Source organism: Pseudomonas sp. B3G-3 (assembly GCF_028640915.1).
Classification (GTDB): Bacteria; Pseudomonadota; Gammaproteobacteria; order Pseudomonadales; family Pseudomonadaceae; genus Aquipseudomonas; species Aquipseudomonas chlororaphis_I.
On sequence record NZ_JAQZAB010000096.1, the window covers coordinates 1 to 111,159 of the forward strand.

Genomic DNA, 111,159 nt, shown 5'->3' on the forward strand with positions numbered 1-111,159 from the left:
GTGGTGTGGGCGATCCAGATGGTGACGATGCCACGCTCCTGCGGCCAGCCGATCATCTGCGCCATGGCCACGAACAGCAGCAACAGCGACAGACCGGTAATCACTTCCGGCATCACCAGCGGCGCGGTGACCAGGCCGCCGAACAGTGTGCGGCCCTTGAAGTGGGTGATACGGGTCAGCACGAAGGCCGCCAGGGTGCCCAGGGCCACCGCGGCGATCGCGGTGTAGCAGGCGATCTCCAGGGAGCGCACCACCGAGCCCATCAGTTGCGAGTTGTCCAGCAGGCCGACGTACCACTTCACCGACCAGCCGCCCCAGACCGTCACCAGCTTGGAGGCGTTGAACGAGTAGATCACCAGGATCAGCATCGGCAGGTAGATGAATACCAGCCCCACCACCAGCATCAGGTTCGAGAAACTGAAGCGCTTCATTCCTTGCCCTCCATTTCTTTGGCCTGACTGCGGTTGAAGAGGATGATCGGCACAATCAGGATCGCCAGCATCACCACTGCCAGGGCCGAGGCCACCGGCCAGTCACGGTTGTTGAAGAACTCTTGCCAGAGCACTTTACCGATCATCAGGGTTTCCGGACCGCCGAGCAGTTCCGGGATCACGAACTCGCCCACCACCGGGATGAACACCAGCATGCAGCCGGCGATGATGCCGTTCTTCGACAGCGGCACGGTGATTTTCCAGAAGCTGTTGAAGGTGCTCGAACCCAGGTCCGAGGCGGCTTCCAGCAGGCTGGTATCGTGCTTCACCAGGTTGGCGTAGAGCGGCAGGATCATGAACGGCAGGTACGAATAGACCACGCCGATGTACACCGCCAGGTTGGTGTTGAGGATCTGCAGCGGCTCGTCGATCAAGCCCATGCTCATCAGGAAGCCGTTGAGCAGGCCGTTGTTGCTGAGGATGCCCATCCAGGCGTAGACGCGGATCAGGATCGCGGTCCAGGTCGGCATCATGATCAGCAGCACCAGCACGGTCTGCAGCTCTTTGCGGGCGCTGGCGATGGCATAGGCCATCGGGTAGCCGATCAACAGGCACAGCAGGGTGCTGAAGAAGGCCATCTTCAGCGAGCCGAGGTAGGCGGCGATGTACAGTTCGTCGTCGCCGAGCATCGCGTAGTTGCCCAGGTTGAGCAGCACCTGCAGCTTCTGGTCGATGAAGCTGTAGATCTCGGTGTACGGCGGAATGGCCACGTCCGCTTCGGCGAAGCTGATCTTCAGGACGATGAAGAACGGCAGCATGAAGAACAGGAACAGCCAGAGGAACGGGACCCCGATGACCATCTGGCGGCCACCGGGAATTATTCGATTGAGGCGGCGCTTGAGCTTTCGCATGTTCATGAGCGCAGTACCACGCCGCTGTCGTCTTCCCACCAGACGTACACCTGGTCGCCCCAGGTCGGCCGCGCGCCGCGGCGTTCGGCGTTGGCCACGAACGACTGCACCAGCTTGCCGCTCGGCAGCTCGACGTAGAACACCGAGTGCCCGCCCAGGTAAGCGATGTCGTGCACCTTGCCGCTCGACCAGTTGTATTCGCAGGTCGGCATGTCCGGGGTCACCAGGAGTTTTTCCGGGCGGATGGCGTAGGTCACCGACTTGTCCTGCACCGAGGTGCTGATGCCGTGGCCCACGTAGATGTTGCGATCCAGGTCCTTGCAGGTGATGGTCGCGTGGCCTTCGGCGTCGTCGATCACTTCACCTTCGAAGATGTTGACGTTGCCGATGAATTCGCAGACCAGGCGGCTGGTCGGGGTTTCGTAGATGTCGATCGGGCTGCCGATCTGGGCGATCCAGCCCAGGTGCATGATCGCAATACGCTCGGCCATGGTCATGGCCTCTTCCTGGTCGTGGGTCACCATCACGCAGGTCACGCCGACGCGCTCGATGATCTCCACCAGCTCCAGTTGCATCTGCGAGCGCAGCTTTTTATCCAGCGCGCCCATCGGCTCGTCGAGCAGCAGCAGTTTCGGCCGCTTGGCCAGGGAACGGGCCAGGGCCACGCGCTGGCGCTGGCCGCCAGAGAGCTGATGCGGCTTGCGCTTGGCGTACTGGCTCATCTGCACCAGCTTGAGCATCTCGGCCACGCGGGCATCGATCTCGGCCTTGGGAATCTTGTCCTGCTGCAGGCCGAAGGCGATGTTCTGCGCCACGGTCATGTGCGGGAACAAGGCGTAGGACTGGAACATCATGTTGATCGGCCGCTCGTAGGGCGGCATGTCGGTGATGTCCACACCGTCCAGGTAGATGCGTCCCTCCGTGGGCCGTTCGAACCCCGCGAGCATGCGCAGCAAGGTGGACTTACCCGAGCCAGAACCGCCGAGCAGAGCGAAGATCTCGCCTTTCTTGATTTCCAGGGACACGTCGTCCACGGCAATCGTCTCGTCGAACTTCTTCGTGACCCGGTCGATCTTGACCAACACCTGCTTCGGTGTCTGGTCGCCCTCGAGGGCTTTCTTGTAGGCGCCGGAGGCAACTGCCATTTACGAAACTCCCAACAGAATTTGCAGTTCGCCCCATGCGGGCGAACTCTGGATAGTTTGAGCGATTGACGCTATTTGCCCGACTTGACCTTGGTCCAGCTGCGGGTCATGAGTCGTTGGATCTTGGGCGGCAACTCTGAGTTGACATACAGCTTGTCGACAATCTCCTGCGCCGGGTAAACCGCTTCGTCCTTGCGCACCGACTGGTCCATCAGCTCACCCGCCTTGGGGTTCGGGTTGGCGTAGCCGACGGAGTCGCTGACCTGGGCAATCACCTCAGGCTTGAGCAGGTAATTGATGAAGGCATGGGCCTGCTTGACGTTACCGGCGTCCTTGGGAATGGCCAGCATGTCGAACCAGAGGTTGCCGCCTTCCTTGGGGATCACATAGGCGATCTCGATGCCCTTGCCGGCTTCGGCGGCGCGCGCCTTGGCCTGGAACACATCGCCGGAGAAGCCCGCGGCCACGCAGATTTCGCCATTGGCCAGGTCGGAGATGTATTTCGAGGAGTTGAAGTAGGTCACGTAAGGCCGCACCGCCAGCAACTTGGCTTCGGCCTTCTTGTAGTCGTCGGGGTTCTGGCTGTTGGGGTCCAGGCCCATGTAGTTGAGTACCGCCGGGAGCATTTCATCGGCGGAGTCGAGGAAGGCGACGCCGCAGCTCGACAGTTTCTTGATGTTTTCCGGTTCGAACAGCATGGCCCAGGAGTCGATCTTGTCCACGCCCAGCGCGGCCTTGACCTTCTCGACGTTGTAGCCGATGCCGTTGGTGCCCCACAGGTAAGGCACGGCGTACTGGTTGCCCGGGTCGTTCTTCTCCAGGCGCTTGAGCAGCACCGGGTCGAGGTTCGAATAGTTGGGCAACTGCGCCTTGTCGAGCTTCTGGAACGCCCCGGCCTTGATCTGCTTGCCCAGGAAGTGGTTGGACGGCACGACCACGTCATAGCCGGTACGACCGGCGAGCAACTTGCCTTCCAGGGTTTCGTTGGAGTCGAACACGTCGTACAGCGGCTTGATGCCGGTGGCCTTTTCGAAGTCCGCCAATGTGCTCTGACCGATATAGTCAGACCAGTTATAAATATGCACGGTTGGCGCGGCATAGGCGCTGACGGCCAGCGTCAGCCCGGCACCCACCAGCATGGCTTTGCGAAATAAAGAAATAGGCAAGTGGAGGTCCTCTAAACAATTGGGCCTGAGTTGCCCGCACTACATGACAGCCAAGAGCTGCCCAGCAACAAAACCGGCGCGCAACTTACCTTCGATAAACCGATCCAGCAAAACTTTCTGTCATTTAATTGCACCGCTGACCGCCCTCGCGGGGACGACGGCCAGCGGTTGCGGCCTCAAACCGGCTTATTTGCCGGATTTGATCTTGGTCCAGCTGCGGGTCAGCTCACGCTGGGTAGCGGCCGGCAGATCGGCGATCGCATACAGCTTGGCCTGCACGTCGGCTGGCGGGTAGATGCCTGGATCGCTGGTGATGTCTTTTTCCACCAGTGCCGTTGCGGCGGCGTTGCCGTTCGGGAAACGCACGGCGTTGGTGATGCTGGCCATGACTTCAGGCTTCTGCAGGAAGGTCATGAACTTGTAGGCGCCCTCGACGTTTTCCGCATCCTTGGGGATAGCGACCATGTCGTAGAAGGTGCCGGCGCCTTCTTTCGGAATGGCGTAGCTGACTTTCACCTTGTCGCCGGCTTCGGCGGCACGGGACTTGGCCTGCTGCACGTCACCCGAATAGCCGACCGCTACGCAGATGTTGCCGTTGGCCAGGTCCGAGATGTACTTGGAGGAGTGGAAATAGGTGATCGAAGGACGAATCTTGAGGAACAGCTCTTCGGCTTTCTTGATGTCGTCTTTCTTCTGGCTGTCGGTCGGCAGACCCAGGTAATGCAGGGCGACCGGGATCATTTCGGTTGGCGAGTCGAGGAAGCTCACGCCGCAGCCCTTGAGCTTGGCAATGTTCTCGGGCTTGAGCAGGGTGTCCCAGGAATCGATCTTGTCGACGCCCAGCGCAGCCTTGACCTTCTCCGGGTTGTAACCGATGCCGATGGAACCCCACATGTATGGGAAAGCGTGCTTGTTGCCCGGGTCACTGACCGAAACCGCCTTGAGCAGATCCTGGTTCAGGTTTTTCCAGTTGGGCAGCTTGGAGACGTCCAGCTCCTGATAGACACCGGCCTTGATCTGCTTGGCCAGGAAGTTGTTCGACGGCACGACCACGTCGTAACCGGACTTGCCTGCCAGCAGTTTGGCTTCCAGGGTTTCGTTGCTGTCGAAAACGTCGTAGACCACCTTGATCCCGGACTCTTTCTCGAAGTTCGCAATGGTGTCGGGGGCGATGTAGTCGGACCAGTTGTAAACGTGCAGCACCTTGTCGTCTGCCTGGGCCACTGCCGCCATCGCGCCCATCAGGGACATGGCGAGGAGGGTCTTGCCAGCTTTCTTCATACCTATTGCCTTCATGCGTCATGCTCCAATTATTCTTTTTAACCTTGTGTTCAGCGACCGGTTGCCAGGCAACTAAAAACAGGCGGTAGTCTGGCAAGTTCCAAGGCGGGCTTTCAACAAAAGACCCAGCCTTTATGGCCGCCCCGAGCGAAGTACCACGGGGTACTTCGCTCAGAGCCTAGCACTTAGCCCTGCAACGCACTCAAGGTCAGGTCCAGGCACTTGCGGGCCTTGCTCACCAGCTCATCGATCTCCTCCTTGGTGATCACCAGGGGCGGAGCAATGATCATGGTGTCGCCCACGGCGCGCATGATCAGGCCGTTGTCGAAGCAGAACTGCCGGCAGATCATGCCGACGCCTTTTCCGACATACCGCGCACGGGTGGCCTTGTCCTGAACCAGCTCGATGGCGCCCAACAGGCCGACTCCGCGAACCTCACCCACCAGCGGGTGATCGTTCAGTTCCCGCAGACGTTTCTGCAAATAAGGTGCCGTTTCTGCCTTGACGCGCTCGATAATTTTCTCGTCGCGCATGATGCGGATGTTTTCCAGGGCCACGGCGGCGGCCACCGGGTGCCCGGAATAGGTGAAACCGTGGTTGAAATCGCCGCCCTCGTTGAGCACCGCCACCACTTCGTCGCGCACGATCAGGCCACCCATGGGGATGTAGCCGGAGGTCAGGCCCTTGGCGATGGTCATCATGTCCGGCTTGAGGTCGTAGAAATCGCTACCGAACCACTCACCGGTACGCCCGAACCCACAGATCACCTCGTCGGCGACGAACAGGATGTCGTACTTGGCGAGGATCTCCTTGATCCGCGGCCAGTAGCTTTCCGGCGGCACGATCACGCCGCCCGCGCCCTGGATCGGCTCGGCAATGAAGGCGCCGACGTTATCGACGCCGAGTTCGAGAATCTTCTCTTCCAGCTGGTTGGCCGCCCAGATCCCGAACTCGTCCGGGGTCATGTCGCCACCTTCACCGAACCAGTAAGGCTGCGGGATATGCACGATGCCCGGGATCGGCAAGTCGCCCTGTTCGTGCATATAGGTCATGCCGCCCAGGCTCGCGCCGGCCACGGTGGAACCGTGATAGCCGTTGACCCGGCTGATGATGGTTTTCTTCTTCGGCTGGCCCTTGATCGCCCAGTAGTGACGAACCATGCGCAGCATGGTGTCGTTGCCTTCGGAGCCGGAACCGGTGAAGAACACATGGTTCATGCCCTGCGGGGCAACATCGGAGATGGCCTTGGCCAGTTCCAGCGCCGGCGGGTGAGCGGTCTGGAAGAACAGGTTGTAGTACGGCAGCTCGCGCATCTGCTTGCTGGCGGCTTCGGCCAGTTCTTCGCGGCCGTAACCGATAGCCACGCACCACAGCCCGGCCATGCCGTCGAGGATCTTGTTGCCCTCGCTGTCCCAGAGGTAAACGCCCTCGGCATTAGTGATGATCCGCGGCCCCTTCTCCTTCAACTGCTTGAAGTCGCTGAAGGGTGCCAGGTGGTGCTCGCTGCTGAGGGTTTGCCACTCACGGGTTTGCGGGTTGTTGCTGGTCATTGGAACTCTCCTGATTTTCCGGTGAGGGCGCCGCCGGTGACGGCGGCGCCCCGCGCATCAGACGGCGAAGAGCAGGAACTCCCGCTCCCACGAACTGATGACGCGCTTGAAGTTTTCATGCTCGGCCCGCTTGACCGCGACGTAGCCAGTGATGAATTTCTTGCCCAGGTATTTCTCGATGGTCTTGCTGTTTTCCATGCGCTCCAGAGCGTCCTCGATGGTCAACGGCAGGCGCAGGTTGCGGCGCTCGTAACCGCGGCCGACCACCGGTGCGCTCGGGTTGTGGCCTTCGACCATGCCGATGAAACCGCACAGCAGGCTGGCGGCGATGGCCAGGTAAGGGTTGGCGTCGGCGCCCGGCAGGCGGTTTTCCACCCGACGGTTCTGCGGCCCGGCATCCGGCACACGCAGGCCCACGGTGCGGTTCTCTTCGCCCCACTCCACGTTCACCGGTGCCGAGGTGTCCGGCAGGAAGCGGCGGAACGAGTTGACGTTGGGCGCGAACAGCGGCAGCAGCTCGGGGATGAACTTCTGCAGGCCGCCGATGTGGTTGAGGAACAGCTGGCTCATGGTCCCGTCGTCATTGGAGAAGACGTTCTTGCCAGTCTCGATGTCGATGATGCTCTGGTGCAGGTGCATGGCGCTGCCCGGCTCGCCGGTCATCGGCTTGGCCATGAAGGTGGCGGCCACCTCGTGCTTGAGCGCGGCTTCGCGCATGGTGCGCTTGAACACCAGGATCTGGTCGGCCAGGGACAGAGCGTCGCCGTGACGGAAGTTGATTTCCATCTGCGCCGTGCCGTCTTCGTGGATCAGCGTGTCGAGGTCCAGTTCCTGCAGTTCGCACCAGTCGTAGACGTCCTCGAACAACGGGTCGAATTCGTTGGCCGCTTCAATGGAGAACGACTGGCGACCGGTTTCCGGGCGACCGGAACGGCCGACCGGTGGCTGCAACGGGTAGTCCGGGTCGTCGCTGCGCTTGGTCAGGTAGAACTCCATCTCCGGCGCCACGATCGGCTGCCAGCCGTGGTCGGCGTAGAGTTTCAGGACCTTCTTGAGCACGTTGCGCGGCGACAGCTCGATCGGGTTGCCCTGCTTGTCGTAGGTGTCGTGGATCACCTGGGCGGTCGGTTCGATGGCCCAGGGCACGAGGAATACCGCGTTCTGATCCGGGCGGCAGACCATGTCGATGTCGGCCGGGTCCAGCAGTTCGTAATAGATGTCGTCTTCGACATAGTCGCCGGTCACCGTCTGCAACAGCACGCTCTCGGGCAGGCGCATGCCTTTTTCGGCGATGAACTTGTTGGTTGGCGAGATCTTGCCCCGGGTGATCCCGGTCAGGTCGCCAATCATGCATTCGACTTCTGTGATCTTGTGGTCTTTCAACCAATCGGTGAGCTGGTCGAGGTTGTTACTCATAAATGCCTCTAGGCGTGAGTTTCCTGGCTCTTATAAGCCAGGTTTTTGTGACGCATTGGCGTCGCGTTGCATTACCCGCTTGCGACAGGCATCGCCAAATGCCTGGAAGATGGCGAGGTAGTGAGGGTTAGAGCTTACCTGCCATTCAGGGTGCCATTGCACCCCCAAAGCAAAAGCCTTGCCTCCCTCGATCGGCGCGCCCTCGACGGAGAAGGCTTCGATCAAGCCGTCGGGTGCCAGGGCCTCTATCTTCAGGCCCGGCGCCAGACGTTCAACGCCTTGGCCATGAATCGAATTGACTTCAATCTGCGCCGGCAGGCCGAGGCCGGCCAGCACCCCGCCCGGCTGCACATGCAGCGCATGGGCGGGGCCGTATTGCACTTCCACCGGCTGGCTCTCGTCCTCACGGTGGTCCATGAACGGGCCGGCTTCGTGGACCCGCTGGTGCAGGCTGCCGCCGAAGGCCACGTTCATTTCCTGGAAGCCGCGGCAGATCCCCAGTACCGGAACCCCGGCCGCCACTACGGCGCGGATCAGCGGCAGGGTGCTGGCATCACGGGCAGGATCGTGCGCGGTTCCCGGCGCGCTGGCGGGACCTCTATAGTGAAAAGGCTCGATATTGGAGGGTGAACCGGTAAAGAGGATGCCATCCAGACCGTCCAGAATATCGGACGGGCTTAGAATATCGGCCAGGGACGGGAGGATCATGGGCACGCCCTTGGCTGCTACTGCCACTGCGCGGACGTACTTGTCGCCACTGATGTGATAAGCATGCAGACCGATCTGCCTGGAGCAGGCGGTGACGCCGATTAACGGCAGGCGAGACATGAAACACCCCGGTATTATTGCTGTTATGGGTTTAAATCGAGCTTAGCCTTGTTCATTTTTTTACACAACACCCCCGTAAAAAATACAACACGGCCCGCTCAAGGCCGCGGCGGCCAAGCCCTCCGAAGCCAGAAAAGCGCCCCAAAAATGCCCCGCAGGCGCTTTTTTAGGGCAAAAAAGGCCTCGCTTGACTTCGGCATGCCGTTCGGGTTGACTGAAACCTGAAAAGATCAATGATTGATATTTTTAACAACAAAGGTGTTGCATCATGTCGGTACCCCCGCGTGCCGTTCAGCTTAACGAAGCGAACGCGTTCCTTAAGGAACATCCTGAGGTTCTGTACGTTGACCTTCTGATTGCGGATATGAATGGTGTGGTGCGCGGCAAGCGCATCGAACGCACCAGCCTCCACAAGGTTTACGAGAAAGGCATCAACCTGCCGGCCTCTTTATTTGCTCTGGATATCAATGGCTCGACGGTGGAAAGCACCGGCCTGGGCCTGGACATCGGCGACGCCGATCGAATCTGCTATCCAATCCCCGATACCCTGTGCAATGAACCCTGGCAGAAGCGCCCCACCGCGCAACTGCTGATGACCATGCACGAACTCGAAGGCGACCCTTTCTTCGCCGACCCGCGCGAAGTGCTGCGTCAAGTCGTGGCCAAGTTCGACGAGCTGGGCCTGACCATCTGCGCCGCGTTTGAACTGGAGTTCTACCTGATCGACCAGGAGAACGTGAATGGCCGGCCACAGCCGCCACGCTCGCCGATCTCCGGCAAGCGCCCGCATTCGACCCAGGTGTACCTGATCGACGACCTCGACGAATACGTCGACTGCCTGCAGGACATTCTCGAAGGCGCGAAAGAACAAGGCATCCCGGCCGACGCCATCGTCAAGGAAAGTGCTCCGGCGCAGTTCGAAGTGAACCTGCACCACGTCGCCGACCCGATCAAGGCCTGCGACTATGCGGTACTGCTCAAACGTCTGATCAAGAACATCGCCTACGACCATGAGATGGACACCACCTTCATGGCCAAGCCTTACCCAGGCCAGGCGGGTAATGGTCTGCACGTCCACATTTCGGTCCTGGACAAGGACGGCAAGAATATTTTTGCCAGCGAGGATCCCGAGCAGAACGCCGCACTGCGTCACGCGATCGGCGGTGTGCTCGAGACCCTACCGGCGCAGATGGCTTTCCTCTGCCCGAACGTCAACTCCTACCGTCGTTTCGGTGCGCAGTTCTATGTGCCGAACTCGCCGAGCTGGGGCCTGGACAACCGCACCGTCGCCCTGCGCGTACCGACCGGCTCCGCCGACGCGGTCCGCCTGGAGCACCGTGTGGCCGGCGCCGATGCCAACCCGTACCTGCTGATGGCTTCGGTCCTGGCGGGCGTGCACCACGGCCTGGTCAACAAGATCGAACCGGGCGCGCCAACCGAAGGCAACTCCTACGAGCAGAACGAGCAAAGCCTGCCGAACAACCTGCGCGACGCACTGCGCGAGCTGGACGACAGCGAAGTCATGGCCAAGTACATCGACCCGAAATACATCGATATCTTCGTGGCCTGTAAGGAAAGCGAGCTGGAGGAGTTCGAGCACTCGATCTCCGACCTCGAGTACAACTGGTACCTGCACACCGTGTAAGCGGCTGTAGCCCAGAAAAACGCCACCGGCCGAAGGGCCCGTGGCGTTTTTTATGGCCGCCTTGCGGCGGATCGCGGGCAAGCCTCGCTCCTACAGGTTCGAGGTGTATGCCATTTCCATCTTGTAGGAGCGAGGCTTGCCCGCGAAGGCGTCCTGGCAGACAACACCCGACACGCCTCGTACAATGCCCGCTGCCCCGCAGGAGACTCCAATGACACGCGTAGCCACCCCCCGCAAACCCCGCGCACGCAGCCAGGCCCGGATCGACTCGATACTCGATGCCGCCCGCACCCTGCTTGCCGCCGAGGGCGTGGCCAGCCTGTCGATCTACAGCGTGGCCGAGCGCGCGGAGATCCCGCCCTCCTCGGTCTATCACTTCTTCGCCAGCGTTCCCGCCCTGCTTGAAGCCCTGACTGCCGACGTCCACGCCGCGTTCCGCGCCTGCCTGCAAGAGCCTATCGACCACGCGACCCTGAGCAGCTGGCACGACCTGTCGCGGCTGGTCGAACAGCGCATGCTCGCCATCTACAGCGCCGACGCTGCGGCTCGCCAGTTGATCCTGGCCCAGCATGGCCTCACCGAGGTCACCCAGGCCGACCGCCAGCACGACATCGAACTGGGCGACCTGATGCACAAGCTGTTCGACCAGCACTTCCAGTTGCCGGCGCTGCCCGCGGATGTGGATGTGTTCGCCCTGGCCATGGAACTGGGCGACCGCGTCTATGCGCGCTCGGTCCAGCAGCACGGGCAGATCACCGAGCGCATGGCCGAGGAAGGCATGCGGGTATTCGATGCCTACCTGGGGCTGTACCTGCCGCCCTACCTGCCCAAGCGCGAGATAGCACGGTCGGGCTGATGCCCTATCGCGAGCAAGCTCGCTCCTACAAAGGTTCGCGCCGTTCTTGTAGGAGCGAGCTTGCTCGCGATAGCGGCCTTGCTCCTTCCGCACCGCTCAAGCCCTGCCCCACAAAAAAGCCCCGAAGGGCTCACGCCGTCCGGGGCCGGTTGTCGTGCATCGATCACAACTTGGCGATCGACACCTCGGTGGATTTCACGAACGCGATCACTTCGCTGCCGATTGCCAGTTCCAGCTCCCGCACCGAACGGGTGGTAATCACCGACGTGACGATGCCGGAGGCGGTCTGCACGTCGATTTCCGAGAGCACGTCGCCTTCGACGATTTCCTTGATGGTGCCTTTGAACTGGTTGCGAACGTTGATGGCCTTGATAGTCATGGTATTTCTCCTGAGGTCGAAATAAGCCACAAGCTTCAAGCGATAAGCTGCAAGCAAAAGCGCTCGGCTCTTTCTTGCCGCTTGCAGCTGGAAACTTGCTGCTGCTTTAAAGCGCCCAGCGCAATTGCGTGGGCAAGGGTGAAACGGGTTCCGGCTCGGGTGGCGACCCGGGCAGCGACAACACGCGGTTGAGTACTTCGGCTTCCAGCGCTGCCAGCCGATGGGAGCCACGCACCCGTGGGCGCGGCAGCTCCACCAGCAGATCGAGACCGACCTCGCCTTCTTCGATCAGGATCACCCGGTCGGCCACCGCCACCGCTTCGCTGACATCGTGGGTCACCAGCAGGACGGTGAAGCCATGCTGCTGCCACAGGCGCTCGATCAGTTGCTGCATCTCGATCCGGGTCAGGGCATCCAGCGCGCCCAGGGGCTCGTCCAGCAACAACAGGCGTGGCTGGTGAATCAGCGCCCGAGCCAGGGCCACGCGCTGCTTCTGGCCGCCGGACAAGGCGGCCGGCCACTCATTGGCGCGATCGGCCAGGCCCACCGCCTCCAGGGCTTCCAGGGCCTGGGGGCGCCAGTCGCCCTTGAGGCCCAGGCCGACGTTGTCGATGACCTTCTTCCAGGGCAGCAGGCGCGCCTCCTGGAACATCAAGCGGGTGTCCTCGATGGCCTGGCTCAGCGGCGCGGCACCGGCCAGCAGTTCGCCGCCGGTGGGTTTGTCGAGGCCGGCCAGCAAGCGCAGCAAGGTGCTCTTGCCGCAGCCGCTACGGCCAACCACCGCGACGAATTGCCCGGCCGGAATATGCAGGTCGATCTCGCGCAGCACCTGGCGCGAACCGAAGGTCTTTTGCAGCTTGCGCACCACCAGCGGAATACCGCGCAGCAGGCGTGGAGGTTGTTGAGCCGTCATTGCGCACCTCCCTTGGCCACTTGATAGGCCGGATGCCAACGCAGCCAGGCACGTTCCAGACCGCGTGCGGCGAGGTCCGCCAGTTTGCCGAGCACGGCGTACATGACGATGGCCAGCACCACCACATCGGTCTGCAGGAATTCCCGGGCGTTCATCGCCAGATAACCGATGCCGGAGCTGGCGGAGATGGTTTCCGCGACGATCAGCGTCAGCCACATGAAGCCCAGGGCAAAACGCACGCCCACCAGGATCGAAGGCAAGGCGCCGGGCAGTATCACCTGACGGAACAGGCTGAAGCCGGACAGGCCATAACTGCGCGCCATTTCCACCAGCGCCGGGTCGACGTTGCGAATGCCGTGGTAGGTGTTCAGGTAGATCGGGAACAGGGTGCCCAGGGCCACCAGGAAAATCTTCGCCGACTCATCGATGCCGAACCACAGGATCACCAGAGGAATCAGCGCCAGGTGCGGTACGTTGCGGATCATCTGCACCGAGCTGTCGAGCAGGCGTTCGCCCCACTTCGACAGACCGGTGATGAAACCCAGGGCCAGGCCGATGCTGCCGCCGATCAGGAAGCCGATTGCCGCGCGCCAGCCGCTGATAGCCAGGTGGGTCCAGATTTCGCCGCTGCGCACCAGGCCGACCCCGGCTTCGATCACCGCGCTGGGTGCCGGCAGGATTCGCGTCGACAGCCAGCCGGCCGAGACCGACAATTGCCACACCGCTAGCAACAGCAGCGGCAGGGCCCAGGGTGCCAGGCGATGGAACAAGGATTGTCTGTTCATGGCCACGCCTCAGCTCTGGGACGCAGCTTTGGGAATGATGTCGTTGGCGACCATTTCGCCGAACGGGCTGACGTACCCGGCGCCCTTGGGCAGCTCGGGACGCTCGATATCCAGGTGCGGGAACAGCAGCTCGGCCACCCGGTACGACTCTTCCAGGTGGGGGTAACCGGAGAAGATAAAGGTGTCGATACCCAGGTCCGCGTACTCCTTCATCCGCGCCGCCACGGTCGGGCCATCGCCGACCAGCGCGGTGCCCGCGCCCCCCCGTACCAGGCCGACGCCGGCCCAGAGGTTGGGGCTGACTTCCAGTTTGTCGCGGCGCCCGCCGTGCAGCGCCGCCATGCGCTGCTGGCCGACCGAGTCGAAGCGCGCCAGGGAAGCCTGGGCCCGGGCGATGGTGTCGTCGTCCAGATGGGAGATCAGGCGCTCGGCCGCTTGCCAGGCTTCGGCGTTGGTTTCACGCACGATCACGTGCAGGCGAATGCCGAAGCGCACGCTGCGCCCCTGCTTGGCGGCCTTGGCCCGGACCTGCTCGATTTTCTCGGCCACCGCGGCCGGTGGTTCGCCCCAGGTCAGGACCATGTCCACCTGTTCGGCGGCCAGGTCCTGCGCGGCTTCCGAGGAGCCGCCGAAGTACAGCGGCGGACGCGGCTGCTGGATCGGCGGATAGAGCAGCTTGGCGCCCTTCACGCTGATGTGCTGGCCATCGTAGTCGACGGTTTCGCCTTCCAGCACCCGACGCCAGATACGGGTGAATTCCACCGAAGCCTGGTAGCGCTCTTCATGGCTGAGGAACAGGCCGTCGCCGGCCAGTTCGTCCGGATCGCCACCGGTCACCAGGTTGAACAGCGCCCGGCCGCCGGACAGGCGATCCAGGGTTGCCGCCTGGCGTGCCGCCACCGTCGGGGAAATGATCCCGGGGCGCAGGGCGACCAGGAACTTCAGGCGCTGGGTCACCGGGATCAGCGAGGCCGCCACCAGCCAGGAATCCTCGCAGGAACGCCCGGTGGGGATCAGCACGCCGCCGAAACCGAGGCGGTCGGCCGCCTGGGCGATCTGCTGCAGGTAACCGTGGTCGACGGCGCGAGCGCCTTCGGCGGTGCCAAGGTAATGGCCGTCGCCGTGGGTAGGCAGGAACCAGAAAATATTGAGGCTCATGGAGTTGTCTCCTAAGGGGATCGAGTTACGGCGCTTTGGCAACGGCGGCTGGAGGCGTCCAGATCACGTCTTTGATGCTCAGGGGCTTGGGAATCAGCTTGAGCTGATGGAAGCTGTCGGCGATTTTCTGCTGGGCCGCCGCCACGTCCGGGGTCAGGAAGTTCGCGCCATAACCCTGGCGTTTCACCGAGGTCAGGGTGATGTCCGCCGGCAGGCCGAGCAGTGGTGCCACCTGCTGGGTCACCTCGTCCGGGTTGGCCTTGGACCATTCGCCCACCGCGCGCACTTCCTCCACCAGGGCCTTGATCACCTCGGGGTGTTGTTGCGCGTAGGGTTTGGTCGCCAGGTAGAACTGGTGGTTGTCGACGATGCCGCTGCCGTCACGCAGGGTGCGGGCTTGCAGCTGCTTCTCGGCCGCCGCCTGATAGGGGTCCCAGATCACCCAGGCATCGACGCTGCCACGCTCGAAGGCGGCGCGAGCATCGGCGGGCGGCAGGAATACGGTCTGGATGTCGCTGTACTTGAGGCCGGCGTCTTCCAGGGCGCGGACCAGCAGGTAGTGCACGTTGGAGCCCTTGTTGAGGACCACCTTCTTACCCTTGAGCTCCGCCACCGACTTGATCGGCGAATCCTTGGGCACCAGGATCGCTTCGCTGGTCGGCGCCGGTGGCTCGTAGGCCACGTACAACAGGTCGGCACCGGCGGCCTGGGCGAATACGGGCGGGGTCTCGCCGGTGACGCCGAAGTCGATGGAGCCGACGTTCAGCCCTTCCAGCAGCTGCGGGCCGCCGGGGAATTCGGTCCATTGCACCTGCACGCCCTGCTCCGCCAGGCGCTTCTCCAGCGAGCCCTTGGCCTTGAGCAGCACCAGGGTGCCGTATTTCTGATAGCCGATACGCAGGGTCTCGGCCGCTTGGGCTTGAACGATGGCGCCGAAGGACACAGCCGCAGCAAACAGAGCGACCAGACCACGACGCAAAATCACAGGGCGCATGGCGCTCTCCTTTTGCTGTTGGGTTTTGGCTGCACCTGCTAGGCCGTTGGCGGCTAAGTAAGGCCAGTACTTCAGATTCGGGTAGGACTCAAATGCTCCAGCGAGCACTCAACAAACGATCATTCAACAGATTCGGGTCCAGCGGCTTGGGACGCCGCGCCATGGCGCTGTGGAACTGTTCCAGGGCTTCGCGCAGGCGCTGTTCCAAGGCCGGCGCCAGCTGCGCCTGGGCACTGCCTTCGCCGTAGGCGATCTGGCTGTCCTCGGCGAAGATGCCCTGGAGCATCTCCTGGGCCTTGAGGGCCGACAGCACCGGCTTGAGCGCGTAATCCACCGCCAGCATGTGGGCGATGCTGCCGCCCGTGGCCATCGGCAGCACCACCTTGTGGTTCAGGGCGCGTTCCGGCAGCAGGTCGAGCACGGTTTTCAGCGCACCGGAAAACGATGCCTTGTAGACCGGCGTGGCGATCAGCAAGCCGTCGGCCTGTTCGATCTGTTGCAACAGGTCGATCACCATCGGGCTGTCGAAGCGCGCGTGGAGCAGATCCTCGGCCGGGAAATCCCGGACCTGATAGTCGACCACTTCCACACCTTGTTGCTGCAACCAGCGTTTGGCGTGTTCCAGCAGCACCCCGGAGCGGGAGCGTTGGCTGGGACTGCCACCGAGTGAGACGACCAGCATGCAGAGGTTTCCTTTAGCGGTAATGGGCGATTCGCGGTTTGCGATCTCGCTGAGCTGAGCAGACCTTAACAGTCTATTTATATATCCATAAATCTTATTTTTTCATTTGTTTATTCCTTAAATGAATATAAGAAAAGCCATTCTCCAGGCAAAAAAATAGGCCGTCGAAACGGCCTTAAAACCCCTGCTTTGTGGAAGCGGTACATGACCCGCAGGCGGCGGCAATGCCGGCTCGCGCCTGCGGGCCCACGGTGTCAGCGATTCGGTTGCGGCGTCAGGCGCAGGTAGGGTTTGACCGCGCGATAACCTTTGGGGAAGCGTTTCTTGATTTCCTCTTCGTCCTTGAGCGACGGCACGATCACCACTTCATCACCGTCCTGCCAGTTGGCCGGGGTGGCCACCTTGTAGTTGTCGGTGAGCTGCAGCGAGTCGATCACCCGCAGGATCTCGTGGAAATTGCGCCCGGTACTGGCCGGATAAGTGATGGTCAGGCGCACCTTCTTGTTCGGGTCGATGACGAACAGCGAACGCACGGTCAGGGTGTCGTTGGCATTCGGGTGGATCAGGTCGTACAGGTCCGAGACCTTGCGGTCGGCGTCGGCCAGGATCGGGAAGTTGACGAGGGTGTTCTGGGTTTCGTTGATGTCCTCGATCCACTTGTGGTGCGAGTCCACCGGGTCCACCGACAGGGCAATGGCTTTCACGCCGCGCTCGGCGAACTGGTCCTTGAGCTTGGCGGTGAACCCCAGCTCGGTAGTGCACACCGGGGTGAAGTCCGCCGGGTGGGAAAACAGCACGCCCCAACTATCGCCGAGCCACTCGTGGAAACGAATCTTGCCGGCACTGGAATCCTGTTCGAAGTCGGGGGCGATGTCGCCAAGTCTGAGGCTCATGTTGCTGCTCCTGTGAGTGCGTTATGAGCCCTACTGTGCCTGCGCCTGGGAATATTTAAAAAGAATAAATATCGATTTATTTAGACTATAAATGAATATTAAAAATCTCTTCACTGGATTCGCGCGCGCCCAGGGCACACCATCTTCGACAAGGTTCGAGAAGGCCTTGAGTAGCTGTAAAGAGGGGTTTCAGGGAGGACCTGCGGGGGTGGGTCCGACCTGGATGACAACACCTCGCCCGGCATTGCGCCGGGCGAGGTTTTAACGTCGGATTACAACAGCGGGATCGAGTAGCTGACGATCAGGCGGTTTTCGTCCTGCGAGCGCTGGCCCGGAATATCGTTACGCCACATGGCGTTTTTCCAGGTCAGGCCCAGGTTCTTCAGCGGACCTTCCGGAATCACGTAGGCCACGGTCAGGTCCCGTTCCCACTCGCTGGCGTTGGTCGCCGAAACGGTACGCTGAGGGAGAACGGAACCCTCTTTGCCGGAAGTGTCGATGTTATCGCCACGCAGATAGATCACACCGGCGGTCAGGCCAGGCACGCCTACCTTGGCGAAATCGTAGGAGTAGCGAGCTTGCCAGGTACGTTCGCCAGCACGGGCGAACTTGGCGATCTGCATGTCGGTAGTCAGGTAAGCCGACGAACCGTCACCCTGGTTCAGCCAAGGGAAGTCGCTGTCACCGTTACTGACCTGGTAGCCGCCACCGAAGGTATGGCCGGCAACCGAGTACAGGAACAGGCCGCTGATCAGGTTGTTATCAACCTTGCCCTTGGTGATGCCAGTGCCGTAGTCACCGGTGGTGTAGTAGGCCGAGTCGTGGCCGTTGGCACCGTCGTCACGGCTGTTGAAGTAACGCAGGTCAGACTTCAATACGCCCGGGCCGATAGCCCAGTTGTGCAGCAGGCCAACGAAGTGCTGCTTGTAGAAGTCTTTCAGGTTGCCGTAGTAGTACTGAGCGGTCAGATCTTTAGTGATCTTGTAGTCACCACCACCGTAGATGAACTTGTTGCTGTCACGACCAGCAGCGGTGTGAGCGTTGGCGCCCGCAATCGACAGCTCTTCGTTGTTGCTGGAGTTACGCCCCTTGGCATGCTCGATCTGACCACCCACCAGTGTCAGGTCCTTGATGTCGTTCGAGGTGATCTGACCGCCCTGGAAGGTTTGCGGCAGCATACGACCATCGTTGGTCACGATAACCGGCAGTTTTGGCTGCAGGGTGCCGAGCTTCAGTTCGGTCTGGGAGATCTTGGCTTTGGCGGTCAGGCCCAGGCTGGAGTAGTTATCGACCGCTTTGCCGTTGGACTCGCTTGGGAAAACAGTGCCGCCATAAGAGGTAGCAGTGGCGCCGTTGGTGCCGCCGCCCGAATCCAGCTTGATGCCCAGCAAGCCGATTGCATCCAGACCGAAACCGACGGTGCCTTCGGTGTAGCCGGAAGTGAAGTTGAGCTGGAAGCCCTGGCCCCACTCTTCCCACTTGTTCTGTGCGCCGGACGCCTTGGTGTCGGCATCGCGGTTGTCAGTATTGATGTAGAAGTTACGCAGACCCAGAGTGGCCTTGCTGTCTTCGATGAAACCGGCGGCGCCTGCCTGCTGCGCCATAACCCCAACGGCCACAGCCAGGGCCAAGGTGGACTTGTTCATGTTTCGCTCCTCTCGTTTCTAATTCTTGTGTACTCAGGCCCAGGGTCTGCTGCCCCGGGTCCATCGGTGGGCGATTAGCGCCAGACCGTGACTCATAAGTCAATCGTAACCAACTGTGTCTACGACCAAGGTCTAATCGCGATGATTGGGTCCTTGCAGGGTAATGAATTTCTCATAAACCCAAAAAGAATTATTTCATTCTTTTTCATACCGTTCGGGAATATCGACAGGTACGTTCGTTTGAGCCGTGGCCCAAGGTATCGGCGTCCTGTTTAATTCCTGAATGGTATTTCCCCGCTGATCTTTAGATCGATCAGTTAAAACATAAGCCAGATACGTCAACCAGTATCGAAAAGGCGACGCAATAATGGCTAGGCGCCGATGGTCCCGTCAATTTGTTACAGTTTTTGTATCGCACGCATTTATTTTTCTGAAACATAAATCAGGCTCGGCAGACGCAACGAAAAACCCGCCCCTGTCAAGAGCGGGTTGCCGAACGGGATGAAGCTCAGAGGGCTTTTTCGAAGATCTTCGAGTTGCGCTGGTAGTTGTACAGCGAGGCCCGCGCGGAAGGCAGACGCTCGACGCTGCTAGGGGCAAAACCGCGCTCACGGAACCAGTGAGCGGTACGGGTGGTGAGGACAAACAGGGTTTTCAGGCCCTGGGCCCGGGCCCGGGTTTCGATCCTTTCCAACAGTTCGTCGCCACGACCGCCGTGGCGGTATTCCGGGTTCACCGCCAGGCAGGCCAGCTCCCCGGCGTCGGAGTCGGCGATCTGGTAGAGCGCGGCACAGGCAATGATCATCCCCTCGCGCTCGACCACGCTGAACTGCTCGATCTCACGCTCGAGCACCTCGCGGGAACGCCGCACCAGAATGCCCTGCTCCTCCAGCGGACTGATCAGATCCAGCAACCCGCCGACGTCCTCGATGGCCGCCTCGCGGACCAGTTCGAACTGCTCCTGGGCCACCAGCGTACCGCCACCGTCACGGGTGAACAGTTCGGTCAGCAGCGCGCCGTCTTCGGCGTAACTGACGATATGGCTGCGCCCTACGCCACCCCGGCAAGCCTCGGCCGCGGCATCCAGCAGCTCCGCCTGATAGTTGCTGCCCAGGCGCTGCAAATGCGCCGGCACCTGTTGCGGACGCAGTTCGCGCACCAGATTGCCGCTTTCATCCAACAGGCCACGCTCGGCGCCGAACAGCAGCAGCTTGTCGGCAGCCAGGTCGATGGCCGCGCGGGTGGCGACGTCTTCGCAGGCGAGGTTGAAGATTTCCCCGGTCGGCGAGTAGCCCAAGGGCGACAGCAGGACGATCGAGCGCTCGTCCAGCAGGCGGTTGATGCCCTTGCGGTCGACCCGGCGCACTTCGCCGGTGTGGTGATAGTCGACACCCTCGAGCACGCCGATCGGCCGGGCGGTCACCAGGTTGCCGCTGGCGACCCGCAACCGCGAGCCCTGCATGGGCGAGGACGCCATGTCCATGGACAGCCGCGCTTCGATAGCGATGCGCAACTGGCCGACGGCGTCGATCACGCATTCCAGGGTCGCCGCATCGGTGATGCGCATGCCGTGGTGGTAATGCGGGGTCAGGCCGCGCGCAGCCAGGCGGGCTTCGATCTGTGGACGCGAGCCGTGTACCAGCACCAGGCGCACGCCCATGCTGTGCAGCAGCACCAGGTCATGGACGATGTTGCCGAAGTTCGGATGTTCTACGCCGTCGCCGGGCAGCATGACCACGAAGGTGCAGTCGCGGTGGGCATTGATATAAGGCGAAGCGTGACGAAGCCAATTGACGTATTCGGGCATAACCTGAGCCTGTAAATAAGAAGCAGCCTATAAAAGGACGAAACGGGAAAACGCACAGCGGGCTGGTGGTTATCGTCGGAACAGGCTTGGCGACACGCTCGCTCTCCTTGAGGTACGGGCTTGGCCGTCGGTGATTTAGTAGAAATCAGGCCGGCGTCAGGCAGTAATGATTAATCAGTTCACGTAGTAGATGCACGGTAGGCTGCAAGCGTGACATTTCGAGGTATTCCCCCGGCTGGTGAGCACAGGCGATGTCGCCCGGGCCCAGCACCACTGTCTCGCAGCCAAGGCGCTGAAGATAAGGCGCTTCGGTGCCGAACGCTACTGCTTCGGCGCGATGACCGGTCAGGCGCTCGGCCACCCGCACCAGTTCGCAGTCTTCGGCCTGCTCGAAGGCCGGTGCTTCGGGGAACAGCGGCGCGTAGTCGATCTTCACCTGGTGCCGCTCGGCCACGGGCACCAGCTTCTGCCGGATGGCCGCGCGCAGCGCCTGCGGGTCCATGCCCGGCAGCGGCCGCAGGTCGAATTCCAGCGAGCATTGGCCGCAGATGCGGTTCGGGTTGTCGCCACCGTGGATACACCCAAGATTCAGGGTCGGCTGCGGCACGCTGAACTGCGGGTTGCGGAATTCGCGCTGCCACGCCAGGCGCAGGCCGCGCAGTTCGCCGATGGCATCGTGCATGGCTTCCAGGGCGCTATGGCCCAGGCTCGGGTCGGAAGAATGGCCGCTGCGCCCGAGAATATCGATGCGCTCCATCATCACCCCTTTGTGCATGCGGATCGGCCGCAGCCCGGTCGGCTCACCGATCACCGCGGCGCGCCCCAATGGCCGGCCGGCTTCGGCCAGGGCGCGGGCGCCGGCCATGGAGCTTTCCTCATCACAGGTGGCGAGGATCAGCAGAGGTTGCTTGAAGGGCTGCTCCAGCAGCGGCCGGACCGCCTCGATGACCAGGGCGAAAAAACCTTTCATGTCGCAACTGCCCAGGCCGACCCAGCGCCCGTCGACCTCGGTGAGCTTCAGCGGGTCGGTCTGCCATAGCGCGCCGTCGTAGGGCACGGTGTCGCTGTGCCCGGCCAGCACCAGGCCGCCGGGGCCGCTGCCGAAACTGGCGAGCAGGTTGAATTTGCCAGGGCTGACCTGCTGGATATCGCAGGCAAAACCCAGGTCGCCGAGCCAGCTCGCCAGCAAATCGATGACCGCACGATTGGACTGATCCAGCGCCGGCTGGGTACAGCTGACCGAAGGTGTGGCAATCAGCGCAGCGAACTGCTCTTTCATGGACGGCAATGGCATGCGCTGGCTCCCGGGTTCCAAGATGAAGTCCATCATAGAGCCATCCTGCGACAGGAATAAACCGCCACGGCACCTCGGCGCGGCGAGTCCTGTACACTGCACGACCTTGGCAGCCACACATTCCCCCGGCTGCGCTCCCGATCCTGGATTTTCCGGCCATGCAGAAAGAAACCGAAATCAAACTCCGCGTCAGCCGCGAAACCCTCGCCGCCCTGCGTGAGCACCCGCTCCTGAAAAAACGCAACAAAAGTGGCTGGGAACACCGCGAACTGATGAACCAGTACTTCGACACGCCCGAGCGCGACCTGGCCCGCGCCAAGGTCGCCCTGCGCCTGCGCCGCGACGGCGAAGAAGTGATCCAGACCCTCAAGACCCGCGGCCAGAGCGTCGCCGGCCTGTCGGAACGCAACGAGTACGACTGGCACCTGGCCAAAGCCAAGCTCGACCTGAAGAAACTCGACGGCGAATGCTGGCCCGAGCAACTGGCCGAGCTGGACAAGAAAACCCTCAAGCCGATCTTCACCACCGACTTCGTCCGCGAACGCGCGGAAATCGCCTGGGGCCGCGGCAAGGCCAAGGTGGTGATCGAGGCCGCCCTGGACCTGGGCCACGTGATCGCCGGCAAGCAGAAGGAAGAGATCTGCGAGCTGGAACTGGAACTGCGCGAAGGCGAACCGGCCGCCCTGCTGGAACTGGCCGCCGAGCTGGCCGCCACCCTGCCGCTGATGCCCTGCGACATCAGCAAGGCCGAGCGCGGCTACCGCCTGTTCGACGCCAACAGCTACTCCCTGAGCCTGCCCGCCCCGGAACTGAGTGCGGAAACGCCGCTGGACGACGCCTTCGCGGCGCTGACCTGGCACCTGCTGGGCAGCAGCCAGCGCCTGGCCGAGCAATATCGCTTCAACGGTCACTGGCGTTTGCTGCAGGACTGGGTCGAGAACCTGGCAGAACTGCGCGCCCTGGTCAGCAGCCTGGGCCAGGCCGCACCGCGCCAGGCGACCGCCGAGTTGCGTGCTTCGCTGGACGGCCTGCTGGAAGACTGGCGCCCGCTGGTGCAAGCCGGCCTGGACGACGAAGACGTGCGCAAGGCCGCGCCCGAGCAGTTCATCGAAGAGCTGCAGGACGTGCGCTGGGGCCTGTTCTCGCTGAACACCTCGCGCTGGTTGCTGGCCCGCAGCTGGACCGCCGAGCGCAATACCCGTGGCAACCGCCAGGGTGCGGCGCAACTGGGCAGCTGGTTACCGCGCCTGCTGGCCGACGAAGCCAGCTCCCTGCAACTGCCGCGCTACCAGCAACAGCCGGAAGACCTGGCCGAGCAGCTGCCACGTATCGAACGCATCCAGTCCTGGCTGCATCACGCACGCAACGTGCTGGAAATCCCGGAGCTGGACCGTCTGTACGGCGAGTTGAACAAGCTGGCGCAACTGGCCAACGAGCCGATCACCGACGAAGCCCTGGATGCCCGCAAGCAACAGGCGATCACGGTGTTCCAGAACCGCGCGTGGAAGACCTTGCTGCGCATGTGACAGCCTCATCGCGAGCAAGCTCGCTCCTACAAGACCGGCATAGTCCCTGTAGGAGCGAGCTTGCTCGCGATGGCTTCAACCGCATCAACGCAGAACGGGCAAACTCGTCGTGGACTTGATCTCCGACAGCGCCACGATCGAATTCACTTCCTGAATCCCCGGCACCATCGACAGTTTCTCGAAGAAGAAACGCTCGTACGCCTCGATGTCCGCCGTGACGATGCGCAACAGGAAATCCACCGCCCCCATCAGCACATAACACTCCAGCACTTCCGGAAAACCGCGGATCGCCTCGGTGAACTCGGTGAAGTTGGAACGGCCGTGGGCGTTGAGTTTGACCTCGGCGAAGATCTGCGTGTTGAGGCCGATCTTCTTGCGGTCGAGCAAGGTCACCTGGCCACGGATCACCCCCTCCTCCTTGAGCCGCTGGATCCGCCGCCAGCAAGGTGACTGGGACAGCCCTACCTGTTCGGCGATCTGCGCGCTGGACAGCGAAGCGTCTTCTTGCAGCAGCGCCAGGATGCGGCGGTCGTAGGCGTCCAGTTCGCTATGCATAGATATTCCTCAATAACCCACAAATACGAATCACATGATTCGATATTTTCGAAAATCCCTTCATCTTAGATAAGAAATACCCGCAACCGAATGTAAAAATTTCTCCATTGATCCGGAGAATCCCATGCCCTCTCTCGAAGCCGTCAGTTCCCGCGCCGATGTGTGGAATGTCGCCAACACCCATTGCCGGGTGCATTACCAACTGGTCACCGACGCCGAGGCCGATGTGCTGTGCCGGGTGCTTAATCATTTCGCCCTGCAGTCCCTGCTGCCGCAGCAGGTCCAGGTGCAACAGCAGGACGGTTCGCTGCTGATGGAAGTGCTGCTCGATGGCCTGAGCTGGCACCGTGCGCAAGTCATCGCGGAAAAACTGCGCAACCTGGTCAGCGTGTGCTCGGTACAGCTGCAACTGGCCGAGCGCGAGCCGTTGCAGGCCGCCGGCTGAAGGCGCCGGGCAAAATCCTGCAACGCTTGGGCGACTGATGGTCGCCATCCCGGGACTATTCTTGGCATTCCGTGGTCAGAGGCGCATCTAACCCGCCCGCTGCCGGATTGTTCACAAGGAGCCCGCATGTCCGTTCCTCTCGTTACCCAGGACCGCTGGCTGGATCTCAACGATCTGCTGCGCGACCTGGTCGCCCAGGGTTTCATCAGCCAGGACTCGGCCGAACACGCCCTGACCACCCGCCGCAACGCCGCCAACAGTCAGCTGCACCCGCTGGAGTTTCTCGCCAGCCAGCACCTGGACGACCTCAGCCGGCCCGGCAAGCGCCTGGACCTGGAAAGCCTGACCCTGTGGCTGGCGCAACAGGCCGGCCAGCCGTACCTGCGTATCGACCCGCTGAAAATCGACGTCGCCGCCGTCACCCCGCTGATGTCCTACGCCTTCGCCCAACGCCACAAGATCCTTGCGGTATCGATCGACGCCGAAGCCGTCACGGTGGCCAGCGCCCAGCCTTATGTCAGCGCCTGGGAAGCCGACCTGACTCACGTGCTGAAGCTGCCGATCAAGCGGGTCGTAGCCAACCCGGTGGAAATCCAGCGCCTGACCGTGGAGTTCTTCCGCCTGGCCAAGTCGGTCACCGGCGCCAGCGCCGACCAGAAAAGCCACGGGCCGGGCAACTTCGAACAATTGCTCAACCTCGGCGCCAGCGATCAGGAGCCCGACGCCAACGACGCGCACATCGTCAATATCGTCGACTGGCTGTTCCAGTACGCGTTCCAGCAGCGGGCCAGCGATATCCACATCGAGCCGCGCCGCGAACAAGGCACCGTGCGCTTTCGCATCGACGGGGTGCTGCACAACGTCTATCAGTTCCCGCCCCAGGTCACCATGGCCGTGGTCAGCCGCCTGAAAAGCCTGGGCCGGATGAACGTCGCGGAAAAACGCAAACCCCAGGACGGCCGGGTCAAGACCAAGACTCCGGAAGGCGGCGAAGTGGAGTTGCGCCTGTCGACCCTGCCTACGGCTTTCGGCGAGAAAATGGTCATGCGCATCTTCGACCCCGAGGTGCTGCTCAAGGATTTCGACCAGTTGGGTTTCTCCAGCGACGACCTGCGGCGCTGGCAGGAAATGACCCGCCAGCCCAACGGCATCATCCTGGTCACCGGCCCCACCGGTTCGGGCAAGACCACCACCCTGTACACCACCCTGAAGAAACTGGCGACGCCGGAGGTCAATCTCTGCACCATCGAGGACCCGATCGAGATGGTCGAGCCGGCGTTCAACCAGATGCAGGTCCAGCACAACATCGAGCTGACCTTCGCCAGCGGCGTGCGCGCACTGATGCGCCAGGACCCGGACATCATCATGATCGGCGAGATCCGCGACCTGGAAACCGCGGAGATGGCGATCCAGGCCGCCCTCACCGGCCACCTGGTGCTATCGACCCTGCACACCAACGATGCCCCCGGCGCCATCAGCCGCCTGCTGGAACTGGGCGTCGCCCCCTACCTGATCAAGGCCACGCTGCTTGGGGTCATGGCCCAGCGCCTGGTGCGCACCCTGTGCCCGCACTGCAAGACCCCGCTGACCCTGGACGAAGGCGACTGGCAAAACCTGACCCGGCCCTGGCAGGCGCCGCTACCCAGCCATGCCCATGGCGCCACCGGCTGCCTGGAATGTCGCGATACCGGTTACCGGGGCCGCGCCGGGGTGTATGAAATCATGCAGTTGAGCGACAGCCTCAAAGCCCTGATCAGCGCCGACGCCGACCTGCTTGCCATACGCCGCCAGGCCTTTTTGGAAGGCATGCGCAGCCTGCGCCTGTCCGGGGCGCAGAAAGTCGCCGCCGGGCTGACCACCCTCGAGGAGATATTGCGGGTAACGCCACAAAGCGAGCAGCGATGAGCCGTCCGGCTACCAGTCGAGGACACCCAACCCGGTATTGGGCTTGATCCACAGCACCGCGCCGTTCTCCCTGCGTTGCTGTATCGAGCGCCCGGCATCGAGCGTTTCCCCCGTGCGCAGGTTCTGCGCGGAGTCCGATTTGCTCGGGCTGAACATCAGGGTCCCCGGCGTGTCCTGGCGAACCCTCATGCCGCGGGGGTAGTGCCAATCGCCCAGGGTCAGGTCTTGCGCCAGTTGCCCGCTCCAACGTCCCGGTTGCCGCTGCTTGTCGAGATCCAGGCTCAGGCTCGACAGCGCTATCCCCTGGATAACCACCGCCGGTGAAGCCAGACCGATGGTGTCGATGCTGAACCTGCCGTCGTACTGCCTGACCTCGCTGGAGCTCGGCCACTTCACCCCTGCCACATCGGCCCCGGTCACCAGGGTGCATTCAGAGAAGCTCCAGCGGCTCGGCTGCAAGCGGTCCGCGTCGGCAATGTCCAGCGTTACCCAGGTGCCGCCGGCGCAGGGCCAGCCCGCGACGATCTGATCACGGCTCAGCAGCATCTTTGAGAAAGGGCCGCTGCCGTACATCTGCAACTCTGTAACCTCCACACCGTTGATGGTGTGTGGTGCAGCGAATTTGGCGTAATAGAGGCTGCGCAGTCCATGAGGTTGCGGCTGGCCTTGCGAATCCAGAGGTTCAAGTGTTCCCAGATTCAGTTGGGCGCCTGCGGGCAATGGCAGGCCATCAAGCTGCACGTCCTGCTCAAGTTGCGGGTGGAGCGCCTTTCTAAGCTGATCGTCGCTATAGATCTTCCACAGCGTGCAAACCACGATGATTGCGCATACCCCTGCAAGCGCACCGAAGTGCAGGGGCTGACGACGCATCCGGTGTGGGAAGGCCGGAATGAGCCAGGCTATCAGCAGCAAGGGAAGTCCGATAAAGGACAGCAACACCAGGTTCAACAGGGTTGCGTAGATCATCGCGCCAAAAATCAAGGCCAGCATCCGTGCAGTCGAGAAAGTCGCCCATGGTGTCAAATGCCACCCCTGCGTTCCAGCACATTGACTCAATACCGAGGTGCAGCGGTCGCTCCCGAAGAGCTCGTTCGGCCCCTGTCCACGCGGGCGAAAGCTTGTTGCAGCAGCAGGGAACTCAATTGGGCCAATGCCTATCAAAGGGCTCAGTTTTCCCCCCTAGCTGGAGTCACCCACCATGCGTTTCAAAACAGCTGTCGCCACCCTGGCCCTGCTTTCCCTGCCTGTAGGTTCGGCAATGGCCGACAGCTTCTGGCGTAACATCCTTTCCACCGGCGCCACCACCGCTTCCACCTACCTGACTTCCAAGGATCACAAGCTGGTCGCCGCCGCCCAGGACGACGCCAGCAGCTTCGTCGCCAGTGAAGGCAGCATCCGCGGTCCGTACCTGGAAGCCGCGATGCAGAAAGTCCGTGCCGACAACCCGGGCCTGCAGGCCACTGACATGGAGCTGGCCAACGCCATCCTGGCGAAAAACGCCATCGCCCAGCAGTGACCGCCAGCCGGTAGCCAGGCTGACGCAACGAAAAATGCCGCTCACAAGAGCGGCATTTTTTTGCCCGCCGTTCGAGCTCAGCGGTAGGCATCCACCGGTACGCAGGCGCAGAACAGGTTGCGGTCGCCGTAGACATTGTCGACCCGGTTCACCGTCGGCCAGTACTTGTGTGCCCTGGCGTGGGGGCTGGGGATCACCGCCTGCTCGATGCTGTAGGGCCGCTCCCAGACCCCGGCGATGTCCGCCAGGGTATGGGGCGAACGCTTGAGCGGGTTGTCTTCGGCCGGCCAGTTGCCTTCCTGGACCTGGGCGATCTCGGCGCGAATGCTCAGCATCGCCTCGATAAAGCGGTCCAGCTCGGCCTTGGACTCGCTTTCGGTGGGCTCCACCATCAGCGTGCCCGGCACCGGGAACGACATGGTCGGCGCGTGAAAGCCGTAGTCCATCAGGCGCTTGGCCACGTCCTCTTCGCTGATGCCGGTCTGCGCCTTGAGCGGTCGCAGGTCGAGAATGCATTCGTGGGCGACCCGGCCATTGCGCCCGCTGTAGAGCACCGGAAAGGCCCCGCTCAAGTGTTCGGCCAGGTAGTTCGCGGCGAGGATCGCCACCTCGCTGGCATCCGCCAGCTGCGGCCCCATCAGGGCGATGTACATCCAGCTGATCGGCAGGATGCTCGCGCTGCCCCAGGGCGCCGCGCTGACCGCGCCGTTCTGCGGCAGCGGCCCGTCGATGGCCACCACCGGGTGGTTGGCCACGAACGGCGCCAGGTGCGCCCGCACGCCGATCGGCCCCATGCCCGGGCCACCGCCGCCGTGGGGAATGCAGAAGGTCTTGTGCAGGTTCATGTGGGAAACGTCGGCGCCGATGTCGGCCGGCCGCGTCAGCCCGACCTGGGCATTGAGGTTGGCGCCGTCCATGTACACCTGGCCGCCGTGGCTGTGGATCACTTCGCAGATCTCGCCGATGCCCTCCTCGTACACCCCGTGGGTCGAAGGATAGGTGGCCATCAGGCACGCCAGGTGTTCGCCTGCGGCCAGGGCCTTGTCTTTCAGGTCTTGCAGGTCGACGTTGCCGGCGTCGTCGCAATCGACGATCACCACCTGCATCCCGGCCATCTGCGCCGAGGCCGGGTTGGTGCCGTGGGCCGAGGCGGGAATCAGGCAGATGTTGCGCTCTCCCTGCTGGCGGCTCTCGTGGTATTTGCGGATCGCCAGCAACCCGGCGTACTCGCCCTGGGCCCCGGAGTTGGGCTGCATGCAGATCGCGTCGAAGCCGGTAATGGCGCATAACCAGCGCTCCAGTTCCTCGATCATCAGCGAATAGCCGAGTGCCTGCTCCGGCGGGACAAAGGGATGCAGGTTGGCGAAACCGGGCCAGGTGATGGGGATCATCTCGCTGCTAGCATTGAGCTTCATGGTGCAGGAGCCCAGCGGGATCATCGACTGGTTCAGCGCCAGGTCCTTGTTCTCCAGCTGCTTGAGATAACGCAGCATCTCGGTTTCGCTGTGATGGCTGTTGAACACCGGATGGCTCAGGTAAGGCGTGCTGCGCAGCAGGTCCTGGGGAATGCCCGGGACCAGGCTTTCAGCGTCCAGTTGCGCCACGTCCAGGCCGTGGTCGGCGCCGAGGAACACATCGAACAGGCGGGCGACGGTATGCTCGTCGCAGGTTTCATCCAGGCTCAGGCCCAGGTGCCCGCGCCCGAGGATCCGCAGATTGATCTGCGCGGCCTTGGCGCTCTCGATGATGGCCGTCTGGCTACCGCCGACCTCCAGCGTCAGGGTGTCGAAGAACTGCCGGTTCAGCCGCTCGATGCCCTTGCGTTCAAGGCCGGTGGCGAGGATGCAGGTCAGCCGGTGGACACGCTGGGCGATGCGCCGCAGACCTTCCGGACCGTGATAGACCGCGTAGAAACTGGCGATATTGGCCAGCAGCACCTGGGCCGTGCAGATGTTCGAGTTGGCCTTCTCGCGGCGGATATGTTGCTCGCGGGTCTGCAGGGCCATGCGCAGCGCCACGTTGCCCCGGGCATCCCTGGACACGCCGATGATCCGCCCCGGAATCGCCCGCTTGTACTCTTCGCGACTGGCGAAGAACGCCGCGTGGGGCCCGCCGTAGCCCATGGGCACGCCAAAGCGCTGGGACGAACCGAACACCACGTCGGCCCCCAGCTCGCCCGGCGGCGTCAGCAGCAACAGGCTCAACAGGTCGGCCGCCACGCAGGCCAGCGCATGCTGCGCATGCAGGTGATCGATCAGCGGCCGCAGGTCGCGAATCTCGCCGTGGGTGTCCGGGTACTGCAACAAGGCGCCGAACACCTGGTGCTGCTTGAGGTTGTCCAGGGTGTCGACCACCAGTTCGAAGCCGAACCCTTCGGCGCGGGTCTGCACCACCGAGAGAGTCTGCGGATGGCAGTTCTGGTCGACGAAGAACAGATTGCTTTTCGACTTGGCCACGCGCTTGGCCAGGGCCATGGCTTCGGCGGCGGCGGTCGCTTCGTCCAGCAGCGAGGCGTTGGCCAGCTCCAGGCCGGTGAGGTCGATGGTCAGTTGCTGGAAATTGAGCAGGGCTTCGAGCCGGCCCTGGGCGATTTCCGGTTGGTAGGGTGTGTAGGCGGTGTACCAACCGGGGTTTTCCAACACGTTGCGCAGGATCACCGTGGGGGTCAGGGTGCCGTGATAACCCATGCCGATCAGGCTGGTCCAGACCTGGTTCTGCTCGGCATAACCGCGCAGCTTGGCCAGGGCGGCCTGCTCGTCCAGCGCCGGCGGCAGCTCCAGCGGACGGTTGAAACGGATGCCCGGCGGCACCGTCTGTTCGATCAGCTCGACCCGGCTGCCCAGGCCCAGGCTGTCGAGCATCGCTTGCTGCTCGGCGGCGTCGGGCCCGAGGTGACGCCGCAGAAAGGCATTGGGATCGCGTAACTGGCTCAAGGACGGCAACTGGGACATGACGGGCTCTCTCTCAGGCGGCGCTCGGCGTCGATGGAACACGGTCAAAGCAGCATAGCAGCCGATCCCGGACGCCGACGGTGTGGCACCCCGGGCCAACCGGTAGCATGATGCTCGACTCCGGCGCGGCCCGCCGCCCTGCCTCGACCTCTGCTTATCGGGTACCCCATCGTCATGAGCCAGCTGCCTTTCCTGCCGTTCTCCAAACCCACCATCGATGAAGCCACCATCGCCAGCGTCGGCGAAGTCCTGCGTTCGGGCTGGATCACCAGCGGGCCCAAGGTCCAGGCCTTCGAAGCGCAACTCTCGCAGTATTGCGGTGGGCGCCCGGTGCGCACCTTCAATTCCGGCACCTGCACCATGGAGATCGCCCTGCGGATCGCCGGCATCGGCCCTGGCGACGAAGTCATCACCACGCCGATTTCCTGGGTGGCCACGGCCAACGTGATTCTCGAAGTCGGCGCCACCCCAGTGTTCGCCGACATCGACCCGGTTACCCGCAACATCGACCTGGCCCAGGTGGAAGCGGCCATCACGCCACGGACCAAAGCCATCATCCCGGTGTTTCTCGCCGGCCTGCCGCTGGACATGCCGCGCCTATATGCCCTGGCGCGTAAACACGGCCTGCGGGTCGTGGAAGACGCCGCCCAGGCGCTGGGTTCGAGCTGGAACGGCGAGCGCATCGGTGCCGGCGGCGACCTGGTGTCTTTCAGCTTCCAGGCCAACAAGAACGTCACCTGCAGCGAGGGCGGCGCCCTGGTGCTGAACACCGCCGAAGAGGCCCGCCTGGCGGAGAAGTACCGCCTGCAAGGCGTGACTCGCCACGGCTTCGATGGCCTGGACGTGGACGTGCTGGGCGGCAAATTCAACATGACCGACGTCGCGGCCGCCATCGGCCTGGGCCAGTTCGCCCATCTCGAAACCCTCACCGCGCACCGCCGCGAACTGGCCCGGCATTACTTCGAATGCTTCGGCAGCGGCTTCGAAGCCCGCTACGGCGCCCAGCTGCCACCAGCAGATTTCAGCAACAGCAACTGGCACCTGTTCCAGCTGGTACTGCCGCAGCGGCATGACGGCAAACCGGCGCGGGCGACCTTCATGGAGCAGATGCAGGAACGCGGGATCGGCATCGGCTATCACTACCCGCCGATTCACTTGCTAAGCCTGTACCGCGAGCGCGGTTTCAAGGAGGGGATGTTCCCGGTGGCGGAACGGGTAGGACGACTGATCGTCTCGTTGCCGATGTTCACAGCCATGAACAAGGGCGATGTTGAGCGCTCGGTAGCGACGGTGAAGGCTGTCTTGCAAGATGCATAAATAAATAGATACCCAGCCCTTGAACGGCTGGCTTGTGCAATATTCAAGACGCTCAATGCCCAGGCATTGGGCGTTTTTATTTCAGCAATAAATACAGTTGCCAATAGTTATATAAGTGTCCACTTGTCCGATCCTTTGCGCCAAAAACCAGACTCCCGGCAGGACTCACTTTAATCGCACACATAAACACATGATAAATCAGCACGAACCAATGCATTAAATTTCCGAAACACAGACGACTTTCACAACAATAGCCAATCATTCTATAGGTCAACTTTCCGCCTGCTATGTTTACTTATGACTGCGCCCTGGAAACAAAAGGCCATTACGCAGCTGAAAAGACCGTTACAAAATCCATGTTTCAATTTACTCGAAATGGAGTTCACAGAAATGAGCAGCCAACAAATAGTTGTATACATCGAAGAAGAACAGTTGATTGCGCAAAAGAACAACAACTACAGCCTCTATCTGGCCAAGAAAGTAAATAATGACTTTACTGTCATCTGGCAATCAAAAGGCCCCGTTGCGACAGTCAACAACCCTAGTTACCAATATAGAAACACCTTTGATATCGCCACCCCGTCGTTCATGGTCAACTTCACCAATGACCCGGTCAGCAGCGGCGATGTCACCTTCACCTCCGGCGGGAAAAACTTGCCCATCAGCACCGGCCAGACCACGACGCTCGATGCGAACGGCGTGTTCACACCGGCCAAGAATGGCGGCGTCCCCTCGGATGTTCTCATCAAAAATGAGCTGCAAGGCAATCCGCATGCAATCCTCCTGGATTCCAACGGCAACAACATCTGGGTGAACCGTCAGAGCGGCATGAACATCGGCCCTGCGACGCTGACACCAAAGAGCCAATATCAACTCTGGTTCGGCAACATTCAGGAAACCGGTTCGTTGATCGCCATCAACCTGTCCAACCCCTATGTAGCGACCCTGCAGGATGGCGGCAGCGTCACCATTACCTACACCGACAGTGGCACCTGGGTGACCGGCGAACCGGCCAGAATCCTGAGCGCCTCCGAAGTCAGGGCGCTGCACGCCAGGCTCGGGATCGCGGCCTAGTCCGCCGGGCGGATCGAGCATCGGTTGCGCGAAGGACATAGAGCACTGCGCGATGCCATTGGCAGTCTTCCGTTCGCAAGTTCCGCTCATGCAAGAAAACCCTGTATATCGTAGATCTACAGGGTTTTTTATTGATGGTGTCGAAGCCATAGTCGAACGGGCCAGGTGGAGTCGAGACTCTGTGCCTGAATCATCCACAGGATGAGCGTGAGATTAGCCATGAGTAAGCAAACCATAATTGTCTATATTGAAGAAGAGCAACTTGTTGCACAAAAGATAAACAATTACAGCCTCTACCTGGCCAAGAAAGTAAACAGTTCCTTCACTGTCATCTGGCTTTCAAAACCGCCATTCGCCGCCCCCAACCAACCGACGTATCAATACAAGAACATCTTCAATATCACCAATGATTCCTACATGGTGAACTTCACCAATACACCGCTGCAAGAAGGAGACGTCAATTTTACTTCAGGCGGAAAGAACCTACCCATCAACACAGGCCAGATAACCACCCTGGATCAATATGGTGTATTCAGCCCTGCAAAGAATGCTGGAACGCCAGGAGATGTTTCAATAAATAACGAACTTCTGGCCAACCCCAGCAATATATTGTTGGACTCCACCGGACTCAGTCTCTGGGTGAACCGCTCAGGTGGCATGAATATAGGCATAACCACCATGACCCCCAAAAACGAGTTTCAACTATGGTTCGGTCCGGCCCAAGCGGCGGGTTCGCTGATCCCCAGCAACCTGTCCAGCCCTTACAACATCAGCGTGAACGACGGAGAAACCAAAACCGTCACCTACACCAATCAGGGCGCCTGGGTTAGCGGCGAACCCGCGGCGAGTTTGACGGCAGAAGAAGTGGCAGCGCTTCACATCAGGGTGAACAAAGCCGTGCTGCGGGCCAGATCGCTCCGCCGCTAGGCCAGCCCCAGACGTCGCCTGCAAACGAAAAACGCCGCGTACCCGATAAGGGCAACACGGCGCTCTTGTAGCGGATTCGCTTCTGGCAGGGGTTATTCGCCGATAGCGGCCTTATAACCGGCTGCGTCGAGCAGCTTCTCAAGATCGGCAGCGTTGGCCGGCTTGAGCTTGAAGATCCAGGCGCCGTACGGGTCGCTGTTGAGCAGCTCGGGGCTGCCGCTCAGGTCTTCGTTGACCGCGATCACTTCGCCGGCCACTGGCGCGTAGATATCGGAAGCGGCCTTCACCGATTCCACCACACCGGCCTGGTCGCCAGCGCCGAAGACATTGCCGACTTCGGTCAGCTCGACGAACACCACGTCGCCCAGGGCTTCCTGAGCGTGGTCGCTGATGCCCACGGTCACGGTGCCATCGGCTTCCAGACGGGCCCATTCGTGACTTTCGGCAAAACGCAGGTCAGCAGGGATATCGCTCATGTTCTGTGTCCTCAAGAAGAAATGTCAGCGGTAGATCCCGCCGGAAATAAGTTAGATCAAGGTTTTGCCATGACGCACGAAGGTCGGTTTTACCACCCGGACCGGGTACCACTTGCCACGGATTTCCACTTCTGCACGGTCGGCGGTAGCCATGGGCACCCGTGCCAGGGCGATCGATTTGCTAAGCGTAGGAGAGAAACTACCACTGGTGATCTCTCCTTCGCCAACATCGGCGATGCGCACCACTTGATGGGCACGCAGCACGCCGCGTTCTTCCAGCACCAGGCCGACCAGTTTGTGCTTCACCCCACCCGCGCGCTCGGCCTCCAGCGCGGTGCGCCCGATGAACTTACGCGACGCCGGTTCCCAGGCGATGCTCCAGGCCATGTTGGCCACCAGCGGTGAAACCTCCTGGTGAATGTCCTGGCCGTACAGGTTCATGCCGGCCTCCAGGCGCAGGGTGTCCCGGGCGCCGAGGCCGATCGGCGAGATGCCCGCGCCGACCAGATCGTTGAAGAACGCCGGGGCCTGGTCGGCCGGCAGGACGATTTCCAGGCCATCTTCACCGGTGTAGCCGGTGCGCGCGATGAACCAGTCGCCATCGGCCTGGCCTTCGAAGGGCTTGAGTTGCTGGATCAGCGTGCCGCGCGACTGGGTCACCAGCTCGGCGATCTTGTGGCGGGCGTGGGGCCCCTGGATCGCCAGCATCGCCAGCTCGGAGCGTTCATGCAGTTGCACCTGGAAATCGCCCAGTTGCGCGTGCATCCAGGCCATGTCCTGGTCACGGGTGGCGGCGTTGACCACCAGCCGGTAACCGGCGTCGGTGCGGTAGACGATCATGTCGTCGACAATGCCGCCGTGCTCGTTGAGCATGGCGCTGTACAAGGCCCTGCCGGGGCTTTGCAGGCGTTCGACGTCGTTGGCCAGCAGGTGCTGGAGCCAGGCCTTGGCCTGGGGTCCGTCGACATCGATCACGGTCATGTGGGATACATCGAAAACCCCGCAATCGCGGCGCACCTGATGGTGCTCCTCGACCTGCGAGCCGTAATGCAGAGGCATATCCCAACCGCCAAAATCGACCATCTTCGCGCCCAGGGCGAGATGAAGGTCATACAGAGGCGTGCGCTGTCCCATGGGTTTCTCCTTCCGGGCGTGGCGAAGGTGCGGGCGGTCGCCGTATGAGCTGGAAGCCTTGAAATAGATGGCTCTCAGACAATTCAAGAGACCCGATCAGAAAGATCGACCGCACCGAATGCCGCGCATTGTAGCCGCAAGGTGTGACACTGGCACCTAACCGATTCGATGAGCGGAGCGTCGGATCAGTCCGATCACCGGCAGCAATCCCACCAGGACCAGGGTCAGGGCGGGCAACGCGGCACGCGCCCATTCGCCCTCGCTGGTCATCTCGAAGATCCGCACCGCCAGCGTGTCCCAGCCGAACGGGCGCATCAGCAGGGTGGCGGGCATTTCCTTGAGCACATCGACGAACACCAGCAACGCCGCGCTCAGGGTGCCGGGCAGCAAAAGCGGCAGATACACTTTGAAAAACAGTCGTGGTCCGCTGACCCCCAGGCTGCGCGCCGCTTCCGGCAACGACGGGCGGATCCGCGCCAGGCTGCTTTCCAGCGGCCCGTAGGCCACCGCGATAAACCGCACCAGATAGGCCAGCAGCAACGCCGCCAGACTGCCCAGCAGCAAGGGTTTACCCGCCCCACCGAGCCAGCCCGACAGCGGGATCACCAGCTCGCGGTCCAGATAACTGAAAGCCAGCATGATCGACACCGCCAGCACCGAACCCGGCAAGGCGTAACCCAGGTTGGCCAGGCTGACGCCGGAACGGATCGCCCGGGTCGGCGCCAGCCGTCGGGCGAACGCCAGCAGCAGGGCCACGCTGACCGTGATCAGGGCCGCCATGGCGCCCAGGTACAGGGTGTGCAGGATCAGCCCGGCATAACGTTCGTCGAGATCGAAGCGGCCACGCTGCCAGAACCACACCACCAGTTGCAGCACCGGGATGACGAAGGCACAGGCGAATACCAGCGCGCACCAGCCCGTGGCCGCCAGGGCCTTGATGCCATGCAGGTGGTACAGCGCCTTGCCCCGCGGCCGCTCGTTGCCGGAGCGACTGGCGCCGCGGGCGCGACGCTCGCCGTACAGCACCAGCATCACCGCCAGCAGCAACAGGCTGGCCAGCTGCGCGGCGCTGGACAGGCTGAAGAAGCCGTACCAGGTCTTGTAGATGGCGGTGGTGAAGGTGTCGAAGTTGAACACCGCCACCGCGCCGAAGTCCGCCAGGGTTTCCATCAGCGCCAGGGCCACACCGGCGCCGATGGCTGGCCGCGCCATGGGCAGGGCCACGCGCCAGAACGCTTGCCAGGGCGTCTGCCCCAGCACCCGCGCGGCCTCCATCAGGCCTTTGCCCTGGGCCAGGAACGCGGTGCGCGCCAGCAGATACACATAGGGATAGAACACCAGCACCAGGACCAGGATCACCCCGCCGGTGGAACGCACCCGCGGCAGGCGCAGGCCCGTGCCGAACCATTCGCGCAACAGGGTCTGCACCGGGCCGGAAAAGTCCAGCAGGCCGACGAAGACAAAGGCCAGCACGTAGGCCGGAATCGCAAAGGGCAGCATCAGCGCCCAGTCCAGCCAGCGCCTTCCGGGAAACTCGCAGAGGCTGGTCAGCCAGGCCAGGCTCACCCCCAGCAGCGTCACGCCCACACCGACGCCCAGCACCAGGGTCAGGGTGTTGCCCAACAGGCGCGGCATCTGGGTCTCCCACAGGTGCGACCAGATCTGCTGGTCGACCACCTGCCACGACAGCAGCAGCACGCTCAGCGGCAGCAGCACCAGGGCGGCGACGGCAAAAACCAGCGGGTACCAGCGACGTTGGGCGGGATGGGCCACGAAAGACTCTCGAGCGGGATGGATCAATAAAAGGCAATGGCGAACCGGCTAAACAAAACGCCCCGCAAAGGCGGGGCGCAGTATAACCAGCGGATCAGTTCCAGCCAGCACGGTCCATCAGGCGAATGGCCTCGGCCTGACGCTTGCCGGCGACTTCCACCGGCAGGGTGTCAGCCACGAACTTGCCCCAGGCGGCCACTTCGGCGGACGGCGGCACGCTCGGGTTGGCCGGGAACTCCTGGTTCACGTCTGCGAAGATCTTCTGCGCTTCCTCGGTAGTCATCCACTCCACCAGGGCCTTGGCGGCTTCCGGATGCGGAGCGTGCTTGGTCAGGCCGATGCCCGACAGGTTGACGTGCACGCCGCGATCGCCCTGGTTCGGCCAGAACAGTTTGACCGGCAGATCCGGCTTCTGCTTGTGCAGGCGGCCGTAGTAGTAGGTGTTGACGATGCCCACGTCGCACTGGCCGGCGTTGATCGCCTCGAGCACCGCGACGTCGTCGGAGAACACGTCGGTGGACAGGTTGTTGACCCAGCCCTTGACGATTTCTTCTGTTTTCGCCGCGCCATGGGTTTCGATCAGGGTCGCGGTCAGCGACTGGTTGTAGACCTTCTTCGCCGTGCGCAGGCACAGGCGGCCTTCCCACTGCTTGTCAGCCAGGGCTTCGTAGGTGGTCAGTTCGGACGGTTTCACCCGCGCGGTGGAGTAGGCGATGGTCCGCGCCCGCAGGCTCAGGCCGGTCCAGGCGTGCGAGGCGGCGCGGTATTGCAGGGGGATGTTGGCGTCGATCACCTTGGAGGTGAACGGCTGCAGGATGCCCATCTGCTCGGCTTGCCACAGGTTGCCGGCATCGACGGTGAGCAGCAGGTCGGCGGTGGCGTTCTCGCCCTCGGCCTTGATCCGCTGCATCAGCGGCGCTTCCTTGTCGGTGATGAACTTCACCTGGACCCCGGTTTTCTGGGTGTAGAGATCGAAGACCGGCTTGATCAGTTCGTCGATACGCGAGGAGTAGACCACCACTTCGTCGGCTGCCTGGACAGTACCGCCAATGAGGGTGAGGGCCAGGGCGGTCAGTAGACGCTTCGGTGCCAACATGGGAGCGGTCTCTCGAAATCAAAGGGGAGTAAATGATAAGGACTACTATTTAGCTTCTCAAACTGAACCGGCGGCCGAGGCGTTACGAGATGTTGCATAACCCGTCGAGGGAACATTGGCCGGGCGATCCGATCGCGAGCAAGCTCGCTCCTACAGGGGGAGCGCCGATACTGTAGGAGCGAGCTTGCTCGCGATGAGGCCATTGGGATCAGGCCTTGGCCAGTTCCGGCAGATCCCCGGTGAGGCCCAGTGCCTGGCGCACGAACAGCGCCTTGGCCTCGGGCATCTGATCGACCATTTTCAACCCGGTGTTACGCAACCAGCGCAGCGGCAGCGGATCGGCCTGGAACAGCCGCTCGAAGCCCTCCATCGCCGCCATCAGCGCCAGGTTGTGCGGCATGCGCCGCCGCTCGTAACGGCTGAGCACCTTGGTGTCGGCCAGACGTTCGCCGCGGCTGGCCGCCTGCAGCAGCACCTCGGCCAGTACCGCGGCATCGAGGAAGCCCAGGTTGACCCCCTGCCCGGCCAGCGGATGGATGGTATGAGCCGCGTCGCCGATCAGCGCCAGGCCTTCCGCCACGTAACGCTTGGCATGACGCTGGCGCAACGGCACACAGAGCCGCGGATCGGCGCTCAACACCGCGCCCAGGCGGCCTTCGAAGGCGCGCTCCAGTTCTCGGCAGAAATCGCTGTCGTCCAGCGCCATCAGGCGTTCGGCCTCGCTGGGCGTGGTCGACCAGACAATCGAGCACCAGTCATGCTGACCGTCGCGCTCCAGCGGCAGGAAGGCCAGCGGGCCGTTGTCGGTGAAACGCTGCCAGGCGGTCCTTTGGTGTGGCTCGGCGCAGCACACGCTGGTCACGATGGCGTGATGCAGGTAATCCCATTCGCGGGTGGCGCAGCCGGTCAGGCGCCGCACCGCCGAATTGGCGCCATCGGCGGCGATCACCAGCGGCGCGCGCAGGCTGCGGCCATCGGCCAGGGTCAGCAGCCAGTCGTCGCCGGAACGGCGCATCTGCTCCAGGCGGGCATTGGCCAGCAGGCCGATGTCGCAGTTGTGCAGGCGCTCCAGGAGCGCGTCCTGGACCACCCGGTTTTCAACGATGTGGCCCAGCGCCTCGGCATGCACGCTGGCGGCCGAGAAATGAATCTGCCCGGTGCCGCTGCCATCCCAGACCTGCATCTCGGCATACGGGCTGCTGCGCCGCCGGGTTACCCCTTCCCAGACACCCAGGCGCTCGAGAATCCGCTGGCTGGCCGCCGACAACGCGCTCACCCGCGGCTCGAACGGCGCTTCGCTGTCGAAGGGCTTGACCTTCAGCGGGCTGCCATCGAGCAGCAGCACTTCCAGGCCGCTGTCCTGCAACGCCAGCGCCAGGGCGCTCCCGACCATTCCGGCCCCGACAATCAGCAGATCTGCACGCATTTCCATGCTTTAAGCCTGTCTCGCTTGCGGCTTGAGCCGCACGTAAAGGGTTTTGTCGAGCCGCGCTGCCTGGCTGCCGACACTGTGCTGGATTTCCATGCCCGGTCGCGGGCTCAGCCACTCACGCATCGGGACGGGTACCCAGGCCCATGGCTTGCCGGGCGAACCAGCGCTTGGCCGGCGGCAGCAGGTCCAGGCCCAGCAGCCCGATATTGCGCCCCAGGGACACCAGCGGCAGCTTGCTGCCGAACAAGCGGGTGACCTGGTCGGAGAAGCCCACGGTCAGGTCCTGGTCCAGCCGCTGCCGCTCGCGGTAGGCCTGCAAGATGCTGAAATCGCCGGGCGGCGTCGGGCTGACCAGCAAGGCATCGGCCAGCGCCTGGGCGTCACGCAACGACAGGTTGAAACCCTGCCCGGCAATCGGATGCAGGCTGTGGGCGGCGTTGCCCAGCACCACCAGATGAGGACGCACCTGCTCCTCGGCCTCCACCAGCGACAGCGGGTAAAGATGCCGCGCGCCGACCTGTTTCAGGGTGCCCAGGCGATAACCGAATACCCCCTGCAATTCGCTGAGGAAGCTGCGTTCATCCAGCGCGGCCAGGCGCTGCGCGTCCATGCCCAGACGGGTCCAGACCAGCGCGCAGCGGTTCTCCGGCAGCGGCAGCAGGGCCATCGGGCCGTCGTCGGTGAAGCGCTCGAAGGCCATGCCGTTATGGGCTTCGCTCGGGGTGATATTGGCGATCAGCGCGCTCTGGTTGTAGGGGCGCTTTTTCACCCCGATACCCAGTTGCTCGCGCAGCCCGGAGCGACCGCCGTCGGCCAGCACCGCCAGCTCGCAATCCAGGCTGGTTTCATCGTTGAGGGTCAGGCGATAGCCGTCTTCCAGCGGCTCCATGCGCGTGACTTCGGCCGGGCAGCGCCAGCTCACCACGTCCTTGTCCAGCCCCTGCCAGAGGCATTGGCCGAGCCAGGCGTTTTCCACCACATAACCCAGGGCGGGAACGCCCTCCTCCATGGCCGACAGCCGCGCGGTGGAAAACCGTCCACGGTCGGAGACATGGATCTGTTTGATCGGCTCGGCGCGGCGGGAGATTTCCTGCCACACACCCAGCCGTTGATAGATCTGCCGCGCGCCGAACGACAGCGCCGAAGAACGCGCGTCGTAGCTGGGCTGATAGGTATCGCCCGGAGCGAACGGCTCGATCAGCACGATTTTCCAGCCGCGCTCCTTGGCGCCGGCCTGCAAGGCCAGGGCCAGGCTGGCACCGACCAGGCCACCGCCGATGATCGCCAGATTGACCCGGTTCATGCTGCATGGCTCCGTGCGGCGGCCATCAGGGCCTCGATCTCGGCCACGGTTTTTGGCACGCCACCGGTGAGAATTTCACAGCCTTGCTTGGTTACCACCACGTCATCCTCGATGCGCACGCCAATGCCGCGCCATTTCTTCGCCACGTTCTGATTGTCCGGCGCGATGTAGATACCCGGCTCGACCGTCAGGGCCATGCCGACTTCCAGCACCCGCCATTCGCCGCCGACCTTGTACTCGCCGACATCATGCACATCCATGCCCAGCCAGTGGCCGGCGCGGTGCATGTAAAACGCCTTGTAGGCTTCGCTGGCGATCAACTCGTCCACCTCGCCTTCGAGCAGCCCCAGCTTGACCAGCCCGGCGGTGATCACCTTGACGGTCGCCTCGTGAGCCTGGTTCCAGTGCTTGTTCGGCGCGATCTCGGCAAAGGCGGCTTCCTGGGAGGCCAGCACCAGCTCGTAGATCGCCTTCTGCTCGGCGGAAAACTTGCCGTTCACCGGCCAGGTGCGGGTGATATCGCTGGCATAACAATCGATCTCGCAACCGGCGTCGATCAGCACCAGATCGCCGTCCTTGAGCAACGCGTCGTTCTGCTGGTAATGCAGGATGCAGCTGTTGCGCCCGGCGGCGACGATCGAGCCGTAGGCCGGCATCTTCGCCCCGCCCCGGCGGAACTCGTAGTCCAGCTCGGCTTCCAGGCTGAACTCGTACAAGCCGGCGCGGCTGGCCTGCATGGCCCGAATATGGGCCTGGGCGGAAATCCGCGCGGCCTCGCGCATCACCTTCACTTCCGCCGCCGATTTATACAGGCGCATGTCGTGCAGCAGATGATCCAGGGCAACGAATTCGTTCGGCGGCTGGGCGCCCAGGTGCGCCTTGGAGCGGATCACATTGATCCATTCCATCAGGTGGCGATCGAACTCGGGGTTGCTGCCCATGGCCGAATACACCCGGTCGCGGCCTTCGATAAGGCCCGGCAGGATGTCGTCGATATCGGTGATGGGAAAGGCATCGTCGGCGCCGTAATCGCGAATCGCGCCTTCCTGGCCAGCCCGCAGGCCGTCCCAGAGTTCACGCTCGGCATTGCGCTCGCGGCAGAACAGGATGTACTCGCCATGCTCGCGACCGGGCATCAGCACGATCACCGCCTGGGGTTCGGGGAAACCGCTGAGGTACTGGAAATCGCTGTCCTGGCGGTAGACATGCTCGACGTCGCGGTTGCGGATCGCCACCGCGGCAGCCGGCAGGATCGCGATGCTGTTGGGTTCCATCTGCGCCATGAGCGCCTTGCGGCGGCGGGTGTATTCCGATTTCGGGATATGGATCATGGGCAGACGGATTTCCCTATCGAACGATCAGTGCAGAGAAGGCTTGGCGGCCGGTTCAACCGTCTTGTTGGTCTCGGTAAACAGCAGCAGCGGGGCGACCCGCAGGTATTCCATCACTTCCATGTAGTCGCTTTCGCCGTCGTCGGACTCTTCCAGTGCGTCCTGCACCTGGGCGATCGCCGCAAGGTCCTGCAACACTTCCGTGGCCTCGGCGCTCAGGGCGCTGCTGTCACGGGAGTTCAGGCCGAAGCCGGTGAGGAAACCCTGGCACCATTGACCCAGGGCCGCGGCGCGCTCGGCCAGCGGGGCGTCGTCGGTGGGCAGCAGCAGAACGACGGTCATGTCGTCGCTGGTCAGTTCGCCCTTGACCATTTCCTGCAGGCCGATCAAGGCGTTGCGAACATTGTCCTGCGGCTCGCCTTCGAGCAGTTCGGCGGCGTCGATCAGCCAGCCGTCGACCTCGAAGCCGGCGCCGGCGCAGCTGCGACCCAGCAACAGGCCATGCAATTCGGCAGGCGAGACAGGGTGACCGCTGCTGCTGAGCAGGGTGGCGAAGGCGTTGTACGGGGAATTCTGAATGGGCATGGGTAGCTAGGCGCCAAGCGGCGCAATGTCTAGAATGGAGGCCTTGTATCCTAGCATCGGCAGACGCGCCAAGACCATCGAGGCCGTCAACTCGTTTGCCCGGGCAGTTGCCACTCATCAGACAAATCCAGTGGGATCCAATGGAAGACACCGATCTGCAAGCGCTGATGGCTAGACTCGAACTGCTAATTGGCCGGGTCGAGCAACTAAAGAGTCAAAACGCACTCTTATTAGCTCAGGAAAAGACTTGGCGCGAGGAACGCGCGCACCTCATTGAAAAAAACGAAATCGCCCGGCGTAAGGTCGAATCGATGATTTCGCGCCTCAAGGCCCTGGAGCAAGACTCATGAGTTCAAGCAATAGCGTTACCGTGCAGATCCTCGACAAAGAGTATTCGATCATCTGCCCCCAGGAAGAACGTAGCAATCTGGTGAGCGCCGCCCGGTACCTGGATGGCAAGATGCGTGAGATCCGCAGCAGCGGCAAAGTCATTGGCGCCGATCGTATCGCCGTGATGGCCGCCCTCAACATTACCCACGATCTGCTGCACAAGCAGGACCGCCCTGACGTGCAAGCCAGCGGTTCGACCCGCGAACAGGTGCGCGATCTGCTCGAGCGCGTGGATCTGGTGCTTGCCACCGACACCGATACAACCAAGGCTGATTCCTGAGGGTGGTTGCGGTATAATCCCCACCACTCCCTGGGGTGCTTGCCAGTTGGCGATGTCCCTGAGCCGATTCGCACTACCCTGGAAGTTGCACGTTGGGCCGGTGTGCATGTCCGCTAGACGGAAAGCCTTAACGCCTACTGCATCTTCCGCCTTGAACTTTCGGGTTCAAGGGCTAAGTCGACAGCGGTTCATCCGGGGAGCCTGAATTCAATACCAATGCCAGCTATGCAAATAGCTGGCATTATTTTTTTCGGCTCCGTTTTTTTTCAGTTCAGGGTTATTTGATACGCTGTCCTGCCGTACCCCACCCGGACCCGAGCGACCATGACCGAACCGGCGCCGCTTTCCCGCCCGCAACTTCGACGCATACTGCGCAAAGCCCGCCGCGCCCTCACCGCCAGCGAACAACGCCAGGCCTCTCGTGGGCTGTATCGGCAACTGGCGCAGCATCCGCTGTTCCGCCGCGCCAGGCACATCTCCCTTTACCTGCCCATGGACGGTGAAATCGATCCGCGCCCGCTGCTGCTGGCCGCGCAACGCCGGGGCAAGGCGACCTATCTGCCGGTGCTCAGCGCCTGGCCCCAGACCAAGATGGTGTTTCAGCGCGTTCGCCCCGGGGAAAAACTGCGCCCCAACCGCTTCCGCATTCCCGAGCCACGGAGAAGCCTGGCCCGGCAACGCAAGGTCTGGGCGCTGGACCTGGTGCTGTTGCCGCTGGTCGGCTTCGATGAGGCGGGTGGACGCCTGGGAATGGGCGGTGGTTTCTATGATCGCAGCCTGGCCTATCTGGCACGGCGCAAAAGCTGGCGCAAGCCGACGCTGCTGGGGCTGGCCCATGAATGTCAGAAAGTCGCGAAACTGGATCAGGCGAGCTGGGATGTACCGCTGCAAGGAACGGTGACAGACAAGAAATGGTATTTCGCGAAATAGGCGCCACCACAAGAGAGCGGCGCCCTGGAAGGGATCAACGTTTGTAAGGCTGCTGCTGTTGCGCGAGTTCGACCGGAGCGTCGGTCTTGTTGGCCCACAAGCTCTGCGCATAACCGGTTGTCACCACGCCCAAACCGAACAAAATAACCAAAATCCATAGTAAATCCGGTTTGCGTTGCATCGATTGCCCCCCTCAGGCAAATCACACACGATGACAGCAACGGTTTCCATAACAGGCCGTGCAGCAGCGTCAAGCTTAAAATCCCGGCATTCTGCGATAACGTGAACCGACACGCAAATGCTGACGTCAACCGACTGTCGGTTTGTCATAAAATCGCCCGACAACTTGCCCACGTCCCTCTGGAGAGCAAAGAAAATGGCCTATTGGCTGATGAAATCCGAACCGGAAGAACTCTCGATCGAGGGCCTGGCACTCAAGAAACAGGCGCGCTGGGACGGCGTGCGCAACTACCAGGCGCGAAACTTCCTGCGCAACATGGCGGTGGGTGACCAGTTCTTCTTTTATCACTCCAGCTGCCCCGAGCCGGGCATTGCCGGGATCGGCCAGATCATCGAGGCCGCCTACCCGGATCCGACCGCCCTGGAACCGGAAAACCCACACTTCGATCCCAAGGCCAGCGCCGAGAAAAACGCCTGGAGCGCCGTCGACGTCGCCCATGTCGAAACCTTCCCCAAGGTGCTGCGCCTGGATTATCTGAAGCAGCAAAGCGCCCTCGCCGAGCTGCCCCTGGTGCAGAAAGGCAGCCGGCTGTCCGTGATGCCGGTGACCGCCGAACAGTGGGCGGCAGTACTCGCGTTGCGCTGAACAGGCCGCCAGCGCTACTCAGGCAGGCATCCCGCGCACAACGTACTAGGCTTGCCCGTTCATTTGACGGACATCAAGTCGCCTAACGGCTTGAGCCGCCAGACTAGAATGCTATAGCCGCAGGGATACCCCCAATGCCGACGAATCACCGCTCCTCCCGTCTTTTTGCCTTCGCCTTGCTGGCATTGCTGCTGATCGCGGGCGGTTTTGGTTATTGGAAATCCACCCTGGACCGCCTGCCCGAAGGCCTGAGCATGGGCAACGGCCGGCTTGAAGCCACCGAAGTGCAGATCGCCAGCAAGACGCCCGGACGCCTGGCCGAAGTGCTGGTCGACGAAGGCGACAAAGTATCCAAGGACCAACTGCTGGCCCGCATGGACACCCGCACCCTGGAAGCCCAGCGCGCCCAGGCCGAGGCCGATGTGGTGCGCACCCGGGAAAACCTCGCGGCGGCCGAAGCCAACGTGCAGCTGCGCCAGAGCGAACTGCTGCTGGCCAACCAGGAACTCAAGCGCTCCCGGGAACTGTTCAAGCGTGGTTTCGCCAGCCAGCAGATCATCGACCAGCAGCAGGCGCGCCTGAACACTGGCAACGCCGCCGTCCAGGCAGCCCAGGCCCAGGTCGCCGCGGTGCGCGCTGCCATTGGCTCGGCCAAGGCGCTGGTCGCCCAGCTGACCAGCGAGATCGACGACAGCAGCCTGCGTGCGCCCATCGACGGCATCATCCAGCTGCGCCTGGCCGAACCGGGCGAGGTGCTGGGCGCCGGCGGCCGGGTGTTGCTGCTGATCGACCCGAGCGACCAGTACATGAACCTCTACCTGTCCGCTTCGGTGACCGGCCGCCTGGCCGTCGGCAGCGAGGCGCGGATCCTGCTCGACGCCCTGCCCGATCAACCGCTGCCGGCGAAAATCAGCTTTGTCGCGGCCAAGTCCCAGTTCACCCCCAAGGAAGTGGAAACCCGCGATGAGCGCCAAAAACTGGTGTTCCGCGTCAAGCTGCGGCTGACCGAACCCAGCGCCGTTCCGCAGGCCAAGCCAGGCATGCCCGGCGCCGGCTACGTGCGCACCGCGACCGTGGACTGGCCGGCCAATCTGCAATGAACGAGCTGGCGCTGCAGGCCACCGGCATCAATCACCGTTATGGCTCGCAACAGGCCCTGGCCGACCTCACCTTCAGCCTGCCCGCCGGCACCCGCTGCGGGCTGATCGGCCCGGATGGCGCCGGCAAGTCGAGCCTGCTGGGCTTGATCGCCGGGGTGAAGAAGCTGCAGCAGGGCCAACTGCAAGTGCTCGGCGGCTCCATCGAGCAACGTCGCCATCGCAACAGCCTGTACGCACGGATCGCCTTCATGCCCCAGGGCCTGGGCGGCAACCTGTATCCCGAGCTGTCGATCCAGGAAAACATCCGCTTCTTCGCCACCCTGTTCGGCCTGTCGAAAAGCCAATGCGAACAGCGCATGCACAACCTGTTGCTGGCCACCGACCTGCTGCGCTTCGCCGAACGGCCCGCGGGCAAGCTGTCCGGTGGGATGAAGCAGAAGCTCGGGCTGTGCTGCGCGCTGATCCATGAGCCGGACCTGCTGATCCTTGACGAGCCCACCACCGGTGTCGACCCGCTGTCGCGGCGGCGCTTCTGGGAACTGGTGGACGAGGTTCGCCGCCAGCGCCCGCAACTGACGCTGCTGGTGGCCACCGCCTATATGGAGGAAGCCGAACAGTTCGAACACTGCCTGATGCTCGACCGCGGCCGGCTGATTGCCCAGGGCTTGAGCCGGGAACTGGCCATCGTCACGCCCAGTGGCAAGCTCGACGACGCCTTCACCCACTTTCAGGGCGACAGCGGGCATGACAACCAGCCGCTGGTGATTCCGCCCAGAACCGCAGGCGATCAGCAAATCGCCATCGAGGCCCATGAGCTGACCTTGCGTTTCGGCGATTTCACCGCCGTGAACAAGGTCAGCTTCGCCATTGGCCGGGGCGAGATTTTCGGCTTCCTCGGTTCCAACGGCTGCGGCAAGACCACCACCATGAAGGTCCTGACCGGGCTGATGCCGGCCACCGAGGGCAGCGCCAAACTGCTGGGCAACCCGGTGGACGCCAAGGACCTGGCCACCCGCAAGCGCGTGGGCTTCATGTCCCAGAGCTTTTCGCTGTACGGCGAACTCAGCGTGCGCCAGAACCTGGTGCTGCACGCCAGGCTGTTCGACCTGCACAAGGCCGAGAGCGGCCCGCGGATCGAAGAGCTGATCCGCCGTTTCGCCCTCCAGGAGATTGCCGAACAACCCTCCGGCGCCCTGCCCCTGGGCTTGCGCCAGCGCCTGTCCCTGGCGGTGGCGGTGCTGCACCGTCCGGAAGTGTTGATCCTCGACGAGCCGACCTCGGGCGTCGACCCGGCGGCCCGCGATGACTTCTGGCGCCTGTTGATCGAGCTGTCGCGGGAACAGGGGGTGACGATCTTTCTGTCCACCCACTTCATGAACGAAGCCCAGCGCTGCGACCGCATCTCGCTGATGCACGCCGGCCAGGTGCTGGCTTGCGATACGCCGGCCGCCCTGCAGCAACAGTTCGCCGGCGAAACCCTGGAAGCCGCTTTTGTCCGCTGCCTGGAAGACGCCCAGGGCACGTCGGAACCACCGCCCCCAGCCACGGAACAGCCCGAGGTCGCCAGCGCCATGCACAGTGACGGTCGGCGCTTCAGCCTGTCGCGCCTGATCGCCGTGGCCACCCGTGAAGGCAAGGAGCTGATGCGCGACCGGGTGCGCCTGAGCTTCGCCTTGCTCGGGGCGCTGTTCATGATGGTGATCTTTGGCTACGGCATTTCCCTGGACGTGGAAAACCTCGCCTTCGCCGTCTACGACCAGGACCAGACGCCGCAAAGCCGCGCCTACCTGGAAGCCTTCCGCAGCTCCCGCTACTTCAAGGAGCAGAAGCCGATCCGTGACGCCGCCGAGCTGCACCGGCGCCTGCAACGCTCGGAGATCAAGCTGGCCCTGGAGATTCCCCCCGGCTTCGGTCGCGATCTGTACGCCGGGCGCCAGCCCGCGGTGGCCGCCTGGCTCGACGGCGGCATGCCGTTTCGCGCCGAGACCAGTCGCAACTATGTCGAAGCAGTGCATCAAGCCAATATCGAATTGCTGGCCGAACACAGCAGCCGGGCCCCGGGGCGGCCCCCCGCGGCCCGCCTGGAAACGCGCTTTCGCTACAACCAGGACGTGGTCAGCGTGAATGCCATCGGCCCCGGGGTGATGGCGCTGATCCTGGCGTTCATCCCGGCGATGCTCACGGCGCTGGGCATCGTGCGCGAGAAGGAACTGGGCTCGATCACCAACTTCTACGCCACGCCGCTCAAGCGCCTGGAGTTTCTCCTGGGCAAGCAGGCGCCTTACCTGGGCCTGAGCCTGATCAACCTGGCGCTGCTGGTGGCCATGAACCGCTGGCTGTTCGGCGTGCCCTTCAAGGGCAGCGGCCTGACCCTGGCCTTCGGCGGCCTGCTGTACGTGCTGGCCACCACCAGCCTGGGCCTGCTGATTTCCGCCTTCACCCGCACCCAGATCGCGGCGATCCTCGGCACCATGATCATCACCAGCCTGCCGACCATCCAGTTCTCCGGACTGATCGTGCCGCGCTCGTCGCTGGACGGCGCCGCGGCGCTGATGGGGCAGCTGTTCCCCGCCGGTTACTTCCTCGACATTGCCGTCGGCACCTTCACCAAGGCCCTGGACCTGCGCCAGCTGTGGCCACAGTGCCTGGCGCTGTTCGGGTTCTTCCTCGGGTTCACCGGGCTGAGCCTGGCGATGCTGAAAAAGCAGGAGGCCTGATGCACCGGTTCAACCACATCCTGCGCCTGGGCCTCAAGGAACTCACCAGCCTGCGACACGACAGCGTGTTGCTGCTGTTCCTGCTGTACGCCTTCACCGTGGCCATCTACATGCCCGCGGCCGGGTCGGTGATCGGCGTGCACAACGCCAGCGTCGCGCTGGTGGACGAAGACCACAGCCATCTCTCGCGCCAGCTGGCCGAGGCCCTGCAACCCCCGGAATTCCAGAACCCGGAGCCGTTGCCCTACGACCAGCTGGACCAGGTCATGGACAGCGGCCAGTTCACCTTCGTCATCAATGTGCCGGCCAACTTCCAGAACGACCTGCTGGCCGGGCGCCAACCCAGCGTGCAAGTGAATGTCGACGCCACCGCCATGAGCCAGGCCTTCATGGGCGCCGGTTATATCGGGCGGATTTTCCAGCGTGAACTGTCGAACTACAGCCAGGCCGACCCGGCGAGCCGGATGCCGGCCCAACTGACCAGCCGCGCGCTGTTCAACACCAATCTGCAGGGCGGCTGGTTTCTGGCGGTGATCCAGATCGTCAACAACATCACCATCCTGGCCATCGTCCTGACCGGTACGGCGCTGCTGCGCGAGCGCGAGCACGGCACCCTAGACCATCTGCTGGTGCTGCCGCTGACCGCCCTGGAAATCATGCTGGCGAAGATCTGGAGCAACATGCTGGTGGTGGTGCTCTGCACCTGGGTGTCGCTGGAGGTGATCGTCAAAGGCGTGCTGGGCGTGCCGCTGGCCGGTTCGCTGGGGCTGTTCCTCGCGGTGACCGCGCTTTACCTGTTCGCCAGCACCGCGCTGGGGATCTTTCTCGCCACGCTGGCGCGTTCGACCCCGCAATTCGGCTTGCTGGCGATTCCGGTGATCATCCCGATGTTGCTGCTGTCGGGCGGCAGCACCCCGTTGGACAGCATGCCTCAGTGGCTGCAATGGGTGATGCAGGGCTCGCCGTCGACGCACTTCGTCAGCCTCAGCGCCGCGATCCTGTTTCGCGATGCCGGCATCAGGGTGGTCTGGCCAGACCTGCTGGCCCTGGCGGTGATCGGCCTGCTGTTCTTCGGCATTGCCCTGGCGAGGTTTCGCAGGAGCCTGGCGTCCTGAGCGACTGGTAGGAGCGAAGCTTGCTCGCGATCAGCCGTCAGGCTGGAATTTGGCGGGGTCCGCGATATCGCTATCGCGGGCAAGCCTCGCTCCTACGGATCCAGCGTTACTGGATGATCAGGTTGTTGAACAGCAGGTCTTCCACCACCGGCTTGCCGGTTTCGTCGTTCATCACCTGCTGGGTCTGCTTCAGGGCTTCCTGGCGCAGCTTTTCCTTGGCTTCGACGTTGTTCATGGTTTCCGTGGTCTGCTGGGCGAACAGCGCCACCAGCTGGTTGCGGATCAACGGCTCGTTGGCCCTCACCGCCTGGGCGGCGGCATCGCCGGTCACCCGCAGGGCGACGTCAGCCTTGTAGACCTTGAGCTTGGGGCCGCCATCCAGGCCGTAGTTACCCACGAACGGCGGGTTCAGGCTGATGTAACTGACTTTCGGTGCTTCGCCCTCTTTAGCTTCCTCGGCCATGGCTGCCATGGGCAGAGACAGGGCCAGCATCAACATGATCCACGCTTTCACAATTCGCTCCTTATCCGGTAGGCGGTCTAGCATAAAGGCCCCTCTGCCTGAGCCCAAGCACAAAGCTTATGGCTGGTTATCAGGCTGGGGCATGCTCGTTGACCGCGTTATTCACCCACCTACACTTATCGGCCATCACTCCCAAAGGAATAGCCCTGATGAAAGCCGTGCTGTGCAAAGCCTTCGGCCCCGCCGAAACGCTGGTGCTGGAAGACGTCGCGAGTCCTGTACCGAAGAAGAACGAAATCCTGCTGCAGGTGCACGCAGCCGGGGTGAACTTCCCGGACACGCTGATCATCGAGGGCAAATACCAGTTCAAGCCGCCCTTCCCGTTCTCGCCCGGTGGCGAGGCCGCGGGAGTGGTCGGCGCTGTCGGCGAGAAGGTGAGCCACCTCAAGGTCGGCGACCGGGTCATGGCGCTGACCGGCTGGGGCAGCTTCGCCGAGGAAGTGGCGGTGCCGGGCTACAACGTCCTGCCGATTCCAGCGTCGATGGACTTCAATACCGCTGCCGCCTTCAGCATGACCTACGGCACCTCGATGCATGCCCTCAAGCAACGCGGCAACCTGCAACCGGGTGAAACCCTGCTGGTACTCGGCGCTTCTGGCGGTGTCGGCCTGGCGGCGGTGGAAATCGGCAAGGCCATGGGCGCCCGGGTCATCGCCGCCGCCAGCAGCGCCGAGAAACTCGCGGTGGCCAAGGCCGCCGGCGCCGATGAGTTGATCAACTACAGCGAAACCAGCCTGAAGGACGAGGTCAAGCGCCTGACCGACGGCCAGGGCGCCGACGTGATCTACGACCCGGTCGGCGGCGACCTGTTCGACCAGGCCATCCGCTCCATCGCCTGGAACGGCCGGCTGCTGGTGGTGGGTTTTGCCAGCGGACGCATTCCCGAGCTGCCGGTCAACCTGGCGCTGCTCAAGGGCGCCGCGGTGGTGGGTGTGTTCTGGGGTTCGTTCGCCCAGCGCCAGCCCCAGGACAACGCGGCGAACTTCCAGCAGTTGTTCGGCTGGTTCGCCGAAGGCAAGTTGAAACCGCTGGTCTCGCAGGTCTATCCGCTGAGCAACGCCGCCAGCGCCATCAACGATCTTGGCCAGCGCAAGGCGGTGGGCAAGGTGGTGGTCCAGGTTCGCTGAAGCCCCTGCGCTCTATCGGAGCCTGCTCGCAATAACCGGATGAACCTGTTTATCGTGAGCAAGCTCTTCTCCCACCCGCCGCAGCCGCCGGCACCAGAAACGCCCCCTGCTTATCTTTAAGCGACATGTTCGTAAAAGAACATGCAAATGCTCCTGTGTTGCGTGCTCCCAGATAAGATGCAGTGCTATTTTCGGTAACGAAACTGTAACATTCGCATCCGCAGTCAAAACAAGAAATTTGGAGCTCTTGAATGTTTGCTTTCTTTCGACCTGCCGCACACCAGGCGCCCCTGCCTGACGAAAAAATAGACAGCACCTACCGCCGCCTGCGCTGGCAGATCTTCGCCGGGATCTTCATCGGCTACGCCGGCTACTACCTGCTGCGCAAGAACTTCTCCCTGGCCATGCCGTACCTGATCGAAGAGGGTTACACCCGCGGTCAGCTGGGCCTGGCCATGTCGGCGATCGCCATCGCCTACGGCCTGTCCAAGTTCCTCATGGGCCTGGTGTCCGACCGCTCCAACCCGCGCTACTTCCTGCCCTTCGGCCTGCTGGTGTCGGCCGGGGTGATGTTCATTTTCGGTTTCGCACCCTGGGCCACATCCAGCGTGACCATGATGTTCATCCTGCTGTTCATCAACGGTTGGGCCCAGGGCATGGGCTGGCCGCCAAGCGGGCGGACCATGGTGCACTGGTGGTCGCAGAAGGAACGCGGCGGCGTGGTTTCGGTATGGAACGTTGCGCACAACGTCGGCGGCGGCCTGATCGGCCCGCTGTTCCTGCTCGGCATGGGCTGGTTCAACGACTGGCACGCGGCGTTCTACGTCCCGGCCGCCGTGGCCTTGATGGTGGCGCTGTTCGCCTTCGTCACCATGCGCGACACCCCGCAATCGGTCGGCCTGCCGCCAATCGAGAAATACAAGAACGACTACCCGGAAGGCTACGACGCCAGCCACGAAGAAGAATTCAGCGCCAAGGAAATCTTCGTCAAATACGTGCTGCGCAACAAAATGCTCTGGTACATCGCCATGGCCAACGTCTTCGTCTACCTGCTGCGCTACGGCGTACTGGACTGGGCGCCGACCTACCTCAAGGAAGCCAAGCACTTCACCGTGGATAAAACCTCATGGGCGTACTTCTTCTACGAGTGGGCGGGGATTCCGGGCACCCTGCTATGCGGCTGGATGTCGGACAAGATCTTCCGTGGCAACCGTGGCCTGACCGGCATGGTGTTCATGGCGCTGGTGACCGTGGCGACCCTGGTGTACTGGCTGAACCCGGCCGGCAACCCGACCATCGACATGATCGCGCTGTTCTCCATCGGCTTCCTGATCTACGGCCCGGTGATGCTGATCGGCCTGCAGGCCCTGGAACTGGCACCGAAGAAAGCCGCCGGCACCGCCGCGGGCTTTACCGGCCTGTTCGGCTACCTGGGTGGCTCGGTCGCGGCCAGCGCGGCGATGGGCTACACCGTGGACCACTTCGGCTGGGACGGCGGTTTTGTCCTGCTGGTAGGCGCCTGCCTGCTGTCGATGGCCTTCCTGGCCCCGACCCTGTGGCACAAACAGGTCGCCAGCCAGAGCCGCGAAGCCATTGCCTAGTGGGTTGCTGACTTACAGCGCTTGAGCCGCGCCTCCAGATTACGGTCTGGCATGGCGTGGCTACGCAGGGCGTGCACGGTCTGCTCGACATAATCGCGAGTGGTGCCGTAGCGCCCGCAGGCGCTTTCAAATACCTGGCTCAGCACATGGTCCGGCAGGTTGCCGGCATAGCTGGGCAGGTGTCGCTCCAGAACGAACCCCAGGGCCTGAACCCGGCTACCGTCTTCGAGACGGCAGTTGAGCCAGTGCGGGCGATAGGACGGGTACGGCATCTCGCGCTGCCACAGCGCATACAGCGAGGTTTCCAGCTGTTCTTCCGGCAAGCGGTAGGCGAAGCCGCTGCAGGAACCGCCACGATCCAGGCCAAAGACCAGCCCCGGCTTCTCCGGCGTGCCACGGTGTTCATGGGACCACAGGTATAAACCGCGATGGTAGCCATGCACCCGCCCGCGCATGCGCTCGACCGCCGAACATTCGGGGCGCCAGATCAGCGAACCGTAGGCAAACAACCAGACCGGCCCGCCCTTGTGGCGTGCCATGGTGGACTGCATCGAGCTGAGGAGCTGTTCGTGGGTGAGCTGCGGCCCCAGGTCGAGCCGCGGAGGGTAAGCCAGATTCAAAAAACTGGATTCAATGGCTGTCATGGCGAATAGCGTTCGGCTCCCCGCGTATAAAGAATTACTTAATAGAACGCACGGCTGTAACTCCAAGACACATATGTTTCAAGTGTTTCAAGGCAAGTTAAGTGCCATCGAAGAGTTTTAACTTTCAATAATGCGTGGCATATAACCTACCGGCATTTACCTAATTAAATAAATACCGATGGGCTATATAGGAAGTTATAACGAGGGACAGTCTCGAGAACTCAGGACCGAGGGGCGTAGGCAAATACATCGGCGCGCATCTGGTGCGCATCCATGCCCGCTTCGACCAGCGCGTCCAGGGTCGCGTAGATCATCGCTGGCGAGCCGCTGGCGTAGACATGCACCGCCGACAGGTCGGCAATGTCCTCGCTCACCGCCTCGTGCAGCATGCCGCAGCGCCCTTCCCAGCCACAGAGGTCGCTGACCACCTTGTGCAGGAACAGGTTGGGCAGCTTCTTCCATTCGTCCCAGTGTTCGATCTGGTAGAAGTCGTCCGGCCGGCGCACACCCCAGTACAGGTGCACCGGGTATTTGAAGCCCTTGGCCCGGCAATGCTCGATCAGGCTGTGCATCTGCGCCATGCCGGTGCCGGCGGCGATCAGCACCAGCGGTCCGTCTGGCAGCTCGGCCAGGTGGGTATCGCCAAACGGCAACTCGATGCGCACATTGCCATTGCGCTGCAGCTGTTCGATCAGGTTTTGTGCACTGCTTTCGCGCACCAGTACGTGCAGCTCCAGCTCGCGCCCGGCGTGCGGCGCCGAGGCCAGGGAGAACGCCGATTTCTCGCCATTCTCCCGTTCGAGCATCAGGTACTGGCCGGCGTGATAACGCGGTGGCTTGCCGGCCGGCGCCCGCAGGCGGACCCGCCAGACATCGCCGCCGACTTCCAGACACTCGGTGACCTGACACGACAGACTGCGCACCGGCAGCTCTCCCAGCGCAAGGACGCCATCCCACAGCACGATGCAGTCTTCCAGCGGCTCTGCAATGCAAGTGTAGAACTCGCCGTGATCGCGCACATCGCCGGCCTGCAGGACCCTGCCCTCCACCAGCAAGGCACAGCACACATGACAGTTGCCATTGCGGCAGCTTTGCGGGCATTCATAGCCCAGGCGCCGCGCCGCATCGAGAATCCGCTCGCCGGGCAGCGTCTCAAGCACCGCTCCGGAGGGCTGCAAGGTTACACGCATCAATCTATTCCTAACTGATTCCAGATGGCATCGATCCGGCGAGTCACCGCCTCATCCTTGACGATCACCCGGCCCCACTCGCGAGTGGTTTCACCGGGCCACTTATGCGTGGCATCGAGCCCCATCTTCGAACCCAGGCCGGAGACCGGCGAGGCGAAGTCGAGGTAGTCGATCGGCGTGTTATCGATCATCACCGTGTCGCGCTTGGGGTCCATGCGCGTGGTGATGGCCCAGATCACGTCGTTCCAGTCGCGCGCGTTGATATCGTCGTCAGTGACGATAACGAACTTGGTGTACATGAACTGTCGCAAAAACGACCAGACACCGAGCATTACCCGCTTGGCGTGGCCGGGGTATTGCTTCTTCATGGTCACCACCGCCATGCGGTACGAGCAGCCTTCGGGCGGCAGGTAGAAGTCGGTGATTTCCGGGAACTGCTTCTGCAGGATAGGCACGAATACTTCGTTCAGCGCCACGCCGAGAATCGCCGGCTCATCCGGCGGACGACCGGTGTAGGTGCTGTGGTAGATCGGCTTGATCCGGTGGGTGATGCGCTCGACGGTGAACACCGGGAAGCTGTCGACTTCGTTGTAGTAGCCGGTGTGGTCGCCATACGGGCCTTCATCGGCCATCTCGCCCGGATGAATCACCCCTTCCAGGATGATTTCCGCGGTGGCCGGCACTTGCAGGTCGTTGCCACGGCATTTCACCAGCTCGGTGCGGTTGCCCCGCAGCAGGCCGGCGAAGGCGTATTCGGAGAGGCTGTCCGGCACCGGCGTCACGGCGCCGAGGATGGTCGCCGGGTCGGCTCCCAGGGCCACGGATACCGGGAACGGCTGGCCCGGGTGCTTCTCGCACCACTCGCGGTAATCCAGCGCGCCGCCACGGTGGCTCAACCAGCGCATGATCACCTTGTTGCGACCGATCACCTGCTGGCGATAGATCCCGAGGTTCTGCCGGTCCTTGTTCGGGCCCTTGGTGACGGTCAGGCCCCAGGTGATCAGCGGGCCGACATCGCCCGGCCAGCAGGTCTGCACCGGCAGCATCGCCAGGTCGACGTCATCGCCTTCGATGACCACTTCCTGGCAGATCGCGTCCTTGACGACTTTTGGCGCCATGGAAATGATCTTGCGGAAGATCGGCAGCTTGGACCAGGCATCCTTCAGTCCCTTGGGCGGCTCGGGCTCCTTGAGGAAGGCCAGCAGCTTGCCGATTTCCCGCAGTTCGCTGACCGCTTCGGCGCCCATGCCCAGCGCCACGCGCTCCGGGGTGCCGAACAGGTTGCCCAGCACCGGAATGTCGTAGCCGGTGGGCTTTTCAAACAGCAGGGCCGGACCTTTGGCACGCAAGGTGCGATCGCAGACCTCGGTCATTTCCAGCACTGGGGACACCGGAACCTGGATGCGCTTGAGTTCGCCGCGCTGTTCCAGACCGCTGATAAAGTCGCGCAAGTCGCGATACTGCATGCGTGAGCCTCGTTTTGGCCGTGGCGTTCGGGGCTGGCAGTTTAGCGCCGAACCCGACTGTTCAGAACAGTGAACTGCCGTTCATCAATAATCAGATAGCAAAAAGCCGGGTTTCCCCGGCTTTTGCGGTCCCGCTCGACTTACTTGCGTTTCATCGACAGGAAGAACTCATCGTTGGTCTTGGTCTGTTTCAGCTTGTCGACCAGGAACTCGATGGCGGCGACTTCATCCATAGGATGCAGCAGCTTGCGCAGGATCCACATGCGCTGCAGCTCGTCGTCGGCGGTCAGCAACTCTTCGCGGCGGGTGCCGGAACGGTTGATGTTGATGGCCGGGAATACACGCTTCTCGGCGATCTTGCGGTCCAGAGGCAGCTCCATATTGCCGGTGCCCTTGAACTCTTCGTAGATCACTTCGTCCATCTTCGAGCCGGTTTCAACCAGCGCGGTGGCAATGATGGTCAGCGAGCCGCCTTCTTCGATGTTCCGCGCGGCGCCGAAGAAACGCTTCGGTTTTTCCAGGGCGTGGGCATCGACACCACCGGTCAGCACCTTGCCGGAGCTCGGGATCACGGTGTTGTAGGCACGAGCCAGGCGGGTGATGGAGTCGAGCAGGATCACCACGTCCTTCTTGTGTTCGACCAGGCGCTTGGCCTTCTCGATCACCATCTCGGCAACCTGCACGTGGCGGGTTGGCGGTTCGTCGAAGGTGGAGGCGACCACTTCGCCGCGCACGGTGCGCTGCATCTCGGTCACTTCTTCCGGACGTTCGTCGATCAGCAGCACGATCAGATGAACTTCTGGGTTGTTGCGGGTGATGTTCGACGCGATGTTCTGCAGCATGATGGTCTTGCCCGCTTTCGGCGGAGCAACGATCAGACCACGCTGGCCTTTACCGATCGGGGCGCACAGGTCGATGACACGACCGGTCAGGTCTTCGGTGGAACCGTTGCCGGCTTCCATCTTCATGCGCACGGTCGGGAACAGCGGCGTCAGGTTTTCGAACAGGATCTTGTTCTTCGCGTTCTCGGGACGATCGTAGTTGATCGTGTCGACCTTCAGCAGTGCGAAGTAACGCTCGCCTTCCTTTGGAGGGCGGATCTTGCCAACGATGGTGTCACCGGTGCGCAAGTTGAAACGACGGATCTGGCTCGGGGAGACGTAGATATCGTCTGGGCCGGCCAGATAGGAGGCGTCGGAGGAGCGAAGAAAGCCGAAGCCGTCCTGGAGGATCTCCAGCACGCCATCACCGGAGATTTCCTCGCCGCTTTTAGCGTGCTTTTTCAGCAGGGAGAAAATCACGTCCTGCTTGCGCGAACGGGCCATATTTTCTATGCCCATCTGTTCGGCCAATTCGAGCAGTTCGGTAATCGGCTTTTGCTTGAGTTCAGTCAGATTCATATAGGAATGACGTAATCATTTATGGAGGGGGGAAATTAAGCTTTTGGCTTAATGATGCCGCGCCGCGGAGAAGGCGACAGGATCGCGTACTTATTCGAAAAGGAGAGCGTCGGCGACGGCTTGCAGGGGGCAGAGGAGAAACCAGTGCGGGGCCGAATGTAACACCTGAGTTTCTGAGCGTCTAGCCCTGAATAATGAAAAAGCCCCGCTATTTACGGGGCTTTTTTGATGCGATTTACAACGACGCTTAGATGTTGGCGTCGAGGAAAGCAGCCAGTTGCGACTTGGACAGTGCGCCGACCTTGGTGGCTTCGACGTTGCCGTTCTTGAACAGCATCAGCGTCGGGATACCACGCACGCCATGCTTGGCCGGGGTTTCCTGGTTTTCGTCGATGTTCAGCTTGGCAACGGTCAGCTTGCCTTTGTAGGTTTCAGCGATTTCGTCCAGGACCGGAGCGATCATTTTGCATGGGCCGCACCACTCAGCCCAGTAGTCGACCAGTACAGCGCCTTCGGCCTTGAGTACGTCAGCCTCGAAGCTAGCGTCGCTAACGTGTTTGATAAGATCGCTGCTCATGGAAGTCTCCAGGTTGTAAGCAAAAAAACGTGGCCCATCATAGCCGCCCTTCCCGCGTTCAGGAAGCCGGAGTTGATTGACTCTCGCTATGGTGCCCGATGAATTTGGGTATAGCTCAACTGGAAACTATGCGGGGGTGACAAAGGCGATTCCGGTGCGCAACGCCGCGCCACGCACATGCTCCTGCATGGCCTTCTGCGCCGCTCCAGAGGCATGCCGGGCCAGCCCGCGCAGGATCTTGCGGTGTTCCTGCCAAGTTTCCATGGCCCGCTCGGGCCGGATGAACGGTAGTTTCTGGCTCTCCAGGAAGATCTCCGCGCTGGTACTGAGAATGCTCACCATTGCCTGATTGCCGCTGGCCTGTAGGATCTTCTGGTGAAACTCGAAGTCCAGCCGCGCCGCCGCCTCGAAATCCGCCGCCCGCAGCTCGTTGCGCATGGCCTCGACATTGTCCTGCAGCGCATCCAGCTCGTCGGCGGTCAGGGTCACGGCCGCCAGCCCCGCGGCGAAGCCTTCCAGGGCATAACGCAGCTGAAAGATATCCGTCGGCGAGGCCTGGGCCGCGAACGGCCAGCTCAGCCCCACGCCATTGACCGGCGACTCCGCGGCCTGCACGAACACGCCCTTGCCGGGCTGCACGCTGATCACGCCCAAGGCGCTCAAGGACGACAGCGCCTCGCGCAACGAGGCTCGGCTGACCCCCAGTTGCACGGCCAGATCGCGCTGCGACGGCAGCGCATCGCCCGGGCCGAAGCCGCGCTCGTTGATCAATTGGCGGATGGCTTGCAGCGCCACCTCGGGTACGGCGCGGGAGATCGAGTTCATAAAATTCAGGCTGGCCGGTCCAGGAAAAAGCTAGTTGTAAAGCTATTCGCCGAGCCCGGCAAGTCGTGCCCCAAGGGGGTTCGGGCGCATCGCCGGACGCTCGATAAGGGGGCAGAAACGCCAACAACTGTTCAGACCAGTAAGACCGAACAAAACCAGCAAAACCCAGCACTCCAGGGCTTTTACCGGCGCTTGGCACGGCCTGTGCTGTGTCGCTGCGCAGAAATCACTTCCCGTGAATCCGGAGATTTGCCATGACCAAGCGTTTCAGCGCCCTGCTCTCTGCCCTGTTTGCCAGTCTGATGCTGAGTCAGATGCCCGCCCACGCCAACGGCCTGGACGATGTCGTCGCCCGTGGCACCCTCAAGGTGGCCGTGCCCCAGGATTTCCCGCCGTTCGGCTCGGTCGGTCCGGACATGAAACCCCGCGGCCTGGATATCGACACCGCGAAACTGCTGGCCGACCAGCTCAAGGTCAAGCTCGAACTGACGCCGGTCAACAGCACCAACCGCATTCCGTTCCTGACCACCGGCAAGGTCGACCTGGTGATCTCCAGCCTCGGCAAGAATCCGGAGCGCGAGAAGGTCATCGACTTCTCCCAGGCCTACGCACCCTTCTACCTGGCGGTATTCGGCCCACCCGAGGCGCCGGTCGCCACCCTCGACGACCTCAAGGGCAAGACCATCAGCGTCACCCGTGGCGCCATCGAAGACATCGAACTGACCGCCGTGGCCCCGCAAGGCGTGACCATCAAGCGCTTCGAGGACAACAACTCGACCATCGCCGCCTACCTGGCCGGCCAGGTCGACCTGATCGCCAGCGGCAACGTGGTGATGGTCGCCATCAGCGAGCGCAACCCGAAACGCATCCCGGCGATGAAGGTCAAGCTCAAGGATTCCCCGGTCTATGTCGGCGTGAACAAGAACCAGCCGGAGCTGCTGGACAAGGTCAACCAGATCCTCACCACCGCCAAGGCCGACGGCAGCCTGGAAAAGAACGCCCAGCTGTGGCTCAAGCAGCCGTTGCCGGCTGGCCTCTGATCGCGGTCGCGGAGGTTATCCATGGCTTATCAGTTCGACTTTCTACCGGTGCTGGAAAACACCGGCCTGCTGCTGCGCGGCGCCCTGTTCACCCTTGAGCTGACCGCCATCGGCGCGCTGCTCGGGGTCGGCCTGGGTATCGTCGGCGCGGTGGTGCGGGCCTGGAAGATCCAGCCCTTCTCGGCCCTCTTCGGCGTCTACGTCGAGCTGATCCGCAACACCCCGTTCCTGGTGCAGCTGTTCTTCATCTTCTTTGGCCTGCCGTCCCTGGGGCTGCAGATCTCCGAGTGGCAGGCGGCAGTGCTGGCAATGGTGATCAACCTGGGCGCCTACTCCACGGAAATCATCCGCGCCGGCATCCAGGCCATCCCCCGCGGCCAGCTGGAAGCCGCGGCGGCCCTGGCCATGACCCGCCTGGAAGCCTTCCGCCACGTGGTGTTGCTGCCGGCGCTGGGCAAGGTGTGGCCGGCCCTGAGCAGCCAGATCATCATCGTCATGCTCGGTTCGGCGGTGTGTTCGCAGATCGCTACCGAGGAGCTGAGCTTCGCCGCCAACTTCATTCAGTCGCGCAACTTCCGCGCCTTTGAAACCTACGCCCTGACCACGCTGATCTACCTGTGCATGGCCCTGCTGATCCGGCAGCTGCTGAACTGGGTCGGGCGCCGCTATATCGCGAGGAGCAGCCAATGAGTGATTTCAGCTTCTGGGACATCGTGCGCAACCTGCTGACCGGCCTGCAATGGACCCTGCTGCTGTCGCTGGTGGCCTTTATCGGCGGCGGGTTGATCGGCTTGCTGATCATGACCCTGCGCATTTCCAAGAAGGCTTTCCCCTGCCATTTCGCCCGCCTGTACATCGAGCTGTTCCAGGGCACGCCGCTGTTGATGCAGCTGTTCCTGGTGTTCTTCGGCATCGCCCTGCTGGGGGTGGATATCTCGCCCTGGCTGGCGGCGGCCATCGCCCTGACGCTGTTCACCAGCGCCTACCTGGCGGAGATCTGGCGCGGCTGCGTCGACTCGATCCCCAACGGCCAGTGGGAAGCCTCCTCCAGCCTGGCGCTCAACCCTTATGAACAGCTGCGCCATGTGATCCTGCCACAAGCTCTGCGGATCGCCGTGGCGCCCACCGTGGGCTTTTCGGTGCAGGTGGTCAAAGGCACCGCGGTGACCTCGATCATCGGCTTCACCGAGCTGACCAAGACCGGCGGCATGCTCGCCAACGCCACCTTCGAGCCCTTCATGGTCTACGGCCTGGTGGCGCTCGGTTACTTCTTGCTGTGCTACCCCCTGTCCCTCAGTGCGCGCTACCTGGAAAGGAGACTGCATGCCTCTGCTTAGAATTTCCGCCCTGCATAAATATTACGGCGACCATCATGTGCTCAAGGGCATCGACCTCAGTATCGAGGAAGGCCAGGTGGTGGCGATCATCGGCCGCAGCGGCTCGGGCAAGAGCACTTTGCTGCGCACCCTCAACGGCCTGGAGTCGATCAACGACGGGGTCATCGAAGTCGACGGCGAATACCTCGACGCCGCCCGCGCCGACCTGCGCAGCCTGCGGCAGAAGGTCGGCATGGTGTTCCAGCAGTTCAACCTGTTCCCACACCTGACCGTCGGCGAGAACGTCATGCTCGCGCCGCAAGTGGTGCAAAAGGTGCCCAAGGCCAAGGCCGCCGAACTGGCGCGCGAGATGCTGAAACGGGTCGGCCTGGAGGAGAAGTTCGACGCTTTCCCCGACCGCCTGTCCGGCGGCCAGCAGCAGCGGGTAGCGATTGCCCGGGCCCTGGCCATGTCGCCCAAGGTGCTGCTGTGCGACGAGATCACCTCGGCCCTCGACCCGGAACTGGTCAACGAAGTCCTGAGCGTGGTGCGCCAGCTGGCCAAGGACGGCATGACCCTGATCATGGTGACCCACGAGATGCGTTTTGCCCGGGAAGTGGGCGACAAGCTGGTGTTCATGCACCAGGGCAAGGTGCATGAAGTGGGCGACCCGAAAGTGCTATTCGCCAACCCGCAGACGCCGGAGCTGGCGAACTTCATCGGGACCAACGAAAGCGCTTGATGCTACCTGTAGCCGCTGCCGCAGGCTGCGATAAGGCCCGCAGGGCCTTCCTGGGCCTTCAAGAACAGCGCCTGCTGCGCAGCCTGCGGCAGCGGCTACAGGAGCTGTGGCGCAAGGATTCATGCGTTGAATCAACGCATTGGACACTGCGCGTTGGCGCGAGCGATTGATCGTGGCAGGATGGCAAGGTTATCGACCGAGACCCCCAAACCATGCCGCAAACCCAAGCCAAGAATCTGTCCCTGATCGCCGCCATCGACCTGGGCTCCAACAGCTTTCACATGGTCGTGGCCAAGGCTCACCATAATGAAATCCGCATTCTCGAGCGGCTCGGTGAAAAGGTGCAGTTGGCCGCCGGGATCGACGAAGACCGTCAACTCAACGAAGAATCCATGCAGCGCGGGCTCGATTGCCTGAAGCGCTTCGCCCAACTGATCAACGGCATGCCCTTGGGCGCGGTGCGTATCGTCGGCACCAACGCCCTGCGCGAAGCCCGCAACCGCGGCGAATTCATCCGCCGCGCCGAGGAGATCCTCGGCCACCCGGTGGAAGTCATCTCCGGTCGTGAAGAAGCCCGCCTCATCTACCTGGGCGTGTCCCATACCCTCGCCGACACCCCGGGCAAACGCCTGGTCGCCGACATCGGCGGCGGCAGTACCGAATTCATCATCGGCCAGCGCTTCGAGCCGCTGCTGCGCGAAAGCCTGCAAATGGGCTGTGTCAGCTTCACCCAGCGCTATTTCCGCGACGGCAAGATCACCCCGGCGCGCTACGCCCAGGCCTACACCGCGGCGCGCCTGGAAATCATGAGCATCGAACACGCCCTGCATCGCCTGACCTGGGATGAAGCCATCGGCTCCTCGGGCACCATCCGCGCCATCGGCCTGGCGCTCAAGGCCGGCGGCCACGGCAGCGGTGAAGTCAACGCCGAAGGCCTGGCCTGGCTCAAGCGCCGGCTGTTCAAGCTGGGCGACGTGGAGAAAATCGACTTCGAAGGCATCAAGCCGGACCGCCGGGCGATCTTCCCGGCCGGCCTGGCGATTCTCGAAGCCATCTTCGACGCCCTCGAACTGCAGCGCATGGACCATTGCGAAGGCGCCCTGCGCGAAGGCGTGCTCTACGACCTGCTGGGCCGCCATCACCACGAAGACGTGCGCGAGCGCACCCTTGGCTCGCTGATGGAGCGCTATCACGTCGACCTGGAACAGGCTGCCCGGGTCGAGCGCAAGGCGCTCCACGCCTTCGACCAGGTGGCCGAGGACTGGGACCTGGAGGACGGCGTCTGGCGCGAACTGCTGGGCTGGGCCGCCAAGGTCCATGAAGTGGGCCTGGACATCGCCCACTACCATTACCACAAGCATGGCGCCTACCTGATCGAGCACTCGGACCTTGCCGGCTTCTCCCGCGAAGACCAGCAAATGCTCGCGCTACTGGTACGCGGCCACCGCCGCAACATTCCCAAGGACAAGTTCGCCGAATTCGGCGAGGAAGGCAGCAAGCTGATTCGCCTGTGCGTGCTGCTGCGTTTCGCCATCCTGTTCCACCACATCCGCGGCACCCAGGAAATGCCCCAGGTAAAGCTGCACGCCGCCGGCGACAGCCTGGAGGTGATGTTCCCGGCAAACTGGCTGGACGAGAACCAGCTGACCCAGGCCGACTTCGCCCTGGAAGCGGAATGGCTGACCCGGGTCGGCATCACCCTCAACGTGCACTGATCTCTGCGTAGGAGCCGGCTTGCCGGCGAAGAGGCCCTCGAGCCCTGCATCAGCCTTGAGGACGCCTCGCCGGCAAGCCGGCTCCTACAATCCCCAGCCAAGCGATATAACAACAAAAAGGCCAGCCCGATGTTCGGGCTGGCCTTTTTGTTGGCGGCACCTGAGGTGCTCAGCGCACCGCCAGCACCGGGTTGCTCAGGCGCTCCAGCAATGTGGCCTGGGCGCTGCGCGGGTTCTGGTTGCCGGTCGGCGTGTTGCGGATGTAGCGGCCGTCCGACTGCAGGCTCCAGCTGTGGGTGTTATCGGTGAGATAACTTTCCAGCTCCTTCTTGACCCGCAGGATCAGCTTCTTGCCCTCGACCGGGAAGCAGGTCTCGACACGCTTGTCGAGGTTGCGCTCCATCCAGTCGGCGCTAGACAGGAACATCTGCTCCTCGCCGCCATTGAGGAAATAGAACACCCGGGTGTGCTCCAGGAAGCGACCGATGATCGAACGCACATGGATGTTGTGCGACACGCCGGCGATCCCCGGACGCAGGCAGCACATGCCCCGCACCACCAGGTCGATACGCACGCCCGACTGGCTGGCCTTGTACAGCGCGCGGATGATCTTCGGATCGGTCAGCGAGTTGAACTTGGCGATGATGTGCGCCGGCTTGCCGTCCAGGGCGAACTGGGTCTCCCGGGCGATCATGTCGAGCATGCCCTTCTTCAGGGTGAAGGGCGCATGCAGCAGCTTCTTCATGCGCAGGGTCTTGCCCATGCCGATCAACTGGCTGAAGAGCTTGCCGACGTCTTCGCACAAGGCATCGTCGGACGTCAGCAGACTGTAGTCGGTGTACAGGCGGGCGTTGCCGGCGTGGTAGTTGCCGGTGCCCAGGTGGGCGTAGCGCACGATCTCACCGGATTCGCGACGCAGGATCAGCATCATCTTGGCGTGGGTCTTGAAGCCGACCACGCCGTAGATCACCACCGCGCCGGCCGCTTGCAGGCGGCTGGCCAGTTGCAGGTTGGACTCTTCGTCGAAACGCGCGCGCAGCTCGATCACCGCGGTGACTTCCTTGCCGTTACGCGCCGCGTCCACCAGCGCATCGACGATTTCCGAGTTGGCGCCGCTGCGGTACAGGGTCTGGCGCACCGCCAGCACGTGCGGGTCCTTGGCCGCCTGGCGCAGCAGGTCGACCACCGGGGTGAAGGACTCGAACGGGTGCAGCAGCAGGATGTCCTGCTTGCTGATCACGCTGAAGATGTTCTCGCTGTTCTGCAGCAGCTTGGGAATCTGCGGGGTGAACGGCGTGTATTGCAGCTCCGGATGGCTGTCCAGGCCGGTGATGCTGAACAGGCGCGTCAGGTTCACCGGACCGTTGACCTGGTACAGCTCGGTCTCGCTCAGGTTGAACTGCTTGAGCAGGTAGTCGGACAGATGTTTCGGGCAGGTGTCGGCCACTTCCAGACGCACCGCATCGCCGTAACGACGGGAGAACAGCTCGCCGCGCAGGGCGCGGGCCAGGTCTTCGACGTCCTCGGTGTCCACCGCCAGGTCGGCGTTGCGGGTCAGGCGGAACTGATAGCAGCCCTTTACCTTCATGCCCTGGAACAGGTCATCGGCGTGGGCGTGGATCATCGACGAGAGGAATACATAGTTGTCGCCAGGGCCGCCGACTTCTTCCGGCACCTTGATGATCCGCGGCAGCAGGCGCGGCGCCGGGATGATCGCCAGGCCGGAGTCGCGACCGAAGGCGTCGATCCCTTCGAGCTCGACGATGAAGTTCAGGCTCTTGTTCACCAGCAGCGGGAACGGGTGGGTCGGGTCGAGGCCGATCGGGGTGATGATCGGCGCGATCTCGTCGCGGAAGTAGCGACGGACCCAGGTCTTGAGCTTGGTGGTCCAGTAACGGCGACGGATGAAGCGGACCTGATGTTTCTCCAGCTCCGGCAACAGAATGTCGTTGAGGATCGCGTACTGGCGGTCGACGTGACCGTGCACCAGGTCGCTGATGCGCGCCAGGGCCTGGTGCGGTTGCAGGCCATCGGCACCGGCCTGTTCACGGGCGAAGGTAATCTGCTTCTTCAGGCCGGCGACGCGGATCTCGAAGAACTCGTCCAGGTTGCTGGAGAAGATCAGCAGGAACTTCAGGCGCTCCAGCAACGGGTAGGACTCGTCCAGCGCCTGTTCCAGCACGCGGATGTTGAACTGCAGTTGCGACAGCTCGCGATGGATATACAGGCTGCTGTCATCCAGGCTCGGGATGACCAGGGTCGGCATCGCCACATGCGGCGCGTCCGCTTGCACCGGCGGGGCTTCCAGCTCCGGTGGTGTTTCAACAACCTGCTCGACCACGGGTTGAGCTTCTTTTACGGCAACTTCAGTGAGTCCTTCGGTATTCATCGCGTGTTCCTGGGAGGGCTATTTTTGCTCTCGTAACAATTGAGCAGCACGAACGGCAAAGTAAGTCAGGATGCCATCGGCACCCGCGCGTTTAAAGGCGGTCAAGGATTCGAGGATAACCCCTTCGCTCAACCAGCCATTCTGGATCGCCGCCATGTGCATGGCGTATTCGCCGCTGACCTGATAGACAAAGGTCGGTACCTTGAATTCATCCTTGACCCGCAAAAGGATGTCCAAGTACGGCATGCCCGGCTTGACCATGACCATGTCTGCGCCTTCGGCGAGGTCGGCGGCCACTTCATGCAGGGCTTCGTGGCTGTTGGCCGGGTCCATCTGGTAGGAGGCCTTGTTGGCCTTGCCCAGGTTCAGCGCCGAACCGACCGCGTCGCGGAACGGGCCGTAATAGGCGCTGGCGTACTTGGCCGAATAGGCCATGATCCGCACGTTGACGTGCCCGGCCAGTTCCAGTGCTTCGCGGATCGCCTGGATGCGGCCGTCCATCATGTCCGAAGGCGCGACCACCTGGGCGCCGGCTTCGGCATGGGACAGGGCTTGCTTGACCAGCGCGTCGACGGTGATGTCGTTCTGCACATAGCCTTCTTCGTCGAGGATGCCGTCCTGGCCGTGAGTGGTGAACGGGTCGAGCGCCACGTCGGTGATCACCCCCAGCTCGGGGAAACGCTCACGCAGCGCGCGGGTGGCGCGCTGGGCAATGCCGTTCGGGTTCCAGGCTTCGGCGGCGTCCAGCGACTTGAGCTGCGCCGGGGTCACCGGGAACAACGCCAGCGCGGGAATCCCCAGCTCGACCCACTGCGCAGCTTCCTCCAGCAGAAGGTCGATGGTCAGGCGTTCGACGCCCGGCATCGAGGCCACCGCTTCCCGGCGATTCTCACCGTCGAGCACGAATACCGGCAGGATCAGGTCGTCGGTGGTCAGGACGTTTTCACGAACCAGGCGACGAGAAAAATCATCACGACGATTGCGACGCAGGCGGGTGGCAGGAAACAAACGGTTGGCTGGGGTAAAGCTCACGACAGACTCCTGAGCCCGCGCAGGCGGGCGAGCGTGACAGTTATAAGCGCCCATTATGACGAACGGATGACAGTTGTGCTTAACCCTGTGACCGGTAGTCGCAGCTATTGTCCAGCCAGCATTTGTTCACGTCGAGACACATTTGGATACTTTCCTCCATGGGCTCGAAGGGTTAGGCTGCGCGTTCATTTCGCCAGCATCCAGACAATGCTCCAACAATTTCTTCAGGAATTCGGCTACTTCGCCCTCTTTCTCGGCACATTCTTCGAAGGCGAGACCATCCTGGTTCTGGCCGGTTTCCTCGCGTTTCGCGGATACATGGACATCAACCTGGTGGTAGTCGTGGCCTTCTTCGGCAGCTATGCCGGCGACCAGCTGTGGTACTTCCTGGGACGCAAGCACGGGCGCAAGCTCCTGGCGCGCAAGCCGCGCTGGCAATTGATGGGCGATCGGGCGCTGGAGCATATCCGCAAGCATCCGGACATCTGGGTGCTGAGCTTCCGCTTCGTCTACGGCCTGCGCACCGTGATGCCGGTGGCCATCGGCCTGTCGGGGTATCCGCCGGGACGTTATCTGTTGCTCAACGGCATTGGCGCGGCGATCTGGGCCGCCGCCCTGGCCGCCGCGGCCTATCACTTCGGCGCCGTGCTCGAAGGCATGCTGGGCAGCATCAAGAAATACGAACTGTGGGTGCTCGGCGCCTTGCTGGTCCTGGGCTTTGCCCTGTGGCTGCGCCGCCGCTTCAAGAATGCGCGGCTGGCCAAGGCGATCTACGAAGCCGAACAGGTCAAGCAGAACGAGCAGAACGATTGCTGCAAGTCTAAGACGCCAGTCGAGTAAGGCGGCCCCGACAGCAGTAAAGCGCAATGCCACTGAGCAGGCTGTAACTGATCAGGCCGACCCAGCCCAAGGCGCTGGCCGGCCACAGCCCGACCAGGGGCGCCAGCCACACCAGCGGCAGGTTCGACGCCAGCCGCAGCAACTCCATCTTCAGCGCCCACGGGCGATTCTCCAGCGCCACCCCCAGCACGAACAGACCGAAGGCCATGGCGCTCCAGCCCAGCACCAGGGCCGCGACCGGCAGGCTGTCGCCCAGGTTCATCAGGTAGCTGCCAAAGGCGGCGTACACCGCGAACTGCAACACCACATACCCCTGCTGCCAGACATCCAGCGGCACCTCGAACTTGCGGAACTGGCTCAGGTCCGGCTTGCGCAGCGGGTATTTGGCCGCCACATCCGCCGGGCGCCAGCCGGTGCGCATGAACCAGATCCGCAGCTTGTCCCAAACGCGCTCGGCACGCCGCGCATCATCGAGCAACTGGGCATAGAACTGCAGGTTGGCCCACACCGGGTTCCAACTGGCCAGGGGCGTGGTGACGCCGAAGATCACCGGCTCGTTGTCGTCCTCCTCCTGAAAGGTGCCGAACAGCCGGTCCCAAATAATGAACACGCCGCCGTAGTTGCGATCCATGTAGAGAGCGTTCTGTGCATGGTGGGCCCGATGATTGGACGGCGAGACGAAAAACCATTCGAACCAGCCGAGCTTGGGAATGTGCCGGGTGTGCACCCAGAACTGATACAGCAGGTTCAACGCCCCCACGCTGACAAACACCAGCAGCGGCACCCCCAGCACGGCCATCGGCAGGTAGAAGATCCAGCTCAGCAGGAAGCCGGTGCTGGTCTGGCGCAATGCCGTGGAGAGGTTGTAGTCCTCGCTCTGGTGATGCACCGAATGCGCCGCCCAGAGAATGTTGCGCTCATGGCCCATGCGGTGCAGCCAGTAGTAGCAGAAGTCGTAGAGGACAAAGGCGAACACCCAGACCCAGGCGCTCTCGGCCGACAGGCTGAAGAGCCCCAGGTGTTCCAGGGCAAAGGCGTAGGTCACCAGGCCGACCCCCTTGGTCAACAGCCCGGTGGTGGTCGACAAGGCCCCGGTGCTGAGGCTGTTGATGGCGTCCGCGACCCGATAGTTGTTCACCCCCCGCCAGCGGTCGACCAGCAGCTCGAGGGCGATCAGCACAAAGAAGAACGGCACCGCATAAAGAATGAAATTCATGACACGACCTGATCGGAATCCTGATCGAAGATTAGGTCGGGCGGCGGGATAACCCTATGGCAACGGGCGACAAATTAGTGGACATTTAACGCCATGAATCTGGAGAAAAAACCATGAGCAAAAAAGTTGCAGTGATCCTTTCCGGCTGTGGCGTCTACGACGGTGCCGAGATCCATGAAAGCGTCATCACCCTGCTGCGCTTGGACCAGCGCGGCGCCCAAGTGCAGTGCTTCGCCCCGAACATCGCCCAGTTGCATGTGATCAACCACCTGACCGGCGCAGAGATGCCCGAGTCGCGCAATGTCCTGGTGGAATCGGCGCGCATCGCCCGTGGCCAGGTGAAAGACATTCGTGAGGCCGACGCCGAAGACTTCGACGCACTGATCGTGCCCGGCGGCTTCGGCGCGGCGAAAAACCTTTCCAACTTCGCCGTGGAAGGGGCCGGCTGCACGGTCCAGCCGGATGTCCTGGCGCTGACCGAAGCCTTCGCCGAAGCCGGCAAGCCGGTGGGCCTGATCTGCATCTCGCCGGCCTTGGCGGCGAAGATCTACGGCCCGGGCGTCACCTGCACCATTGGCAACGACGCCGACACCGCGGCCGCCGTCAGCAAGATGGGCGCGACCCACACAGAGTGCGCCGTCGGCGACATCATCGAGGACAAGGCACGCAAGCTGGTCAGCACCCCGGCCTACATGCTCGCGCAGTCCATCAGCGAAGCGGCGGCGGGGATCAATAAGCTGGTGGATCGGGTGCTGGAACTGACCCACGAAAACGACGAGTAACCCAAAAGCCGTGGCGAGCCGGCAAGCGCCCTCGCCTCGCGGGAATCGTCAGGCCTGGCGCGCCAGCCGCGTCAGGATGCGGTCCAGGGCATTGGCGAAGGCCTGCTTCTCGCGGTCCCCATAAGCGCCTGGCCCACCACCGACCTGCCCCTGCTCGCGCAGATCGGTAAACAGGTTACGCACCGCCAGCCGCTCACCCATGTTCTGCGCATCGAATTCCTTGCCCCGCGGGTCGAGGGCGGCGACGCCTTTCTTCACCAGGCGGTCGGCCAGGGGCACGTCGCTGCAGATCACCAGTTCGCCCGGCACTGCGTGTTCCACCAGGTAGTCGTCGGCCGCATCCGGGCCGCTGGGCACCACGATCAGCTTGACGCAGGCAAAGGCCGGCTTGATCTGCGGCTGCCCCGCCACTAGCACCAACTCGAACTGACGCTTGAGGGCAAACCTCACCACCTGGTCCTTCGCCGCCTTGGGGCAGGCGTCGGCATCGATCCACACACGCATTGCGTTATTCCTCTGAAAGCATCGCGGGCAAGCCGCGCGCCTACAGATCTCGATGAACTGTGGGCGCGCGGCTTGCCCGCGATAATGAGCGAAACGGATGCCTCAGGAAACCTGGGGCCGCCGTTTCTCGGCAATGCGGCTGCGACTGTAGAGCACAATGATCGCCACGATCGCCACCGCCTGTGCCGTCAGCGAGTAGGCATCGGCGTGAATGCCCAGCCAGTCGAAGTCGAAGAACGCCACCGGCCGCGTACCGAAGACTCCGGCCTCCTGCAGCGCCTTGACGCCATGCCCGGCAAACACCACCGACAAGGCGCACAGCAATGCCGCGTTGATGCCGAAGAACAGGGCCAGCGGCAGCTTGGCCGAACCGCGCAGGATCACCCAGGCCAGGCCGAACAGCAGCACCAGCGCCGTGGCGCCGCCGGCCAGCACCGCGTTGTGGCCCGCCGGGCCGGCCTGCAGCCACAGGGTTTCGTAGAACAGGATCACTTCGAACAGCTCGCGATAGACCGAGAAGAACGCCAGCACCGCAAAGCCGAACCGGCCTCCACCGCCCACCAGGCTGCTCTTGATGTAGTCCTGCCAGGCCGCCGCGTGCCGACGGTCGTGCATCCACACGCCGAGCCACAGCACCATGACACTGGCGAACAAGGCCGTGGCGCCTTCCAGCAACTCGCGCTGGGAGCCGCTGACGTCGATCACATAGGCCGCCAGCGCCCAGGTTGCCAGGCCGGCCAGCAAGGCCAGGGCCCAGCCGACGTTGACGCTGCGCACCGCCGATTGCTGGCCGGTATTGCGCAGGAAGGCCAGGATCGCCGCCAGCACCAGGATCGCTTCCAGGCCCTCGCGCAACAGGATCAGCAGGCCGGAAATGTAGCTCAGCGACCAGCTCAGGCCGTCGCTGCCCAGCAGGCCCGCCGACTCTGTCAGCTTGGCCTTGGCGGCAGCCAGACGCTGCTCGGCCTGCTCTGCCGGCAAGCCGTCCTGCAGCGCCTGACGATAGGCCATCAGGGCTTTCTCGGTGTCCTTGCGCACGTTGGCGTCGACGTTGTCGAGGGAGCTTTCCACCAGCTCGAAGCCTTCCAGGTACGCCGCCACCGACAGGTCGTAGGCCTGTTCGCGGTCACCGGCGCGGTAGGCGGCCAGGCTCTTGTCCAGGGTCGAGGCGGTGTAGTCGAGCAGTTGCGCCGGGCCGCGCTTGACCTGTGGTGGCTGGGCGCGCTGGGCACGGAAGGTGGCCGCGGCCTGCGGGCCTTCGGCGGCCTCTACTTCGCTTGGGGTCTGGCGGGCCAGGTCGGCGAGGTTGTAGCTCTTGTCGCCCTTCGCCGCGGCCGGGTCGGCGGTGAAGCCGGCGATATAGGTCGCCAGGTCCCAGCGCTGGCGGTCGTCCAGCTGATCGGCGAACGACGGCATGTCGGTGCCTTCGACGCCCAGGCCGAGGGTGTTGTAGATCGCGTAGAGGCTCAGGTGATCCGTGCGCGCCGCATCCCGCAGGTTGGCCGGTGGCGGCGTCAGGCCGACCCCGGCCGGGCCGTCGCCGGCACCGGTGTCACCGTGACACACCGAGCAGTGCTGGGCATACAAAGGCGCGCCACGGCTCGGGTCCGGAGTGATGATCGGGGCCTGGCTGACCTCATAGGCCACCGCCAGCCTGGCACCCAACTGCCGCGCCTGGCGGGCGACGAGGGCACCGTCCGCCTTGGCCTTGACCGCCTCGTTCAGGCTGGCGATGCCCTGCTCCAGCTCGGCCTTCTCCGGCTTGGCCGGCAAATCGGCGACCAGCCCCTGCAACACGCCGAGAAACTCGACCTGCTCACGGTACTCGGAGTCATCAATGACCTTGCCCGCCTCTACCGTCGGTGGGTAGTCCGCACCAATGTAGTCGAGCAGGTGCAGCGCCTTGGGCGCGCCTTCTACGGTGTCCGCCAGCAGGTTGGCGCTGCACAGGGCCAATAGCGGCAGCACGAGCCACGCCAGGAAACGGGAGGGGGCAGTCATGAACGAATCTCAAATGGAAATACGAAGTAACACATTGTTCACTTCCAATGAGTTTCACTCAAGCGTTGTCACGCGCGACACCCAGACGCAGTCGCGCCTGATGCCTGGCCAAAGCCTTGAATCACCTGGGGTCCGGGGTTTCCTGAACAAAGATGAAATAAATCCGGACATCACCGGGACCGGTTCATGCTCCCGGATCCCCCGGGGACACAGCCATAAAAAAGGCGCCCTCGATAGGCGCCTTTTTGTAGGGCGAGTCTCTTAGACCGGCGCTTTGCGAATGGTCGCCAGCAAGCCGGCGGCGCCGAGGAACAGACCGGCGAAGGTGCGGTTCATCCGGCGTTGCTGGGTCGGCGTGCGCAGCATGCGCAGGACCTTGGAAGCCAGGCCGGTGTAGCCGGCCATGACGATCAGGTCGACGGCGATCATGGTCGCGCCGAGGATCAGGTACTGCTTCACCAGCGGCGCGTGGGGATCGATGAACTGCGGCAGGACCGCCAGCATGAACACCAGCGCCTTGGGGTTGCTGATGTTGACCAGGAACCCGCGGAACACCAGGGCCAGGGGTTTGCCGATCGGCCGGATCGCGGCGTCGTCGCTCAGGTCGCTGGGCAGCGCGCGCCACTGTTTGACCGCGAGGTAGACCAGGTAAGCCACGCCGAACCATTTGATCGCGTAGAAGGCGGTCGAGGATGCCGCGAGAATCGCCCCCACGCCGGCGGCGACAATCGCGATCTGCATGGCCAGGCCCAGTTGCAGGCCCAGGGCGTTCCAGTAACCGCGCCAGAAACCGTATTGCAGACCGCAGGACATCGACGCAATCGCGCCGGCCCCCGGGGAAAGGCTGATCACCCAGCAGGCGGCAAAAAACGCCAGCCATGTCTCAAGAACCATCGCACACCTCGGCTCGAATTCGTCGTAGACGCCTAAGCTAATGCGCCGGCGGGCGGATGACCATAGATTTTTGTCGGACAGATACCCCTGACCGACTGTAGCCGCTGCCGAAGGCTGCGCTAAGGTCCGCAGGACCTTCCTGCGATCTCAAGAGCGCGTCTGCTTCGCAGCCGATCGCAGCCTCGCGATGCTCGGCAGCGGCCACAGGGACGGTACAGGGGGACTATTTCTCGCCGGAGCCTATCGACAGCGCATCGCTGCCACGCCAACGGCGCACCGAACGCTGGAAGAACAGGCTGTTGGGCACTTGCACCATGACGCCGCCGGTGCCGGCTTCCTCGGCCTCGATCAACGAGGTGTACAGCAGGTTGATTGCCACCACCCGGCCCTTGATGCCCGGTTTGTCGAGGGTGTCCACCAGCTCGACCACATCGCCGATGCGGAACGGGCCCACGGTAAAGATCAGGATGGCGCACAGCAGGTTGGACAGCACGCTCCACATGGCGAAGAAGGCCACCGCCGCCACCGCGACAAAACCGGACAGGGCAGTCCAGAGCACCGTCGCCGACACCCCGAGCCGCTCCAGCACGAAGATCAGCGCACTGCCCATGATCAGCCAGCGCAAGCCACCGCGCAGCGGCATCAGCAGCTGCGGCGGGAACGGATAACGTTCACCCAGGCGGGTCAGGCAGCGCGCGACAAAACGCTGGGTGATGTAGCCAGCCAGCAGGATCAGCAGGATTTGCACTGTGACCCACAGCGGCTCGACCCACGTGATCGGCACAGGCAGCTTGAACGCTTCCATCAGGACAAGGCTTCCAGTTCCGCCTGCATGCTTTCCAGCAGTTCCAGGGCTTCCATCCAGGCCTCTTCCAGTTCGCCTTCGCGCACCTTCAGCTTGGCCTGCTCGGCCAGCAGATCACGCAATTCATCCTTGCGAGCCGCTTCGTAGACACCGCTGTCGCCAAGGCTGGCTTCGATTTTCGCCAGCCGCTCGTGGACCTTGCCCAGCTCGGTTTCCAGCTTGTCGGCTTCGCGCTTGTGCGGGGCCAGCTGCTGGCGCAGGGCCGCGGCTGCCTGGCGCTGGGCCTTCTTGTCGGTCTTGTCCGGGTTGACCGTGGTCGTGCTGACCGGCGCGTTGCGCTGGCGGTAGTCCACCAGCCAGCGTGCGTAGTCGTCCAGGTCGCCGTCGAACTCCTCGACCTTGCCGTCAGCCACCAGGAAGAAGTTGTCGGTGGTGCTTTTCAGCAGGTGACGGTCGTGGGAGACCACCAGTACCGCGCCGCTGAACTCTTGCAGGGCCATGGTCAGGGCCAGGCGCATCTCCAGGTCCAGGTGGTTGGTCGGTTCGTCGAGCAGCAACAGGTTAGGGCGGTCCCAGGCGATCAGGGCCAGGGCCAGGCGCGCCTTTTCGCCACCGGAGAAGTTCAGCACCGGCTCGTCGATACGCGCGCCGCGGAAGTCGAAGCCGCCGAGGAAATCGCGCAGGGTCTGCTCGCGCTCGGTCGGCGCCAGGCGCTGCAAATGCAGCAACGGGCTGGCCTTGGCGTCGAGCGAGTCCAGCTGGTGCTGGGCGAAGTAGCCGACCACGGTGTTCTCGCCACGGGTCAGGCGGCCGCCCAGCGGCGACAGCTCGCCGGAGAGGTTCTTGATCAGGGTCGACTTGCCGGCGCCGTTGGGGCCGAGCAGACCGATGCGCGCACCCGGGGTCAGTTGCAGCTTGACCTTCTCCAGCACGGTCTTCTCGCCGTAACCCAGGCGGGCATCGGACAGATCGAGCAGCGGGCTGGAGATCTTTTCCGATTCGCGGAAAACGAAGTCGAACGGCGAGTCGACGTGGGCGGCGGACAGCTCTTCCATCCGCTCCAGGGCCTTGATCCGGCTCTGGGCCTGGCGGGCCTTGGTGGCCTGGGCCTTGAAGCGCGCAATGTACTTTTCCATGTGCGCGCGTTGCGCCTGCTGCTTCTCGTAGGCTTGCTGCTGTTGCGCCAGGCGTTCGGCACGGGCCCGCTCGAAGGCGCTGTAGCCACCGCGATAGAGGGTGATCTTGCGCTGATCGACGTGAGCCACATGGTCGACCACGGCATCGAGGAAATCGCGGTCGTGGGAAATCAGCAACAAGGTGCCGGGGTAGCCCTTGAGCCAGTCCTCCAGCCAGAGGATCGCATCGAGGTCCAGGTGGTTGGTCGGTTCGTCGAGCAGCAGCAGGTCCGACGGGCACATCAGCGCCTGCGCCAGGTTCAGGCGCATCCGCCAGCCACCGGAGAAGTCGCCGACCTGACGGTCCATCTGCTCGTTGCTGAAGCCCAGCCCAGCCAGCAACTTGCGCGCCCGGGCGTCGGCGGTATAACCGTCGGCGCTGTCCAGCTCGGCATGCAGGCGTGCCAGGGCCGCACCGTCATGGGCCGCTTCGGCGGCGGCCAGCTCACGCTGCACCTGACGCAGGCGCAGGTCGCCATCGAGCACGTAGTCGACCGCCAGCCGCTCGAGGGTGTCGACCTCCTGGCGCATATGGGCGATGCGCCAGTCGGCGGGCAGGAAGCAGTCGCCCGAATCCGGGTGCAACTCGCCACGCAGCAAGGCGAACAGGCTGGATTTGCCGGCGCCGTTGGCACCGATCAGGCCGGCTTTCTGGCCGGCGTGCAGGGTCAGCTCGGCGTCTTCTAGCAGACGTTGCGGACCACGCTGTAAAGTCAGGTTCTGAAGTCGAATCATAATGGCGGCGGAGTCTACCAGCTTCGTTCGCAACTGGCGCGAGTAGCAATATGTCCTCTGACCTGTGGAGCTTCACCCTCAAGACCTACGCCCGCCCAGGCGTCGAAGAAGCCTGCCTGGACCTCCAGGCGGCCGGGGCCAATGTCTGTCTTTTACTCTGCGCAGCCTGGCTCGGCGCGCGCGGGGTGACCTGCACTGCACAGCGCCTGCAACAGCTGCGGAGCCTGGGCCAGCCCTGGCACGACGAAGTCGTCAGGCCGCTGCGCCAGCTGCGCACGCAATGGCGCCCGGCCGCGAGCGCGGATCCGGAACTGGCGGTCTTGCGCGAACAGGTCAAGGCATTGGAGCTGGAGGCCGAGCGGCAACTGCTGCTGCGCCTGGAAGCGCTGGCGGGGGAATGGTCGGAGGATGAAGCGCAGGATCTGACGAACTGGCTGGAAGGACTGGCGGCCGAAGCCGCCAACCTCAACCGCGACGCGCTGCAGGCGCTGCGCGTCGCGGTGACCGGCGCTTAGGAAGCGCTGGTTGGCGTGGTGTTGGCAGGCGCGGCAGTCGGAGCCGAAACTGGCGCAGCAGCAGCCGCTGGAGCGGGCGAAGATACCGGTGCCGCCGGCTTGGCAGCCGGGGTTGCCGGGGTGACTGGCCTGGCGGCCGCTGGAGCGGTGGCCGGTTTGGCTGCGGCAGGTTTGGCGGCGACAGGCTTCTTCGCGGCTGGTTTTGCAGCCGGCTTGGCAGCGGGTTTTGCCGCAGGCTTGGCGGCTGGTTTTGCTGCAGCGGGTTTAGCCGCTGCTGGCTTGGCGGCAGTGGAAGCCGCCGGCTTGGCTGCTGCAGGTTTGGCCGCGGGCTTGGCGGCGGGTTTCGCTGCAGGTTTAGCTGCCGCCTTCACCGGAGCTTTTGCCGCAGCCGGTTTGGCGGCCGGCTTCGCAGCAGTTTTTGCCGCCACCGGTTTAGCCGCTGGCTTGGCAGCTGCAGGCTTGGCCGCTGCGGTTTTAGCCGCGGGCTTGGCGGCGGGTTTGGCCGCAGGTTTTGCTGCTGGCTTGGCAGCGGGTTTCGCTGCAGCCGGTTTGGCAGCCGCTGTTTTCGCAGCAGGTTTGGCGGCAGCTTTCGCAGGGGCTTTTGCAGCAGCCGGTTTAGCCGCTGGCTTGGCAGCTGCAGGTTTGGCAGCGGCGGTTTTCGCCACTGGCTTGGCAGCAGGTTTGGCGGCCGGTTTGCTGGCAGCTTTTACCGGTGCTTTAGCAGCAGCTTTGGCAGGGGCTTTTGCCGCTGGCTTGGCTGCGGCTTTCTGTGCTGGAGCGGCTGCCGGTTTGGCGGAGCGAGTGCTCAGCACCTTGGCTGCGGCTTCTTTCACACGACCGACGCCCTGGGCCAGTTTCAGGCTTTCCTGAGCGTCGCGCTTGAGTTGCAGAATGTAGGCGCGGGTTTCGGATTGACGTGCCTTGAGTGCATCGAGCAGGTCTTCAAGTTCTTTCACTGCGTCCTTGGCTTTGGCTTGTGCCTTGGCCTTGCCGGCCGCCGCGGCGTCCTGCAATTTGGTGCGCGATTTGTGCAGTTTTTCCTGTGCCTTACCGCGTTGCTTTTCCAGTTTGGCGAGCAGTTTTTCAGCATCAGCCAAGGCTTGAGAACAAGCGTTTTCCAAGTGTTCGAGCAGGCTGCCCGAAAGCTGTTGGAGCAAATGCAACGGAGTACTTACAGGCTTCTTATTGGCCGACATGGTTTACCTCCTGGCTGACGTGAGTTGCGGCTCATACTAGACCTCTGCTGCTACCGCCGCTAGGGCATGTTGACAGTATCGAATGCCATGCGTTGCAGAGGATCGAAAATGTTCTTCGCGCACAAGAAAGTTACTCACCAGCCGCCACACCCACGCTGGCATAATCCACCTCGTCTCAGGCCGGAGAGCGCCCATGTCGCGTTACCTTTTTTTATCCTTGTGTGTGTTGTTGCCACTGGCTCAGGCCGCCGAAGATTCGCAGAAAAACGATGCTCACGATCTCGCCTACAGCCTGGGTGCCAGCCTCGGCGAACGCCTGCGCCAGGAGGTGCCGGACCTGCAGATCCAGGCATTGGTGGAGGGCTTGAAACAGGCCTACCAAGGCAAGCCTCTGGCACTCAAGGACGAGCGCATCGAACAGATCCTCGCCCAGCATGAGGCACAGGTCAGCGAGCAAGCGGGCAAGCCGCGAATCGAAGTGGCGCTGGAAAACGAACAACGTTTTCTCTCGGCCGAAAAAGCCAAGCCGGGCGTACGCGAACTGGAAAACGGCATCCTGCTGACCGAGTTGGCACCCGGCAGTGGAGCACGGCCGGGTGCCAATGGTTCGGTACAGGTTCGCTACATCGGACGCCTGCCTGACGGCACGGTGTTCGATCAGAATCAGCAGCCGCAGTGGTTTCACCTGGACAGTGTGATTGCCGGATGGCGCAGTGCCTTGCAGCAGATGCCGACGGGGGCGAAGTGGCGCCTGGTGATTCCTTCGGCCCAGGCTTACGGCGCCGACGGCGCAGGCGACCTGATCGCGCCTTACACACCCCTGGTGTTTGAAATCGAGCTGTTGGGGGCTAGCGGCTAAGGGGCGCAGAAACGAAAAACGGTGCGCAATGCGCACCGTTTCGGTAAAGCTTTCGCTGCAAGTCAGGCCTGAACGGCGGCCTCTTCCTTGTGAGCGTTGTGCAGCACTTCGATCAGGCAATCTTCCAGCTCGAAGCGCTCATGCAGCAGACCACCCAGCTCCTTGAACTTCTCCGCCACGCATTTTCCTTCGTCGCACAAATCGTTGAACGCCAACAGCTTTTCAGTGATGACATCGATCCGAGGATAAATGGTTTCGGCCAGTTCGAGCCCGCGCTTGTCGTTGAAGGCCTTGGCCTCGCCGGTCAGCTGCTCGTAGATTTCAAAGTGGCCGGCGGAGACGTAGTCCACCAGAATTGCGCAGAACTCCTGCAGCGGCTGTCGGTTTTCAGCCAGCGCCTCAGGCTCCGCGCCGAGAGCATCATAGGCCCGAACCAGTTCGTGACGCTCCTGCAACCAGCGATCGATCAGCAGATGCACTCCACCCCAGCGTTCCTGAGCATTCTGACAACTTTCGAGCATGGCGATCTCTCTTCCCTTATGGGTCATGCCGCTCTGAATCCGTCACTGGACTGAACATCAGCATCCGGCCAGGCAGAACAGCATCGAGCAACGTAATTGCGGTGACACGTGCGGGCCAGATTATGCCCGCTCGACAGCCGCTTCAAGGTACGCAGGAGATAAAGTTCATACAAGTGTTTAATCTTTAACCCCGTCGCAAAACCACGATTCAGGTCGCAGCCGCCCTGCGCCGGCCCCGTGGTAGAAGCCGCACCAGGCGATAGGCACTCAAAATCATCACAGCGATGAAAAACAGCAGGCTCCACTCCGCGGCGCTCATGTCCAGCAGCGTCCAGGTGACCTCCGCGCACTGCGCAGTCCCGGTGAAAACCAACTGCAAGGCACGCCCCCAGGACAGATTGCCCAGCATGAACGGCATGTCCGGCAAGCACGCCAGCAACTGATCCGAAGGAATGTTCTGCAACAGCACATGGCGCCCTGCCGTGACCACACCCGCCAGGCTGCAGAGCAGTTCCAGCAGCCAATACAGGGCACTCGCCGGGTATTGTGGCCCCTGCACGACCGCGACCAGGCTGATCGAAGTCAACAGCAGCGCGAAGAACCGTTGCACCACCCACAGCAGGCAAGGCTCGAGCCCAATCCCGTACTCCAGGTGAAACGAAGCCCACAGGGCCAAGGCACCGGTAAAAAACACAAGGGAGAACAGCAAGCGTGAGCCGGCCAGCGACATGGTGTATCCACAACGGAAGAAACAGGCTGCCACGGTAGAGAAAGCGCTCGGCCCTTTCAAGGCGCGCCATGACAAGATCGAGCGCGGCAAACGGGCACAGAGGCCAGATCGGGGGGAATTGCGGAACGGGCCGCCCCCTCAGGGACGGCCCAGCCCTGCGGGTTTATACCCTAGCGGGCACCGGCAACGGCGATGCCAGGAGGCGCTCGTCCAACAGCCCCAGGCCTTCCTGGAACAGCTGGTTGCTGCGCTCGGTATCGCCCAACTGCGCCAGCAACCGGGCCAGCTCGGCGCAAGCCTCAGGGTTGCGCTGCAGGCGCAGGCTGCTTTCCAGATAGTCCCGCGCCTTGCCCCATAGGCTGGTTTGCAGGCACAGGCGACCCAGGGTCAGCAGCAGGCTCGGATCGTTCGGATGATCCTTGAGCCACTGCTCGGCGAACTGCAGCTGCCGCGCCGGATCACTGCCGCGCAGCAAGCCGTAAAGCCGCGCCAGATGGCTGTCGTATTTGCGCTTGAGAGCAACGCGCAGCACTTCTTCGGCCTCGGCCTCGGCGCCCAATTGGCGCAGCTGTTCGGCATAGGCCAGCACCAGTTGCGGCTCCTGGCGTTGAGCCGCGGTCAGTTGCTGCCAGGCGCGATTGAGCGATTGCAGGCCAACCGCACCGTCTTCTTCGCGATGCGCCGCAAGGGTCAGGTTCTCGCCCCAGGCCCGACGTTCCAGTTCGGCCAGTTCGTTGGCGGGCAGGACTTTGTCCTTGCGCAGTTCGGGCAGCAGGCGAATCACCGCCGACCAGTCGCCCCGCTGTTGGTGCAGACGCTGCAACTGCCGCAGCACCTGGACACTGTGCGGGTGACGCTCGTGCATGGCTTGCAGGGTGCTCAGGGCGCCTTCGGTATCACCGCGATCGGTCTGCAGTTGGGCATGACTCAAGGCCACCGCCAGCTCGGCCTGGGGCTGCCGTTCGAGGGCACGCTCCAGCAGGCTGTCGCACTGCTCGTAGTTTCCCAGCTCGTTCGCCGCCCGCGCCGCGCCGAGGTAGTACAGAAGAGGCTGGCGCTCGGCTTCCGCGGCACGATGCAAATGCTTCTGGGCGCTGGCCCAGCGGCCTTCGGCAAGATCCATCTGGCCCTGCTCGATGGCGATCTGCACGCGACGGCTGCGGTTGCGCCGTGACCAGGGATTGACCACGCCGCTGGAGGCCATCACCAGTTCGATCAGCGCCTTGATCCCCCAGATCACCAGCCAGATCACCGCGACCAGTGCCAGGGTCGCCCACAGGCTCGACTCATAACGGAAGCTGTCGTAGGCAATCAGGATGTACCCGGAATGCTCGGCAATCGCCAACCCCAGCAATCCCGAGGCGGCGATCACCAGGAACAGAATCACGTACAGGCGCTTCATGGGCTGGTCTCCTGCGGGGTATTCGCAGCAGGCTTGGCCAGTGGTTTCACCGACTCTTCAGCGCTCAGGTTGCGCCGCTCCAGGTAGGCCTGAACGGCGCTCAGGGTCTTGGTCAGGTCCGGCGTCTGCACGGTGACCGGCTGTTTGCTCAGTTCGGACACGCGCTCCAGCATGAGCTTGCTTTGCGGGTTGTCCTGATTGAAGTTGCCCTTCAACACATCGCGGGCCTCCGCCAGCGCCTGGGTGTACACCGGCGCCTGGCCGTTCAGCGCCGCCCACTGGGCCTGTTCCAGGGCCAGGCTCAAGGCCAGGCGCACCTGCGTCAGGCTTTGCCCGGCGAGCAGCGGCCGCACGTTCTTGTCCGCATTGAAGTCGATACGAATGTAGCGCGAGATCTGGTCCCACCATTGCGCCCAGCGGCTGGCGCCATCGCCGTCGGCGGTCAGGCCCAGCAGCGAATCGCCACGGTCGCGGTACTCGGGGGCCAGCTCGGTGAGCTCGACCACCTGATCGCGCAGTGCACCCAGTTGCAGGAACAGTCCGGTGCGATCCGGCTGTTCGGTGCTGCGCAGAGCCGCGAGGCTCTTGGCCAACTGCTCGCGCGCGGCGAAAGAACCGGGATCATTCTGCTCACGCAGGATCTCGTCGGCGCCCTGCACCAGGGCCTGGGCACTGCTGATGTCCTGCAAGGCCGAAAGGCGCAGGCTGGCCAGACGCAACAGATGTTCCGCCTCGGCCAGACGCCAGTCCTTGCGGCTGGCACCCAGCACGCTCTCCAGCTTCTGATTGAGTCGCTGCTGGTCGCCCTGCAACTGCGCGACCAGACGGCGGCGTTCTTCCAGTTCATCGGCCGCCGGCAATTGCTCCAGGCGGGCCGTCAGGCGCTGCTCGTTGAGCTTCAGGCTCTGCGCCTCGTCACCCAAGGCCTGCAACTGCCCCAGCTGCTGTTGATTGTTGGCCTGCAGGCTGCGCACCTGCCAGACACCCCAGCCGCCGGCAGCGACACCGGCCGCCCCCAGCAGCAGGGCGAGGATCGCCAACCCGTTGCCGCGACGCTGCACAGCTGGAGTTGCAGGTTCAGCCGGTGCATCGATTACCGGCTGGACATCATCTTTAGGCAAGGCTGTTTCGCTCACGTATCCATCCTTTGCGTTTAGAGAACGGGCACGGGTTGCTCCCGTAACGCCGTTAGCAAGGCCGCGGCGCTGGCGCCACGGCAATCCACAACTTTCTCGGCCCCGGCGGCACGCGCCATTTCGGCGACCCGGGGGCTCGGTACAAACAACGGCAGCCGCGCCACCTGTGGCCAGGCCTCGCCGGCCAACTGCTGCAAGTGTTCGAAACCCTGCCCACTGCTGACCACCAGCCCATTCAAGCGTTCCGCCTGGATGCGTTGCATCAGGACCCCGTTGGCATAGCGCGGCAGGTCGCGGCGGTACAGCTCCAGATAATCGACACTAGCACCTTGGCCGCGCAAACGCTCAGCCAGCAGCTCGCGGCCACCCTCCCCGCGCACGATCAGCACCCGTGGAGCAGGCCGTGCAATAGCCTCGCGCAACTGGGGAAGTTCAAGCAAGGCTTCGCTGTCATCGCCTTGCTCGGGGAAAAAAACATCCAGGCCGTGATCGGCCAGAATCTGCGCCGTCGCGGCGCCCACACTGAACCAGCGCTGGCTCGGCGGCTGCGGCCAGAACTGCTCGAGCAGCTGCACGGCCATTCGCGCGGCCGGCTTGCTGACCGCGATCACCGCGCAGTAGCGGTGCAGCTCAAGCACCCTGGCGCGCTGGGTATCGTCAAAAGGCAGGGCCTGGATTTCCAGCAACGGCAGGCTGCTGCTGAACACTCCCGCGTCGCCCAGAACCTCAGCCAGCAGCGCCGACTCGTCCGTGGGCCGGGTCAGCAGCACACGCCAGTCGCTCACTCTTCGCCAGCCTCGCCATAGACTGCGCGCAGAATATCGTCGGCGCCCTGGGCCAGCAGATCCTCCGCGACCTGTACGCCAAGCGCCGCCGCCGCGCTACGTGGAGCACGGGCCTCGGCGCTGAGCAGCACACCGCCGCTCGGTTCGCCGACCAGGCCGCGCAGCCACAGCTGATCGCCTTCGAGCACCGCATAGCAGGCGATAGGCACTTGGCAGCCGCCATTCAGATGCTTGTTGAGGGCCCGTTCGGCGGTGACCCGATCCGCCGTATCGGCATGATGCAGCGGCGCCAACAGCTTGTGGATCTCGCTGTCGGCCGTGCGGCACTCGATGCCCACCGCGCCCTGGCCGCCCGCCGGAAGGCTGTCGTCGACGCTGATCGAAGAGCTGATGCGATCTTCGAAACCAAGACGGATCAAGCCCGCAGCGGCCAGGATAATGGCGTCGTACTCACCGGCGTCGAGCTTGGCCAGGCGGGTATTGACGTTGCCGCGCAGGAAACGGATCTGCAGGTCCGGACGACGAGCCAGCAGCTGCGCCTGGCGACGCAGGCTGGAGGTCCCCACGACGCTGCCCGCGGGCAGCTCGTCGAGACTGGAGTAGGTATTGGAGACAAAGGCATCGCGCGGGTCTTCGCGCTCGCAGATGCAGAACAGGCCCAGGCCTTCGGGGAAATCCATGGGCACGTCTTTCATCGAATGCACGGCGATATCCGCTTCGTTTTCCAGCAGCGCGGTTTCCAGTTCCTTGACGAACAGACCCTTGCCGCCGATTTTCGACAACGGCGAGTCGAGCAGCTTGTCGCCGCGACTGACCATGGGCACCAGCGTCACGATCAACCCCGGGTGAGCGGCTTCCAGACGAGCTTTGACGTGTTCGGCTTGCCACAAGGCCAAGGCACTTTTGCGGGTAGCGATGCGGATTTCGCGAGAGGACATGGATCAATCCGTACTGATAGAAAATACGGCAGATGATAACAGCTCAGCCAAATCAGCTTTGACTTGTATCAGGAACCGCGGCCCCTCCCTGGCTGCAGGAACGTTGCGGGCGGGGTGCATGACCCGCCCGACTGTCCGGATCTAGAGCTGCTGCATCATCTTGCGCACGCCGGCCACATGCCGTCGGCTGACGATCAGCGCATCACCATTGAGCCCCTTGAGGAACAGCTGGAAATGCCCCAGCGGCGTACGCTGCAGGCGTTCGATGCGTTCACGGGCCACCAGGGCGTTGCGATGGATGCGAACGAAACGCTCGCCAAACTCGTCCTCCAGCGCCTTCAGGGGTTCGTCCAGCAGGACTTCGCCACTCTCATGGCGCAAGGTCACGTATTTGTGGTCGGCAATGAAATAGACGACCTGATCCAGCGGGATCAGTTCGATACCTTTGCGGGTCCGCGCACTGATATGGCTGCGGGGGCCGCTGCCGCTTTCGGCAGCGGGCCGGGTCAGGGCTGCAAGCTGGACCCTGTTGGGGCGGTCGGCCTTTTTCAGTGCCTCGAGCAGATGCTCGGAACGCACCGGTTTGAGCAGATGACCGACCTCGCTGACATCAAAAGCCTCGAGGGCGAATTCATCAGGGGCGGCACAAAACACCACGGCTGGCGGCGCCTCGCGCTCGCACAAACGGGCGGCAACCTGCAGGCCATCGAGACCCGGCATGCGGATGTCGAGAAGCACGATATCCGGTTTCAGGCTGTCGATCAGGGCCAATGCCTCTTCGCCATTGGTGGCGCTGGGCTCCAGGACACTGTATCCCTCAAGCTCACTGACCATACGGCTCAGTCGCTCGCGGGCTAGGGGTTCGTCATCAACGATCAGGACATTCATATTGCGCTGGATTCCTGCGTGAGTCTCGCACAAGGATAGCGTAGACAGGTGAAGTGACGTCCGTCACGGCGATCCACGCTAAGACTAGTGCGAGGGCCAAAAAGTGCCCCACGACGGGCACCATTATTTACCCGGGCCTGCCCGACACCGCTCAAGGCCCGCCACTGCACGACATGGTCATGGGGACTGCTGATACAGGACACAAACACCCCCTCTTTTATAGTCGGCTTCCACCCAGGCCGCCTCCCTCGTGACTCGCGAGGCGGTGCCGGGGCCGGAGCGCATGCGACAACGGTTGCGTGATCAGCGACCAGGCTCGATGAAACATCCGAGATTGCGCTGTTCCTTCAGTCCAACTGTAGACGGTTGCCAAGACGATATTGCTCAAACGATAAATATCGTTACATCACCCCTCGCCCCCCGCCTTCGCTCGCCTAGTCTCTGCGCGCCCGAGGTCGGCGACAAGCGCCCGCGGCCCCCATGGCAGAAATAAAAACCTGCCGACCAGTGCCAGCTACAGGATTGGCAACCCTGTTATTATCCGCGGCAACTTTTCACCTCATTTCCCTTCCAGCCGATCACGAGCGAATTCATGAGCACTGACAAGACCAATCAGTCCTGGGGCGGCCGCTTCAGTGAGCCCGTCGACGCCTTCGTCGCCCGCTTCACCGCCTCCGTCACTTTCGACCAGCGCCTCTATCGTCACGACATCATGGGCTCGATCGCCCACGCCACCATGCTGGCCAAGGTCGGCGTACTGACCGATGCCGAACGCGACAGCATCATCGACGGCCTGAAAACCATCCAGGGCGAAATCGAGGCGGGCACCTTCGACTGGCGCGTCGATCTGGAAGACGTGCACATGAACATCGAAGCACGCCTGACCGACCGCATCGGCGTCACCGGCAAGAAGCTGCACACCGGCCGCAGCCGCAACGACCAGGTGGCCACCGATATCCGTCTGTGGCTGCGCGACGAAATCGATCTGATCCTGGCGGAAATCACCCGTCTGCAAAAAGGCCTGCTGGAACAAGCCGAGCGCGAAGCCGACACCATCATGCCGGGCTTCACCCACCTGCAGACCGCGCAGCCTGTGACCTTCGGTCATCACATGCTGGCCTGGTTCGAGATGCTCAGCCGCGACTACGAGCGCCTGGTCGATTGCCGCAAGCGCACCAACCGCATGCCTCTGGGCAGCGCCGCGCTGGCCGGCACCACCTACCCGATCGACCGCGAGCTGACTTGCCAGCTGCTGGGCTTCGACGCCGTCGGTGGCAACTCGCTGGACAATGTGTCTGATCGCGATTTCGCCATTGAGTTCTGCGCCGCCGCCAGCGTGGCCATGATGCACCTGTCGCGTTTCTCCGAAGAGCTGGTGCTGTGGACCAGCGCGCAGTTCCAGTTCATCGATCTGCCTGACCGCTTCTGCACCGGCAGCTCGATCATGCCGCAAAAGAAAAACCCGGACGTTCCGGAGCTGGTTCGTGGCAAGAGCGGCCGCGTGTTCGGCGCCCTGATGGGTCTGCTGACCCTGATGAAGGGCCAGCCCCTGGCCTACAACAAGGACAACCAGGAAGACAAGGAACCGCTGTTCGACGCCGCCGACACCCTGCGCGACTCGCTGCGCGCCTTCGCCGACATGATCCCGGCGATCAAGCCCAAGCACGCGATGATGCGCGAAGCGGCGCTGCGCGGCTTCTCCACCGCCACCGACCTGGCGGACTACCTGGTACGCCGTGGCCTGCCATTCCGCGATTGCCACGAAATCGTTGGCCACGCCGTGAAGTACGGCGTGGAAACCGGCAAGGACCTGGCGGAAATGAGCCTGGAAGAACTGCGCAAGTTCAGCGACCAGATCGACCAGGACGTGTTTGCCGTGCTGACTCTGGAAGGCTCGGTCAACGCCCGTGACCACATCGGCGGCACCGCGCCAGCTCAAGTCAAGGCAGCGGTGGTTCGCGGCCAGGCGTTGTTGAGCAGCCGCTAAAAGCCAGCGCGGGCAAGCCACGCTCCCACAAGAGTGTGGCTTGCCCGCGATCAGCGACCTGAAGCCTTTCTACTTCTTGCTGGCGATCATCGCCAGGAACTGCGGCATTGCCACGTCCTTGTCCGCCGCGACCCGCTGCACGTTGGGCATCTGTTCCAGGCGCGCCATCAAGGCTTTGGCTGCCGGCATCTCGGCCAGAAGATCCATACCGAACAGCTTCTGCCCTACCGCGCAGGCCAGGCTCACGCTGTACAGGAAATACAGGTCCGCCATGCTCAGGCTGCTGCCCGCCACATAAGGGGCGAACTTGCCGTGCCTGGCCAGCGAGGCGAATCCCAGCACCAGCTCATTGCGGGACTTCTCCTTGATGGCCTCGGGAACCGCCGTGCCAAAAAACGCCTCGCCGTAACAGGCCCGCGCCGGCAACTCGATGTAAAGCTCGATCTCCTTGGCCAGCGCCAGCACCTGGGCACGCTCGAACGGATCGCTTGGCAGCAGCGCCGGGCCCGGCTGGGTTTCGAGGTATTCGAGGATCACGCTGGTTTCGTTGATAACGCCCCGCTCCCCCCCCAGTACCGGCACCTTGCCGCGCGGGCTGATGGCTAATGCTTCAGGGCTTTGCCCGGCGTAGAACGGCACTTCCTCGAAAGGCAGGCCTTTTTCCAGCAATGCCAGTTTCACCATGTTGTAGTAGTTGCTGACGGCGAATCCATAAAGCTTGAGCATGCGTAGCCTCCAGGCCGGGTACGGGGTTGGCAGCCACTCTTATAGATCCTCGACAGCCGACTGGCCAGCAGCATCAGGCTCCTGAATACGAGTAAACTGGCGACCTTTCCTTGAGGAGCCTGCCATGAGCGAGCCAACCCCCGACACCCACCAAGACGACAACGACGAAGAAGCGTTCACCGAAAACACCCTGATCGAAGCGATCGAAAACCAGATCGAAAGCGACAACCCACCCGCGGCCAAAGCCACCTTCAACAAGCTGACCCTGGTCGGCTATGAGCGTGACGAAATCCTCAACCTCATGGCCCATGTCCTGGCGGTGGAAATCGACGCGATCCTCGAAGAAGACCGCGCGTTCGATACCCAATGGTACGAAGCCGCGCTGCGTGCCCTGCCCGAGCTGCCGCCCGAGAAGAAGTAAGCCCGCCACGCCCCGCGCCCGCGCCTGGCCGGCGCGATTGCGGGCCTTGACTACACTGGTACGCGCCCTGCGGCCAAATACCGCCGCCCAGGGGCGTAAAAGTCCGCAGCGGACACTGGACAGGCTGCACAACTGCGGTCACCTTAAGGACGCTGTCGTCTAATTCCTAGAAAGTCTGGAGTCCTTATGTCGTATACCCCTGAGTTGGTTGCCGAACTGGAAATCCTTGCACTCTTCAACCTGGACAGTTCCCAGGAAGGCCTGAAAATCCATCAGACCGCTGCCCCCCAAGCTATCGCCGCCGCACGACGCCTGTTTGAAAAAGAGCTCATTACCCAGCCCGATGGTGGTTACCTGACCAGCCTGGGCCGCGATGCCGCCGAGCATGCCCAAGGCCTGCTGACCATTCTGACGGTCAAAGAAGCCGCCTGAACGCTCTCCCCTACGGCCCTCGGAATCCCCGCCTGTCGGATTCCGCGGGCAAGCTCCAGCGGCATGTTGGAAATCTGACGTCAAAAATAAAATTCAGCTTAAAGCTCGCCCTCGACTGGCTGTAAACTCCTGCGCACAAGACCTCCCACGTTCAAGCTTCGCGAGCCTGTTTGAATGACCCGCACCCATGAAATCCGCCCAGATCTGGACGAGGGAATCGATCGCAAGGTTCTCAGCCAGTTGCGCGCGCGCTTTCTGAAACTCAATGAGGGGCGCCTGGGCCGGGCCATGGAAGGGTTGTCGCCACGCCAGCAACTGGTGCTCAACCTGTTGCCGCTGTTCTTTCACGTCAACCACCCGCTATTACCGGGTTATGTGTCGGGTGGCACACCGGCCGGGTTGTCGAACTACGAGCCCGACACACCGACGCTCAACGAAGCCCAGCGCCTGACTCGTTCGTTTTCCTACAAGGCCCGCCCCGGCAATGCGCCGCGGCCTATCCACGGTCTGTTCCTGATGGGCAGCCTGGGCACCCTGGCCCAGGCCGACCAGAGCGATATGGACGTGTGGGTCTGCCATGCGCCCGACCTCGGCGAGAACGAACTGGCCGAACTGCGCAAGAAATGCCTGCTGCTGGAAGCCTGGGCCGCCAGCCAGGGCGCCGAGGCGCACTTCTTCCTGATCGACCCCAGCCGCTTTGTCCGTGGCGATCGCGACACCCAGCTGAGCTCCGACGATTGCGGCACCACCCAGCACTACCTGCTGCTGGACGAGTTCTACCGCACCGCCATCTGGCTGGCCGGACGCACGCCGCTGTGGTGGCTGGTGCCGGTGTACGAAGAAGCCCGCTACCACGAATACACCCATACGCTGCTGTCCAAGCGTTTCATCCCCGCCGACGAAAACCTCGACCTTGGCCATCTGGCCCATATTCCGCCGGGCGAATTCATCGGTGCCGGGCTCTGGCAACTGTTCAAGGGCATCGAGTCGCCGTACAAGTCCGTGCTCAAGTTGCTGCTGACCGAGGTCTACGCCAGCGAACACCCGCGGGTGGAATGCCTGAGCCTGCGCTTCAAGCAGGCGGTATTCGCCAACCGCCTGGACCTCGACGAGCTGGACCCGTACATCGTGGTCTACCGGCGCATCGAGGAATACCTCAAGGCCCGCGGCGAGCCGGAGCGCCTGGAGCTGGTGCGTCGTAGCCTGTACCTGAAGGTCAACCGCAAGCTCACCGGCAACAACGGTGCACGCAACCCGAGCTGGCAGCGCACGCTGCTCGAACGGCTGGCCCACGAATGGGGTTGGGATCAGCGCCAGCTGGCGATGCTCGACAGCCGCAGCCAGTGGAAAGTCCGCCAGGTCAGCGCCGAGCGCCGGGCCCTGGTCAATGAGCTGAATTACAGCTACCGCTTCCTGACCCAGTTCGCCCGTACCGAGCAGACCCTCGGCCTGATCAACAAGCGCGACCTGAATATCCTTGGCCGCCGCCTGTACGCGGCCTTTGAACGCAAGGCCGGCAAGATCGAGTTCATCAACCCCGGTATTGCCCCGGACCTGGCCGAAGACACCCTGACCCTGGTGCAGTCGCCCAACAAGAAAGAGCCGGGACAAACCCACTGGGGGCTGTACAACGGCAGCCTGAATGCCCTGGAGTGGGAACATTTCGCGCCGATCAAGCGCAGCCGCGAACTGCTGGAGCTGTTGACCTGGTGCCATCGCAACGGGGTGATCGACAGCAGCACGCGCCTGGCGCTGCACCCGGGCAGCAGCGACTTGAGCGAGTTCGAGCTGTTCAATCTGCTGGGCAGCCTGCAACAGACCATCGCCCTGCCCCTGGGCACCGTCAGCGAAGAACACCTGCTGCACAGCAGCGTGCCCAGCGAAGTGCTGATCCTGGTGAACGTCGGCCACGACCCGCTCAAGCACCACCGCGACCTGAACATCCTGATGACCACCGAGCGCACCGACTCTTTGAGCTACGCCGGGGTGCGGGAAAACCTGGTGCTGACCCTCGACCAGGTGACGCTCAACAGCTGGAACGAGGTCTTGGTCGGTCGTTACGACGGCGCCCATGCCCTGCTCGACTGCCTGCGCGACTACCTCAACAACCTGCCGCGCGGCCCCGAGCAGCCGAAGCTGCGAGTGCGCTGCTTCTGCCACAACCGCGCGCAGTTCATCGCCCAACGGGTCGAAGAGCTGTTCGACACGGCGCAGAACCTGTTGCTCAGCCAGCTCAATCACCGCTACCTGATCCAGGTGCAGCAGCATTACCACGTGCTGGAACTGGTGCCGGGCCAGGTCAATCATGTAGCGCTGGCGAGCCTGCCGGCGCTGATCGACTACCTGGGCGAAGAGCAGTCGAGCTACAGCCCGCTGCACCTGGACCCGATGGCCCTGGAAGAACACGACCTGGCGCTGATCCTGCCGATGGGCCAGCCTGATTGCATCCAGGTGTTCTACCGCGTCGTCGAGGCCCAGGCCGAGCTGTACGTGCTGGATGAATTCGATGCGCTCTGGCAGCAACGCCTGCCCTACCACGACGAACAGAGCCTGCTGGTGCCCCTGCAACGCTTCCTGCAGTCGATCCTCTATCGGCGCGACGCCCAACTGCCGATGGAGGCTTCCCACCCCCTCGTGCCGCTGGACATTTTGTATTACCAGATATTGCCTTCCGGCAGCACAAGGGCCCGTCGAATCGAGCCACGCCCAGCGCCGCAGACGCCAGCGAACAAAGCCTTTTATGACGTGCAGGGCATCATCGGCAAAGCCGCACCGGGGCAGGTGCAGGTCACCCTGTATTGCAATCAACGGGAGTTTTCCGAGCTGGAGCATGGCGACCAGTTGTTCGCCGCGGTCGCCCAGGAGATTGTCGGCCAGCGCCGCGAAGCCGAACGCTATCGCTGCTACATCACCGACCTGGACCTGTCCGGCCTGCTCGGTGACCACCACGGCTCAAGCAATCTTTACCTGCGCTACAAGGCCGACCTGGAGCGCGCCTTGAACGACGCACTCGAGCAGGTCTAGCCGCTCAGAGGCGCCTAATCAGAGGTGAAAATCGCCAGCCGCTTCGGGCTGGTATTCCACTTCAAGCAGGGTCAGCTTCAGGGTCTTGCCGCCCGGTGCTGGCCAGTCGATGTACTGCCCGACCTGCAAGCCGAGCAAGGCGCTGCCCACCGGCGCCAGGATAGAGATCCGGCCTTCGTCGGCGTTGGCGTCCTGTGGATACACCAAAGTCAGGTGATAGTCCTTGCCGCTGCCCTCTTCGCGGCAATGCACGCGCGAGTTCATGGTCACGACACCGGGCGGGACTTCATCGTGGCCCACCAGGGTTTCGGCGCGATCCAGCTCGGTCTGCAACGCAATGACGCCAGGCAGCGTGTCGTCCAGGCTGTCGATCAGGCGCTCCAGACGCTGCACGTCGAGGCGGGTGAGAATGATGGAAGGTGCGGTGCTCATGATCCAGGCAGACTCCTTTTTTCGGCACAAAAAAGCAAAACCCCGTCTAGATAAGACGGGGTTTTCACCGGCCTCGATGTGGCGAGGCGTAACCGGACACTACCACAGCAGCACAAATAAACAAGCTACCGGATTTAGGGGCCCGGGCTAGCCGGCGCTCGGCGCCGCCGCCCGCTTGCGCTCCAGCGCCTGGCGACAGATGACGCGCCGACGCTCATCGTCCGCCGAGCGCCATTCGCGAATGTCTTCGACATGCCGGAAACAGCCCTTGCAGACTTTTTCCTCGTCCAGCCGGCACAGGCTGATACAGGGCGAGGCCACGGCCGGGCTGACATTGCTGTACAGCGGCTTGGGCGGGCGCACCGGGGCGGTTGGCGTCACGGTCTCAGAGCCCTTCGAACTCGAGCTTGATGTCGGCCTGCTCGAGGACGATGCGCTCGAGCATTTCGCCCAGCTGCTCTTCGCTCTTGTCGCACATCCAGCGCTCGCTTTCTTCGTCGTAGTCGAAGTGGAAACCACCGGAGCGCGCGGCCAGCCACAGCTGACGCAGCGGTTCCTGGCGGCTGAAGATCACCTGGCTACCGTTTTCGAACTTGACGGTGAGCACACCGGCGGAGCTCTCCAGATCGATATCCAGGTCACTCTCCTCGAAAATGTCCTCCAGCGTCTGCTGGGTGGCATCGACCAGGTCGTGGAAACGGGCTTCAGTCAAACTCATTGCGGGAACCTCGAAAAGTGTCTACTCACGCTCAAGCGCCGCAAGATACGGGCGCATCCGGGCGAATGCAAAGGATACCGATCAAGGGCGCGGACAGCAGAGAAAATATCCCCGCAACCACCGCGCCCAACCCCTGCGCCCGGGGCAAAGGCCCGCCGGACGGGTGTTCCAGCGCATAGGCAAGCCGTCGGGTGGTCGGTATACTCGGGCGCAATTAACGCATTCTCAAGGATTTCGCCATGAAGCGCCTGATCTCTTCCCTTGCTGCGCTCGTCGCGGTTGCCTGCCTTGTCACTGCCTGCGGTCAAAAAGGCCCGCTGTATCTTCCCGATGACAGCAAATCCCCCGAAGACCAGGGTCACTCGCAGTCGCACAAGCACGACACCAACTAAGGGAACCCCATGGACGCTTTTAACTACCGCGACGGGCAGCTGTTCGCGGAAGGTGTAGCGTTGTCCGCCATTGCCGAACGCTTTGGCACGCCGACCTACGTCTATTCCCGAGCGCATATCGAAGCGCAGTACCACGCGTACGCCGATGCCCTCGCCGGCATGCCGCACCTGGTCTGCTTCGCGGTAAAGGCCAACTCCAACCTGGGTGTACTGAATGTCCTGGCGCGTCTGGGCGCCGGTTTCGACATCGTCTCCCGCGGCGAGCTGGAACGCGTCCTGGCAGCTGGCGGCGCGGCCGACAAGATCGTCTTCTCCGGTGTCGGCAAGACCCGTGACGACATGCGTCGCGCCCTGGAAGTCGGTGTGCACTGCTTCAACGTCGAGTCCAGCGACGAGCTGGAGCGCCTGCAACAGGTCGCCGCCGAACTCAATGTTCGCGCGCCGGTCTCGCTGCGGGTCAACCCGGATGTCGACGCGGGCACCCACCCGTACATTTCCACCGGCTTGAAGGAAAACAAGTTCGGTATCGCCATCGCCGATGCCGAAGACGTGTACATCCGCGCGGCCCAGTTGCCGAACCTGGAAGTGGTCGGCGTCGACTGCCATATCGGCTCGCAACTGACCACCCTGGCCCCCTTCATCGATGCCCTCGACCGTCTGCTGGGCCTGGTCGACCGCCTGGGCGAATGCGGCATCTACCTGCGCCACATCGACCTCGGTGGTGGCCTGGGCGTGCGTTATCGCGATGAAGAGCCGCCGCTGGCCGCCGACTACGTCAAGGCCGTGCGCGAACGCCTCGACGGCCGCGACCTGGAACTGGTCTTCGAACCCGGCCGCTTCATCGTCGCCAACGCCGGGGTACTGCTGACCCGGGTCGAGTACCTCAAGCACACCGAACACAAGGACTTCGCCATCGTCGACGCGGCAATGAACGACCTGATCCGCCCGGCCCTGTACCAGGCCTGGATGGACGTCAGCGCCGTGCGCCCGCGCGATGGCCAGGCACGTACCTACGACATCGTCGGCCCGATCTGCGAAACCGGCGACTTCCTGGCCAAGGAACGTCAGCTGGCCCTGGAAGAAGGCGACCTGCTTGCCGTGCATTCGGCCGGTGCCTACGGTTTCGTCATGAGCTCCAACTACAACACCCGCGGTCGGGCTGCTGAAGTGCTGGTCGATGGTGAACAGGCTGTTGAAGTGCGTCGCCGCGAGACGGTAGCCGAGTTGTTTGCTGGCGAAAGCCTGCTGCCGGAGTAGAACCATGCTGCTGCGTTTTACCAAGATGCACGGCCTGGGTAATGACTTCATGGTCCTCGACCTGGTCAGCCAGCACGCGCACATCCTGCCCAAACATGCCAAGCAATGGGGCGATCGCAACACCGGTGTCGGTTTCGACCAGTTGCTGATCGTCGAGGCGCCAAGCAACCCGGACGTGGACTTCCGCTACCGGATCTTCAATGCCGACGGCTCCGAAGTGGAGCAGTGCGGCAACGGTGCACGCTGTTTCGCCCGTTTCGTGCTGGACAAGCGCCTGACCACCAAGCGCCAGATCCGCGTCGAGACCAAGAGCGGCATCATCGAACTGGATGTGCGCAACGACGGTCAGATCAGCGTCGACATGGGCGCGCCGCGCCTGGTGCCCGAGCAGATTCCGTTCGTGGCGCCGGCCCAGGCCTTGAGTTACCAGGTCGAAGTCGACGGCCAGAGCGTCGAGCTGGCCGCCGTGTCCATGGGCAACCCCCATGCCGTGCTGCGGGTCAACGACATCAACAGCGCGCCGGTGCATGAGCTGGGACCGAAGATCGAACATCACTCGCGCTTCCCGGCCCGGGTCAATGTCGGCTTTATCCAGGTCATCGACCGTCAGCGCGCGCAGTTGCGGGTCTGGGAACGTGGCGCCGGGGAAACCCAGGCCTGCGGTACTGGCGCCTGCGCCGCCGCAGTGGCCGCGATCAGCCAGGGGTGGATGGATTCGCCGCTATTGATCGACCTGCCGGGCGGGCGCCTGTCCATCGAGTGGGCAGGCCCTGGCCAACCGGTGAAGATGACCGGCCCGGCAGTGCGCGTATACGAAGGACAGGTGCGTCTTTGAATGAGCGAAAACCATGACTGATCAGCCTCAGGTTCCAGCCGAACAGCCTGACGAATCTCCTGCCGAAAACCTCGAGGCGGCGGCGATCGCCGCGTATCTGGAGGCGCATCCGGACTTCTTCGTCGAGCATGAAGAACTGCTCCCGGCGTTGCGCATTCCTCATCAGCGCGGTGACACCATCTCGCTGGTGGAGCGGCAGATGAAGATCCTGCGCGAGCGCAACATCGAGATGCGCCACCGGCTTTCGCAGTTGATGGACGTGGCCCGCGACAACGACCGGCTCTTCGAGAAGACCCGCCGCCTGATTCTCGCGCTGATGGATGCCAACAGCCTGGAAGACGTGGTGATGAGCGTCGAAGACAGTCTGCGCCAGGACTTCCAGGTGCCGTTCGTGAGCCTGATCCTGTTCAGCGACAGCGCCATGCCGGTAGGTCGCTGGGTCACCGCCGCCGATGCCCAGGCCGCCATCGGCGGCTTGCTGACCGAAGGCAAGAGCGTCAGCGGCAGCCTGCGCGAGCATGAGCTGGACTTCCTGTTCGGCGAAGAGCAGCGCCAGCAGATCGGCTCCAGCGCCGTGGTCGCCATCGCCCATCAGGGCATTCACGGCGTGCTGGCCATCGCCAGCCGCGACCCGCAGCACTACAAAAGCTCGGTGGGGACGCTGTTCCTCAGCTACATCGCCGAAGTCATGGGCCGCGTGCTGCCGCGCTTCACTCACTCGCTACGCTCGGTTCGCTGACCATGGAACGACAACTGGACGCCTACTGCGAGCACCTGCGCAGTGAGCGCCAAGTGTCGCCCCATACGCTGCAAGCCTACCGCCGCGACCTGGAAAAAGTGCTGGCCTTCTGTGCCAAGCAGCAGGTTTCCAGCTGGTCCGACCTGGACATCCAGGGCCTGCGCAGCATGATTGCGCGCCTGCACCAGCAGGGCCAATCCTCCCGCAGCCTGGCGCGCCTGCTCTCCGCCGTGCGCGGCCTGTATCACTACCTGAACCGCGAAGGTCTGTGCAATCACGACCCGGCCAATGGCCTGGCGCCGCCCAAGGGCGAGCGTCGCCTGCCCAAGACCCTGGACACCGATCGCGCCCTGCAATTGCTCGATGGCGCGGTGGAGGACGATTTCCTCGCGCACCGCGACCAGGCGATTCTCGAGCTGTTCTATTCCTCCGGGCTGCGCCTGTCGGAGCTGACCAGCCTGGACCTCGAACAACTGGACCTGGCCGACGGCCTGGTGCAGGTGCACGGCAAAGGCAGCAAGACCCGGGTCCTGCCGGTCGGCAAAAAGGCCCGCGAAGCGCTGCAACTCTGGCTGCCACTGCGGGCGCTGAGCAATCCGCCGGACGACGCGGTGTTCGTCAGCCAGCAGGGCCGGCGCCTGGGCCCCCGGGCGATCCAGCTGCGGGTCAAGGCCGCCGGCGAGCGCGAGCTGGGACAGAACCTGCATCCGCACATGCTGCGACACTCCTTCGCCAGCCACATGCTGGAATCCTCCCAGGACCTGCGCGCCGTACAGGAACTGCTGGGGCACTCGGATATCAAGACCACGCAGATCTATACCCACCTGGACTTCCAGCACCTGGCAGCGGTCTACGACAGCGCCCACCCACGGGCCAAACGCAACAAAGGCGGTGAGTAATGACGATCAAGCTGATCACCTTCGATCTCGACGACACGCTGTGGGATACCGCGCCTGTGATCGTCAGCGCCGAAGCCGTACTGCGCCAGTGGCTGACCGACCACGCTCCGCAGCTGGGCAGCGTACCGGTGGAGCATCTCTGGACCATCCGTGAACGGGTGCTGAACAACGAACCGGGGCTCAAGTACCGCATCAGCGCGCTGCGCCGGCGGGTGCTGTTTCATGCGCTGGAGGAAGCCGGCTACGACCAGGGCCAGGCCAATGCCCTGGCTGACCAGAGTTTTGAAGTGTTCCTGCATGCCCGGCATCAGCTCGATATCTTTCCCGAGGTACAACCGACCCTGGAAGCATTGGCCAACCACTTCGCGCTGGGCGTGGTCACCAATGGCAACGCCGATGTGCGCCGCCTGGGGCTGGCGGATTACTTCAAGTTCGCCCTGTGCGCCGAAGACATCGGCATCGCCAAGCCCGATGCACGGCTGTTTCACGAGGCCCTGCAACGGGGCGAGGCGACGCCGGACACCGCCGTGCACATCGGCGACCACCCGGGCGACGACATCGCCGGGGCGCAGCAGGCCGGCTTGCGGGCCATCTGGTTCAACCCGGCCGGCAAGGTCTGGGAGGCCGAGCGGCTGCCGGACGCGGAAATCCGCAGCCTGACCGAACTGCCGAAACTGCTGGCGCGCTGGCACAGCGGCGCCTGATAGCTCGATCACCGCAATACGGTGTCATTGCCCAACAAGCGCCCATGAAAAAGCCCGCAGCGACGGCGGGCTTTTTCAGCAAGCAAGTGGCGGGCGCTTAGATAGGCCGGCTACCGTACTTGTTATCAGGCTTCTTGGGCGGATCGGCAACCACATTGGCCTCGACTTCCTGCACTTTACCGCCACGGGCCAGGAACTCCTCCATGGCGCGCGCCAGTGCATCACGCTCTTTGTTCTTGGCTTCGACACTCGGCAACTCGTCTACCGAGACGGCAGCCTTGGCCTTGCCTTTGGCGGTCGGGGCAGGAACATCACTGCCATCGTCTTCCGCCACATCGTCGGCGGCCGCTTCAAGACCTTCTTCGGTTTCGTCTTCGTCGCCTACTTCGAGGTCGTCGTTTTCCAGATCATCGTCGCTCATGTTCTACCTCATGACTTGCGAAAAGCAGATTAGTTATAGCCCAGCTGAGCCGACTGTCGAAGGCCGCTGGAAAAAAATCAACATCCACTGATAACCAGCGGCTTATGCCTTATCACCGTGCAAGGTGGCAAGGACTTTGCGGGCACCGCCATGATCGCGATGCTCGCCCAGATAAACGCCTTGCCAGCTGCCTAACGCCAAGCGACCTGCCGATACCGGCAAGCTCAATTGACAGCCTAGCAAACTGGCCTTGAAGTGCGCCGGCAGATCATCGGGCCCTTCGTCGTCATGTTCATACCCGGCCATGCCTTGCGGCACCAGGGTGTTGAAAAAACGCTCGAAGTCACGACGAACCGCAGGGTCGGCATTCTCGTTGATGGTCAACGAGGCCGAGGTATGCTGCAGCCACAAATGCAACAGACCGACCCGGCATGCCTTCAGTTCAGGCAGGCCGGCGAGCAACTCGTCCGTTACCAGATGAAAGCCCCGGGGCCTTGCCCGCAGGGTAATCAGAGTCTGTTGCCACATACAGTTCTCCGCACATTCGGCGCGCATTCTAGCGCGCTCTGGGAAAAAACAAAGTGCCGAATATTCCTCCAATGCTGTAAGTCATTGACCCGAAAAAAAAGCGCTCATCAAACTGGCTGACAAGCTCTGGGAAAAACCTTTCAGCTGTCTCTCAATGACAAAACGCAGACAAAAAAATGCCCGGCAAGCCGGGCATTTTTTTCAGGCGAAATTACAGGTTGTAACCACGCTCGTTGTGTTGCGCCAGGTCGAGGCCGACCGACTCTTCTTCCTCGGTGACACGCAGCCCGATGACCACATCCAGCACCTTGAGGATGATGAAGGTGACGATCGCGGTGTAGATCACCGTGAAGCCCACGCCTTTGCACTGGATCCACACTTGTGCGGCGATGTCGGTCACGGTGCCGAAGCCGCCCAGCGATGGCGCGGCAAACACGCCGGTGAGGATCGCGCCGAGGATACCGCCGATACCGTGCACGCCGAAGGCGTCCAGGGAGTCGTCGTAGCCCAGTTTGCGTTTCAGGGTGGTCGCGCAGAAGAAGCACACCACGCCCGCAGCCAGGCCGATCACCAGGGCGCCCATCGGGCCTACGGTGCCAGCGGCAGGCGTGATCGCCACCAGGCCGGCAACCACACCCGAGGCAATGCCCAGGGCGCTTGGCTTACCGTGGGTCAGCCATTCGGCGAACATCCAGCCCAGCGCCGCGGCGGCGGTGGCGATCTGGGTCACCAGCATCGCCATGCCGGCGGTGCCGTTGGCGGCGGCGGCGGAACCGGCGTTGAAGCCGAACCAGCCGATCCACAGCATGGCCGCGCCCATCAGGGTGTAACCCAGGTTGTGCGGCGCCATCGGGGTGGTCGGGAAGCCTTTACGCTTGCCCAGCACCAGGCAAGCCACCAGGCCGGCGATACCGGCGTTGATGTGCACCACGGTGCCGCCGGCGAAGTCCAACACGCCCCAGTCCCACATCAGGCCGCCGTTGCCGGACCAGACCATGTGCGCGATCGGCGCGTAGACCAGGGTGAACCAGATGGCCATGAAGATCAGCATGGCGGAGAACTTCATCCGCTCGGCAAAGGCACCGACGATCAGCGCCGGGGTAATGATGGCGAAGGTCATCTGGAAGGTAATGAACACCGCCTCGGGGAACAGCGCCGCCGGGCCGGTCAGGCTCGCCGGGGTGACGCCGGCCAGGAAGGCCTTGCCCATGCCGCCGACGAAGGAGTTGAAGTTGACGACGCCCTGCTCCATGCCGGTGGTGTCGAACGCGATGCTGTAGCCATAAATGACCCACAGGATGCTGATCAGACCGGTAATGGCGAAGCACTGCATCATCACGGAAAGAATGTTTTTCGAGCGCACCATGCCGCCGTAGAACAGCGCCAGGCCGGGAATGGTCATGAACAGCACCAGGGCCGTCGAGGTCAGCATCCAGGCGGTATCGCCGGAATTGAGGACTGGGGCTGCCACTTCGTCCGCCGCCATGGCCAGGCCAGGCATTACGAGGGACAACAGGGCTCCTAGCCCTGCGATTTTACGCAGAGTCATATTGTTTTCTCCTGGGGCGTTGGGTTTGGGGCGGCTTAGATGGCGTCGGTATCGGTTTCGCCGGTACGGATGCGAATAGCCTGTTCCAGATTGACCACGAAGATCTTGCCGTCACCGATCTTGCCGGTGTTGGCGGCCTTGGTTATCGCCTCGATGACCCGATCAAGATCCTTGTCGTCGATGGCGACGTCGATCTTCACCTTGGGCAGGAAGTCGACTACGTACTCCGCGCCGCGATACAGCTCGGTGTGCCCCTTCTGCCGGCCGAAGCCTTTGACCTCAGTAACGGTAATGCCCTGCACGCCGATCTCGGACAGCGACTCGCGCACGTCGTCCAACTTGAACGGCTTGATGATGGCAGTGACTAGCTTCATGAAACTTTCTCCCGAATTGGTGGACTTGCCCCAGGAAAACAAACCCGACTCAAGTCTAAGCGCAGTGCCTGGCTTTGTAACGCATCGTCGGCCTTCCTCGACCAGACCGACGCCAGCTAACCGCTGCCGACGAAACACTTCCCCGCTCCGCCTGCCGCACTGCATTCGTCACAGCGACTGCATCAGTGCATGGGTCATCAGCGACTAAGCAGAAACCTTGCCATCTCATGAAAACCCACTGATTTCAGTCCCTTGGCCGCCGCCACGGAGACCACTTCGCCATCATCGCCACGGATACGCACAACAACGGTGCGCCACTGCCCGGCGCGATGCGCGAAAAGCGTGCATCCCCGCCTGCCAATTGACTATAGACAGTGCGTGATACACTGCCCGCCATTGTTTTCAGGACACCTCCCATGCTCGCGCCCAAAGACCTCCTCGATGCCCTGAGCGGCCATGCCGCCCGCCTGTTCAGCGGCGATACCCCACTGCCCCGCGCCGAAATCGAAAGCCAGTTCAAGGCCCTGCTGCAAAGCGGCTTCAGCAAGCTGGACCTGGTCAGCCGGGAAGAATTCGACAGCCAGATGGTCGTCCTGGCCCGCACCCGCGCCCGCCTGGAAAGCCTCGAGGCGAAGGTGGCCGAGCTGGAAGCGAAGCTCAATCCGAGCGAGCAATAACCAGCTCGACCGCGCTCCTGCGCATAGGCTCGACCGGGCAGCACCTGCCATCGGTCGAGCCGGGCCCTGCCAGCAAAGATTTTCCGCCCCGCCCGTTCATTTCCCCCCTACTCCGCCGATAACATGTCCAGCGTTTGCGATCCTGGCCCCCCTTGGGCGAGTCATGCCCCGCAACACCGCCAAGCAACGCGAACGCTTGCCTCGACTTAATTGCACCAGGTAGCCCTATGACCGCGCCAAAACCCTTCAGCCGCTTGGCCTTCTTCGTTCATACCGCCGAGATGCTCAATCACTATCAGGCGGTCTGGAGCCTGCTCGGGGCCGACGCTTTCGACGTGGTCCTGCATGGCACCCATGAAGAGCGCGCGCAAAGCCGCGAACTGATCGGCGTCCTGGGTTACAGCTGCCACGGCAGCCTGGATGTGATCAAGGCCAATCACCGCTATGACGTGGTGGTCTCCAACCACAGCATGTACGACCACGGCTCACAGCCGATGATCAAGGCGCTGGGCCATCGGCAGGTGCGCTTCATGTACGCCCTGGGCAAGTACAAACACAACTTTTCCAGTTGGAACCGACACTACGACCTGATTCTGTGTTTCGGCCCCTGGCAGGCCGAGCGCCTGCGCGAATGCTGCGATGCCGTGACCTTCCAGATGGGTTACCCGCGCTACGACGCCTACTTCCGCGAAACCTCGCTGCAAGGCCAGCACCCGGCGGACCTGGCCCTGGACCCGACGAAAAAGACCGTGCTGTGGCTGCCGACCTGGATGGAGCTGTCGTCGATCAGCCGCTTCGCCGACGCCATGGCCGGGTTGTGCGATCGCTACAACGTCATCGTGAAGACCCATCCACTGTCGGCCGAGGCCGATCCCGAGGCGCTGAAACTGCTTGAGCAATACCCGTTCACCGCGGTGATTACCCGCGTCTACGACAACCTCACCCTGTTCCGCTGCGCCGACTATGTGGTTTCGGACTACGGCGGAACCGCGTTCGGCGCCCTGTACCTGGACAAGAACCTGCTGCTGTTGAACGTACCGGACGCCGAGCAGGACGCGCTGACCGGCGAGGAGTCGCCCGATGTGCTGCTGCGCAATGACATCGTCAACCTCGACCCCGAGGCGCGTTGGCAACTGGCCGACCTGCTGGGGGACGAGAGCCTCTGGCAACAGCAGGCCGCAGTCCGTCAGCGCCTGCGTCGCCATTACTTCGCGCCCAGCTATGGTTTCTCGGCGGAGCTGGCGGTCCTGGCGCTGCGCAACATCGAAAACATACTCAAGCAGGGGTGAAACCATGGTGATCTGGCTGGTCGGCATGTCAGGAGCGGGCAAAACCACGATTGGCCGAGCCCTGTATGCCAGCCTGAAAGTACAGCGGCCGCAGACCGTGTTCGTCGACGGCGACGAGATTCGCGCGCTGTTCCGCCATGACCAGCGGGCGGATGCCTACAGCGTCGCCGGACGGCGGGTCAACGCCGAACGAATCCAGGCCCTGTGCGGCTGGCTCGATGGCCAGGGCATCGATGTGGTCTGCTGCATCCTGTCGATGTTCCAGGACATCAGCGACGACAACCGCCAGCGTTTCTCCAGCTACCGGGAAGTGTTCGTCGATGTGCCGCTGAGCACCCTGGTCAGCCGTGACAACAAGGGGCTGTATCAGTCCGCCCTGCGTGGCGAACAGAGCAACGTGGTGGGCGTGGACATCGAATACCCGCCGCCGCAACGCCCGGACCTGGTGTTGCACAACCGTCACGAGCCCGACGATATTCCTGGCTACGTGGAACGCATTCGCCAGCTCTGTGGGTATCCACCGTCATGCTGAACTACGCCTACAGCGACGGGGACCTGCTGGAAAACCCGCAGACCTACCGTTACAGCAGCTTCCAGGGCGAAGCCTTTGTCGACGCCTGGCGCACCTCGCGCCTGGCTGCATGCGCCCACTTGCCGGCGCCGGCCTTGCCCGCGCTGCATCCACAAGGCCCGGCGCACGCCGAGGACAGCACGGCGCTGCTGAGCCACCTGTGCCTGGAAATGCGCGCGGGCGCCGGAGTCTCCGGCCCGCTGGCGGCCTACTGGCTGCCGCGCCTGCTGAAGAAATTCGAAGTGAGCAAACGCCTGTATACCGGCTACGAAGCCGCGGCTCCGCACCGTCCGCTGCCCCACGGCAGCTACGGGTCCGTACCGCCTTATCTGCTGCTGGCCGAGTGCATGCTGCACGGCTGGCAAGCGAGCGGCGCGGCCTATTACCTCAGTGGCCTGCTCAAGCTGACGGACACCCTGGTGTCGCAGCAGGGCCGCCTCGACCCGGACCAGGGCGCCTACCTGGCCTGGCTGCTGACCCAGGAACAACAGGTGCTGGCCACTGTCGCCCGGGAGGCCGGCCTATGAGTCGCGCCCGCCTGCTGATCCTCTGCGCCCGCACCGCGCGCTCGGTCGCCTACCTGCAAGGCATGGCGGCAGCCGGTATCGAACCTGACGCGGTGATTGTCTACGGCCAGGGCGGCGGCGCGTTGCAGACCACCCGCGAGTTGCAGGTACAGCCACTTGCAGGGTTGTTCTGCCCGGACCTGAGCCAGGACATTGACACCTGCCTGGCCGCCCTGGACTGGTCCCACGAGGTGTGCCCGGCCCCGGCTCTCGACGACCCGCAGTTGCTCGCACTGATCGCCCGCCAGGCGCCGGACCTGCTGGTCTACTCTGGGTACGGCGGGCAACTGGTGCCGGCGGCCCTCTTGAGTCGTTACCCGGTGCTGCATATCCATTCCGGCTGGCTGCCGGATTATCGCGGCAGCACCACCCTGTACTACCAGATCATCGAACAGCGTGAATGCGCCGCCAGCGCCCTGCTGCTCGACGAGCAGATCGACACCGGCCCGGTGCTGGCGCGCAAGGCTTATCCGCTGCCGCCGCCAGGCATGGACGTCGACTACCTGTATGACAATGCGATCCGCGCCGACCTGCTGGTACAAGTCCTGAGCCACTGGCGTCGCGAAGGCGCCCAGGCCCTGCGACCCCTGCCGGCCGAGGCCGAGAAGCCGCCTTACTTCATCATTCACCCGTTGCTCAAGCACCTGGCCCTGTTGGCGGTGGACAAGCACGAGGACGCGCCATGAACCAGGCCGCCGCGAACACCATTCGTTTCGGGACCAAGTCCGAAACCCTGGAGCGCCTGCAACCACGGGTCACTCGCTCGCGAATCCTGCCGCTGTATTTCTTCACCGCGCGGCAGTGGCTTGATGCCCCCGCGAACGTGCTGCAGAACATCGCCAGGATGGAGCATGGCGGTTGCGTGATCGTGCGCAGCAGCGCGCAGAACGAAGACAGCGTCAACAGTTCCATGGCCGGCCTGTTCACCAGTTGCCTGAATGTCAGTATCACCGACCCTCGGGCCTTGAGCGTCGCCATCGAACAGGTGATCGCGTCCTTTGCCGAGCACCGCTGCGAGGACAACCAGATCCTGATCCAGCCGATGCTGACCTCGATCCAGATGAGCGGCGTGGTGATGACCCACGACCTGGAACATGGCGCCCCTTATTACGTGGTGAACTACGACGACGAGAGCGGCCTGACCGATACCATCACCGGCGGCCAGGGCATCCAGAAAACCGTGCTGGTCTACCGCGACACCGAGAGTGCCCAGTTGCGCTCGCCACGCCTGCAGGCAGTGATCGACGCCTGCAGGGAGCTGGAAACGCTCTGCGGCAACGTGCCGCTGGACATCGAATTCGCCGTCGACCACCACCAGCATGTGTATGTGTTGCAGGTACGGCGCATCACCCTGTGCAACACCTGGCATCCGGTCACCGAACGGCGGGTGGCGCGCCAGCTCGAGCACATCCAGCGCTTCCTGGGCAAACGCCTGGCGCCCCAGGCCGGTCTGTATGGCGACAGTACCTTGCTGGGGGTGATGCCCGACTGGAACCCGGCGGAAATCATCGGCACCACTCCGCGCCCGCTGGCGGCCTCGTTGTATCGGCGCCTGGTGACCGATTCGACCTGGCGCGAAGCCCGCGCCCTGATGGGCTATCACCAGCCGCGGCACCAGGCGCTGATGGTGATGCTCGGCCATCACCCGTATATCGACGTGCGCTGCAGCTTCAACTCGTTCCTGCCGGCAGGCCTGGAGCCGGGGTTGTGCACCAGGCTGGTCAACGCCTGGCTGCAGCGCCTGCAAGCCCACCCGCAATGGCACGACAAGGTCGAGTTCGAAGTCGTCCAGACCTGCCTGGACTTCACCTTCGACGCCGACTTCGCCGAGCGTTATGGCGACAGCCTCAGCGCCGCCGAGCAACGGGCCTATCGCTCGGCCCTCGACCAACTGACGCTGCGGGCGCTGAGCGGTGACGGAGCCGACGCGTTGCCGCCCTTGCTGGACCAGGTGCGCGCCCACGAGCGCCAGCAGCAACGCCGGCGTCTCGATACCATTCCAGCCGACCTCGACAGCATCCACCGCCTGCTGCTGGACTGCCGCGAGCAAGGCACGCTGCCGTTCGCCATGCTCGCCCGGCATGCATTCATCGCCGAAGCCCTGCTGCGCTCGGCCTGCCGCCGTGGCGCCCTGAGCAACGAGCGCCTGCTGGCCTGGAAGCAGTCGATCCAGACCGTCACCACCGAACTGACGCGCGGATACGCCCAGGTCTGCGCCGACGTCCGGACACTGCCGGCCTTTGTCGCCAAGTTCGGCCACTTGCGCCCCGGCACCTACGACATCACCTCATTGCGTTATGACGAGCGCCACGACCTGTTCGCTGCCGCGACCGTCGAGCTGGGTCATGGCGAGAGTTCGCAAGCAACCTTCCAACTGCAACCCGAAGAGCGCCAGGCCCTGCAGCAGTTGATCGACGAACAAGGCTGGCCGCTGTCGACCGAACACCTGCTGGACTATGCCAGCCAGGCCATCCAGGCCCGGGAATACGCCAAGCTGGTGTTCACCCGGGACCTGTCCGACGCCCTGCAACTGCTGGTGAGTTGGGGCGCCGACGTTGGCCTGGCCAGGGAGGACCTGTCCTTTCTCGATATCCACCCGCTGCTCGACAGCCTCACCACGCCGCTGATGGACGACACCGACCGGGTCCTGTTGGAGTCAGCCAGCCAGGCGCGCCGCAGTTATGAGCAGGGCATCTCGCTGAAGCTCGGGCACCTGATCAGCGCGGTCGACGATGTGTTCGTCGCGCCGCTGCATCGCAGCCTGCCCAACTTCATCACCCGGCAGAACGTCGAAGCCGTCGGCATGGAATTGCGCCAGGACACCCCGGCCTCGGCGCCGCTCAAGGGCAAGATCGTCTGCATCGAAAATGCCGACCCCGGCTATGACTGGGTCTTCACCCGCGGTATCGCCGGGCTGGTCACCCAATACGGTGGGGCCAACTCGCACATGGCCATCCGCTGCGCCGAATTCGGCATTCCGGCGGCCATCGGTTGTGGCGAACAGCTGTTCAACCGGATCCTGCGCAGCCCGCGCATCGCCCTCAATTGTCGCGACAAGACCCTGAACCCGGTGCAGCCATGAAACGCCTCGGTATCACCCTGAGAAGCTGCAACCCGCAGGCCTATCACGAACCGCGCGATGGCCTGGCCAGGGACTGGTACCGCTTTTTTGCCGAACTCGGCTGCGGCAACCAATGGCTGCTGCTGCCCAACCTGGGCGAGGACACCGTGGCCTATGCCCGTGACCAGGGCGTGCAAGGCGTGATCTTCAGCGGTGGCGACGACCTCGGCGGCGACCCGTTGCGCGACCGGAGCGAACAGGCGCTGCTGGCACACTGCGTGGCCGAGCAGCTGCCGGTGCTGGGGGTCTGCCGCGGGTTGCAACTGATCCACAGCTTTTTCGGCGGCCGGCTGGCCGATGCCGACCGCGACGTGCACGTCGCGCAACGTCACCTCATCACCTTGCTGGCCGCCGACGAGCGGCCCTGGCTACAGGGCCAGGCCGCTTCGCGCTCGGTCAATTCCTTCCACGGCAAACAGTTGCTCGACCCGCTGCCCGCCACCCTGCGCCCCTGGGCCCTGGACACTTCCGGAACCTGCGAGGCCCTGGTGCATACCAGCCTCAAGGTGGCCGGCATCATGTGGCATCCCGAGCGCGAAGCAACGCTGGACGAAGCCGATCGACAACTGTGCCAATGGCTCTTTGAGTGACCTGACATGAAAGCCGTAATTCTCGCCGCCGGCCGCGGCTCCCGCCTGAAACACCTGACTGCCGCGCAACCCAAGCCCCTGGCCCGCCTGGCTGGCAAGCCGCTGCTCGAATGGCAACTGCAAGCCCTGGAAAACGCCGGGGTCGATGAGGTGCATCTGGTCAGCGGTTATTGCAGCGAAGCCCTTGAAGGCTATGGCCAGAGCCGGCTGTACAACCCGCATTGGGCCAGCAGCAACATGGTGCGCAGCCTGATGCGCGCCGATGCCCTGCTATCCAGCGAACCGACCCTGGTGTGCTACGGCGATATCGTCTACCGCCCGGACATCGTCCGTGACCTGATGGCCTCCCAGGCACCCCTGAGCATCACCTACGACCTCGACTGGTGGGACCTGTGGTCGGCGCGCTCCGATGATCCCCTCAGCGACGCCGAAAGCTTCCGTCAACAGGCTGGCCAGTTGCTGGGTATCGGTGAAAGGGTCGCCAGCCGCGAGGAAATCGAGGGCCAATACATGGGCCTGCTGAAATTCACCCCCGCAGGATGGCGCCAGGTCCGGGCGCTGCTGTCCGGCATGAGCGACCCGCAGATCGACAAACTGGACATGACCAGCCTGCTGCGCGCCCTGCTCCAGGCCGGCACCGCTATCGCCACCGTGGCCATTCGCGGCGGTTGGGTGGAAGTCGACAATCAGTCGGACATCGCCCTGTACGAACAGCGCATCGCCCAACCGGGCTGGTCCCACGACTGGCGCGGCTGAGCCGCCCGCCGCAACATCCTGAGTCTATTTGCTGGTGCGGCGTAGCCTCGGCCGGGGCTAGGCTTGCACAACCGCAGGACGCGGTTTCCCAGCCTCAAGGAACGAGTCATGTCTCTGGCCATTGTCCACAGCCGTGCCCAGACCGGCGTGCAAGCGCCGGCCGTTTCGGTCGAAGTCCATCTGGCCAACGGCCTGCCGGCCCTGACCCTGGTGGGCCTGCCCGAAGCGGCGGTCAAGGAAAGCAAGGACCGGGTGCGCAGCGCCATTCTCAATGCCGGCTTCGATTTTCCAGCCCGGCGCATCACCCTCAATCTCGCTCCGGCCGACCTGCCCAAGGACGGCGGGCGCTTCGACCTGGCAATTGCCCTGGGCATACTGGCCGCCAGCGTGCAGGTACCGACCCTGGCCCTGGAGAATGTCGAATGCCTGGGCGAGCTGGCGCTGTCCGGCGCGGTTCGCCCGGTGCGTGGCGTGCTGCCGGCGGCCCTGGCCGCGCGACAGGCCGGACGCACGCTGATGGTGCCACGCGCGAATGCCGAGGAAGCCTGCCTGGCCTCAGGACTGAAGGTGATTGCCGTCGAGCATTTGCTGGAAGCCGTCGCCCACTTCAACGGCCACACCCCGATCGAGCCCTATGCTTCGGACGGCCTGCTCTACCAGAACCGCCCCTATCCCGACCTGAATGAAGTGCAGGGCCAACTGGCTGCCAAACGCGCGCTGCTGGTGGCCGCGGCCGGTGCGCACAACCTGCTGTTCAGCGGCCCTCCGGGCACCGGCAAGACCTTGCTGGCCAGCCGCCTGCCCGGCCTGTTGCCGCCGCTGGAGGAGCAGGAAGCCCTGGAAGTGGCCGCCATCCAATCGGTCACCAGCCACATTCCCTTGAGCCATTGGCCGCAACGGCCCTTCCGTCAACCTCATCACTCGGCTTCTGGACCGGCGCTGGTGGGGGGAGGCTCGAAACCGCAACCCGGGGAAATCACACTCGCCCATCACGGTGTGCTGTTCCTCGATGAATTGCCGGAATTTGATCGCAAGGTGCTGGAGGTGCTGCGCGAACCCCTGGAGTCGGGGCAGATCGTCATTGCCCGGGCCCGCGACCGGGTACATTTCCCCGCGCGCTTCCAGTTGGTGGCAGCAATGAACCCCTGCCCCTGTGGATATCTGGGCGAACCCAGTGGCCGCTGCCGCTGCACCCCGGAGCAGATCCAGCGTTATCGCAACAAGCTCTCGGGGCCGCTGCTCGACCGCATCGACCTGCACCTGACCGTGGCCCGGGAAAGCACGGCCCTCAACCCCAAGCCCCCGGCTGGGGACAACACCGCGCAAGCCGCGGCCCTGGTGGCCCGCGCCCGGGAGCGGCAACAGCGACGCCAGGGTTGCGCCAATGCTTTTCTCGACCTGCCGGGCCTGCGCCGGCATTGCCAGTTATCCACAACCGACGAGCGCTGGCTGGAAGCCGCCTGCGAACGCCTGACCTTGTCCCTGCGCGCCGCCCACCGCCTGCTCAAGGTCGCCCGCACCCTGGCGGACCTCGAGCAGGCCGAGCAGATCAGCCGCGAACACCTGGCCGAAGCGCTGCAATACCGACCGGCCGCGAGCTGAAGAGGATCACTCCTTGCTCAGGTCCACCAGCGGCGTCGGCCGTACTTCGGTCTGCCGGTCATTCTGGATCTGGCTGATCTCGGCCAGGGATTTATCCACAGCCGTCTTGTCGGCCAGCAGGCTGTAGCGGATCTGGAATTGCTTGCTCTGCCTGGCCTCGATGGTCGGCACCAAGCCCAGCGGGCGCTGGTAGCGGCGGTTGTAGGAGAAACTGGTGCCCGGCTCCAGGCCGGTCACGTAGCCCTGGCCCTGGGTATCGGTGTTTTTCCACAGGGAGAACACCGGCAGCTGCCGGGTATTGAAGCCCACCGCCACGCCGAGGCTGCCGGCCTTGTTGCGCAGCACCGTCAGGGTATCGCCCTGGGCATCGGCATAAGGCACCACGTTGTAGACGGTCTCGTCGTAGTCCCGGGTCGGGCCGCGGTAGGTTTGCCAATCGGCAAGGTCGGCCTTGGCCTTGTCATTGAAGGGCGACACCTGCTTCACCGGTGCAGCGAACTTCGCGCCCTCTTCGAGGAACGGCGTGCTGAAGTTGCTGTGATACAGCGCCTGGTAT

General features: G+C 63.1%; 107 protein-coding genes, 1 other RNA gene and 2 pseudogenes (1 of these 110 only partly in view). 47 read left to right on the forward strand and 63 right to left on the reverse strand.

Annotated elements, in window-relative coordinates:
* From PVZ80_RS11320 to PVZ80_RS11355, 8 genes and pseudogenes are all read right to left on the reverse strand, one after another.
* Positions 1-431: pseudogene (locus tag PVZ80_RS11320) on the reverse strand (putrescine ABC transporter permease PotI); the annotation flags it as partial.
* Complete coding sequence (locus tag PVZ80_RS11325) at positions 428-1,309, reverse strand: ABC transporter permease subunit (protein WP_169916015.1); 882 nt, start codon at positions 1,307-1,309, stop codon at positions 428-430. The pseudogene PVZ80_RS11320 and the gene PVZ80_RS11325, both read right to left, overlap by 4 nt.
* A 35-nt stretch (positions 1,310-1,344) precedes the next feature.
* Positions 1,345-2,487, reverse strand: a complete 1,143-nt coding sequence (locus PVZ80_RS11330) for an ABC transporter ATP-binding protein (protein WP_007928322.1) — start codon at positions 2,485-2,487, stop codon at positions 1,345-1,347.
* A 71-nt stretch (positions 2,488-2,558) separates the two neighbouring features.
* Positions 2,559-3,653, reverse strand: coding sequence for a polyamine ABC transporter substrate-binding protein (locus PVZ80_RS11335; RefSeq protein WP_009051375.1), 1,095 nt, complete (start codon positions 3,651-3,653; stop codon positions 2,559-2,561).
* A gap of 186 nt (positions 3,654-3,839) precedes the next feature.
* Positions 3,840-4,934 (reverse strand): polyamine ABC transporter substrate-binding protein, encoded by a 1,095-nt coding sequence (locus PVZ80_RS11340; protein ID WP_016705051.1) that lies wholly within the window; start codon positions 4,932-4,934, stop codon positions 3,840-3,842.
* Between the two features lie 185 nt (positions 4,935-5,119).
* Positions 5,120-6,484 (reverse strand): aspartate aminotransferase family protein, encoded by a 1,365-nt coding sequence (locus tag PVZ80_RS11345; protein ID WP_016705050.1) that lies wholly within the window; start codon positions 6,482-6,484, stop codon positions 5,120-5,122.
* 57 nt (positions 6,485-6,541) lie between these two features.
* Positions 6,542-7,900 (reverse strand): glutamine synthetase family protein, encoded by a 1,359-nt coding sequence (locus PVZ80_RS11350; protein WP_009051378.1) that lies wholly within the window; start codon positions 7,898-7,900, stop codon positions 6,542-6,544.
* Positions 7,901-7,930: 30 nt separating this feature from the next.
* Positions 7,931-8,728, reverse strand: coding sequence for a gamma-glutamyl-gamma-aminobutyrate hydrolase family protein (locus PVZ80_RS11355; protein ID WP_273863908.1), 798 nt, complete (start codon positions 8,726-8,728; stop codon positions 7,931-7,933).
* Between the two features lie 268 nt (positions 8,729-8,996).
* Between PVZ80_RS11355 and PVZ80_RS11360 the strand changes: the two genes are divergently transcribed.
* Complete coding sequence (locus tag PVZ80_RS11360) at positions 8,997-10,373, forward strand: glutamine synthetase family protein (protein WP_009051380.1); 1,377 nt, start codon at positions 8,997-8,999, stop codon at positions 10,371-10,373.
* 211 nt (positions 10,374-10,584) lie between these two features.
* Positions 10,585-11,229 (forward strand): TetR/AcrR family transcriptional regulator, encoded by a 645-nt coding sequence (locus PVZ80_RS11365; protein WP_103330872.1) that lies wholly within the window; start codon positions 10,585-10,587, stop codon positions 11,227-11,229.
* A gap of 163 nt (positions 11,230-11,392) precedes the next feature.
* On the opposite strand, the gene PVZ80_RS11370 is transcribed toward PVZ80_RS11365, so the two are convergent.
* The 10 genes from PVZ80_RS11370 to argE form a co-directional block, all read right to left on the reverse strand.
* A complete protein-coding gene (locus PVZ80_RS11370) occupies positions 11,393-11,608 on the reverse strand; it encodes a TOBE domain-containing protein (RefSeq protein WP_007928303.1) in 216 nt (71 codons plus the stop codon).
* A 106-nt stretch (positions 11,609-11,714) separates the two neighbouring features.
* Positions 11,715-12,521 (reverse strand): aliphatic sulfonates ABC transporter ATP-binding protein, encoded by an 807-nt coding sequence (gene ssuB, locus PVZ80_RS11375; protein WP_009051382.1) that lies wholly within the window; start codon positions 12,519-12,521, stop codon positions 11,715-11,717.
* Positions 12,518-13,306, reverse strand: coding sequence for an aliphatic sulfonate ABC transporter permease SsuC (gene ssuC / locus PVZ80_RS11380; protein WP_063433340.1), 789 nt, complete (start codon positions 13,304-13,306; stop codon positions 12,518-12,520). The genes ssuB and ssuC overlap by 4 nt, the downstream gene beginning before the upstream one ends.
* Before the next feature lie 9 nt (positions 13,307-13,315).
* Positions 13,316-14,464: an FMNH2-dependent alkanesulfonate monooxygenase gene (gene ssuD / locus PVZ80_RS11385; protein ID WP_009051384.1), complete on the reverse strand. Its 1,149-nt coding sequence runs from the start codon at positions 14,462-14,464 to the stop codon at positions 13,316-13,318.
* 25 nt (positions 14,465-14,489) lie between these two features.
* Positions 14,490-15,458 carry a sulfonate ABC transporter substrate-binding protein gene (locus PVZ80_RS11390; RefSeq protein ID WP_009051385.1) on the reverse strand — a complete coding sequence of 323 codons (969 nt, stop codon included), beginning with the start codon at positions 15,456-15,458 and terminating at the stop codon, positions 14,490-14,492.
* A gap of 88 nt (positions 15,459-15,546) precedes the next feature.
* A complete protein-coding gene (gene ssuE, locus PVZ80_RS11395; RefSeq protein ID WP_007928287.1) occupies positions 15,547-16,140 on the reverse strand; it encodes an NADPH-dependent FMN reductase in 594 nt (197 codons plus the stop codon).
* Positions 16,141-16,394: 254 nt separating this feature from the next.
* A complete protein-coding gene (locus tag PVZ80_RS11400) occupies positions 16,395-17,033 on the reverse strand; it encodes a peroxiredoxin (RefSeq protein WP_009051386.1) in 639 nt (212 codons plus the stop codon).
* 272 nt (positions 17,034-17,305) lie between these two features.
* A complete protein-coding gene (locus PVZ80_RS11405) occupies positions 17,306-18,679 on the reverse strand; it encodes an OprD family porin (protein WP_025807108.1) in 1,374 nt (457 codons plus the stop codon).
* 508 nt (positions 18,680-19,187) lie between these two features.
* Complete coding sequence (argA, locus tag PVZ80_RS11410) at positions 19,188-20,486, reverse strand: amino-acid N-acetyltransferase (RefSeq protein WP_009051388.1); 1,299 nt, start codon at positions 20,484-20,486, stop codon at positions 19,188-19,190.
* Between the two features lie 145 nt (positions 20,487-20,631).
* Positions 20,632-21,780: an acetylornithine deacetylase gene (argE, locus tag PVZ80_RS11415; RefSeq protein ID WP_028683694.1), complete on the reverse strand. Its 1,149-nt coding sequence runs from the start codon at positions 21,778-21,780 to the stop codon at positions 20,632-20,634.
* Positions 21,781-21,938: 158 nt separating this feature from the next.
* Between argE and PVZ80_RS11420 the strand changes: the two genes are divergently transcribed.
* A complete protein-coding gene (locus PVZ80_RS11420) occupies positions 21,939-23,306 on the forward strand; it encodes a CYTH domain-containing protein (RefSeq protein WP_009051390.1) in 1,368 nt (455 codons plus the stop codon).
* An 84-nt stretch (positions 23,307-23,390) separates the two neighbouring features.
* On the opposite strand, the gene PVZ80_RS11425 is transcribed toward PVZ80_RS11420, so the two are convergent.
* Positions 23,391-23,861, reverse strand: coding sequence for an Lrp/AsnC family transcriptional regulator (locus PVZ80_RS11425; protein WP_007928270.1), 471 nt, complete (start codon positions 23,859-23,861; stop codon positions 23,391-23,393).
* A gap of 124 nt (positions 23,862-23,985) precedes the next feature.
* Here PVZ80_RS11425 and PVZ80_RS11430 point away from each other — a divergent pair, with 124 nt between their 5' ends.
* Positions 23,986-24,306: a hypothetical protein gene (locus PVZ80_RS11430; RefSeq protein ID WP_016703220.1), complete on the forward strand. Its 321-nt coding sequence runs from the start codon at positions 23,986-23,988 to the stop codon at positions 24,304-24,306.
* A gap of 126 nt (positions 24,307-24,432) precedes the next feature.
* Complete coding sequence (locus PVZ80_RS11435) at positions 24,433-26,211, forward strand: GspE/PulE family protein (RefSeq protein ID WP_038635994.1); 1,779 nt, start codon at positions 24,433-24,435, stop codon at positions 26,209-26,211.
* Between the two features lie 9 nt (positions 26,212-26,220).
* On the opposite strand, the gene PVZ80_RS11440 is transcribed toward PVZ80_RS11435, so the two are convergent.
* Positions 26,221-27,201 carry a hypothetical protein gene (locus PVZ80_RS11440; protein WP_273863909.1) on the reverse strand — a complete coding sequence of 327 codons (981 nt, stop codon included), beginning with the start codon at positions 27,199-27,201 and terminating at the stop codon, positions 26,221-26,223.
* A 208-nt stretch (positions 27,202-27,409) separates the two neighbouring features.
* Here PVZ80_RS11440 and PVZ80_RS11445 point away from each other — a divergent pair, with 208 nt between their 5' ends.
* Positions 27,410-27,727, forward strand: coding sequence for a DUF2388 domain-containing protein (locus tag PVZ80_RS11445; protein WP_009051394.1), 318 nt, complete (start codon positions 27,410-27,412; stop codon positions 27,725-27,727).
* A gap of 77 nt (positions 27,728-27,804) precedes the next feature.
* Here PVZ80_RS11445 and gcvP read toward each other — a convergent pair whose 3' ends face one another.
* Positions 27,805-30,678, reverse strand: coding sequence for an aminomethyl-transferring glycine dehydrogenase (gene gcvP / locus PVZ80_RS11450; RefSeq protein ID WP_009051395.1), 2,874 nt, complete (start codon positions 30,676-30,678; stop codon positions 27,805-27,807).
* Positions 30,679-30,852: 174 nt separating this feature from the next.
* Between gcvP and PVZ80_RS11455 the strand changes: the two genes are divergently transcribed.
* The 3 genes from PVZ80_RS11455 to PVZ80_RS11465 all read left to right on the forward strand — a co-directional run bounded on the left by PVZ80_RS11455 (position 30,853) and on the right by PVZ80_RS11465 (position 33,996).
* The gene (locus tag PVZ80_RS11455; RefSeq protein WP_103330869.1) at positions 30,853-31,995 is read left to right on the forward strand and encodes a DegT/DnrJ/EryC1/StrS family aminotransferase; all 1,143 of its coding nucleotides are present in this window, start codon (positions 30,853-30,855) and stop codon (positions 31,993-31,995) included.
* Positions 31,996-32,385: 390 nt separating this feature from the next.
* A complete protein-coding gene (locus tag PVZ80_RS11460) occupies positions 32,386-33,069 on the forward strand; it encodes a hypothetical protein (RefSeq protein ID WP_053270156.1) in 684 nt (227 codons plus the stop codon).
* 219 nt (positions 33,070-33,288) lie between these two features.
* On the forward strand, positions 33,289-33,996 hold the full coding sequence (locus PVZ80_RS11465) for a hypothetical protein (RefSeq protein ID WP_028683689.1): 708 nt from the start codon (positions 33,289-33,291) through the stop codon (positions 33,994-33,996).
* 92 nt (positions 33,997-34,088) lie between these two features.
* On the opposite strand, the gene gcvH is transcribed toward PVZ80_RS11465, so the two are convergent.
* The 8 genes from gcvH to PVZ80_RS11505 all read right to left on the reverse strand — a co-directional run bounded on the left by gcvH (position 34,089) and on the right by PVZ80_RS11505 (position 43,126).
* Positions 34,089-34,472, reverse strand: coding sequence for a glycine cleavage system protein GcvH (gene gcvH, locus PVZ80_RS11470; RefSeq protein WP_009046109.1), 384 nt, complete (start codon positions 34,470-34,472; stop codon positions 34,089-34,091).
* A 51-nt stretch (positions 34,473-34,523) separates the two neighbouring features.
* Complete coding sequence (gcvT, locus tag PVZ80_RS11475; protein WP_009051399.1) at positions 34,524-35,606, reverse strand: glycine cleavage system aminomethyltransferase GcvT; 1,083 nt, start codon at positions 35,604-35,606, stop codon at positions 34,524-34,526.
* A gap of 156 nt (positions 35,607-35,762) precedes the next feature.
* On the reverse strand, positions 35,763-37,379 hold the full coding sequence (locus PVZ80_RS11480) for an ABC transporter permease (RefSeq protein WP_216311045.1): 1,617 nt from the start codon (positions 37,377-37,379) through the stop codon (positions 35,763-35,765).
* A 94-nt stretch (positions 37,380-37,473) separates the two neighbouring features.
* A complete protein-coding gene (locus tag PVZ80_RS11485; RefSeq protein ID WP_016703211.1) occupies positions 37,474-38,475 on the reverse strand; it encodes an extracellular solute-binding protein in 1,002 nt (333 codons plus the stop codon).
* Between the two features lie 208 nt (positions 38,476-38,683).
* Positions 38,684-39,901, reverse strand: coding sequence for a 2-octaprenyl-3-methyl-6-methoxy-1,4-benzoquinol hydroxylase (locus tag PVZ80_RS11490; RefSeq protein ID WP_164485218.1), 1,218 nt, complete (start codon positions 39,899-39,901; stop codon positions 38,684-38,686).
* A 121-nt stretch (positions 39,902-40,022) separates the two neighbouring features.
* The gene (gene ubiH, locus PVZ80_RS11495) at positions 40,023-41,210 is read right to left on the reverse strand and encodes a 2-octaprenyl-6-methoxyphenyl hydroxylase (RefSeq protein ID WP_009051404.1); all 1,188 of its coding nucleotides are present in this window, start codon (positions 41,208-41,210) and stop codon (positions 40,023-40,025) included.
* Positions 41,207-42,541 carry a Xaa-Pro aminopeptidase gene (gene pepP / locus PVZ80_RS11500; RefSeq protein ID WP_009051405.1) on the reverse strand — a complete coding sequence of 445 codons (1,335 nt, stop codon included), beginning with the start codon at positions 42,539-42,541 and terminating at the stop codon, positions 41,207-41,209. Before pepP ends, ubiH begins: the two co-directional genes overlap by 4 nt.
* Before the next feature lie 27 nt (positions 42,542-42,568).
* Positions 42,569-43,126: a YecA/YgfB family protein gene (locus PVZ80_RS11505; RefSeq protein ID WP_009051406.1), complete on the reverse strand. Its 558-nt coding sequence runs from the start codon at positions 43,124-43,126 to the stop codon at positions 42,569-42,571.
* 140 nt (positions 43,127-43,266) lie between these two features.
* On the opposite strand from PVZ80_RS11505, the gene PVZ80_RS11510 reads away from it, so the two are divergent.
* From PVZ80_RS11510 to PVZ80_RS11525, 4 genes are all read left to right on the forward strand, one after another.
* The gene (locus PVZ80_RS11510) at positions 43,267-43,476 is read left to right on the forward strand and encodes a TIGR02449 family protein (RefSeq protein WP_007911197.1); all 210 of its coding nucleotides are present in this window, start codon (positions 43,267-43,269) and stop codon (positions 43,474-43,476) included.
* On the forward strand, positions 43,473-43,796 hold the full coding sequence (locus tag PVZ80_RS11515) for a cell division protein ZapA (protein ID WP_007926742.1): 324 nt from the start codon (positions 43,473-43,475) through the stop codon (positions 43,794-43,796). Before PVZ80_RS11510 ends, PVZ80_RS11515 begins: the two co-directional genes overlap by 4 nt.
* A gap of 24 nt (positions 43,797-43,820) precedes the next feature.
* Positions 43,821-43,999: non-coding RNA, 6S RNA (gene ssrS / locus PVZ80_RS11520), on the forward strand.
* A gap of 121 nt (positions 44,000-44,120) precedes the next feature.
* Complete coding sequence (locus PVZ80_RS11525) at positions 44,121-44,726, forward strand: 5-formyltetrahydrofolate cyclo-ligase (RefSeq protein WP_009051407.1); 606 nt, start codon at positions 44,121-44,123, stop codon at positions 44,724-44,726.
* A 34-nt stretch (positions 44,727-44,760) separates the two neighbouring features.
* Here PVZ80_RS11525 and PVZ80_RS11530 read toward each other — a convergent pair whose 3' ends face one another.
* Positions 44,761-44,907, reverse strand: coding sequence for a hypothetical protein (locus PVZ80_RS11530; RefSeq protein ID WP_007926740.1), 147 nt, complete (start codon positions 44,905-44,907; stop codon positions 44,761-44,763).
* A gap of 195 nt (positions 44,908-45,102) precedes the next feature.
* On the opposite strand from PVZ80_RS11530, the gene PVZ80_RS11535 reads away from it, so the two are divergent.
* From PVZ80_RS11535 to PVZ80_RS11550, 4 genes are all read left to right on the forward strand, one after another.
* The gene (locus PVZ80_RS11535) at positions 45,103-45,552 is read left to right on the forward strand and encodes an EVE domain-containing protein (RefSeq protein ID WP_028683686.1); all 450 of its coding nucleotides are present in this window, start codon (positions 45,103-45,105) and stop codon (positions 45,550-45,552) included.
* A gap of 134 nt (positions 45,553-45,686) precedes the next feature.
* The gene (locus PVZ80_RS11540; protein WP_009051409.1) at positions 45,687-46,652 is read left to right on the forward strand and encodes an HlyD family secretion protein; all 966 of its coding nucleotides are present in this window, start codon (positions 45,687-45,689) and stop codon (positions 46,650-46,652) included.
* Positions 46,649-49,369 (forward strand): ribosome-associated ATPase/putative transporter RbbA, encoded by a 2,721-nt coding sequence (rbbA, locus tag PVZ80_RS11545; protein ID WP_038635980.1) that lies wholly within the window; start codon positions 46,649-46,651, stop codon positions 49,367-49,369. Before PVZ80_RS11540 ends, rbbA begins: the two co-directional genes overlap by 4 nt.
* On the forward strand, positions 49,369-50,484 hold the full coding sequence (locus tag PVZ80_RS11550; RefSeq protein ID WP_009051411.1) for an ABC transporter permease: 1,116 nt from the start codon (positions 49,369-49,371) through the stop codon (positions 50,482-50,484). Before rbbA ends, PVZ80_RS11550 begins: the two co-directional genes overlap by 1 nt.
* 106 nt (positions 50,485-50,590) lie before the next feature.
* On the opposite strand, the gene PVZ80_RS11555 is transcribed toward PVZ80_RS11550, so the two are convergent.
* The gene (locus PVZ80_RS11555) at positions 50,591-50,998 is read right to left on the reverse strand and encodes a flagellar basal body-associated protein FliL (RefSeq protein WP_009051412.1); all 408 of its coding nucleotides are present in this window, start codon (positions 50,996-50,998) and stop codon (positions 50,591-50,593) included.
* 158 nt (positions 50,999-51,156) lie between these two features.
* On the opposite strand from PVZ80_RS11555, the gene PVZ80_RS11560 reads away from it, so the two are divergent.
* On the forward strand, positions 51,157-52,134 hold the full coding sequence (locus PVZ80_RS11560; protein WP_028683683.1) for an NADPH:quinone oxidoreductase family protein: 978 nt from the start codon (positions 51,157-51,159) through the stop codon (positions 52,132-52,134).
* A 251-nt stretch (positions 52,135-52,385) separates the two neighbouring features.
* Complete coding sequence (gene glpT, locus PVZ80_RS11565; RefSeq protein ID WP_007926732.1) at positions 52,386-53,735, forward strand: glycerol-3-phosphate transporter; 1,350 nt, start codon at positions 52,386-52,388, stop codon at positions 53,733-53,735.
* Here glpT and PVZ80_RS11570 read toward each other — a convergent pair.
* The 6 genes from PVZ80_RS11570 to PVZ80_RS11595 all read right to left on the reverse strand — a co-directional run bounded on the left by PVZ80_RS11570 (position 53,732) and on the right by PVZ80_RS11595 (position 59,837).
* Entirely contained in the window at positions 53,732-54,379 is a 648-nt protein-coding gene (locus tag PVZ80_RS11570) for a gamma-glutamylcyclotransferase (protein ID WP_009051415.1), read from the reverse strand. The two genes, glpT and PVZ80_RS11570, sit on opposite strands and share 4 nt — an antisense overlap.
* 221 nt (positions 54,380-54,600) lie before the next feature.
* Positions 54,601-55,569, reverse strand: a complete 969-nt coding sequence (locus tag PVZ80_RS11575; RefSeq protein WP_016703205.1) for a CDP-6-deoxy-delta-3,4-glucoseen reductase — start codon at positions 55,567-55,569, stop codon at positions 54,601-54,603.
* Positions 55,569-57,035, reverse strand: coding sequence for a 4-hydroxy-3-polyprenylbenzoate decarboxylase (ubiD, locus tag PVZ80_RS11580; protein ID WP_009046125.1), 1,467 nt, complete (start codon positions 57,033-57,035; stop codon positions 55,569-55,571). The genes PVZ80_RS11575 and ubiD overlap by 1 nt, the downstream gene beginning before the upstream one ends.
* 140 nt (positions 57,036-57,175) lie before the next feature.
* Positions 57,176-58,435: a transcription termination factor Rho gene (rho, locus tag PVZ80_RS11585; protein ID WP_007926725.1), complete on the reverse strand. Its 1,260-nt coding sequence runs from the start codon at positions 58,433-58,435 to the stop codon at positions 57,176-57,178.
* 247 nt (positions 58,436-58,682) lie between these two features.
* A complete protein-coding gene (trxA, locus tag PVZ80_RS11590) occupies positions 58,683-59,012 on the reverse strand; it encodes a thioredoxin TrxA (protein ID WP_003206727.1) in 330 nt (109 codons plus the stop codon).
* A 126-nt stretch (positions 59,013-59,138) separates the two neighbouring features.
* Positions 59,139-59,837, reverse strand: a complete 699-nt coding sequence (locus PVZ80_RS11595; RefSeq protein WP_009051417.1) for a FadR/GntR family transcriptional regulator — start codon at positions 59,835-59,837, stop codon at positions 59,139-59,141.
* A 254-nt stretch (positions 59,838-60,091) separates the two neighbouring features.
* On the opposite strand from PVZ80_RS11595, the gene PVZ80_RS11600 reads away from it, so the two are divergent.
* The 5 genes from PVZ80_RS11600 to ppx all read left to right on the forward strand — a co-directional run bounded on the left by PVZ80_RS11600 (position 60,092) and on the right by ppx (position 64,650).
* Entirely contained in the window at positions 60,092-60,877 is a 786-nt protein-coding gene (locus PVZ80_RS11600) for a transporter substrate-binding domain-containing protein (protein ID WP_016703202.1), read from the forward strand.
* 21 nt (positions 60,878-60,898) lie between these two features.
* Positions 60,899-61,567: an amino acid ABC transporter permease gene (locus PVZ80_RS11605; protein ID WP_007926722.1), complete on the forward strand. Its 669-nt coding sequence runs from the start codon at positions 60,899-60,901 to the stop codon at positions 61,565-61,567.
* Complete coding sequence (locus PVZ80_RS11610; protein ID WP_028683680.1) at positions 61,564-62,214, forward strand: amino acid ABC transporter permease; 651 nt, start codon at positions 61,564-61,566, stop codon at positions 62,212-62,214. Before PVZ80_RS11605 ends, PVZ80_RS11610 begins: the two co-directional genes overlap by 4 nt.
* The gene (locus PVZ80_RS11615) at positions 62,201-62,935 is read left to right on the forward strand and encodes an amino acid ABC transporter ATP-binding protein (protein WP_009051420.1); all 735 of its coding nucleotides are present in this window, start codon (positions 62,201-62,203) and stop codon (positions 62,933-62,935) included. The genes PVZ80_RS11610 and PVZ80_RS11615 overlap by 14 nt, the downstream gene beginning before the upstream one ends.
* A 212-nt stretch (positions 62,936-63,147) precedes the next feature.
* Positions 63,148-64,650, forward strand: coding sequence for an exopolyphosphatase (ppx, locus tag PVZ80_RS11620; RefSeq protein ID WP_009051421.1), 1,503 nt, complete (start codon positions 63,148-63,150; stop codon positions 64,648-64,650).
* 169 nt (positions 64,651-64,819) lie between these two features.
* On the opposite strand, the gene ppk1 is transcribed toward ppx, so the two are convergent.
* Complete coding sequence (gene ppk1, locus PVZ80_RS11625) at positions 64,820-67,039, reverse strand: polyphosphate kinase 1 (protein ID WP_009051422.1); 2,220 nt, start codon at positions 67,037-67,039, stop codon at positions 64,820-64,822.
* An 18-nt stretch (positions 67,040-67,057) separates the two neighbouring features.
* Positions 67,058-68,071: a porphobilinogen synthase gene (hemB, locus tag PVZ80_RS11630; protein WP_110175272.1), complete on the reverse strand. Its 1,014-nt coding sequence runs from the start codon at positions 68,069-68,071 to the stop codon at positions 67,058-67,060.
* Between the two features lie 207 nt (positions 68,072-68,278).
* Between hemB and PVZ80_RS11635 the strand changes: the two genes are divergently transcribed.
* Complete coding sequence (locus PVZ80_RS11635) at positions 68,279-68,911, forward strand: DedA family protein (protein WP_009051424.1); 633 nt, start codon at positions 68,279-68,281, stop codon at positions 68,909-68,911.
* Here the strand turns inward: PVZ80_RS11635 and PVZ80_RS11640 are convergent.
* The gene (locus PVZ80_RS11640) at positions 68,892-70,127 is read right to left on the reverse strand and encodes a sterol desaturase family protein (protein WP_273863910.1); all 1,236 of its coding nucleotides are present in this window, start codon (positions 70,125-70,127) and stop codon (positions 68,892-68,894) included. The two genes, PVZ80_RS11635 and PVZ80_RS11640, sit on opposite strands and share 20 nt — an antisense overlap.
* A 113-nt stretch (positions 70,128-70,240) precedes the next feature.
* Between PVZ80_RS11640 and elbB the strand changes: the two genes are divergently transcribed.
* The gene (elbB, locus tag PVZ80_RS11645; RefSeq protein ID WP_101283906.1) at positions 70,241-70,909 is read left to right on the forward strand and encodes an isoprenoid biosynthesis glyoxalase ElbB; all 669 of its coding nucleotides are present in this window, start codon (positions 70,241-70,243) and stop codon (positions 70,907-70,909) included.
* A gap of 48 nt (positions 70,910-70,957) precedes the next feature.
* On the opposite strand, the gene PVZ80_RS11650 is transcribed toward elbB, so the two are convergent.
* The 5 genes from PVZ80_RS11650 to PVZ80_RS11670 form a co-directional block, all read right to left on the reverse strand.
* Positions 70,958-71,413, reverse strand: coding sequence for a YaiI/YqxD family protein (locus PVZ80_RS11650; RefSeq protein WP_016703198.1), 456 nt, complete (start codon positions 71,411-71,413; stop codon positions 70,958-70,960).
* Between the two features lie 102 nt (positions 71,414-71,515).
* A complete protein-coding gene (locus PVZ80_RS11655) occupies positions 71,516-73,414 on the reverse strand; it encodes an FTR1 family protein (RefSeq protein WP_041985053.1) in 1,899 nt (632 codons plus the stop codon).
* A gap of 261 nt (positions 73,415-73,675) precedes the next feature.
* Entirely contained in the window at positions 73,676-74,308 is a 633-nt protein-coding gene (locus PVZ80_RS11660; RefSeq protein WP_124314480.1) for a LysE family transporter, read from the reverse strand.
* A gap of 223 nt (positions 74,309-74,531) precedes the next feature.
* A complete protein-coding gene (locus tag PVZ80_RS11665; protein ID WP_009046137.1) occupies positions 74,532-75,113 on the reverse strand; it encodes a mechanosensitive ion channel family protein in 582 nt (193 codons plus the stop codon).
* Positions 75,113-77,023, reverse strand: a complete 1,911-nt coding sequence (locus PVZ80_RS11670; protein ID WP_063433363.1) for an ATP-binding cassette domain-containing protein — start codon at positions 77,021-77,023, stop codon at positions 75,113-75,115. Before PVZ80_RS11670 ends, PVZ80_RS11665 begins: the two co-directional genes overlap by 1 nt.
* A gap of 50 nt (positions 77,024-77,073) precedes the next feature.
* On the opposite strand from PVZ80_RS11670, the gene PVZ80_RS11675 reads away from it, so the two are divergent.
* A complete protein-coding gene (locus PVZ80_RS11675; protein WP_009051430.1) occupies positions 77,074-77,538 on the forward strand; it encodes a TIGR02444 family protein in 465 nt (154 codons plus the stop codon).
* Here the strand turns inward: PVZ80_RS11675 and PVZ80_RS11680 are convergent.
* Positions 77,535-78,734 (reverse strand): AlgP family protein, encoded by a 1,200-nt coding sequence (locus PVZ80_RS11680; protein WP_273863911.1) that lies wholly within the window; start codon positions 78,732-78,734, stop codon positions 77,535-77,537. The genes PVZ80_RS11675 and PVZ80_RS11680 overlap by 4 nt on opposite strands.
* 193 nt (positions 78,735-78,927) lie before the next feature.
* Here PVZ80_RS11680 and PVZ80_RS11685 point away from each other — a divergent pair, with 193 nt between their 5' ends.
* Complete coding sequence (locus PVZ80_RS11685) at positions 78,928-79,593, forward strand: FKBP-type peptidyl-prolyl cis-trans isomerase (protein ID WP_273863912.1); 666 nt, start codon at positions 78,928-78,930, stop codon at positions 79,591-79,593.
* 62 nt (positions 79,594-79,655) lie between these two features.
* Here PVZ80_RS11685 and PVZ80_RS11690 read toward each other — a convergent pair whose 3' ends face one another.
* The 8 genes and pseudogenes from PVZ80_RS11690 to PVZ80_RS33950 all read right to left on the reverse strand — a co-directional run.
* Entirely contained in the window at positions 79,656-80,114 is a 459-nt protein-coding gene (locus PVZ80_RS11690) for an Rsd/AlgQ family anti-sigma factor (RefSeq protein ID WP_023967871.1), read from the reverse strand.
* Positions 80,115-80,322: 208 nt separating this feature from the next.
* Positions 80,323-80,844, reverse strand: a complete 522-nt coding sequence (locus PVZ80_RS11695) for a disulfide bond formation protein B (RefSeq protein ID WP_038574812.1) — start codon at positions 80,842-80,844, stop codon at positions 80,323-80,325.
* 163 nt (positions 80,845-81,007) lie between these two features.
* Positions 81,008-82,246 (reverse strand): heme biosynthesis protein HemY, encoded by a 1,239-nt coding sequence (locus PVZ80_RS11700; RefSeq protein ID WP_038635956.1) that lies wholly within the window; start codon positions 82,244-82,246, stop codon positions 81,008-81,010.
* A complete protein-coding gene (locus PVZ80_RS11705; protein WP_273863913.1) occupies positions 82,243-83,382 on the reverse strand; it encodes a uroporphyrinogen-III C-methyltransferase in 1,140 nt (379 codons plus the stop codon). Before PVZ80_RS11705 ends, PVZ80_RS11700 begins: the two co-directional genes overlap by 4 nt.
* Positions 83,383-83,399: 17 nt before the next feature.
* Positions 83,400-84,167, reverse strand: a complete 768-nt coding sequence (locus PVZ80_RS11710) for a uroporphyrinogen-III synthase (RefSeq protein ID WP_009051437.1) — start codon at positions 84,165-84,167, stop codon at positions 83,400-83,402.
* On the reverse strand, positions 84,164-85,105 hold the full coding sequence (gene hemC, locus PVZ80_RS11715; RefSeq protein ID WP_009051438.1) for a hydroxymethylbilane synthase: 942 nt from the start codon (positions 85,103-85,105) through the stop codon (positions 84,164-84,166). The genes PVZ80_RS11710 and hemC overlap by 4 nt, the downstream gene beginning before the upstream one ends.
* 141 nt (positions 85,106-85,246) lie before the next feature.
* Positions 85,247-85,993, reverse strand: coding sequence for a LytR/AlgR family response regulator transcription factor (locus tag PVZ80_RS11720; protein WP_016703190.1), 747 nt, complete (start codon positions 85,991-85,993; stop codon positions 85,247-85,249).
* Positions 85,990-86,142, reverse strand: a pseudogene (locus PVZ80_RS33950) (sensor histidine kinase); the annotation flags it as partial. The gene PVZ80_RS11720 and the pseudogene PVZ80_RS33950, both read right to left, overlap by 4 nt.
* A gap of 443 nt (positions 86,143-86,585) precedes the next feature.
* Here PVZ80_RS33950 and argH point away from each other — a divergent pair.
* A complete protein-coding gene (argH, locus tag PVZ80_RS11725) occupies positions 86,586-87,980 on the forward strand; it encodes an argininosuccinate lyase (RefSeq protein WP_009051440.1) in 1,395 nt (464 codons plus the stop codon).
* Between the two features lie 69 nt (positions 87,981-88,049).
* On the opposite strand, the gene PVZ80_RS11730 is transcribed toward argH, so the two are convergent.
* On the reverse strand, positions 88,050-88,706 hold the full coding sequence (locus PVZ80_RS11730) for a glutathione S-transferase family protein (protein ID WP_273863914.1): 657 nt from the start codon (positions 88,704-88,706) through the stop codon (positions 88,050-88,052).
* Between the two features lie 124 nt (positions 88,707-88,830).
* On the opposite strand from PVZ80_RS11730, the gene PVZ80_RS11735 reads away from it, so the two are divergent.
* From PVZ80_RS11735 to PVZ80_RS11745, 3 genes are all read left to right on the forward strand, one after another.
* A complete protein-coding gene (locus tag PVZ80_RS11735; RefSeq protein ID WP_009051442.1) occupies positions 88,831-89,127 on the forward strand; it encodes a hypothetical protein in 297 nt (98 codons plus the stop codon).
* 186 nt (positions 89,128-89,313) lie between these two features.
* Positions 89,314-89,559: a TIGR02647 family protein gene (locus PVZ80_RS11740; protein ID WP_007926676.1), complete on the forward strand. Its 246-nt coding sequence runs from the start codon at positions 89,314-89,316 to the stop codon at positions 89,557-89,559.
* 174 nt (positions 89,560-89,733) lie between these two features.
* Positions 89,734-92,583: a class I adenylate cyclase gene (locus PVZ80_RS11745; RefSeq protein ID WP_053270171.1), complete on the forward strand. Its 2,850-nt coding sequence runs from the start codon at positions 89,734-89,736 to the stop codon at positions 92,581-92,583.
* 18 nt (positions 92,584-92,601) lie between these two features.
* Here PVZ80_RS11745 and rnk read toward each other — a convergent pair whose 3' ends face one another.
* The 3 genes from rnk to cyaY all read right to left on the reverse strand — a co-directional run bounded on the left by rnk (position 92,602) and on the right by cyaY (position 93,733).
* A complete protein-coding gene (gene rnk / locus PVZ80_RS11750; RefSeq protein ID WP_007926672.1) occupies positions 92,602-93,015 on the reverse strand; it encodes a nucleoside diphosphate kinase regulator in 414 nt (137 codons plus the stop codon).
* 147 nt (positions 93,016-93,162) lie between these two features.
* A complete protein-coding gene (locus PVZ80_RS11755; protein ID WP_028683671.1) occupies positions 93,163-93,396 on the reverse strand; it encodes a DUF1289 domain-containing protein in 234 nt (77 codons plus the stop codon).
* 4 nt (positions 93,397-93,400) lie between these two features.
* Positions 93,401-93,733, reverse strand: a complete 333-nt coding sequence (gene cyaY, locus PVZ80_RS11760; RefSeq protein ID WP_007926670.1) for an iron donor protein CyaY — start codon at positions 93,731-93,733, stop codon at positions 93,401-93,403.
* Positions 93,734-93,972: 239 nt separating this feature from the next.
* Between cyaY and lptM the strand changes: the two genes are divergently transcribed.
* The 6 genes from lptM to PVZ80_RS11790 are packed head-to-tail and all read left to right on the forward strand — an operon-like array spanning position 93,973 to position 98,559.
* A complete protein-coding gene (gene lptM, locus PVZ80_RS11765) occupies positions 93,973-94,125 on the forward strand; it encodes an LPS translocon maturation chaperone LptM (RefSeq protein WP_007926668.1) in 153 nt (50 codons plus the stop codon).
* A 9-nt stretch (positions 94,126-94,134) separates the two neighbouring features.
* Complete coding sequence (lysA, locus tag PVZ80_RS11770; protein WP_257371854.1) at positions 94,135-95,382, forward strand: diaminopimelate decarboxylase; 1,248 nt, start codon at positions 94,135-94,137, stop codon at positions 95,380-95,382.
* Between the two features lie 4 nt (positions 95,383-95,386).
* On the forward strand, positions 95,387-96,217 hold the full coding sequence (gene dapF / locus PVZ80_RS11775; protein WP_009051447.1) for a diaminopimelate epimerase: 831 nt from the start codon (positions 95,387-95,389) through the stop codon (positions 96,215-96,217).
* A gap of 13 nt (positions 96,218-96,230) precedes the next feature.
* Positions 96,231-96,956 (forward strand): DUF484 family protein, encoded by a 726-nt coding sequence (locus PVZ80_RS11780; protein WP_023967858.1) that lies wholly within the window; start codon positions 96,231-96,233, stop codon positions 96,954-96,956.
* Between the two features lie 2 nt (positions 96,957-96,958).
* Positions 96,959-97,855 (forward strand): tyrosine recombinase XerC, encoded by an 897-nt coding sequence (gene xerC, locus PVZ80_RS11785; RefSeq protein WP_016703181.1) that lies wholly within the window; start codon positions 96,959-96,961, stop codon positions 97,853-97,855.
* A complete protein-coding gene (locus PVZ80_RS11790; protein WP_038635931.1) occupies positions 97,855-98,559 on the forward strand; it encodes an HAD family hydrolase in 705 nt (234 codons plus the stop codon). The genes xerC and PVZ80_RS11790 overlap by 1 nt, the downstream gene beginning before the upstream one ends.
* Positions 98,560-98,656: 97 nt before the next feature.
* Here the strand turns inward: PVZ80_RS11790 and sutA are convergent, their stop codons facing one another.
* The 4 genes from sutA to glnK form a co-directional block, all read right to left on the reverse strand.
* Positions 98,657-98,980, reverse strand: a complete 324-nt coding sequence (gene sutA, locus PVZ80_RS11795) for a transcriptional regulator SutA (protein ID WP_007926654.1) — start codon at positions 98,978-98,980, stop codon at positions 98,657-98,659.
* Between the two features lie 102 nt (positions 98,981-99,082).
* The gene (locus PVZ80_RS11800) at positions 99,083-99,508 is read right to left on the reverse strand and encodes a secondary thiamine-phosphate synthase enzyme YjbQ (protein WP_016703180.1); all 426 of its coding nucleotides are present in this window, start codon (positions 99,506-99,508) and stop codon (positions 99,083-99,085) included.
* Between the two features lie 211 nt (positions 99,509-99,719).
* Positions 99,720-101,057, reverse strand: a complete 1,338-nt coding sequence (locus PVZ80_RS11805) for an ammonium transporter (RefSeq protein WP_009051452.1) — start codon at positions 101,055-101,057, stop codon at positions 99,720-99,722.
* Positions 101,058-101,092: 35 nt separating this feature from the next.
* Complete coding sequence (gene glnK, locus PVZ80_RS11810; RefSeq protein WP_002555808.1) at positions 101,093-101,431, reverse strand: P-II family nitrogen regulator; 339 nt, start codon at positions 101,429-101,431, stop codon at positions 101,093-101,095.
* Between the two features lie 416 nt (positions 101,432-101,847).
* Here glnK and PVZ80_RS11815 point away from each other — a divergent pair, with 416 nt between their 5' ends.
* The 9 genes from PVZ80_RS11815 to PVZ80_RS11855 all read left to right on the forward strand — a co-directional run bounded on the left by PVZ80_RS11815 (position 101,848) and on the right by PVZ80_RS11855 (position 110,603).
* Entirely contained in the window at positions 101,848-102,108 is a 261-nt protein-coding gene (locus tag PVZ80_RS11815; protein WP_007926648.1) for an accessory factor UbiK family protein, read from the forward strand.
* A 227-nt stretch (positions 102,109-102,335) separates the two neighbouring features.
* Positions 102,336-103,397: a CDP-glycerol glycerophosphotransferase family protein gene (locus tag PVZ80_RS11820; protein WP_273863915.1), complete on the forward strand. Its 1,062-nt coding sequence runs from the start codon at positions 102,336-102,338 to the stop codon at positions 103,395-103,397.
* A 4-nt stretch (positions 103,398-103,401) separates the two neighbouring features.
* Positions 103,402-103,929, forward strand: coding sequence for an adenylyl-sulfate kinase (locus PVZ80_RS11825; RefSeq protein WP_028683667.1), 528 nt, complete (start codon positions 103,402-103,404; stop codon positions 103,927-103,929).
* Positions 103,923-104,495 carry a hypothetical protein gene (locus tag PVZ80_RS11830; RefSeq protein ID WP_273863916.1) on the forward strand — a complete coding sequence of 191 codons (573 nt, stop codon included), beginning with the start codon at positions 103,923-103,925 and terminating at the stop codon, positions 104,493-104,495. The genes PVZ80_RS11825 and PVZ80_RS11830 overlap by 7 nt, the downstream gene beginning before the upstream one ends.
* Positions 104,492-105,220 (forward strand): formyltransferase family protein, encoded by a 729-nt coding sequence (locus tag PVZ80_RS11835; RefSeq protein WP_028683665.1) that lies wholly within the window; start codon positions 104,492-104,494, stop codon positions 105,218-105,220. The genes PVZ80_RS11830 and PVZ80_RS11835 overlap by 4 nt, the downstream gene beginning before the upstream one ends.
* Positions 105,217-107,616 (forward strand): PEP/pyruvate-binding domain-containing protein, encoded by a 2,400-nt coding sequence (locus tag PVZ80_RS11840; protein ID WP_273863917.1) that lies wholly within the window; start codon positions 105,217-105,219, stop codon positions 107,614-107,616. Before PVZ80_RS11835 ends, PVZ80_RS11840 begins: the two co-directional genes overlap by 4 nt.
* Positions 107,613-108,245, forward strand: a complete 633-nt coding sequence (locus PVZ80_RS11845; RefSeq protein WP_273863918.1) for a gamma-glutamyl-gamma-aminobutyrate hydrolase family protein — start codon at positions 107,613-107,615, stop codon at positions 108,243-108,245. The genes PVZ80_RS11840 and PVZ80_RS11845 overlap by 4 nt, the downstream gene beginning before the upstream one ends.
* Positions 108,246-108,251: 6 nt before the next feature.
* Positions 108,252-109,001 (forward strand): phosphocholine cytidylyltransferase family protein, encoded by a 750-nt coding sequence (locus PVZ80_RS11850; RefSeq protein WP_038635908.1) that lies wholly within the window; start codon positions 108,252-108,254, stop codon positions 108,999-109,001.
* Between the two features lie 108 nt (positions 109,002-109,109).
* On the forward strand, positions 109,110-110,603 hold the full coding sequence (locus PVZ80_RS11855; protein ID WP_124345218.1) for a YifB family Mg chelatase-like AAA ATPase: 1,494 nt from the start codon (positions 109,110-109,112) through the stop codon (positions 110,601-110,603).
* Between the two features lie 6 nt (positions 110,604-110,609).
* Here PVZ80_RS11855 and PVZ80_RS11860 read toward each other — a convergent pair whose 3' ends face one another.
* Positions 110,610-111,159: the end of an aldose 1-epimerase family protein gene (locus PVZ80_RS11860; RefSeq protein ID WP_273863919.1), read on the reverse strand. The gene runs 665 nt beyond the window's last position; 550 of the gene's 1,215 nt are visible here — the last part of the coding sequence; its start codon lies beyond the right edge, outside the window; its stop codon occupies positions 110,610-110,612.

What these genes read in the sequence shown, in the direction of transcription:
- PVZ80_RS11330 (WP_007928322.1), bottom strand. Translation starts at nt 2,487, where the DNA reads ATGGCAGTTGCCTCCGGCGCCTACAAGAAAGCCCTCGAGGGCGACCAG.
- PVZ80_RS11340 (WP_016705051.1), bottom strand. Translation starts at nt 4,934, where the DNA reads ATGAAGAAAGCTGGCAAGACCCTCCTCGCCATGTCCCTGATGGGCGCG.
- PVZ80_RS11345 (WP_016705050.1), bottom strand. Translation starts at nt 6,484, where the DNA reads ATGACCAGCAACAACCCGCAAACCCGTGAGTGGCAAACCCTCAGCAGC.
- PVZ80_RS11350 (WP_009051378.1), bottom strand. Translation starts at nt 7,900, where the DNA reads ATGAGTAACAACCTCGACCAGCTCACCGATTGGTTGAAAGACCACAAG.
- PVZ80_RS11355 (WP_273863908.1), bottom strand. Translation starts at nt 8,728, where the DNA reads ATGTCTCGCCTGCCGTTAATCGGCGTCACCGCCTGCTCCAGGCAGATC.
- PVZ80_RS11360 (WP_009051380.1), top strand. Translation starts at nt 8,997, where the DNA reads ATGTCGGTACCCCCGCGTGCCGTTCAGCTTAACGAAGCGAACGCGTTC.
- PVZ80_RS11365 (WP_103330872.1), top strand. Translation starts at nt 10,585, where the DNA reads ATGACACGCGTAGCCACCCCCCGCAAACCCCGCGCACGCAGCCAGGCC.
- PVZ80_RS11370 (WP_007928303.1), bottom strand. Translation starts at nt 11,608, where the DNA reads ATGACTATCAAGGCCATCAACGTTCGCAACCAGTTCAAAGGCACCATC.
- ssuB (WP_009051382.1), bottom strand. Translation starts at nt 12,521, where the DNA reads ATGACGGCTCAACAACCTCCACGCCTGCTGCGCGGTATTCCGCTGGTG.
- ssuC (WP_063433340.1), bottom strand. Translation starts at nt 13,306, where the DNA reads ATGAACAGACAATCCTTGTTCCATCGCCTGGCACCCTGGGCCCTGCCG.
- ssuD (WP_009051384.1), bottom strand. Translation starts at nt 14,464, where the DNA reads ATGAGCCTCAATATTTTCTGGTTCCTGCCTACCCACGGCGACGGCCAT.
- PVZ80_RS11390 (WP_009051385.1), bottom strand. Translation starts at nt 15,458, where the DNA reads ATGCGCCCTGTGATTTTGCGTCGTGGTCTGGTCGCTCTGTTTGCTGCG.
- ssuE (WP_007928287.1), bottom strand. Translation starts at nt 16,140, where the DNA reads ATGCTGGTCGTCTCACTCGGTGGCAGTCCCAGCCAACGCTCCCGCTCC.
- PVZ80_RS11400 (WP_009051386.1), bottom strand. Translation starts at nt 17,033, where the DNA reads ATGAGCCTCAGACTTGGCGACATCGCCCCCGACTTCGAACAGGATTCC.
- PVZ80_RS11405 (WP_025807108.1), bottom strand. Translation starts at nt 18,679, where the DNA reads ATGAACAAGTCCACCTTGGCCCTGGCTGTGGCCGTTGGGGTTATGGCG.
- argA (WP_009051388.1), bottom strand. Translation starts at nt 20,486, where the DNA reads ATGCCCGAATACGTCAATTGGCTTCGTCACGCTTCGCCTTATATCAAT.
- argE (WP_028683694.1), bottom strand. Translation starts at nt 21,780, where the DNA reads ATGCCATTGCCGTCCATGAAAGAGCAGTTCGCTGCGCTGATTGCCACA.
- PVZ80_RS11420 (WP_009051390.1), top strand. Translation starts at nt 21,939, where the DNA reads ATGCAGAAAGAAACCGAAATCAAACTCCGCGTCAGCCGCGAAACCCTC.
- PVZ80_RS11425 (WP_007928270.1), bottom strand. Translation starts at nt 23,861, where the DNA reads ATGCATAGCGAACTGGACGCCTACGACCGCCGCATCCTGGCGCTGCTG.
- PVZ80_RS11430 (WP_016703220.1), top strand. Translation starts at nt 23,986, where the DNA reads ATGCCCTCTCTCGAAGCCGTCAGTTCCCGCGCCGATGTGTGGAATGTC.
- PVZ80_RS11435 (WP_038635994.1), top strand. Translation starts at nt 24,433, where the DNA reads ATGTCCGTTCCTCTCGTTACCCAGGACCGCTGGCTGGATCTCAACGAT.
- PVZ80_RS11440 (WP_273863909.1), bottom strand. Translation starts at nt 27,201, where the DNA reads ATGCTGGCCTTGATTTTTGGCGCGATGATCTACGCAACCCTGTTGAAC.
- PVZ80_RS11445 (WP_009051394.1), top strand. Translation starts at nt 27,410, where the DNA reads ATGCGTTTCAAAACAGCTGTCGCCACCCTGGCCCTGCTTTCCCTGCCT.
- gcvP (WP_009051395.1), bottom strand. Translation starts at nt 30,678, where the DNA reads ATGTCCCAGTTGCCGTCCTTGAGCCAGTTACGCGATCCCAATGCCTTT.
- PVZ80_RS11455 (WP_103330869.1), top strand. Translation starts at nt 30,853, where the DNA reads ATGAGCCAGCTGCCTTTCCTGCCGTTCTCCAAACCCACCATCGATGAA.
- PVZ80_RS11460 (WP_053270156.1), top strand. Translation starts at nt 32,386, where the DNA reads ATGAGCAGCCAACAAATAGTTGTATACATCGAAGAAGAACAGTTGATT.
- PVZ80_RS11465 (WP_028683689.1), top strand. Translation starts at nt 33,289, where the DNA reads ATGAGTAAGCAAACCATAATTGTCTATATTGAAGAAGAGCAACTTGTT.
- gcvH (WP_009046109.1), bottom strand. Translation starts at nt 34,472, where the DNA reads ATGAGCGATATCCCTGCTGACCTGCGTTTTGCCGAAAGTCACGAATGG.
- gcvT (WP_009051399.1), bottom strand. Translation starts at nt 35,606, where the DNA reads ATGGGACAGCGCACGCCTCTGTATGACCTTCATCTCGCCCTGGGCGCG.
- PVZ80_RS11485 (WP_016703211.1), bottom strand. Translation starts at nt 38,475, where the DNA reads ATGTTGGCACCGAAGCGTCTACTGACCGCCCTGGCCCTCACCCTCATT.
- PVZ80_RS11490 (WP_164485218.1), bottom strand. Translation starts at nt 39,901, where the DNA reads ATGCGTGCAGATCTGCTGATTGTCGGGGCCGGAATGGTCGGGAGCGCC.
- ubiH (WP_009051404.1), bottom strand. Translation starts at nt 41,210, where the DNA reads ATGAACCGGGTCAATCTGGCGATCATCGGCGGTGGCCTGGTCGGTGCC.
- pepP (WP_009051405.1), bottom strand. Translation starts at nt 42,541, where the DNA reads ATGATCCATATCCCGAAATCGGAATACACCCGCCGCCGCAAGGCGCTC.
- PVZ80_RS11505 (WP_009051406.1), bottom strand. Translation starts at nt 43,126, where the DNA reads ATGCCCATTCAGAATTCCCCGTACAACGCCTTCGCCACCCTGCTCAGC.
- PVZ80_RS11510 (WP_007911197.1), top strand. Translation starts at nt 43,267, where the DNA reads ATGGAAGACACCGATCTGCAAGCGCTGATGGCTAGACTCGAACTGCTA.
- PVZ80_RS11515 (WP_007926742.1), top strand. Translation starts at nt 43,473, where the DNA reads ATGAGTTCAAGCAATAGCGTTACCGTGCAGATCCTCGACAAAGAGTAT.
- PVZ80_RS11525 (WP_009051407.1), top strand. Translation starts at nt 44,121, where the DNA reads ATGACCGAACCGGCGCCGCTTTCCCGCCCGCAACTTCGACGCATACTG.
- PVZ80_RS11530 (WP_007926740.1), bottom strand. Translation starts at nt 44,907, where the DNA reads ATGCAACGCAAACCGGATTTACTATGGATTTTGGTTATTTTGTTCGGT.
- PVZ80_RS11535 (WP_028683686.1), top strand. Translation starts at nt 45,103, where the DNA reads ATGGCCTATTGGCTGATGAAATCCGAACCGGAAGAACTCTCGATCGAG.
- PVZ80_RS11540 (WP_009051409.1), top strand. Translation starts at nt 45,687, where the DNA reads ATGCCGACGAATCACCGCTCCTCCCGTCTTTTTGCCTTCGCCTTGCTG.
- rbbA (WP_038635980.1), top strand. Translation starts at nt 46,649, where the DNA reads ATGAACGAGCTGGCGCTGCAGGCCACCGGCATCAATCACCGTTATGGC.
- PVZ80_RS11550 (WP_009051411.1), top strand. Translation starts at nt 49,369, where the DNA reads ATGCACCGGTTCAACCACATCCTGCGCCTGGGCCTCAAGGAACTCACC.
- PVZ80_RS11560 (WP_028683683.1), top strand. Translation starts at nt 51,157, where the DNA reads ATGAAAGCCGTGCTGTGCAAAGCCTTCGGCCCCGCCGAAACGCTGGTG.
- glpT (WP_007926732.1), top strand. Translation starts at nt 52,386, where the DNA reads ATGTTTGCTTTCTTTCGACCTGCCGCACACCAGGCGCCCCTGCCTGAC.
- PVZ80_RS11570 (WP_009051415.1), bottom strand. Translation starts at nt 54,379, where the DNA reads ATGACAGCCATTGAATCCAGTTTTTTGAATCTGGCTTACCCTCCGCGG.
- PVZ80_RS11575 (WP_016703205.1), bottom strand. Translation starts at nt 55,569, where the DNA reads ATGCGTGTAACCTTGCAGCCCTCCGGAGCGGTGCTTGAGACGCTGCCC.
- ubiD (WP_009046125.1), bottom strand. Translation starts at nt 57,035, where the DNA reads ATGCAGTATCGCGACTTGCGCGACTTTATCAGCGGTCTGGAACAGCGC.
- rho (WP_007926725.1), bottom strand. Translation starts at nt 58,435, where the DNA reads ATGAATCTGACTGAACTCAAGCAAAAGCCGATTACCGAACTGCTCGAA.
- trxA (WP_003206727.1), bottom strand. Translation starts at nt 59,012, where the DNA reads ATGAGCAGCGATCTTATCAAACACGTTAGCGACGCTAGCTTCGAGGCT.
- PVZ80_RS11595 (WP_009051417.1), bottom strand. Translation starts at nt 59,837, where the DNA reads ATGAACTCGATCTCCCGCGCCGTACCCGAGGTGGCGCTGCAAGCCATC.
- PVZ80_RS11600 (WP_016703202.1), top strand. Translation starts at nt 60,092, where the DNA reads ATGACCAAGCGTTTCAGCGCCCTGCTCTCTGCCCTGTTTGCCAGTCTG.
- PVZ80_RS11605 (WP_007926722.1), top strand. Translation starts at nt 60,899, where the DNA reads ATGGCTTATCAGTTCGACTTTCTACCGGTGCTGGAAAACACCGGCCTG.
- PVZ80_RS11610 (WP_028683680.1), top strand. Translation starts at nt 61,564, where the DNA reads ATGAGTGATTTCAGCTTCTGGGACATCGTGCGCAACCTGCTGACCGGC.
- PVZ80_RS11615 (WP_009051420.1), top strand. Translation starts at nt 62,201, where the DNA reads ATGCCTCTGCTTAGAATTTCCGCCCTGCATAAATATTACGGCGACCAT.
- ppx (WP_009051421.1), top strand. Translation starts at nt 63,148, where the DNA reads ATGCCGCAAACCCAAGCCAAGAATCTGTCCCTGATCGCCGCCATCGAC.
- ppk1 (WP_009051422.1), bottom strand. Translation starts at nt 67,039, where the DNA reads ATGAATACCGAAGGACTCACTGAAGTTGCCGTAAAAGAAGCTCAACCC.
- PVZ80_RS11635 (WP_009051424.1), top strand. Translation starts at nt 68,279, where the DNA reads ATGCTCCAACAATTTCTTCAGGAATTCGGCTACTTCGCCCTCTTTCTC.
- PVZ80_RS11640 (WP_273863910.1), bottom strand. Translation starts at nt 70,127, where the DNA reads ATGAATTTCATTCTTTATGCGGTGCCGTTCTTCTTTGTGCTGATCGCC.
- elbB (WP_101283906.1), top strand. Translation starts at nt 70,241, where the DNA reads ATGAGCAAAAAAGTTGCAGTGATCCTTTCCGGCTGTGGCGTCTACGAC.
- PVZ80_RS11650 (WP_016703198.1), bottom strand. Translation starts at nt 71,413, where the DNA reads ATGCGTGTGTGGATCGATGCCGACGCCTGCCCCAAGGCGGCGAAGGAC.
- PVZ80_RS11655 (WP_041985053.1), bottom strand. Translation starts at nt 73,414, where the DNA reads ATGACTGCCCCCTCCCGTTTCCTGGCGTGGCTCGTGCTGCCGCTATTG.
- PVZ80_RS11660 (WP_124314480.1), bottom strand. Translation starts at nt 74,308, where the DNA reads ATGGTTCTTGAGACATGGCTGGCGTTTTTTGCCGCCTGCTGGGTGATC.
- PVZ80_RS11665 (WP_009046137.1), bottom strand. Translation starts at nt 75,113, where the DNA reads ATGGAAGCGTTCAAGCTGCCTGTGCCGATCACGTGGGTCGAGCCGCTG.
- PVZ80_RS11670 (WP_063433363.1), bottom strand. Translation starts at nt 77,023, where the DNA reads ATGATTCGACTTCAGAACCTGACTTTACAGCGTGGTCCGCAACGTCTG.
- PVZ80_RS11675 (WP_009051430.1), top strand. Translation starts at nt 77,074, where the DNA reads ATGTCCTCTGACCTGTGGAGCTTCACCCTCAAGACCTACGCCCGCCCA.
- PVZ80_RS11680 (WP_273863911.1), bottom strand. Translation starts at nt 78,734, where the DNA reads ATGTCGGCCAATAAGAAGCCTGTAAGTACTCCGTTGCATTTGCTCCAA.
- PVZ80_RS11685 (WP_273863912.1), top strand. Translation starts at nt 78,928, where the DNA reads ATGTCGCGTTACCTTTTTTTATCCTTGTGTGTGTTGTTGCCACTGGCT.
- PVZ80_RS11690 (WP_023967871.1), bottom strand. Translation starts at nt 80,114, where the DNA reads ATGCTCGAAAGTTGTCAGAATGCTCAGGAACGCTGGGGTGGAGTGCAT.
- PVZ80_RS11695 (WP_038574812.1), bottom strand. Translation starts at nt 80,844, where the DNA reads ATGTCGCTGGCCGGCTCACGCTTGCTGTTCTCCCTTGTGTTTTTTACC.
- PVZ80_RS11700 (WP_038635956.1), bottom strand. Translation starts at nt 82,246, where the DNA reads ATGAAGCGCCTGTACGTGATTCTGTTCCTGGTGATCGCCGCCTCGGGA.
- hemC (WP_009051438.1), bottom strand. Translation starts at nt 85,105, where the DNA reads ATGTCCTCTCGCGAAATCCGCATCGCTACCCGCAAAAGTGCCTTGGCC.
- PVZ80_RS11720 (WP_016703190.1), bottom strand. Translation starts at nt 85,993, where the DNA reads ATGAATGTCCTGATCGTTGATGACGAACCCCTAGCCCGCGAGCGACTG.
- argH (WP_009051440.1), top strand. Translation starts at nt 86,586, where the DNA reads ATGAGCACTGACAAGACCAATCAGTCCTGGGGCGGCCGCTTCAGTGAG.
- PVZ80_RS11730 (WP_273863914.1), bottom strand. Translation starts at nt 88,706, where the DNA reads ATGCTCAAGCTTTATGGATTCGCCGTCAGCAACTACTACAACATGGTG.
- PVZ80_RS11735 (WP_009051442.1), top strand. Translation starts at nt 88,831, where the DNA reads ATGAGCGAGCCAACCCCCGACACCCACCAAGACGACAACGACGAAGAA.
- PVZ80_RS11740 (WP_007926676.1), top strand. Translation starts at nt 89,314, where the DNA reads ATGTCGTATACCCCTGAGTTGGTTGCCGAACTGGAAATCCTTGCACTC.
- PVZ80_RS11745 (WP_053270171.1), top strand. Translation starts at nt 89,734, where the DNA reads ATGACCCGCACCCATGAAATCCGCCCAGATCTGGACGAGGGAATCGAT.
- rnk (WP_007926672.1), bottom strand. Translation starts at nt 93,015, where the DNA reads ATGAGCACCGCACCTTCCATCATTCTCACCCGCCTCGACGTGCAGCGT.
- cyaY (WP_007926670.1), bottom strand. Translation starts at nt 93,733, where the DNA reads ATGAGTTTGACTGAAGCCCGTTTCCACGACCTGGTCGATGCCACCCAG.
- lptM (WP_007926668.1), top strand. Translation starts at nt 93,973, where the DNA reads ATGAAGCGCCTGATCTCTTCCCTTGCTGCGCTCGTCGCGGTTGCCTGC.
- lysA (WP_257371854.1), top strand. Translation starts at nt 94,135, where the DNA reads ATGGACGCTTTTAACTACCGCGACGGGCAGCTGTTCGCGGAAGGTGTA.
- dapF (WP_009051447.1), top strand. Translation starts at nt 95,387, where the DNA reads ATGCTGCTGCGTTTTACCAAGATGCACGGCCTGGGTAATGACTTCATG.
- PVZ80_RS11780 (WP_023967858.1), top strand. Translation starts at nt 96,231, where the DNA reads ATGACTGATCAGCCTCAGGTTCCAGCCGAACAGCCTGACGAATCTCCT.
- xerC (WP_016703181.1), top strand. Translation starts at nt 96,959, where the DNA reads ATGGAACGACAACTGGACGCCTACTGCGAGCACCTGCGCAGTGAGCGC.
- PVZ80_RS11790 (WP_038635931.1), top strand. Translation starts at nt 97,855, where the DNA reads ATGACGATCAAGCTGATCACCTTCGATCTCGACGACACGCTGTGGGAT.
- sutA (WP_007926654.1), bottom strand. Translation starts at nt 98,980, where the DNA reads ATGAGCGACGATGATCTGGAAAACGACGACCTCGAAGTAGGCGACGAA.
- PVZ80_RS11800 (WP_016703180.1), bottom strand. Translation starts at nt 99,508, where the DNA reads ATGTGGCAACAGACTCTGATTACCCTGCGGGCAAGGCCCCGGGGCTTT.
- PVZ80_RS11805 (WP_009051452.1), bottom strand. Translation starts at nt 101,057, where the DNA reads ATGACTCTGCGTAAAATCGCAGGGCTAGGAGCCCTGTTGTCCCTCGTA.
- glnK (WP_002555808.1), bottom strand. Translation starts at nt 101,431, where the DNA reads ATGAAGCTAGTCACTGCCATCATCAAGCCGTTCAAGTTGGACGACGTG.
- PVZ80_RS11815 (WP_007926648.1), top strand. Translation starts at nt 101,848, where the DNA reads ATGCTCGCGCCCAAAGACCTCCTCGATGCCCTGAGCGGCCATGCCGCC.
- PVZ80_RS11820 (WP_273863915.1), top strand. Translation starts at nt 102,336, where the DNA reads ATGACCGCGCCAAAACCCTTCAGCCGCTTGGCCTTCTTCGTTCATACC.
- PVZ80_RS11825 (WP_028683667.1), top strand. Translation starts at nt 103,402, where the DNA reads ATGGTGATCTGGCTGGTCGGCATGTCAGGAGCGGGCAAAACCACGATT.
- PVZ80_RS11830 (WP_273863916.1), top strand. Translation starts at nt 103,923, where the DNA reads ATGCTGAACTACGCCTACAGCGACGGGGACCTGCTGGAAAACCCGCAG.
- PVZ80_RS11835 (WP_028683665.1), top strand. Translation starts at nt 104,492, where the DNA reads ATGAGTCGCGCCCGCCTGCTGATCCTCTGCGCCCGCACCGCGCGCTCG.
- PVZ80_RS11840 (WP_273863917.1), top strand. Translation starts at nt 105,217, where the DNA reads ATGAACCAGGCCGCCGCGAACACCATTCGTTTCGGGACCAAGTCCGAA.
- PVZ80_RS11845 (WP_273863918.1), top strand. Translation starts at nt 107,613, where the DNA reads ATGAAACGCCTCGGTATCACCCTGAGAAGCTGCAACCCGCAGGCCTAT.
- PVZ80_RS11850 (WP_038635908.1), top strand. Translation starts at nt 108,252, where the DNA reads ATGAAAGCCGTAATTCTCGCCGCCGGCCGCGGCTCCCGCCTGAAACAC.
- PVZ80_RS11855 (WP_124345218.1), top strand. Translation starts at nt 109,110, where the DNA reads ATGTCTCTGGCCATTGTCCACAGCCGTGCCCAGACCGGCGTGCAAGCG.